This is a genomic window from Streptomyces sp. NPDC059696 (genome assembly GCF_042733745.1).
Taxonomy (GTDB): Bacteria; Actinomycetota; Actinomycetes; order Streptomycetales; family Streptomycetaceae; genus Streptomyces.
On record NZ_JBHWFG010000031.1, the window covers coordinates 1 to 102,884 of the forward strand.

The following is a 102,884-nucleotide window of genomic DNA, read 5'->3' on the forward strand; positions in this document are numbered from 1 at the left end:
GGGCGGCCACTCCACCGGAGCCACCGGGGGCAAGCGACTTTAGAGCCACACCCCACTCTTCCGGACCGCCAAACACCTTACGGAGCGGCTTTGGGCTGGAGCTGCTTTGGTGCGAGTGATCATGGCCCCGTAAGCTTCCGGCGCGTCGGGCAGTCTGTGGACCTGCCCGGTAAAGCACGACGTTGGGGCCGTGATCTTCGAGGCTCGCGCCAAAGTGGCTGCCTAAAGCCGTGGAGCCGACCGCCCCAGCCGCGACGTACCCCTTCACTGGCATCAGGCGACTGATTGCTCAGTGCGCGGCACGGGCGCCGGCCGGGCTGGAGCGGGGCGGAGACAGACATCTCACGCTGTTAAGGCGTCAAGGGGTGGGGCCGAAGGCTTGCTCTTCGTTGTAGGGCTGTCGGGTTTGGAGGCAGTGGTAGAGCTGTCCGAGGAAGCGGTTGAAGAGGTGGCGTTGGGCGGCGGCGTGCCAGTCGCCATGGTCGCGTCTGCGTTGGTAGTGGGCTTTGGCTCCTGGTGAGGCGCTTAAGGAGGCGAAGGCCCAGAGGTGGCCGGCGTGGCAGAGGCGGTCGTTTTTGATGTAGCGGCGGCCCACGTAGCGTTTCTTGCCTGATGAGCGGGTGATGGGTGCGGATCCGGCGTATGCCTTCAGGCCGCGGGCATCGGAGAAGCGAGTGTGGTCGTCTCCCATTTCGGCCAGGATGCGGGCGGCGAGCTGGGGTCCCAGGCCGGGGAAGCTGAGCAGGATCTGGGCGTCGGGATGTGTGCGGAGGTGTTCGTCGACGGCGGTGGTGAGGTCGTCGGTGGCTTGGCAGGCGGCGTCCAGTTGGGTGAGCAGGGCGAGCAGTTGTCGTCCCATGGCGTGTTCGACGGGTGCGGGCTGGTGGGGTCGGCCGGTGCGGAAGAGGGCATGTAGTTGATGGGCGTCGGTATCGATGTTCCGGCTGCGGCCGGCTCGTGTGAGGGCTCTGCGGAGTTGGGTGAGGGTGAGGCGGGCGGCTTGGGCCGGGGTGGGTGCCATGGTCAGCACTTGGCGGGCGTCGGGTCGGGTCAGTCCGCCTTTTCTGCTGTGGAAGGCTTCCAGAGCGGCCGGGTAGTACTCCCGTAGGAGTGAGCGTGCCTGGTTGGCGATCTGCTGGCGGTTCCAGACGGCGTCTTGTTGGGCGCGGGCCAGCACCGTGATGGCTTTGGCCTGGTCGCTGTCGTTGGGCAGTGGGCGGTGACGGTGCATGTCGGTGCGCAGGATGTGTGCCAGCGCCAGCGCGTCAGCGCGGTCGGACTTGGTGCGGAAACCGTGTGGCGGTCCCGGTAGCGGGCGACGGCGAGCGGGTTGATCGCGAAGACCTGCCGGTGGCCGTTGTGCAAGGCAGCGACGAGGAGGCCTCGGCTGGTCTCGATGGCCACGGGGATGGGGTGTGTGGGACTGTCGCCGTATTCGGTGAGCAGACTCAGAAGTTGGCTGTAGCCAGTGGCGTCATCGGTGATGCGGCACTGGGCCAGCGGTGTGCCGATGTCGTCGACCAGGGCGACATCGTGGTGGTGTTCGGACCAGTCGATCCCGCAGAAGACCTTCACGGCGTCCTCCATGCGCGCGGTGTTGTGGGTGAAGCCGGTGCGGGCCATGCGGCGACCTAATTCCAGGACTTGATCTGTCCGCCATCTCACCAGCCGTTCATGGCACCTGCACCCAGCCGGCCTCTGTCTCAAGGAGAGCTCGCTGGCTCGCGAAGCGACGAAGAGGTCACTACGGCCGGGTTGGCTCACCCCTCAGCCGCGCAAGGGTTGTCTCGGTTGTGACGCGATGTCGTGCTGGTCCGAGAACACCGGGTGTACCGCTCTGTCGCAAGGCCTGCGGGCCAGAAGCGCAGCAGGTATCTGCCCGGTGTTCACGCGGCAGTCACGTTGCGAAGCGTCTTATGGGCGCCGCTCTTCCGTGAGGCGTCAATGGCCAGGAGAACCGCAGGCATCCCCCGCTCAGCCAGCACACGACCGACCGTCTTAAGGAGGAATTAGGAGAACCGACATGGACCGCCGTCGAGACGAACTGATGACTGTCCCGCAGATCCTCGCCGAGCTGGGCGGAGTGTCCCGCCGAACCTTCTACCGCTGGCGCGAGCTAGGGCAGGCTCCGGAGGCGATCAAGCTTCCGAACGGCGAGCTCCGCGTGTGGCGCAGTGACTTCGACGCCTGGCTCCACGGGCTCGCGGAGGCGGCGTGAAGTCGCATGACGTGAGGGTGTGGGGCATCCGCAAGCGGCCATACAAGACGCCGTCGTATGACGTGCGATGGAAGGTCTGCGATGCCCCGCCGTTCTCCGAGACTTTCCGGACGAAGGCACTCGCCGACAACTTCCGCGCCAAGCTTCTTCGGGCTGCGCAGAAGGGCGAGGCGTTCGACACGGAAACCGGCCTGCCGGACTCGATGGCACCCGTCAAAGCGTCCCGTACCTGGTACGACTTCGCACGGGCGTACGTCGCCATGAAGTGGCCGCACGCGGCTCCGAACTCCCGCGACAGCTTGAACGAGACGATGACGCTCGTCACGACTCAACTGCTGGGTGATCGGCCTGGGCGGCCTGCTGACGACGTCTTGCGCCGTGCGCTGCGGGGCTGGGCTTTCGTCGTCCAGGCCTCGGACGAGGAAGCTCCGCCGGTCGACATCGCGAACGCTCTTCGCTGGGTTGCCAAGGCTTCGCTGCCATTGGCGACGATCAAGAATCCGGCAGACATCCGCCGCGTCCTCGACTCGCTCAAGCTCAAGCTGTCGGGCACTCCAGCGGCCGCAGAGACGGTACGGCGCAAGCGCGCGGTCCTCTTCAACGCCCTTGCCTACGCGGTCGAACTGGGGGAGCTTCCGGAGAACCCGGTCACGCTCGTGAAGTGGAAGCCTCCGAAGGTGACCAAGGAAGTCGACCGCCGGGTCGTGGTGAACCCTCGGCAGGCACGCGAACTCCTGGCCGCAGTCTCTTACGTCGGCGGCTACCGCAGAGCCCGTGGGCGGCGCCTGGTCGCGCTCTTCGCCTGCATGTACTTCGGCGGGCTTCGGCCGGCGGAAGCTGTGGCGCTGCGTCGTCCGGACTGCACGCTGCCGGAGGCCGGGTGGGGTTCGCTGATCCTGGAGAAGACCCGCCCGACCGTCGGGAAGCGCTGGACCGGGACCGGGGAGGTTCACGACAACCGCGGCCTCAAGAATCGCCCCACGAATGAAACCCGCATCGTCCCGATCCCACCTCGCCTCGTCCGCATGCTCCTCGCCCATATCGAGGAGTTCGGCACCGCCAAGGACGGGCGGCTGTTCGCCAACGAACGTGGGGGAGTGGTCGCCTCCACTACGTACTGGCGCGTCTGGGACGAGGCCCGGCACCTGGCACTCACGCCGGAACAGGTGGCCTCGCCGCTGGCCGCTCGACCGTACGACCTGAGGCACGCCGCGCTCTCCTCGTGGCTTAACGCTGGCGTCGACCCCACCGAGGTGGCGGAACGCGCGGGCAACAGCGTCGAAGTGCTGCTGAGCCGGTACGCGAAGTGTCTCGACGGCCGCCAGGACGTTGCCAACCGCCGGATCGCCGAGCTCCTCGGTGAGGGCGACGGCCAGGAGGACGAGCCCGGCGACGGGACCTGATCCCGGCACACCTCCGACACGCGCACCTGCGGCATGATGGCCCCTGGACTACGGTCCGGGGGCCTCGGCGTTTTCCGGCCCTGACCTGCGGATTCCTGGCCTGTGGCCAGTCCACGGATAGTCCACGGCACCCGACATACAGCCGCTCCGAGCGGCACACGCCTGCACACACACGAAGACCCCACCCCAGCGAAAGCGCTGATGGCGGGGTCTTTGGGCACCTCATGCAAGGTGCCCCCGGCAGGATTCGAACCTGCGCACACGGCTCCGGAGGCCGTTGCTCTATCCCCTGAGCTACGGGGGCGTGTCGGTCGCGTTGCTCGCGGCGACGGGTAGAACACTACCAGCTCCCACCGGGTGGTCATGAACGGGTTTCCGCTGTCGGGGGCGGGGGTGTGCGTCGCTCGTGTGGGGTGGAAGTGGGGAAAACCCGGACGCGGTGGCCGGGGCCGACCTACTCTCGAGTTGTGCCAGGCGCGTCGGGTCGGGTGCTTGTTGTGGACGACAACAAGGTCATCCGGCAGTTGATCAGGGTCAACCTCGAGCTTGAGGGGCTGGAGGTCGTGACCGCGGCCGACGGTGCCGAGTGTCTCGACGTCGTTCATCACGTACGGCCCGATGTCGTCACCCTCGACGTCGTCATGCCCCGGCTCGACGGGATCCGGACCGCCGCTCGCCTCCGGGCCGATCCGCGGACCCGGGACACGCCCCTCGCCATCGTCAGCGCCTGCGGGCACCACGAGATCGAGGCCGGACTCGAAGCCGGCGTCGACGCCTTCCTCGCCAAACCCTTCGAGCCCGCCGAACTGGTCCGTCTGGTGCGCCAGTTGATGGAGCGCGGCCGGGGCGGGGGCCAACAGCGCAGCGGTGGTTCCGACACCGACGGCGGTGGTGCCCCAGCAAGGGAACCAGCCATGGAACCGGTGAGGGAACAGGGGAGAGAAGTGGATCTCCCCGCTGTTCCGTAGGCCGCGGCTCCGGTGTGTGCCGCTTCGCAGGTCATGCGCGTCATGAGCGTCATGAGCGCCATGAGCGTCCTGAGCGTCCTGAGCGTGAGCCTCATGAGCCGCCCGCGCGCCCCGAGTGTCCCAAGCCCCCCGAGCGCCTTGCGATCCCGAGTGGCAACGCCCACCGACACACACCCCCAACGCCAAGCACCGCCCACCCCCAACGCCCACCGACACACACCCCCGACGCCAAACACCGCCCACCCCCGACCACCGCCACACCCCGTCCACATCCCGGACCGTACGGAAACCGGTTCGCATACCCACCCCCTCCCTCCCATACGCTTGTCCCGTGACCCCCGCCGAGCTCTCCCGCACCGTGCTGCACGCCGTGCGCCGTGCCGTCGACGACGGTGAGCTCAGTGTGCGCGTGCCGGAGTGGGCCGTGGTCGCTCCGCCGGGGCCCGGGGGGTGTGGTGACTACGCCACCAACATCGCGCTCCGGTTGGCCCGTGAGGCAGGGCGGCCGCCGCGTGACGTCGCCGAGGCGCTGCGAGCGCGGCTCCTCGACGAGCAGCGGTTCGCCGACGTCGTCGTCACCGGGCCCGGCTTCCTCAACGTCACCCTGCACAGCACCGCCTCCGCCGACCTGGTCGACGAGATCCTGCGGCGTGGGCGGCGCTACGGGTACACGACGAACGGGTTCAGCGGGATCACCCTCAAGATCCGCTGCCGGGCGGAGGTGCGTGCCGTCGTGGTCGCCGACGTCGTCGCCCGTCTGGCGCGCAGCCAGGGGGACGTCGTCCGTGTCTCCTGCACCGGCCGGACCGCCCCGGAGTGGACATCGGTCCTCGGGGCGGACCTCACCACCCCGGGGCCGCGGGTGGTCCCCGTCCGGTCCGTCACCGTCCGGCCCGTTCCCGCCGCCGGGGACCCCCTGCCGCTCGGCCGGGACGCCGCCCGCTGGGCGCTGCTGCACCCCGCCCCGCACGACCGGCCCCGGATCCCCGGCGACCACCTCGTCCAGCGGGAGACCAACCCCCTCTTCCGTGTCCGGTACGCCCACGCCCGCACCCGGGCCCTCCTGCGCAACGCCGCCGACCTCGGTTTCCACCCCGAGCCCGGTCCCGTGAGCGCAGCGGAAGCGCTGCTCGCCGTACTCGGCGACCATCCCCGCGTCCTCGCCGCCACCGCCACGCAGCACACCCCCGACCGCCTCGCCCGGCACCTCGTCACCGTCGCCGATGCCGTGATGCCCCTGCTCCCCGCTGTGCTGCCCCGCGGTGCGGAGAAACCCTCGGCCGCCCACCGTGCCCGGCTCGCGCTCGCCGACGCCGCCGGGACGGTGCTGGCCGGCGGCCTGTCCCTGCTCGGCATCGACGCACCCGAACACCTCTGAGAGCCAAGAAGAGGCACACGACACCATGAGCCGATCCGCACACCCCGCCGGGCCCCGTCACGCCGATGTCCTTCCCGAGGGTCACTACTCCGCCCCGCCCGCCGATCTCAACGCACTGGACCCCAAGGTGTGGGCCCAGACCGTGACGCGGGACGACGACGGCGTCGTGACCGTCGGCGGCATCTCCGTCACGCGGCTCGCCGAGGAGTTCGGCACCCCCGCCTACGTCCTGGACGAGGCCGACTTCCGGGCCCGTGCGCGGGCCTGGCGCACCGCCTTCGGGACCGACGCGGACGTCTTCTACGCGGGCAAGGCGTTCCTGTCCCGTGCCGTCGTGCGCTGGCTCCACGAGGAAGGGCTGAACGTCGACGTCTGCTCCGGCGGCGAGCTGGCCACCGCCCTGTCCGCCGGTATGCCCGCCGAGCGCATCGCCTTCCACGGCAACAACAAGTCCGTCGACGAGATCACCCGGGCCGTCGAGGCCGGTGTGGGGCACATCGTGCTCGACTCCTTCCAGGAGATGGTGCGCGTCGCCCACGTCGCGCAGGGTCTGGGGAAGCGGCAGAAGGTCCTCATCCGCATCACCGTCGGCGTCGAGGCCCACACCCACGAGTTCATCGCCACGGCCCACGAGGACCAGAAGTTCGGCATCCCGCTGGCCGGCGGGCAGGCCGCCGAGGCCGTACGGCGGGCGCTGCAGCTCGACGGGCTCGAGCTGGTCGGCATCCACAGCCACATCGGGTCGCAGATCTTCGACATGTCCGGCTTCGAGGTCGCCGCCCACCGGGTGGTGGGGCTGCTGAAGGACATCCGTGACGAGCACGGGGTCGAGCTGCCCGAGATCGACCTCGGCGGCGGGCTCGGCATCGCGTACACCAGCGACGACGACCCGCGCGAGCCGCACGAGATCGCCAAGGCGCTCACCGAGATCGTCAGCCGCGAGTGCGAGGCCGCCAGGCTGCGTACCCCCCGTATCTCCGTCGAGCCGGGGCGGGCCATCGTCGGGCCGACCGCGTTCACGCTCTACGAGGTCGGCACCGTCAAGCCCCTCGACGGGCTGCGGACCTACGTCTCCGTCGACGGCGGCATGTCGGACAACATCCGCACCGCGCTGTACGACGCCGAGTACAGCGTCGCGCTGGTCTCCCGCACCTCCGACGCCGCGCCGATGCTCGCCCGGGTCGTCGGCAAGCACTGCGAGAGCGGGGACATCGTGGTCAAGGACGCGTTCCTGCCGTCCGACCTGGCACCGGGTGACCTCGTCGCCGTACCGGCCACGGGCGCGTACTGCCGTTCCATGGCCAGCAACTACAACCATGTGCTGCGCCCGCCGGTCGTCGCCGTCGAGGGCGGTGCGGCCCGGGTGATCGTGCGCCGCGAGACGGAGGAGGACCTGCTGCGTCTGGACGTGGGCTGAACGGCAGGGGGCCGCGAGCCCGAGCGGGCGGGTGGCGGAAGATCTCCTGTCTTCCGCCCCCGTGAAAATGAAATAGACATCTCACGATCCGGACCGGGGGCAGAAACTCCCGTCCGGTGAGTGAGACTGGTTCCACCGTAGACGGTAAAGAGGAAACGAGGTCGGATGATGCGTACGCGTCCGCTGAAGGTGGCGCTGCTGGGCTGTGGAGTGGTCGGCTCAGAGGTGGCGCGCATCATGACGACGCACGCCGACGACCTCGCGGCCCGCATCGGAGCCCCGGTGGATCTCGCGGGCGTGGCCGTACGGCGGCCCGACCGGGTGCGTGAGGGGATCGCCCCCGAGCTGATCACCACCGACGCCACCGCCCTGGTCAAACGCGGCGACATCGACGTCGTGGTCGAGGTCATCGGCGGCATCGAGCCCGCCCGCTCACTCATCACCACCGCGTTCGCGCACGGCGCCTCCGTCGTCTCCGCCAACAAGGCGCTGCTCGCCCAGGACGGCGCGGCCCTGCACGCGGCCGCCGAGCAGCACGGCAAGGACCTCTACTACGAGGCCGCCGTCGCCGGTGCGATCCCGCTGGTCCGGCCGCTGCGCGAGTCCCTCGCCGGCGACAAGATCAACCGGGTCATGGGCATCGTCAACGGCACCACCAACTTCATCCTCGACAAGATGGACTCGACCGGCGCCGGCTACCAGGAGGCCCTCGACGAGGCCACCGCCCTGGGGTACGCCGAGGCCGACCCGACCGCCGACGTCGAGGGCTTCGACGCCGCCGCCAAGGCCGCGATCCTCGCCGGCATCGCCTTCCACACGCGGGTGCGCCTCGACGACGTCTACCGCGAGGGCATGACCGAGGTGACCGCGGCCGACTTCGCCTCGGCGAAGGAGATGGGCTGCACCATCAAGCTGCTCGCCATCTGTGAGCGGGCCGAGGACGGCGCGTCCGTCACCGCGCGCGTGCACCCCGCGATGATCCCGCTGAGCCACCCGCTGGCCTCCGTCCGAGGCGCCTACAACGCCGTCTTCGTCGAGTCCGACGCCGCCGGCCAGCTCATGTTCTACGGCCCCGGAGCGGGCGGTTCCCCCACCGCCTCGGCCGTTCTCGGCGACCTCGTCGCCGTCTGCCGCAACCGGATCGGCGGCGCGACCGGACCGGGCGAGTCCGCCTACGCCGCTCTGCCGGTGTCCCCGATGGGCGACGTCGTCACGCGGTACCACATCAGCCTCGACGTAGCTGACAAACCGGGTGTTCTCGCCCAGGTCGCGACCGTCTTCGCCGAGCACGGAGTCTCGATCGATACGGTTCGCCAGTCGGGGAAGGACGGCGAGGCCTCCCTCGTCGTCGTCACGCACCGTGCGTCCGACGCCGCCCTCACTGGGACCGTCGAGGCGTTGCGTAAGCTCGACACCGTGCGTGGTGTCGCCAGCATCATGCGGGTTGAAGGAGAGTAACCAGCAATGACCCACCAGTGGCGCGGAATCATCGAGGAGTACCGGGACAGGCTGCCGGTATCCGACAGCACGCCGGTCGTGACGCTCCGTGAGGGTGGCACGCCCCTCGTCCCCGCGCAGGTGCTCTCCGAGCGCACGGGCTGCGAGGTCCACCTCAAGGTGGAGGGCGCAAACCCCACGGGGTCCTTCAAGGACCGCGGCATGACCATGGCCATCACCCGGGCCAAGGAGGAGGGCGCCAAGGCGGTCATCTGCGCCTCCACCGGCAACACGTCGGCCTCCGCCGCCGCGTACGCCGTGCGGGCCGGGATGGTCTGCGCCGTGCTCGTGCCGCAGGGCAAGATCGCCCTCGGCAAGATGGGCCAGGCCCTCGTGCACGGCGCGAAGATCCTCCAGGTCGACGGCAACTTCGACGACTGCCTGACGCTCGCGCGCGGCCTGAGCGACAACTACCCCGTGGCGCTGGTCAATTCGGTCAACCCGGTGCGTATCGAGGGTCAGAAGACGGCCGCCTTCGAGATCGTGGACATGCTCGGCGACGCGCCCGACATCCACGTCCTGCCGGTCGGCAACGCGGGCAACATCACGGCCTATTGGAAGGGCTACACGGAGTACGCCGCGGACGGCGTGGCGTCCCGGAAGCCGCGGATGTGGGGCTTCCAGGCCTCCGGCAGCGCCCCGATCGTGCGCGGCGAGGTCGTCAAGGACCCCTCGACCATCGCCACGGCCATCCGCATCGGCAACCCGGCCTCCTGGCAGTTCGCGCTCGCCGCGCGGGACGAGTCGGGCGGTGCCATCGACGAGGTGACGGACCGTGAGATCCTGCGCGCCTACCGTCTGTTGGCCTCGCAGGAGGGCGTCTTCGTCGAGCCGGCGTCCGCCGCGTCCGTCGCGGGTCTGCTGAAGGCCGCCGAGCAGGGCAAGGTCGACCCGGGGCAGCGGATCGTGTGCACCGTCACCGGCAACGGGCTGAAGGACCCCGACTGGGCCGTCGCCGGTGCCCCGCAGCCGGTCACCGTGCCCGTCGACTCGGCGGCCGCGGCGGAGCGCCTGGGTCTCGCCTGACGGCGCTCGCACCGGCCTGACGTGCGCCTTTGCACCGAGCGCCGGTCTTACGCCCGGCATGGTCCGGCGTAAGACCGCGCCGGCCGGGGGAAGTTCCCTACGGGGGGTGCACAGGGGGCTTACGACACGCATCGTGCGCCTCCTGTGCGCCCTATGTCGCCACAGAACCTTCCTTCGATAGGCTGTACCGAACCCGCCCGCCGCATATGCCTGCGCAGAGCGGGGCGCCGCGCCGTCTCCGCGGCCGGGCAGCGGCCGGCCGTCCCGGTCGGCGGCGGCCCCCAGGGTTCTCGTACGCCTTCGAATGTCCGCCGAACGTCATTCGACAATCACCGCAGCTCAAGGAGAGTCATCGAGCGATGGCCGGTCCAGCGTTCCGCGCCGCCGCCGTCCGGGTGCGCGTCCCCGCCACCAGCGCCAACCTCGGCCCGGGCTTCGACGCCCTCGGCCTCGCGCTGGGCTTGTACGACGACGTGGTCGTCCGGGTGGCCGACTCCGGGCTGCACATCGACATCGCGGGTGAGGGAAGCGAAACGCTCCCGCGCGACGAGAAGCACCTGCTCGTGCGTTCCCTGCGCACCGCCTTCGACCTGCTCGGCGGACAGCCGCGCGGTCTGGAGATCGTCTGCGCCAACCGCATCCCGCACGGACGGGGCCTCGGCTCGTCCTCGGCCGCCATCTGCGCCGGGATCGTCGCCGCCCGCGCCGTGACCATAGGGGCCGACGCCAAGCTCGACGACACCGCGCTGCTGGAGCTCGCCACCGAGATCGAGGGCCACCCGGACAACGTCGCCGCGTGCCTGCTGGGCGGCTTCACCCTGTCCTGGATGGAGGGCGGCGCGGCGCGCGCGATCAGGATGGACCCGTCGGATTCCATCGTTCCGGTGGTTTTCGTCCCCGGAAAGCCGGTCCTCACGGAGACGGCGCGCGGCCTGCTCCCGCGTACCGTCCCGCACGTCGACGCCGCCGCCAACGCCGGCCGGGCCGCCCTGCTCGTCGAGGCCCTCACCCGCCGCCCCGAACTGCTGCTGCCGGCCACCGAGGACCGCCTGCACCAGGAGTACCGCGCCCCCGCCATGCCCGAGAGCGCGGCACTGGTGGAGCGGCTGCGGGGCGACGGCATCCCCGCGGTCATCTCCGGGGCCGGGCCGACGGTCATGGCGCTGGCCGACGCGGAGACCGCCGACAAGGTCGAGGCCCTGGCGGGCGCGGACTGGGCCGCCAACCGGCTGAGTCTCGACCAGCAGGGCGCGAGCGTGCTGCCGCTCGCGGCCTCCGGTGACATCTGAAAGCGCTCGGTTACCGGATTTCGAGAGGGGGAATGTTTGTTGGATCCGGTAGTGTTAACCTCAAGTCTGCACCCGACCCCACCATGGCGAGGTGCCTTGTGTCCCCGTCCGGGACAGACATTCTTCCGGGAGCCCCCCAAGCCGCACTGTGTTCCGTACGTCGGACCGTACGCCGTACAAGGACACTGAGCGGGGCGCAGGGCACGCTCCGGAACCGGTGCGACCACGCCGCGTGACACTGACACTGGGTGCCACGGCTCAAGGAAGCGCCATCACCAGATTCCTCCGCCGCTTAGGCGGACCACCGCCCCGGCACGGTTCACACCACACGGACCGAAGTCGGACAGCACAACCGGTCGCCGAGCCAGACAGGCCGACGTCCGCTCCAGGGAAGGACCCTTCGTGAGCGACACCACCGATCTGATGGGCGCACGTGTCGAGGAGACCGCTGCCGCGCCCGCCACGGACGCCTCCGCGCCTGCCACCGGTGCCGGCTCCCGGCGGCGCCGCGGTACCGGCCTCGAGGGCATGGTGCTGGCCGAGCTGCAGCAGGTCGCATCCGGCCTCGGCATCAGGGGCACCGCGCGCATGCGCAAGAGCCAGCTGATCGAGGTCATCAAGGAGGCACAGGCGTCCGGCGGCGCCGCTCCGGCCGCGAAGGCCGACGCCCCCGCCGAGACCAAGCCCAAGCGCCGCGCCACCTCGCGGACCCGTACGGGCGACAACGCCGAGAAGGCGGACAAGAAGGCGGACGCGAAGGAGGCCTCCCCGGCCCCCGCGGACCAGGCCGAGAAGGCCGCGGCCCAGCAGCAGATCGAGATTCCCGGCCAGCCGGCCGGCGGCCCCTCCCGCGACGGGTCCCGCGCGAGCGCGGGCGAGGACGCCCCCGAGCGCCGTCGCCGCCGGGCCACCGCCGAGGCCGGAGCCCCGGCTTCCGCCACGGAGACCGTTGTCGCCGAGGCGAAGAACGACACCAAGGCCGAGACGCCGGCCCAGTCGCAGCAGCAGTCCCAGAACAACGACGCCAAGTCCGACGGCGGTGACGGCGGCGAGGGCCGTCGTCGCGACCGCCGTGACCGCGGTGACCGTGGTGACCGTGGTGACCGCGGTGGCCGGGATCGCGACCGCCGCGGCGGCAAGGGCGACGACCAGCAGGGCGGCGGCCAGCGCGGCCAGCAGCAGAACCAGCAGGGCGGCGGCCGTCAGGACCGCGGCCAGCAGGACGACGACGACTTCGAGGGCGGCCGCCGTGGCCGTCGCGGCCGCTACCGCGACCGTCGTGGCCGTCGCGGCCGCGACGACATGGCCACCGAGCCGCAGATCAACGAGGACGACGTCCTGATCCCCGTCGCGGGCATCCTCGACATCCTCGACAACTACGCGTTCATCCGGACCTCCGGCTACCTGCCGGGCCCGAACGACGTGTACGTCTCCCTCGCCCAGGTCCGCAAGAACGGCCTGCGCAAGGGCGACCACATCACCGGCGCGGTCCGCCAGCCCAAGGAAGGCGAGCGGCGCGAGAAGTTCAACGCGCTGGTGCGCCTGGACTCCGTCAACGGCATGGCGCCCGAACACGGCCGCGGCCGCCCGGAGTTCAACAAGCTCACCCCGCTGTACCCGCAGGACCGCCTCCGTCTGGAGACGGACCCGGGCGTGCTCACCACCCGCATCATCGACCTCGTGTCGCCGATCGGTAAGGGCCAGCGCGGTCTGATCGTGGCCCCGCCGAAGACCGGCAAGACCATGATCATGCAGGCGATCGCCAACGCGATCACCCACAACAACCCCGAGTGCCACCTGATGGTCGTCCTCGTCGACGAGCGTCCGGAAGAGGTCACCGACATGCAGCGGTCGGTGAAGGGCGAGGTCATCTCCTCGACCTTCGACCGTCCCGCCGAGGACCACACCACGGTCGCCGAGCTCGCCATCGAGCGCGCCAAGCGCCTGGTGGAGCTGGGCCACGACGTGGTCGTGCTGCTCGACTCGATCACCCGTCTGGGCCGTGCGTACAACCTCGCCGCCCCGGCCTCCGGCCGCATCCTGTCCGGCGGTGTCGACTCGACGGCGCTGTACCCGCCGAAGCGCTTCTTCGGAGCCGCGCGCAACATCGAGGACGGCGGCTCGCTGACCATCCTCGCCACCGCGCTGGTGGACACCGGGTCCCGCATGGACGAGGTGATCTTCGAGGAGTTCAAGGGCACCGGCAACATGGAGCTCAAGCTCGACCGGAAGCTCGCCGACAAGCGCATTTTCCCGGCGGTGGACGTCGACGCGTCCGGCACCCGCAAGGAAGAGATCCTGCTCGGCAACGAAGAACTCGCGGTCGTCTGGAAGCTGCGCCGGGTGCTGCACGCGCTCGACCAGCAGCAGGCCATCGAGCTGCTCCTCGACAAGATGAAGCAGACGAAGTCCAACGTCGAGTTCCTGATGCAGATCCAGAAGACCACCCCGACGCCGGGCAACGGCGACTGAGGTACGTCGACTGAGGCGAACACCGCAGCGGAGGGCCGCTCCCCGAACAGGGGGCGGCCCTCTGTGCTGTTCGTGTGCGGGTAGGATCACGCTCTCTTCGAACTTGTGATCCCGAGGGGGGACATACGTGGGTACACCCATGCCCGGGGGCGGTCGGCACAGACGCCGGATACGCATCGCACTGCCCGTCGCCGCGGCCGGTGTCGCCGCCGCCGTGGCCGGCGCGCTGCTGACGAGCTCCGCCGGAGCGGCCACCCCGCTGCCGCAGCCGAAGGTCAGGCCCGCCGCCGACTCGCCGTCGCCCGCCGAGCTCCAGAAGCGCGTCGCGGGCGCCATGGCCGGTGACGACGTCGCCGGAAAGACGAGCAAGGCCGCGCTCACCGCGGGCACCGTCGCCGGCAGCATCGACCCGAAGGTCATCGGCGGCAACGAGACCACCATCAGCACGGCCCCGTGGATGGCGCAGCTCCACTACTACGACAACCGGGGCACCGCCTCCACCGGCGACGACATCGGCTTCTTCTGCGGCGGCGCCGTCGTCGCGCCGACGAAGATCCTCACCGCCGCGCACTGCGTCAAGGGCTACAACTGGAAGGCCAACGGCGCCGTCGTCACCGGCACCTCCCAGCTGCCCTCGGCCAACGGCACCGACCTGCACGGCGGCACCGCCACGGCGGTCTGGCGGCAGTGGAACCACTCGTCGTACAACGCGACGACCATCGACAACGACATCGCGGTGCTGACGCTCGACACGGCGGTCAAGGCCACCCCGATCCGGATGACGACGTCCGGTGACACCGCGTCGTACAAGGCCGGGGTCAGCGCCAAGGTCTACGGCTGGGGCCGCACCAGCTCCACCAGCGACGACATCTCCGAGACGCTGAAGACGGCCACGCTGCCCATGCAGTCCGACACGACCTGCTCCGGCGCGTACGGCAGGGACTTCGTCAAGGGCCACATGGTCTGCGCGGGCAAGCCCGCCACCGGCAGCGACGCCGGCACCGTCTCCGCCTGCAACGGCGACTCCGGCGGTCCCCTGGTCGTGAACAACCGGATCGTCGGTGTCGTGTCCTGGGGCGTCACCGACTGCGTCGCCAAGGGCGCCTACAGCGTCTTCAGCAAGGTCAGCACCTACGTCGGCGCCGCCTACCCGCGCGTCGACGACGCCAACCTCAGCGGCGACAGCAAGGCCGACCTCTGGGTGCGCAACGCCTCCACCAAGACCGGTTACTCCAAGGACTCCACGGGCACGTCGTTCGCCGCCCGCCAGTCCTGGGGCAACTGGAACGGCGTGAACGTCGTCCTGCAGACGGACCTCGACCGCGACGGCTACCAGGACCTCGTCTACCGGCGCAGCAGCGACGGCGACGTCTTCTGGGCCTCCGGCCGTACGGGCACGACCAAGCAGATCGCCGACAACTGGAAGACCCGCACCCGGATCGTCACCCCCGGTGACGTCACCGGCGACTACCTGCCCGACATGCTCTCCGTCGACTCGGCGGGCGTGATGTGGATCTACCCGGGCAAGGGCAACGGCACCTTCGCGACCCGCGTGAAGGTCGGCTCCGGCTGGAACCAGTACAACTCCGTGCGCGGCAAGGGCGACTTCAACGGCGACGGCAAGACCGACCTGATCGCCCGCGCCAAGTCCGGCAGCGCCCTCTACCTGTACAAGGGCACCGGCAAGGCCGGCTCGGGCGCGTTCTCGGCCCGGGTCAAGGTGCGTACGTGGGACGGCTACAACGCCTTCGACGCCCCCGGTGACGTCACCGGCGACGGCAAGGCCGACTTCCTCGCCCGCACCCCCGGCGGCACGCTCTACCTGTACGCCGGCACCGGCAAGGGGACCAGCGAGATCTTTGCCACACGCAAGTCCGTCGGCACCGATTTCAAGCAGTACGACATCTTCGGCTGACATCGCAGGTGAGCGGGGTTCGTCCCGCCGCGCCGAACACACACTGTGCCCACCGTCGTACGCGGTGGGCACAGTCCGTTGTGCAACCCTTTCCCGAGTTTCCCCGTCTGACCAGGTGGGGCGACGATGGTGCTGAGGAAGGTTGTTTTCGGCCAGGCCTGGCACTGATCGCAGGGGGTAAGCGACCGGAGAAGAGCTGAGGAGTACATGTCTGCCGAGAGCACGCCGGATCCGGGCATACCGGATAGCAACGGCACCGACGGAGCGCGTCCCGGCGGCAAGGGCCGGCGGCGCAAGCCTCCGAGACGCCGCAAGGGCCTGATGATCGCGGCCTGGACCACGGCCGGCATCGTCGTGCTGGGCGGCGCCGGAGCCGGTTACCTGTACTTCAAGCTCAACGGCAACCTCAAGAGCGTCGACATCGACCAGGCCCTCGGCACGGACCGGCCCAAGAAGGCCGACAACGGCTCCGAGAACATCCTGGTCCTCGGCTCCGACACCCGCGCCGGCGGCAACAAGAAGCTCGGCGGCGGCACCGACGACGGCAGCGCCCGCTCCGACACGGCGATGATCGTGCACGTCTACAAGGGTCACAAGAAGGCCAGCGTGGTCTCGATCCCGCGCGACACCCTCATCGACCGGCCCGCCTGCACGGACACCCAGGGCGACGAGCACCCCGCCGCGCAGAACGCGATGTTCAACTCCGCGTACTCCACCGGTGGGGCCGCCTGCGCCGTGAAGACCGTCGAGTCGATCACCGACCTGCGCATGGACCACTACCTGGAGGTCGACTTCGCGGGCTTCCAGAAGCTCATCGACGACCTCGGCGGCGTCGAGATCACCACGACCGAGAGCATCGACGACCCCGACAGCCATCTGAAGCTGAAGGCCGGCACCCACACGCTCGACGGCAAGCAGGCCCTCGGCCTGGTCCGCACCCGGCACGGCGTCGGCGACGGCTCCGACCTGGGCCGCATCCAGCTCCAGCAGGCCTTCATCAAGGCCCTGGTCACCCAGATCAAGGACGTCGGCGTCTTCTCGAACCCGAAGAAGCTGCTCGACCTCGCGGAAACCGCGACCAAGACGGTGACGGCGGACTCCGACCTCGGCTCGGTCAACAGGCTCGCGTCCTTCGCAGGCGGCCTCAAGGGCATCAGCCCGTCCCAGATGCACATGGTGACGATGCCGGTGGCCTACGACCCGGCCGACCCCAACCGCGTCCTCCTCCAGAAGAAGAAGGCCGACCAGATCTGGAAGGCCCTGGAGCACGACAAGCCGATCCCGAAGTCGGCGACGTCGGGCTCGGCGACCGGCGAGGCGAAGGGCGTCGTGACCGCCCCCTGACGGGCACGTCCCGACGGCGCGGGACACCGCGCGGGTGCCCCCACGGCCCGCGGAGGAATAGATCACCCCGACCCCCGGTTTTGGGAGTAGGCCCCAGTCCTGGCAAACTGGTACGTCGGCTCCGGTTCACGCTCCCGCACCCCGCGGCGGCGACCCGGCGCCCTCCCGAATCTAGGAGACACCTTGAAGCGCGACATCCACCCCGAGTACGTCGAGACGCAGGTCAGCTGCACCTGCGGCGCGTCGTTCACCACCCGCAGCACCATCGAGTCCGGCACCATCCGCGCCGATGTCTGCTCCGAGTGCCACCCGTTCTACACGGGCAAGCAGAAGATCCTCGACACCGGTGGCCGTGTGGCCCGCTTCGAGGCCCGCTTCGGCAAGGCCGCCGGCTCCAAGAAGTAGCGAGCCTCCATTCGCCGGTCCACGGACGCGCCCCCTCACCGGGCGCTCCGGGACCGGCGTTTTTGGTCGCCCGCCCTTCACCCCCGCCGTACACAGGAGCCCCAAGATGTTCGAGGCCGTCGAGGAACTCGTCACCGAGCACGCCGACCTGGAGAAGAAGCTCGCCGACCCGTCGGTCCACGCCGACCAGGCCAACGCGCGCAAGCTGAACAAGCGGTACGCCGAGCTCACCCCCATCGTCGCCACGTACCGCTCCTGGACGCAGACGGGCGACGACATCGAGGCCGCGCGCGAACTGGCCGCCGACGACCCCGACTTCGCGGCCGAGGTCAAGGACCTGGAACGGCAGCGCGAGGAGCTCACGGAGAAGCTGCGCCTGCTGCTGGTCCCGCGTGACCCCAGCGACGACAAGGACGTCATCCTCGAGATCAAGGCGGGCGCGGGCGGCGACGAGTCGGCCCTGTTCGCCGGCGACCTGCTGCGCATGTACCTGCGCTACGCCGAGCGCGTCGGCTGGAAGACCGAGATCATCGACGCCACCGAGTCCGAGCTGGGCGGCTACAAGGACGTCCAGGTCGCCGTGAAGACCAAGGGCGGCCAGGGCGCCACCGAGCCCGGCCAGGGCGTCTGGGCGCGCCTGAAGTACGAGGGCGGGGTGCACCGCGTGCAGCGTGTGCCCGCCACGGAGTCCCAGGGCCGTATCCACACCTCGGCGGCCGGTGTGCTCGTCACACCCGAGGCCGAGGAGGTCGACGTGGAGATCAACCCGAACGACCTCCGCATCGACGTCTACCGGTCCTCCGGGCCCGGCGGACAGTCCGTCAACACCACCGACTCCGCCGTGCGCATCACGCACATCCCGACCGGAGTCGTCGCCTCCTGCCAGAACGAGAAGAGCCAGCTGCAGAACAAGGAGCAGGCACTGCGTATCCTGCGCTCCAGGCTGCTCGCGGCGGCGCAGGAGGAGGCGGAGCGGGAGGCCGCCGACGCCCGCCGCAGCCAGGTCCGCACGGTCGACCGCTCCGAGAAGATCCGCACGTACAACTTCCCGGAGAACCGCATCTCGGACCACCGGGTCGGCTTCAAGGCGTACAACCTGGACCAGGTCCTGGACGGCGACCTCGACGCGGTGATCCAGGCCTGTGTCGACGCGGATTCCGCGGCCAAGCTGGCGGCTGCGTAAGGCAGGCACGAGCACGTACGAGTAATACGGAGGACTTGCGTGAACCTGCTGCTCGCGGAGGTGGCCCAGGCCACCCAGCGGCTCGCCGACGCCGGCGTGCCCTCGCCGCGCACCGACGCGGAGGAGCTCGCCGCGTTCGTGCACGGCGTCAAGCGCGGCGAGCTGCACTCCGTCAAGGACTCCGACTTCGACGCCCGCTACTGGGAGGTCATCGCCCGCCGCGAGGCCCGCGAACCGCTCCAGCACATCACCGGGCGCGCCTACTTCCGCTACCTGGAACTCCAGGTCGGCCCCGGGGTGTTCGTGCCGCGGCCCGAGACGGAGTCCGTGGTCGGCTGGGCCATAGACGCCGTACGGGCCATGGACGTCGTCGAGCCGTGCATCGTCGACCTGTGCACCGGCTCCGGCGCCATCGCGCTCGCCCTCGCCCAGGAGGTGCCGCGCTCGCGCGTGCACGCGGTGGAGCTGTCCGAGGACGCCCTCAAGTGGACCCGCAAGAACGTCGAGGGGTCCAGGGTCGACCTGCGGCAGGGCAACGCCCTCACCGCCTTCCCCGACCTGGACGGACAGGTCGACCTGGTCATCACCAACCCGCCGTACATCCCGCTCACCGAGTGGGAGTACGTCGCCCCCGAGGCGCGGGACTACGACCCCGACATGGCCCTCTTCTCCGGCGAGGACGGCCTCGACCTCATCCGCGGCCTGGAGCGCACCGCGCACCGGCTGCTGCGCCCCGGCGGCGTCGTGGTCGTGGAGCACGCCGACACCCAGGGCGGCCAGGTGCCGTGGATCTTCGCCGAGGACCGCGGCTGGACCGACGCGGCCGACCACCCGGACCTGAACAACCGCCCGCGCTTCGCCACGGCCCGCAAGGCACTGCCGTGAGCACACCGGACACCCCGAGCACCCCGGGCACACAGCAGTCTTCGCAGACTTCATCCCAGCAGCACGTGTACGAGGAGGCCAGCTAAAGATGGCACGGCGATACGACACCAACGACGCGACCGACCGTGTGACCGGTCTGCGCGAGGCAGCGTCCGCCGTCCGCCGAGGCGAGCTCGTGGTGCTGCCGACGGACACGGTGTACGGCATCGGCGCCGACGCGTTCTCCTCGGAGGCGGTCGCCGACCTGCTGGACGCGAAGGGCCGGGGCCGCAACATGCCCACCCCCGTCCTCATCGGCTCCCCGAACACGCTGCACGGCCTCGTCACGGACTTCTCCGAGCTGGCCTGGGAGCTGGTCGACGCCTTCTGGCCGGGCGCCCTGACCCTCGTCGCGCGGCACCAGCCCTCCCTCCAGTGGGACCTCGGGGACACCCGTGGCACCGTCGCCGTGCGCATGCCGCTGCACCCGGTCGCCATCGAACTGCTGACCGAGGTCGGTCCCATGGCCGTCTCCTCCGCCAACCTGACCGGCCACCCGGCGCCGGAGGACTGCGACGCCGCGCAGGAGATGCTCGGCGACTCCGTCTCCGTCTACCTCGACGGGGGCCCGACCCCCGGCATCGTGCCCTCGTCGATCGTCGACGTGACCCGTGAGGTGCCGCTGCTGCTGCGCGCGGGCGCCCTCTCGGCGGACGAGCTGCGAAAGGTCGTACCCGACCTCGAGGTGGCGAATTGACGGCCCCTGGATCGGGGCGTGGCATAGGCAACGGGGAAAGCGCGGCGGAGATCACGACGACGTTCGTGGGGCTTCCGCGTGACAGCTTCCGCATCCTCCATGTCAGCACCGGCAACGTGTGCCGCTCGCCCATCACCGAGCGGCTGACCCGCCATGCGGTGCGGGAGCGGCTCGGCGTCCTGGGCGGCGGGCTGATCGTGGAGAGCGCCGGCACCTGGGGCCACGAGGGCGCGCCCATGGAGTCACACGCGGAGACCGTCCTGGCCGACTTCGGCGCGGACGCCTCCGGCTTCACCGGGCGCGAGCTGCTCGACGAGCACGTGATCCGCGCCGACCTGGTGCTGACCGCCACCCGGGACCACCGGGCGCAGGTCATCTCCATGGGGCACTCGGCGGGCCTGCGCACCTTCACGCTCAAGGAGTTCACCCGCCTGGTCAAGGCCATCGACCCGGCGACCCTGCCGCCCCTGGAGGAAGGCGTGGTCCTGCGCGCGCGTGCCCTGGTCCGCGCCGCGGCGGCTCTACGCGGGTGGCTGCTGGCCCCGAACGCCGAGGCGGACGAGGTCTACGACCCGTACGGGGCGCCCCTGACGTTCTTCCGTTCCATCGGCGACGAGATACACCAGGCGCTCGATCCGGTCGTCACGGCCCTCACCGGCGTCCCCGCAAAGACGTAACAGCCGAGCGCTCCGCAGGCCCCGGGCCTACATTGGTCGTACGTCACCGTCGACGCCCGGAGCCCACCATGACGGTCACCCCTGCCATCGAGGCCGACGTCCTGCGCCGCCAGGACCCCGAGCTCGCCGACATCCTGCTCGGAGAACGGGAGCGGCAGGCGACGACGCTCCAGCTGATCGCCGCCGAGAACTTCAGCTCCCCGGCCGTGCTGGCCGCCCTCGGCTCACCGCTGGCGAACAAGTACGCCGAGGGCTATCCGGGGGCGCGGCACCACGGCGGCTGCGAGATCGTCGACGTCGCCGAGCGCCTGGCCGTCGGCCGGGCCCGGGCCCTGTTCGGCGCCGACCACGCCAACGTCCAGGCCCACTCGGGCTCTTCGGCCGTGCTCGCCGCCTACGCCGCCCTGCTCCGCCCCGGTGACACCGTCCTGGCCCTCGGTCTGCCCTACGGCGGGCACCTCACGCACGGCTCGCCCGCCAACTTCTCCGGCCGCTGGTTCGACTTCGTCGGGTACGGCGTCGAGGCCGAGTCCGGGCTCGTCGACCACGAGCAGGTCCGCACCCTGGCCCGCACGCGCCGGCCCAAGGCGATCGTGTGCGGCTCGATTGCCTACCCGCGCCATCTCGACTACGCCTTCTTCCGTGAGGTCGCCGACGAGGTGGGCGCCTACCTCATCGCGGACGCCGCGCACCCGCTCGGTCTCGTGGCCGGGAGAGCGGCCCCGAATCCGGTGCCGTTCGCGGACATCGTCTGCGGAACCACCCACAAGGTGCTGCGGGGTCCGCGCGGCGGCATGATCCTGTGCCGCGCGGAGCTGGCCGAGCGGGTCGACCGGGCGGTGTTCCCTTTCACACAGGGGGGTGCGCAGATGCACACCATCGCCGCCAAGGCGGTCGCGTTCGGGGAGGCGGCAACACCGGCGTTCTCCGCGTACGCCCATCAGGTGGTGGCGAATGCGCGGGTTCTGGCGGCCCGGCTGGCGGCGGAGGGCCTCGTCGTCACCACCGGTGGCACGGACACCCACCTGATCACCGCCGACCCGGCGCCACTCGGCATCGACGGACGCGCCGCCCGGAGCCTGCTCGCGGCCGCCGGCCTGGTCCTGGACTGCTGCGCGCTGCCGCACGGCGACGCCCGGGGACTCAGGCTCGGCACGGCCGCCATCACCACCCAGGGCATGGGTGAGGCGGAGATGATCCGGATCGCCGGACTGTTCGCAGGGGTGCTCCGGGGCGTGACGGATCCCTCAAGAGCCCGTGAAGAAGTGCGGGAGCTGGCCGGTGGATTTCCGCCGTATCCCGCGTGAGCGGGGGTAAGCGCACCAGGGTGCACAGACACTCGTGCAACCATCGTCGCTACCCGGAAGTCCCCACTCATATGCGCGCATCGCTAGGGTGTGGGGCTGAGATGGCCAGCGAGACCTGTGGGGAAGCCCGTGCGTGAATACCTCCTGACGCTCTGCATCACGGCCGCGGTGACGTATCTGCTGACAGGGCCGGTACGGAAATTCGCGATCGTGGCCGGAGCGATGCCGGAGATCCGGGCACGTGACGTGCACCGGGAGCCCACTCCGCGCCTCGGCGGTATCGCGATGTTCTTCGGTCTGTGCGCCGGCCTGCTGGTCGCCGACCACCTGACCAACCTCAACCAGGTCTTCGAGACGTCGAACGAACCCCGGGCGCTGCTGTCCGGGGCGGCCCTGATCTGGCTGATCGGTGTGCTGGACGACAAGTTCGAGATCGACGCCCTGATCAAGCTGGGCGGCCAGATGATCGCCGCGGGCGTGATGGTCGTGCAGGGTCTGACGATCCTGTGGCTGCCGATCCCGGGTGTGGGCTCGGTCGCGCTCACCCAGTGGCAGGGCACCCTGCTCACGGTCGCCCTGGTGGTCATCACCATCAACGCGGTCAACTTCGTCGACGGCCTGGACGGCCTCGCGGCCGGCATGGTCTGCATCGCGGCCACGGCGTTCTTCCTGTACGCCTACCGCATCTGGTACTCGTACGGCATCGAGGCCGCCGCCCCGGCCACCCTCTTCTCGGCGATCCTGATGGGCATGTGCCTGGGCTTCCTGCCGCACAACATGCATCCGGCGCGGATCTTCATGGGCGACTCGGGCTCGATGCTGATCGGCCTGGTCCTGGCCGCCGGTGCGATCTCCGTGACCGGGCAGGTCGACCCGGACGCGCTCAACCTGTACGTGGGCTCCGAGAAGGAGGCCGTGCACCAGACGGTCCCCGTCTACATCCCGCTGCTGCTGCCGCTGACGATCATCGCGGTGCCGGCCGCCGACCTGATCCTGGCGATCGTGCGCCGCACCTGGCGGGGCCAGTCCCCGTTCGCCGCCGACCGCGGCCACCTGCACCACCGGCTGCTGGAGATCGGCCACTCGCACAGCCGCGCGGTGCTGATCATGTACTTCTGGTCGGCGCTGATCGCCTTCGGCGCCCTCGCCTACTCGGTCAACTCGGCGTCCATGTGGATCGTGCTCGGTGTGGTGTTCCTGAGCGCGATCGGGCTGATCCTGCTCCTGCTGCCGCGCTTCACACCGCGCGCCCCGCGCTGGATGGAGCGGTTCGTGCCGCCGCGCTACCGGCGCCGTGGCGAGGTAGCGGCCCTCTCGCCCGAGGCCTCGACGCCCGCGGCCAGGGCGGACCAGGCCGTCCCGGCCGGGCCGGAGAACCGCACGCCCGTGGTGTCCGGGGTCGCCGGCGTCAACGGGGCGACCGCCATCGGCCCCCGTTCGCGTCTGGCCGACCGGCGCAAGGCGGGGACAAGGTAAGAATCTGACGAGAGCATTGCCAACTCGTGGGGTGATGATGGGGGGGCGAAGCGCCCAATACCAGACATCTCGGCTTGGTTCTCGCTCAGACGCGCAGGTTCACCCTCATGTGTGAGAGTCCGCACACCTTCAGGTAAAGACTGCATCAAATAGTTTGTGATACGGTTCACGAGAACCCCCCGGATAGAGCCGAAGGACCGTAGTGCGACGGTCCATTGGTGTGAGGTCTCCACTCAGCCCGGGACTACGCTCGTCCATGACGACACCCCTGCCCCCTGCGAAAGCGGAGTTGCCGCCATGCCGTCCAATGACGCCCGGAACCTCTTGCAGTGCGCTGTGCCCACAGCGGCTGCCGGTGTGGTCGTGGTCGCGGTCAGTGGCGCGGTGGCCGGAGGCAAGGGAGCGATCGGAGCGGCCGTCGGCACGGTGCTGGCCATCCTCTTCATGGGGATCGGCCTGTTCGTTCTGCAGTGGACGGCAAAAACGCTCCCGCAGTTGTTCCAGGCCATGGGGCTGATGCTCTATGTCGCCCAGTTGCTGCTGCTTCTGATCTTCGTCGCCCTCTTCAAGGACACCTCTCTCTTCAACGCGAAGACGTTCGCCCTCGGGCTCGTGATCGCCACTGTCGTGTGGATGGCCGCGCAGGCTCGTGCGCACATGAAAGCCAAGATCTTCTACATCGACCCGGACTCCGAGAAGAGCGAGAAGCCCGAGAAGACCGGACCGTCGTCGTGACGGGTAGGGGCGCGATAAAGGGCAGTAGGAACTCCTGCTATCGTCCGGTGCCAACTGCGGCATCGCGGGCGCGGGCATCTGAGCTGACGCCTGCTCGAACGCGAGGCTCGATGCCCCTCAGCCGCCCTCACATCCGTAACACCAGTCCGGTGCCGATCCGCGGCTGCGCGCCGCGCCGACACAACGAGGTTGCCGTACACATGCGTCACGCCGAAGGAGCCCGCGGTGAGTGCTGACCAGACCCAGCTCGCCTTTGACTGGAGCTGTCGGATCATGTCCGACGGGTGTGGTTTTCCGGCACCGGGCCTGCACTCGTTCCTCTTCAAGCCGATCGCCACGGTCGGGGGGTACGAGTTCAACAAGGTGATGCTGCTGGCGCTCATCACCACAGTCCTTGTCATCGGCTTCTTCTGGGCGGCCTTCGGCAAGGCCAAGGTGGTGCCGGGCAAGCTGCAGATGGTCGGTGAGGCCGGCTACGACTTCGTCCGCCGTGGCATCGTCTACGAGACCCTCGGCAAGAAGGAGGGCGAGAAGTACGTCCCCTTGATGGTCTCGCTCTTCTTCTTCATCTGGATCATGAACATCTGGTCCGTGATCCCGCTGGCGCAGTTCCCGGTCTCGTCGGTCATCGCCTTCCCGGCGGTTCTCGCCGCGGTCGTCTACGTGACCTGGGTCTCGCTGACCTTCAAGCGGCACGGCTTCGTCGGGTTCTTCAAGAACATCACCGGCTACGACAAGTCGCTCGGCCCGGTGCTGCCGCTCGTGATGATCATCGAGTTCTTCTCGAACCTGCTCGTCCGGCCGTTCACCCACGCCGTCCGACTGTTCGCGAACATGTTCGCCGGTCACCTGATGCTGGTCATGTTCACCGTCGCCTCCTGGTACCTGCTCAACAGCTGGATGATCCCGGCGGCCGGTATCTCCTTCGTGATGACCATGGCCATGATCGTCTTCGAGCTTTTCGTGCAGGCCGTCCAGGCGTACGTCTTCGTGCTCCTCGCCTGCACGTACATCCAGGGCGCTCTGGCCGAGCACCACTGAGCCCCTCCGCCCCGCAAACCCAAGAACGTCCGGTGGCCAACCCCCGCCGGTCCGTGAAAGAGAAGGAAGATTCAGCATGGCTGCCACTGAGACCCTCGCCGCTGTCTCCGGTTCGCTCGGCTCCATCGGCTACGGCCTCTCCGCCATCGGCCCCGGCATCGGCGTCGGCATCATCTTCGGCAACGGCACCCAGGCCCTGGCCCGTCAGCCCGAGGCCGCCGGCCTGATCCGTGCCAACCAGATCCTGGGCTTCGCCTTCTGTGAGGCGCTCGCCCTCATCGGCATCGTTATGCCGTTCGTGTTCGGTCAGTAATCACCTGCTCACCGACACGTTTCGACGAAAGGCACTGATGTGATCGCCAACCTGGTGCAGCTGGCGGCCGAGGAAGAGCAGAACCCGCTCGTTCCTCCGGGCCCCGAGCTGCTCATCGGCACCATCGCCTTCGCCATCGTGTTCTTCTTCTTCTGGAAGAAGCTGCTTCCGAACATCAACAAGGTTCTGGAGGAGCGCCGCGCGGCGATCGAAGGCGGTATCGAAGAGGCCGAGACCATGAAGGTCGAGGCCCAGAGCGTCCTTGAGCAGTACAAGGCACAGCTCGCCGAGGCCCGGCACGAGGCCGCGCGCCTGCGCCAGGAGGCGCAGGAGCAGGGTGCCGCGCTCATCGCCGAGATGCGGGCCGAGGGCCAGCGGCAGCGCGAGGAGATCGTCGCCGCCGGTCACGCCCAGATCGAGGCCGACCGCAAGGTCGCCGCGTCCGCGCTGCGCCAGGACGTCGGCAAGCTCGCCACCGACCTGGCCGGCAAGCTCGTCGGGGAGTCCCTCGAGGACCACGCCCGCCAGAGCCGTGTGATCGACCGGTTCCTCGACGAGCTCGAGGAGAAGGCCGAGGCCGGACGATGAACGGAGCGAGCCGCGAGGCCCTGGCAGCCGCACGAGAGCGTCTCGACGCGCTGACGGACTCCACGTCCGTGAACGCGAGCTCGCTCGCCGACGAGCTGGCCGCCGTCACCGCGCTGCTCGACCGCGAGGTGTCGCTGCGTCGGGTCCTCACCGACCCGGCGCAGGACGCAGAGGCCAAGGCCGAACTGGCCCGGCGTCTGCTCGGCACCCAGGTCAGCGGCCCCGCCGCCGACCTGGTCGCCGGCATGGTGCGCTCCCGCTGGTCGCAGTCGCGCGACCTGGTGGACGCGCTGGAGGAACTGGCCAACATCGCCGACCTCACGGCCGCCCAGCAGGCCGGCAAGCTCGACGACGTCGAGGACGAGCTGTTCCGGTTCAGCCGGATCGTCTCCGGCAGCACCGAGCTGCGCGCCGCGCTGACCGACCGCAAGGCCACGGCCTCGGCCAAGAGCGAGCTGCTGCGCAGCCTGCTCGGCGGCCGGGTGCAGCCGACCACCGAGCGTCTGGTCACGCGCCTTGTGACCGCGCCGCGGGGACGTAGCCTGGAGTCGGGACTCGAGTCCCTGTCCAAGCTCGCCGCCGAGCGCCGGGACCGCATGGTGGCCATCGTCACCTCGGCGGTGCCGCTGAGCGACCCGCAGAAGCAGCGCCTGGGCGCCGCCCTCGCGAAGCTCTACGGCCGCACCATGCACCTCAACCTGGACGTGGACCCCGAGATCCTCGGCGGTATCCGGGTGCAGGTCGGCGACGAGGTCATCAACGGCTCCCTCGCGGACCGCATCGAGGACGCCAGCCGCCGGCTCGCCGGCTGAGCAGCAACTCAATAGGCACAACGTACTTACGACGGCCCTGGTTGGGCCGTGCAGAAGAATCCTGGGGGTCGCCCCCAGACCCCCTAAGAAACTTCGGGCCCAACAAGGAGAGCAGGGAACCCAGATGGCGGAGCTCACGATCCGGCCGGAGGAGATCCGGGACGCGCTGGAGAACTTCGTCCAGGCGTACAAGCCGGACGCGGCCTCGCGCGAGGAGGTCGGTACGGTCACCTTTGCCGGCGACGGCATCGCGAAGGTCGAGGGTCTGCCCTCGACCATGGCCAACGAGCTGCTGAAGTTCGAGGACGGCACCCTCGGCCTCGCCCTCAACCTCGAGGAGCGCGAGATCGGTGCCATCGTCCTCGGTGAGTTCAGCGGCATCGAGGAGGGTCAGCCGGTCTCGCGTACCGGTGAGGTTCTCTCCGTCGCGGTCGGCGAGGGATACCTCGGCCGCGTGGTCGACCCCCTCGGCAACCCGATCGACGGCCTCGGCGAGATCGAGTCCGAGGGCCGCCGCGCCCTCGAACTGCAGGCCCCCACGGTCATGCAGCGCAAGTCGGTGCACGAGCCGATGGAGACGGGCTACAAGGCCGTCGACGCGATGACCCCCGTCGGCCGTGGTCAGCGTCAGCTGATCATCGGTGACCGCCAGACCGGCAAGACCGCCCTGGCCGTCGACACGATCATCAACCAGCGCGACAACTGGCGCTCGGGCGACCCGAACAAGCAGGTCCGCTGCATCTACGTCGCCATCGGCCAGAAGGGCTCCACGATCGCCGGTGTGCGCGGCGCTCTGGAAGAGGCCGGCGCGCTGGAGTACACGACCATCGTCGCCGCCCCGGCGTCCGACCCGGCCGGCTTCAAGTACCTGGCGCCGTACACCGGTTCGGCCATCGGTCAGCAGTGGATGTACGACGGCAAGCACGTCCTCATCATCTTCGACGACCTGTCGAAGCAGGCTGACGCCTACCGCGCCGTGTCGCTGCTGCTGCGCCGCCCGCCGGGCCGTGAGGCCTACCCGGGTGACGTCTTCTACCTGCACTCCCGTCTGCTGGAGCGCTGCGCCAAGCTCTCCGACGAGATGGGTGCCGGCTCGATGACCGGTCTGCCGATCGTCGAGACCAAGGCCAACGACGTCTCGGCGTTCATCCCGACCAACGTCATCTCCATCACCGACGGCCAGTGCTTCCTGGAGTCGGACCTGTTCAACGCCGGTCAGCGCCCCGCGCTGAACGTCGGTATCTCCGTCTCCCGAGTCGGTGGTTCCGCGCAGCACAAGGCGATGAAGCAGGTCTCCGGCCGTCTGCGCGTGGACCTCGCCCAGTTCCGTGAGCTGGAGGCCTTCGCCGCCTTCGGTTCCGACCTGGACGCCGCGTCCAAGGCGCAGCTGGAGCGCGGTCAGCGCATGGTCGAGCTGCTGAAGCAGCCGCAGTACCAGCCGATGGCCACCGAGGACCAGGTCGTCTCCGTCTGGGCCGGCACCACCGGCAAGATGGACGACGTCCCCGTCGCCGACATCCGCCGCTTCGAGAAGGAGCTGCTGGACTACCTGCACCGCAAGGAGCAGGGTCTGATGACCTCCATCCGTGAGGGCGGCAAGATGTCCGACGACACCCTGCAGGCCATCGCCGAGGCCATCGCGGAGTTCAAGAAGCAGTTCGAGACCTCCGACGGCAAGCTGCTCGGCGAGGACGCCCCGGCTGCCGGCAAGTGACGACGGAAGGGACCTGACTCATGGGAGCCCAGCTCCGGGTCTACAAGCGTCGCATCCGATCCGTCTCCGCGACCAAGAAGATCACCAAGGCGATGGAGATGATCGCTGCCTCGCGCGTCGTCAAGGCGCAGCGCAAGGTAGCGGCCTCCACCCCGTACGCGACCGAGCTCACCCGCGCGGTCACGGCGGTCGCCACCGGCTCTAACACCAAGCACCCGCTGACGACGGAGGCGGAGAACCCGACCCGTGCCGCGGTCCTGCTCCTCACGAGCGACCGCGGTCTGGCCGGCGCCTTCAACTCCAACGCCATCAAGGCCGCGGAGAAGCTGACGGCGAAGCTGGAGGCCGAGGGCAAGGAGGTCGTCAACTTCATCGTCGGCCGCCGCGGTGTCGCCCACTACAACTTCCGCGAGCGCAAGATCGCGGAGACGTTCACGGGCTTCACCGACGACCCGACGTACGCGGACGCCAAGAAGGTCGCGGCCCCGCTGATCGAGGCCATCGAGACGGAGACGGCCGAGGGCGGCGTGGACGAGCTCCACATCGTCTACACCGAGTTCGTGTCGATGATGACGCAGACGGCGATCGAGGCCCGGCTGCTGCCGCTCAGCCTCGACGAGGTGGCCGCGGAGGCCAAGCCCAAGGGCGAGATCCTTCCGCTGTTCGACTTCGAGCCCTCGGCGGAGGACGTCCTCGACGCCCTGCTGCCGCGCTACGTCGAGAGCCGCATCTACAACGCGCTGCTCCAGTCGGCCGCCTCCAAGCACGCCGCCACGCGGCGCGCGATGAAGTCGGCCACCGACAACGCCGGAGAGCTCATCGAGACGCTCACCCGGCTTGCCAACCAGGCCCGCCAGGCCGAAATCACCCAGGAAATCAGCGAGATCGTCGGTGGCGCGAGCGCCCTGGCCGACGCGACCGCGGGGAGTGACCGATAAATGACCACCACTGTTGAGACGGCCACGGCGACGGGCCGCGTCGCGCGGGTCATCGGCCCGGTCGTCGACGTGGAGTTCCCCGTCGACGCGATGCCGGAGATCTACAACGCCCTTCACGTCGAGGTCGCCGACCCGGCGCTGGCGGGCGAGAAGAAGACGCTGACCCTGGAGGTCGCCCAGCACCTGGGTGACGGCCTGGTCCGCGCCATCTCCATGCAGCCCACCGACGGTCTGGTCCGCCAGGCCCCGGTGACCGACACGGGCGCGGGCATCACCGTCCCGGTCGGTGACTTCACCAAGGGCAAGGTGTTCAACACCCTCGGTGAGGTGCTGAACACCGACGAGACCCACACGGGCGAGCGCTGGTCCATCCACCGCAAGGCCCCCGCGTTCGACCAGCTCGAGTCGAAGACCGAGATGTTCGAGACGGGCCTGAAGGTCGTCGACCTCCTCACCCCGTACGTCAAGGGCGGCAAGATCGGTCTGTTCGGTGGTGCCGGTGTCGGCAAGACCGTGCTGATCCAGGAAATGATCATGCGTGTCGCCAACCTCCACGAGGGCGTCTCCGTCTTCGCGGGCGTCGGCGAGCGCACCCGTGAGGGCAACGACCTCATCGCGGAGATGGAAGAGTCCGGCGTTCTGGACAAGACCGCCCTGGTCTTCGGTCAGATGGACGAGCCCCCGGGCACCCGTCTGCGCGTGGCCCTGGCCGGCCTGACGATGGCGGAGTACTTCCGTGACGTCCAGAAGCAGGACGTGCTGTTCTTCATCGACAACATCTTCCGCTTCACCCAGGCCGGTTCCGAGGTGTCGACCCTGCTCGGCCGTATGCCCTCCGCGGTGGGTTACCAGCCGAACCTGGCCGACGAGATGGGCACCCTCCAGGAGCGCATCACCTCGACCCGTGGTCACTCGATCACCTCGATGCAGGCGATCTACGTCCCCGCGGACGACCTGACCGACCCGGCCCCGGCCACCACCTTCGCCCACCTCGACGCGACGACGGTGCTGTCCCGTCCGATCTCCGAGAAGGGCATCTACCCGGCCGTGGACCCGCTGGACTCGACGTCCCGCATCCTCGACCCGCGGTACATCTCGGCGGACCACTACAACGCCGCGATGCGCGTGAAGAACATCCTGCAGAAGTACAAGGACCTGCAGGACATCATCGCGATCCTCGGTATCGACGAGCTCGGCGAGGAGGACAAGCTCGTCGTCCACCGTGCCCGTCGCGTGGAGCGCTTCCTGTCCCAGAACACCCACGCCGCCAAGCAGTTCACCGGCGTGGACGGTTCGGACGTGCCGCTGGACGAGTCGATCGCCGCGTTCAACGCGATCTGCGACGGCGAGTACGACCACTTCCCGGAGCAGGCGTTCTTCATGTGCGGTGGTCTCGAGGACCTGAAGAAGAACGCGAAGGAGCTCGGCGTCTCCTGACCCGGGCCGCGCTCGAGTCATGAGGGGGCGGGGTTCGTCCCGCCCCCTCATTCACGCCCATTAGACTTGTAACCAACACCCGGCACTCCCGCCGGGTGGTGACCCGAGGAGCCACCCTTGGCTGCTGAGCTGCACGTCGCGCTGGTCGCGGCCGACCGTGAGGTCTGGTCCGGCCAGGCCACCCTGGTCGTCGCGCGCACCACGTCCGGCGACATCGGCGTCATGCCCGGTCACCAGCCGCTGCTCGGTGTGCTGGAGTCGGGCCCGGTGACCATCCGCACGAGCGATGGCGGGACGGTCGTCGCCGCGGTCCACGGCGGATTCATCTCGTTCGCGGACGACAAGCTCTCCCTCCTGGCGGAGGTCGCGGAGCTGTCGGACGAGATCGATGTCCAGCGCGCGGAGCAGGAGCTCGAGCGCGCGAAGGCGGAGGACGACGCGGAGGCCCAGCGCCGCGCGGACGTCCGGCTGCGCGCTGCGACGGCGGCGCGCTGACCCCGTCCGTCGTGTGATGACGTCACTCAGCCGCGGCTGGGTACCGGAGACATCCGGACCCCGCCGCGGCTGAGGCGGATGTGGGTGATTTTTACGTTCCGTTACCTAGGAGACGAGGAGGTCGGTGCCGATGGTCCTCGCTCTGACTGTGTGCGGAATCGTGGTGGCCCTCGTGGTGGTGGGCCTGTTCGTCTTCGGTCTGCGCCGCCGTCTGATCCAGCGGTCCGGCGGCACCTTCGACGCCAGCCTGCGCTGGGATGCCCCGGCCGAGGGCGACACCAACGGCAAGGGCTGGGCGTACGGGGTGGCCCGGTACAACGGTGACCGGGTCGAGTGGTACCGCGTCTTCTCGTACTCGCCGCGTCCGCGCCGCACTCTGGAGCGGTCGGCGATCGAGGTCGAGGGCCGCCGGGTCCCGGAGGGCGAGGAGGAGCTGGCGCTGCTCTCCGACCATGTGATCCTGGCCTGTCTGCACCGGGGCACCCGTCTCGAACTCGCGATGAGCGAAGACGCGCTGACCGGTTTCCTCGCGTGGCTCGAGGCAGCCCCGCCCGGACAGCGGGTGAACGTGGCGTAACCACGTTCACCCGCTGGGTCGACGCTCCCCCTGACGAGGTCCGGGGGAGCGTCAATGTCGCTCAGGGTCTACGACCCTTCGAACTTCTCTGTGACTCGGCCTACTTCAGGACTTCTCTGTGATCCGGCCTACTTCAGGCCGCTGTCGATCGCGGTGGCCAGCTCGCCGTTGGCGGTGTCTCCGCTGAACTCCCAGAAGAACGCGCCGCCCAGGCCCTGGTTCTTGGCCCAGCTCATCTTCCCGGCGATGGTCGACGGGGTGTCGTAGGACCACCAGTTGCTGCCGCAGTGCGCGTACGCCGTGCCGGCGACGGTGCCCGTCACGGGGCAGGAGTTCTTCAGGACCTTGTAGTCCTCGATGCCCGCCTCGTACGTGCCCGGGGCCGCGCCCGTCGCCGAGCCGCCCGGGGCGGACTGGGTGACGCCGGTCCAGCCGCGGCCGTAGAAGCCGATGCCGAGGAGCAGCTTCTTGGCCGGCACGCCCTTCGCCTTGAGCTTGGCGATCGCGTCGGCCGAGTTGAAGCCCTCCTGCGGGATCCCCGGGTAGGACGTGAGCGGGGAGTGCGGGGCGGTCGGGCCGTCCTTGTCGAAGGCGCCGAAGTAGTCGTACGTCATCACGTTGTACCAGTCGAGGTGCTGGGCGGCGCCGCCGTAGTCGGCCGCGTCGATCTTGCCGCCGGAGGAGCCGTCGGCGGTGATGGCCGCGGTGACCAGGTAGTTCGGGCCGAACTCGGTGCGCAGCGCCGACATCAGGTTCTTGAAGGCCGCCGGGCCCGAGGTGTCGCAGCTCAGGCCGCAGGCGTTCGGGTACTCCCAGTCGATGTCGATGCCGTCGAAGACGTCGGCCCAGCGCGGGTCCTCCACGACGGCCTTGCAGGACTTGGCGAACGCGGCGGCGTTGGCCGCGGCCTGGCCGAAGCCGCCGGAGTAGGTCCAGCCGCCGAAGGAGTACAGCACCTTGATGTGCGGGTACTTGGCCTTCAGCTGGCGCAGCTGGTTGAAGTTGCCGCGCAGCGGCTGGTCCCAGGTGTCGGCGGTGCCGCTGACGGACTGGTCGGCGGTGTAGGCCTTGTCGTAGGCGGCGTAGGTGTCGTCGACGGTGCACTGGCCGTTCTTGACGTTGCCGAAGGCGTAGTTGATGTGCGTGATCTTCGACGCGGTGCCCGACGTCACGAGGTTCTTGACGTGGTAGTTGCGGCCGTAGACGCCCCACTCGGTGAAGTAGCCGAGCTTGACCTTGTCGCCGGTGGGCGGCTCGGTGGTGCCGCCGGTGGTGCGGACCCGGACGGCGCCGCTGACCGGGCCGGTCTGGTCGGCGGTGTCACGGGCCTGGACCGAGTACGAGTAGTCCGTGCCCTTGGTCAGGCCGGAGTCCGTGTAGGAGGTCGTGGTCACGGTGGCGACCTTCGTGCCGTCGCGCAGGACGTCGTAGTTCTTGACGCCCTTGTCGTCGGTCGCGGCGGACCAGGACAGCTTCACCGAGGTGTCGGTGATGCCGGAGGCGGTGGGGGTGCCGGGGGCGCTCGGCGCGCTGTCACCCGGTTCGGTGGTGCCGCCGTCGCAGCTGCCGCCGTTGAGCTTGCAGTTGGCGGGGGAGCCGGTGCCCGAGCCGTTGAAGCCGAAGGAGACGGAGGCGCCGGGGGCGAGGCTGCCGTTCCAGGACTTGTTCTTCGCGGTCCAGTGGGTGCCGGAGGAGGTGACGTCGGCGTCCCAGGAGGAGGTGACGGACGTGCCGGAGGGGAAGTCCCACTCCACGGTCCAGGAGCTGAGGGCGGTGGTGCCGGTGTTCTTCACCGTCCACTTGCCCTCGAAGCCGGAGCCCCAGTCCTGGGTCTTGGCGTAGGTGGCGGTGGCGGACGTGGCTGCCTGGGCCGGGCTCGCCAGGCCGACGAGGCCGGCGAAGGGGAGCAACAGGGTCGCGAACCCTGCCGCGGCTCTGTGTCTGAAGCGCATGCTGCGCCTCCTCGATGGAGTTGTGGGGGGCGTGACTGAGCCTCACGCCACACATGGTGCGGTGAGAATAGAAAGGTCTGGACCACCGGTCAATAGGTCTGGACCACCACGCACCCGCATTTCTCAGACACCCAACTCCTGCGCCAGCACGGCGGCTTGCACCCGGCTCCGCAGCCCCAGCTTCCCGAGCAGCCTGCTGACGTGGGTCTTCACGGTCGCCTCGGCCATGTCGAGGCGCTCCGCGATGCCCGCGTTGGACAGGCCCTCGCCCAGACAGGCCAGCACCTCGCGCTCCCGCCGGGTCAGCCGGCCGAGCACCGCCGGATCGGCCGCGGGCTCCCGGGCCGGCTTCGCGGCGAACTCCGCGATCAGCCGCCGCGTCACCGCCGGGGCGATCAGCCCCTCCCCGCGCGCGACCGTCCGCACGGCCTCCAGCAGCTGCTTCGCCTCGGTGTTCTTCAGCAGGAAACCGGACGCGCCCGCCCGCAGCGCCCCGAAGACGTACTCGTCGAGATCGAAGGTCGTCAGCACGAGGACGTCCGCGAGCCGCTCCGCGACGACCTGCCGGGTCGCCGACACCCCGTCCAGGCGAGGCATCTGAACATCCATCAGTACCAGGTCCGGTCGCAGCTCGCGGGCCAGCGCCACCGCCTGCTCGCCGTCCGCCGCCTCGCCGACCACCTCGATGTCGGGCGCGCTGCGCAGGATGAGGACCAGGCCGGCGCGGACGGCCGACTGGTCCTCGGCGACCAGGACGCGGATCATACGGTGTCTCCTTCGAAGGTGTCGTCGACGGGGAGGGTGGCGCGCACGGCCCAGATCTTGCCCTCCGGCGCGTCCTCCGGCGCTGCTTCGAACGTGCCGTCCAGCAGGGCCACGCGTTCCCTCATGCCGACCAGGCCCGCGCCGGAGCCTGGGGCGCGCGGGCCGTCCCGGTCCCCGTACGGGCTGGTCACGCTGATGACCAGTGAGCCGTCCCGCCGGGCGAGGGACACGGTGACCCGGCCCGGGGCGGCGTGCTTGAGGGCGTTGGTGAGCGACTCCTGCACGATGCGGTAGGCGGCGAGCTCGACCGGGGCGGGCACCTCGCCGCGCTCGGCGTCGAGGGTGACGTCGAGGCCGTTGGTGCGGGCGCCGTCCACCAGCGCGGCGAGCCCTTCGAGGGTGGGAGCGGCGGACGGTTCCACGTCGCCGCTGCTGTCGCGCAGGATGCCGATCAGCCGTCGCATCTCGGCGAGCCCCTCCACGCTGTTCTCGCGGATGACCACGAGCGCGTCCTGAGAGGTCTTCGGGTCGTCGAGGGAGAGGGCCGCGGTGGAGTGGATGGCGATCGCGGACAGGTGGTTGGCGACCATGTCGTGCAATTCGCGGGCCATCCGCGCCCGTTCGGCGGTGACGGCCTGGGCGCGGTCCATCTCGGCCAGCAGTGCGGTCTGTTCGGCGCGCAGGCGGGCCGCGTCGGCGGCCTCCCGGTGGTTGCGCACGATCAGCCCGGTGGAGGCGGGCCCGAAGGCGACCAGGCCGGTGACCACGCCGATCAGCAGTGCCTCGGGCTCGCGCCAGAGGGCGAACGGCACGACGGCTCCGGCCACGGTGAGCAGCCCGGTGATCCGCGGGATGCGGTGCGCCGAGGCGGGCGGGCCGTACAGGACGGCCGCGTACATCAGGTCGGTGTACATCAGGATCGTGACGAGGTTGCCCTGGGTGAAGACGTCCAGGACGATCGCGGCGGTGCCCGTCAGCAGGGCGGTGCGCGGGGCGGTGCGCCGCAGCAGCTCGCAGCCGGCCATCACGAACAGCGGCAGCAGCACCGCCCAGCGGCCCGGCAGCAGCACGTACGCCTCGGTGGCGGGGCGGGTGGCCAGCCCGAGCGCCCACAGCAGCAGGCCGCCCAGCAGACTGCCCAGGGCGACGTACACGTCGAAGCGGCGTGGGCGGGGGAGTCGTACGGCCATGTCACCATCCAACACGGCCGCAGCGCGCCGGTCGTGATCCCCGCGGAGGGTCCCCGACTGCATCTTTCGATGTACAGCGCTTTCGTCACTCTCGACGACGAACCGGGCCGCGCCGGACGGGAGCCTGGAAGGGTGACCGAGAGGAGCGAACCGTGATCGTCGCCTTGATCGCCGCCTGCGAGATCGGGTTCTGGGTGCTGCTGGCCGCCGGCCTGGCCACCCGCTACCTGCTGAAGATGCCGCGCACGGGCTTGGCGCTGCTGTTGTGCGAGCCGCTGCTGGAGGTCGTCCTGCTGGTCGCCACCGCCCTGGATCTGAAGAACGGTGCCGACCCGAACTGGACGCACGGGCTGGCCGCGCTGTACATCGGCTACACGGTCGGGCACGGCCACCGTACGGTGAAGTGGCTAGACGGCCACGCCGCCCACCGGCTGGGCGGCGCCCCGAAGCCCCCCGGCCCGCCGCGCCACGGCATGGCCCGGGCGCGGTACGAGGGGCAGGTCTGGCTGGGCACACTGGCGGGCGCCGCCGTCGCGACCGCGCTCCTCCAGCTCGCGATCTGGTACGTCGACGACCCGAGCCGCGTCACCTCGCTGGAGAGCTGGCGCTCCGTGGCCTGGCGTGCGGCGGGGATCCACGGCCTGATCGCGCTGAGCTACCTGATCTGGCCGCGGAAGGCTCCCGCCGGCGAGACCGGGGCTGTGCCGCGGAAGGAGAGGGCGAGCCGATGAGCAGGGCGCGCGGCAACCTGGTGGAAGGGCTCGTCACCTTCGTGACCGGCCTGGGGCTGTGGCTGTTCGGCGGTGACGTGGAGGTGCCCGTGGTGACCCTCACGAAGGTGGGGGTGGTCATGATGTGCGTGGGCGGTGTGCTCGTCGTGACGGGCCTGTGGCAGGCGGCGCGCCGGGGGGCCTGACGCCGCCCGCCGGGTGCGGGTCCGTTGTGGCCGGTCACGTCCGTAGCGGCCGGTCACGTCCACGCGGCGGAGCCGCATTCCGCATCGGCCCCGCGCCCCGCCCGGGGCGTTCCTACCGCTCCCCGCCCGGCACCCACAGCACGTCGCCGGTCTCCTGGTTCGCCGTCCTGGCGAGGATGAACAGGAGGTCGGAGAGGCGGTTGAGGTAGGTGGCCGTCAGGGGGTTCATCACCTCGCCGTGCACCTCCAGTGCCGCCCAGGTGGAGCGCTCCGCCCGGCGTACGACCGTGCAGGCCTGGTGGAGCAGGGCCGCTCCGGGGGTGCCGCCGGGGAGGATGAACGAGCGGAGCTTCTCCAGCCGTTCGTTGAAGAGGTCGCAGTCCGCCTCCAGCCTGTCGATGTAGAACTGCTCGACCCGCAGGGGCGGGAACTCCGGGTTCTCCACCACCGGCGTCGACAGGTCCGCACCCACGTCGAACAGGTCGTTCTGCACGCGGGTGAGAACCTCGACGATCTCCGCCTCCAGACCGCCCAGGGCGATCGCCGTGCCGATCACCGCGTTGGCCTCGTTGGCGTCGGCGTACGCGGAGATCCGCAGGTCGGTCTTGGCCACACGGCTCATGTCGCCGAGGGCGGTCGTGCCCTGGTCGCCGGTCCTGGTGTAGATACGCGTCAGATTGACCATGCGGCCAGCCTAATGAGGCTCAGGCGGTTCGGAACACGCGTGTGCCCACTGTCACGGACAGCGCGGTGAGGCCGACGGCCACCAGAGCGCCGTACAGCATGTGGGGGGTGGCGTAGTCGCCGACGTAGGCGTCCCGTACCGCGTCCACGAGGTAGCGGAACGGCATGAGGTGCGAGAGAACGTCCAGCCAGGCCGGGCCCAGCGTCATCGGCAGCATCAGACCGGACAGCAGCATGGACGGCATGGTCAGCGCGTTGACCGCGGGTCCGAAGCTCTGCGGGGTGTCCATCCGCATCGCCAGCGCGTACGACAGGGCGGCCAGCGAGAGCGTGAGCAGGGCGACGAAGGCGAAGCCGATCAGGACGCCGGCCAGCGGTGCCCGCAGGCCCATCGCCACCGCCGCCAGCACCAGCAGCACGGCTTGGAAGACGAACACCGTGGCCTCCCGCAGCACCCGGCCGAGCAGCAGGGCCAGTCGGCTCACGGGGGTGACGCGCATGCGCTCGACCACGCCGTGGCCCTTCTCGATGATGATCGAGAAGCCCGCGAACGACGCCCCGAACAGGCCGAGTTGGAGCAGGAGCCCGGGCACGAGCACCTGCCAGGAGCTGCCTGCCGTGCCGAGCGGCAGATCCGTGAGCAGGGGGCCGAAGAACAGCAGGTACAGCAGCGGCATGAGGACGCCGAAGAGCAGCGCGAAGCGGGAGCGCAGGGACTGGCGGAGGTAGCGCCCGTAGACGAGCGCGGTGTCGTGCAACAGCATCGATGTGCCTCGGTCTCTCATACGGCTTCTCATGCGGCTCCTCAGGCGGTTTCTCATGAGGCTCCTCAGGCGGCTTCTCGTGCGGCCTCTCATGCGGCCTCTCCTGCGGTTTCTCATGGGCGTTCTCATACGGCGACGGGGTTCTGCTCGGCCGGGGCGGCGCTGCGGCCGGTGATGGCCAGGAACGTGTCCTGCAGCGAGGCGTCGAGCGATCCGCCGTGGCGCAGCTTCAGTGCGCTCGGGGTGCCCTCGGCGACGACCACGCCGTGGTCGACGACGACCAGCCGGTCAGAGAGGGCGTCGGCCTCGTCCAGGTAGTGCGTGGTCAGGAACACCGTCGTGCCGTGCTCGTCGCGCAGCCGGCGCACCAGGTCCCACAGGTCGGCGCGGCTGCCGGGGTCGAGCCCGGTCGTCGGCTCGTCCAGGAACAACACCTCGGGGCGGTGGGTGAGCGCCATGGCGATGTCCAGCCGCCGCCGCTGTCCGCCGGACAGCGCACCGCACTTGCGGTCGAGGAGCCCGGTGAGGTCCAGGTCGCGGGCCAGTTCCGCGGCGCGCTCGACGGCCCGGGCCCTGGACAGCCGGTACAGCCGCCCCTGGGTGACCAGCTCCTCCCGCACGCTGATCTGCGGATCCACTCCGCCGGACTGCGCCACGTAACCGCACGCCCGCCGCACCCCGGCCGCATCGGTCGCCAGGTCGCATCCCGCGACGGTGGCGGCGCCGCCGGTCGGTGCCAGCAGGGTGGTCAGCATCCGCAGGGTGGTCGTCTTGCCCGCCCCGTTCGGACCGAGGAAGCCGAGGATCTCGCCCTCGCGGACGGTCAGGTCGACGGAGCGCACGGCCTGAACGGGGCCGTTCTTGGTGAGGAAGGTACGGGCCAGCCCGGCCGTACTGATGATGGTCATGACCACAGAAAAACAGAGCCTCTTAAAGTTTGCAATGACCCCAAGTTTTCAGTGTCTCCAGAGAAGCTAGGATTCGGACATGGCTGAGGGGCTCAGGGAGCGGAAGAAGCGCGAGACCAGGCAGCGCATCTCGGACATCGCCACCGGACTGTTCCTGGAGCGGGGGTTCATGGCGGTGACGATCGCGGACGTGGCGGAGGCGGCCGACGTCTCCGTGAACACCGTCTACAACTACTTCCCGGCCAAGGAGGACCTCTTCTTCGACCGCTCCCAGGGCGTCGTCGACCGGCTCTCGCGCTGGGTGCGCGGCCGGGACGCGGGGGAGTCGGCCACTCGCGCGGTGCTGCGCGAGCTGCGCGCCGAGATCGAGGCAGTCTCGCCCCGTATGGGTCTCATCCAGGGCTACGACCGTTTCATGCGCTGCATCGAGGAGGCGCCGCCGCTGCGCTCCCGGCTGTGGGGCATCCAGCAGGAGCTCCAGGGCAACCTGGAGGCGACCCTCCGCGAGGAGACCGGCGCCACCGCCGGCGACCCGCTGCCCGGGCTGATCGCCGGTCAGATCTGCTGGGTCCACGGCACCCTTTTCACCGCGATCGGCCGCGAGATGGTCAAGGGGCGCAACCCGGACGAAGTGTCACGGGAGATGCTCGTCGTTCTCGACGACGTGGAGGAGCTGTTGGGTGAGAAGGTGCTCAACTACGCCGTACGAGGCGGCGCGTGACGCGTGTCTCACGTCGTGAGACGTGAAACGCGTTACTAAGCGCTCACACACGCTCTCACGAGCGCTAGTGTCCGCCCGAGAAGCAGACATAAGCAGCGCGTCAGGGGAGTCGCACAGTGGCAGGGAAGCTCGCCGTCATCGGAGCCGGCCTCATGGGATCCGGCATCGCCCAGGTCTCCGCACAGGCGGGCTGGGAGGTCGTCCTGCGTGACGTCACCGACGAGGCACTGAAGCGCGGCACCGACGGCATCAAGGCGTCGTACGACAAGTTCGTCGCCAAGGGCAAGCTGGAGGCGCACGACGCCGACGCCGCCCTCGCCCGCATCACCGCGACCACCGACCTGGACGCCGTGGCCGACGCGGACGTCGTCGTCGAGGCCGTGTTCGAGAAGCTGGAGATCAAGCACGAGATCTTCCGCGCGCTCGACAAGATCGTGAAGGACGAGGCGATCCTCGCCTCCAACACCTCCGCCATCCCGATCACCAAGATCGCGGCGGCCACGGAGCGCCCCGAGCGGGTCGTCGGCACGCACTTCTTCTCGCCGGTGCCGATGATGCAGCTGTGCGAGCTGGTCCGCGGCTACAAGACCAGCGACGAAACCCTCGCCACGGCCCGGGAGTTCGCCGAGTCCGTCGGCAAGACCTGCATCGTCGTCAACCGCGACGTCGCCGGCTTCGTGACCACCCGTCTCATCTGCGCCCTGGTCGTCGAGGCCGCGAAGCTGCAGGAGTCGGGCGTGGCGAGCGCCGAGGACATCGACCTCGCCTGCAAGCTGGGCTTCGGCCATGCCATGGGCCCGCTGGCCACGGCGGACCTGACCGGCGTCGACATCCTGCTGCACGCCACGAACAACATCTACACCGAGTCCCAGGACGAGAAGTTCGCGGCTCCCGAGTCGATGCGCCGGATGGTTGACGCCGGTGACATCGGACGCAAGAGCGGGCAGGGCTTCTACAAGCACTGAAACCGCACATGCCCCGGGCCCATCACACGCCAGGGTGAATTCGGTATCGGTTCGCTTACAGGAAGCAACCTCTGACTCCTCCACACAGTCAGAGGTTGCATCACCCACATCCAGAACGCGGAGCACGATTCGCACGCACGGGGAGCGCATATGTACATCAGGGGCGACCACGCCGAGCTGGTCGTCGGGGGCCGCCTCGACGTCCAAAGCGCGGCGGACGCCCGTACGGTCCTGCACTCGGCCGTCGACGACGGAGTCGGGGACCTGGTGCTGGACCTGTCCGAACTGGACTCCTGGGACGCCACCGGACTGGGTGTGATCATGGGAGCCCACCGGCGGGCCGGCCGCTGCGGCCGGCGCCTGGTACTGCGCGGGGTGCCGCCGCAGATGCAGCGCCTGCTGGTGGCCACCCGTCTGCACCGGATCCTGGCGATCGAGGGGGGCATCGGGGTGGAGACACTTCCCCGCGTGTGACGGCTCGCGCGGGTGTGAGCCGGGCGCCCGGGGAGACCCGGACGCCCGTCGTCGAATCGTGCGACGCGCACAATCCTCACGAGACCGTGACGTTACGGACGGCGCGGTACCCCGGACTGTCGTAGATACTGTGCGAAGGTTTAGGGTTCGGCTGCCCGCTGACTTGAACCCTTCGAGCGGGACCGGACCAGAAGCGACAGCGCGGTGTGCAGCAAGGCCGGGAGGGGCTTGTCCACGCACACACACGCTTTTGGGGGGCTTGACCTATGGATCCTGACAACCAGGGACCCGAGGAGTACGGCCACGGCGATGGGGGAGGCCCCGCGCCGCGCCAGCGCCCTCCGAGGGAATCCCTCACACCCGACTTCGCGCAGCACGCCCCGGCGCTCGCCCGCACGGTGCGGCTCGTCTCCGGAGACTTCCTGCTGACGGTCAACCCCGTCGACGGCAGCGAGATAGAGGTCTGCCCGCCCGCGGAACGCCCCGCCCGGCCCGTGAAGCTCACCGCGGCCGAACGCGCCGAGGCCGACCGCGCGGCCCGCCCGCCCGTCCCGCCCGGCCCCGCGCTGCCCACCCTGCCGCTGCTGGCCCGCCAGGACGAGCGCGAGGCCCTGGTGCGCCTGCTCGCCCGCGGCCGCTCCACCCGCCTCACCGGCGCGCCCGGCTCGGGCCGCACCCGTCTGCTCGACCTCGTCGCCGAGGACTGCTCCGACCTCGCCCCCGACGGCGTCGTCCGCCTCAACGGCTACGGACGCACCGCCGACGACCTGCTGTACGACCTGTTCCACGCGGTGTACGGCGCCCCCCTGCACCGCCCGGACCGGGACGAACTGCTCACCCACGTCGGCGAGATCGGCGCCGTCGTCGTCCTCGACGACCTGGAGTTCGGCGGCACCGCGCTCGACGAGCTGCTGGCGGCCACCCCGGAGTGCGCCTTCCTGTTCGGCGTCACCCCCGACGTGCCGGCGCCGTCCGCCGACACCGGCGTCGAGGAGGTCCTCCTCGGCGGACTGGAGCGCGCCGCCGGGCTCGACCTGCTGGAACACGCCGTCGGCCGGACCCTCACCGAGGACGAGTCCACCTGGGCCGGAGACCTCTGGTTCGAGTCCGAGGGCCTGCCGCTGCGCTTCGTCCAGGCAGGCGCCCTGCTGCGGCAGCGCGACCGGCTGCGCGCCGGCACCAGCGCCGTCGACGAGTTCGGCGTCTTCGAGGACGCGCCCCCGGCAGGCACCGCCGAGAGCTACGACCTCGGCGACGACGTGCCGCTGCCCGCGCTCGGCGAGGCCGCCGCGCCCGCGCCGCTGCTCGCCTCCCGGCTGAGCGCCTCCGCCCGCGCCACCCTGCGGTTCGCGCTCGCCCTCGGCGGCGAGGTCCCGCACCAAGCCCATCTGCCCGCCCTGGTCGGCGACACCCACGCGGACGCCGCCCTCGGCGAACTGGCCACCTGCGGCCTCGTCTCCCCGGTCGGCTCCCGCTACCGCCTCGCGGCCGGCGTGCCGGCCCAGCTGGAGGCCGCCGGGTACGCCGACGAGGCCGAGGCCCGGGCCCGCAGCGCCGCCCAGCACTACTCCTGGTGGGCGGGACACCCCTCGGTCACCCCCGAGCGCGTGTGCGCCGAGGCGGACGCGGTCCTCGCCGCCCTGGCCGTCCTCGGGCCGGTCACCCGCCCGCCCGCCGAGGGCGAGGAGAGCGCGGCCGTGCACCTGGCCCGCACCGCAGCCCCCGCGTTCGCCGCCGGACTGCACTGGAGCGCCTGGGAGCGCGCCCTGCGCTCGGGCGCCGAGGCCGCCCGGCTCGCCGGGGACGTCTCCGAAGAGGCCTACTTCCACCACGAGCTCGGCGTCCTCGCCCTGTGCCGGGGACGCCTCGACCGGGCCCGCGCCGAACTGGAGGCCTCCATCGGCCTGCGCGGCGCCCTCGCCGACAAGCGCGGCACCGTCGCCGGCCGCCGCGCCCTCGCCCTGGTCGCCGACCGCTCGGGCACACCGCTCGCACTCGGACCGACCGCGGGGGAGGAGGTGCCGGACACCCGTGACGAGGAGTCCGCGTCCCCGCCCGGCGGTGTTCCCGCGCCCTTCCCGACGCTCCAGCAGCCGCCCTCCACGGACCTGGTCACCCACCGCACCACGCCCGGGCCCTCCCGGGCGGCCCGGGGCGGCCTCAAGGGCCTGGCCCGGCGCAATCTGGTGGCCGCCGGCGCCGGTGCGCTGCTCGTCGCCGTCCTGGGCACGGTGGTGACGCTCGGCGCCACCTCCGACAACGACAAGAACCCGCCCTCCGGCCAGGTCGGCGTCAACCCGTCCGCGAGCCAGGGCGTCAGCGACGACAGCCTCGGCGCCGACCGGCCGGGGAACGACGGCGACGGCACCGGCGACGTGCCCGCCCGGCCGACGGACCCGGGCCCGGACGGAACCCTCGGCACATCGGACGACCCGACCCCGACGGCCTCCCCGAGCGGCTCGGCGGACCCCAGCGACTCCGCGTCGCCGTCGAAGCCGCCGTCGTCCTCGAAGCCGCCGTCCACGTCCAAGCCGCCGGCGACGTCCAAGCCGCCCGCCACGTCGAAGCCCCCGACGTCCAAGCCGCCGACGTCCGAGCCGCCGACCTCGCAGCCGCCGACGTCCGAGCCACCCACCTCGCAGCCGCCGACGACCAGCCCCTCCACCTCCGACTCGGCCAGCGGCCCGGCGCCGAGCGCTCCCACGAGCAACTCGGCGAGCGCGCCGCAGAGCACCACCGGCGCACCCGGCCCGGAGACGGTGATCTGAGGGCCGTACACACGGCAGGGCCGGGTCCGTTCCGCGGACCCGGCCCTTTCGTCGTCGTACGGGCTGTCAGAACAGCCGCAGCTTGTCGTCCTCGATGCCGCGCAGCGCGTCGTAGTCGAGCACCTGGCAGCCGATGCCGCGGTCGGTGGCGAGGACGCGCGCCTGCGGCTTGATCTCCTGCGCCGCGAAGACACCGCGCACCGGGGCCAGATGGGGATCCCGGTTCAGCAGCTCCAGGTAGCGTGTGAGCTGTTCCACGCCGTCGATCTCACCGCGCCGCTTGATCTCCACCGCGACGGTCTTCCCGTCGGCGTCCCGGCACAGGATGTCGACCGGTCCGATGGCCGTCGGGTACTCGCGGCGGATCAGGGTGTAGCCCTCGCCGAGTGTCTCGATACGGTCGGCCAGCAGCTCCTGGAGGTGCGCTTCCACGCCGTCCTTGATCAGGCCGGGATCGACGCCCAGTTCGTGCGAGGAGTCGTGGAGGACTTCCTCCATCGTGATGATGAGCTTCTCGCCCGCCTTGTTGACGACGGTCCAGACGCCCTCCTCCTCACCGGTGCCCTCCTTCAGGGTGCACGGCGGCGACATCCAGTTCAGGGGCTTGTAGGCCCGGTCGTCGGCGTGGATCGAGACGCTGCCGTCCGCCTTCACCAGGATCAGGCGCGGGGCCGAGGGGAGGTGGGCGGTGAGCCGCCCGGCGTAGTCCACGGAGCAGCGGGCAATGACGAGACGCATGGTCGGCAACGCTACTCGACGGGCACCTGTCGACGCGATTCGCCCTGGAAAACACGCGTTCGGTAATGGCCGATTGTGTGCCGGTGTGCTCAGTGGGAGTGTCTCATCTGCGCATTTTCCTGGTGCCGTCACCTTACGTTGCTTACCGTATGAACGGGAGGTCGCGGTGCGTGTACGCAGCGTGTCCGGCGTCGCGGACTCCTTCATCTGTCCGGCAACCCCTGCCCGCCGGGCGGGGGTGCGAGAGGAGAACTCATGTCGCTCGACGTCTCACCGGCCCTACTCGAACAGGCCGAGCGAGGCGAGGTCGACGAAGCGGAATTCGTCGACTGCGTCCGGACCTCCCTGCCTTACGCATGGGAGATGATCAGCTCACTGGTGGCCCAGCTGAAGGTGGACGGCGGTGCGTTCGCCGACAACCAGACGCCCCCGCCGGACGAGCAGGCACGCGGTCAGCTGCTGCGTGCACTTGCGAGTGACGCGATACGCGGCGCGCTGCAACGGCACTTCGGTGTGCGGCTGGCCTTCCAGAACTGCCACCGGGTGGCCGTGTTCCCGCTCGACTCCTCGGTCGACGAGAAGCTGGACCGCTTCACCTCGATCCGCAGTCAGGTGCTGAACCAGTCTCCCGAGTTCCGGGACTGCTGACGCGGCGCCACTTGCTTGCCGCTCCGTACGCGGGAGGTGCAGTTCTGTACCGGAGCGGCAAGCCCCCAGGAAGTCACCGCGGATCAGACGAGTTGGGGAAGCACCTCGGCCCCCAGCCGCCGTACGTTCTCCTCGGTCGCCGCCAGATCCCCGGAACCCTCGACGAGCAGCGCGAAGCGCGAGATGCCGGTCCGCTCACTGGTCGCCGCCAGCCGGTCCGCGCACAGCCGCGGGGTGCCCACCGGGTGCAGCCCGCAGAGCAGTTCGGTGTAGGCCTGCGGGTCGCGCATCCGGCGCGAGCGCCCGTCGACCGTGACGTGCGCCTCCAGGCCCTGCTTCAGCCAGCCCGGCATCGCCTTCGTCAACGTCTCCGCCGCGTCGACCCGCCGGTCTGCGATCTGGCAGACGCCGGCCGACACATGGGACGCGCCCAGGATCTCCTCCGGCGACCGGCCGCAGGCCCGCGCGTGCTGCCGCCACAGGGCGACCATCTCGGCCTTCTCCTCGTCCCCCACGTGCATCCCGAGCAGCATCGACAGACCCCGCTCGGCGGCCAGCCGCACGCTCGCCGGAGAGGTGCAGGCGACGACGACCTCGGGCCCCGGGCCCTCCGCCAGGGCCTCCGACGGCCGTGGCACGACGGGGACTTCACGGAAACGGAAGCGCTCCCCGTCGGCCGCCACGGACGACTCCCGCAGCCAGCGCATCAGTAGCTCCAGGGACTCCGGAAACCCCTGCTCGTACGCCTCCAGACCCGCGCCGAACACCTCCAGATCGACCCAGGGGCCGCCGCGCCCGACACCGAGCGTGAAACGGCCGTCGCTCGTGTGGTGCAGCAGCGCCGCCTGCTCGCCGAGGGCCACCGGGTGGACCGTGGACAGCACACTGACCGCCGTACCGACCCGGATGCGCCGGGTGCGGCCCAGCAGTAAGGCGGCCAGGGTGATGGCGGACGGACACGTGCCGTACGGCACGAAGTGGTGCTCGGCCAACCAGACCGTGTCGAGCCCGGCCTCCTCGGCCACTTCGGCCGAGCGGACCGCGCGGTGCAGCGCCTCCCCCTCGCCCTGGCCGGGGAACTGGGCCGCCAACACGAAACTTCCCACGCGCATTGCTTTCCTGCTTCCTTGGCTCCGACGCGGAGCTCCCCCACAGCGCATAACCGTCTGACACGTGCCGAGGACACGGCCGGGCGGAGTATTTTGCGGATTGTCTGCAGAATGGGTCGTTCCGCCGGCGGCCGGGAGCGGAGCAACAAGGGGCCGGGTCCGCCGGACGCGAGGCGCCGAGGCCGATCGTGCCGTACGCGTACCCCCGTGCGCGCCGCGTAGGCTGGACGCGGCCCGTGCTTCCTGTATAGCCCCGAGAGGTGTCCCGTGTCCCCGCGTCGCAACCGACCCAAGGGCGCCGTTTGGTCCGGCCGGAGCGCCGAGGACGACCGGCCCGGCCGTTACGGCGGCTGGCAGTCCTCGGAGAACTGGCAGGGCGAGAACTGGAGCGTGCGGCACGTGGCCGGCGCGAGCGCGCAGGGCAAGTCCTACCGCTGCCCGGGCTGCGACCAGCTGATCCCCGACGGGGTGCCGCACGTGGTGGCCTGGGCCGAGCACACGGGCGTCGACGACCGCAGACACTGGCACAAGGCCTGCTGGAACGCGCGGGACCGCCGCACCCCGGGGGTGCAGCGGTCCCGTAACGCGCCGAGGTTCTGACCGGGCTCAGACGTCCCGCTTCTCCTGCAGCACGAAGGCGCCGGCGAACGCGACGGCCGTGACGCCGAGGATGATCCACAGCGGGTCCCAGCCGGACGGGCCGGAATCGCTCAGGGAGTTGGCGTAGAAAACGCTCAGCTGGTTCGGGATCGAGTACTCGAACAGGGCGTCGCGCACGTCCTGGAGGGACTCCGAGAACATGAACAGGGCGATCACCAGCGGGGCCAGGACGGCACCGATCATGATGGTGATGGCGCCCGCCGAGTGCCGGATGATCGAGCCGACCAGGAGCGAGAGCAGGCCCAGCAGCGCGATGTAGAGCGAGATGCCGACGGTGCCCTTGAGCCACTCGCCGCCGGAGGGGGACTTGGCGCCGTCGCCCTCCAGCATCGCCACGTGCATGAAGGCGACGAGCGACGCGGACACCAGCGTCACGACGAACGCCGTCAGGAAGAACACCACGGCCTTCGCCGCCAGCACCCGGCCGCGGCTCGGGCACGCGACCATCGTGGTGCGGATCATGCCGGTGCCGTACTCCGAGGCCGTGGTCAGCACGCCCAGCGTGATGATGCACATGCTGCCCAGCAGCAGCCCGAAGAACCCCAGGCCGAGGGGGCTCTCGCCGTCCAGGGCCGGGTCGGACTCGGCCACCACCACGCCGGTCAGCGTGCCGATGCCGATCACGAGCAGGACGAACACCCCGAGCGTCCACAGGGTGGAGCGCACCGACCGGATCTTCGTCCACTCGGACGCGACGGCGTGCCCGAGGTGCGTGCGCACGACCGGGATCGGCGAGGTGTAGCCGGACGGGAACGAGGTGCCGGGTGCCGCCTGCCAGGCGGGCGCGGCCTGCGGCATCTGGGACTGGGGGCTGCTCATCGGGCGTCCTCGGGCTTGGTCAGGTCGGGAGTCGGGGCCGCGGCGGGCGCGGACGGCGCGGCGGCCGGCTGGGGCGCGGACTGCGGAGCGCTCTGCGGTGCCGGGCGAGTCTGGGGCGCCGGCGGGGCGGCCGCGGGGGCCTGAGCCGGTGCGGCCTGCGGACCGGACCCGGCGGCGGCCTGCGGAGCGCCCTGGGGCGCCGGGGGAGTCTGGGGCGCGGGCTGGGCGTACGGGTTGGCCGCGCCCGGGCCGGGGGCGCCCTGGGCGGAGCCGTACGGGCCCGCCGGCGCCTGGCCCGGCGCGCCCTGGGGCGCGAACGGCTGCCCGCCCTGCTGGGGCGGCGGCGGGGCGTACCAGCCCGGCTGGCCCTGCCCGGGCACCGGCATCGGCGGCTGCGCGCCGGGCGGCAGCGGCTGCTGGAGCCCTTCCTTCTGGTCGATGGTCGAGCGGTAGTCGACGGCACCCTGCGTCATCCGCATGTAGGCCTCCTCCAGCGAGGCCTGGTGCGGCGAGAGCTCCCACAGCCGTACGTCGTGGTCGTGCGCGATGTCGCTGATGCGCGGCAGGGGCAGCCCGGTCACGCGCAGCGCGCCGTCCTGCTCGGGCAGCACGTGCCCGCCCGACTCGGTCAGCGCGGCCGACAGCTTCTCGCGCTGCTGCGGCTCGGTGTCGGGCGTGCGCACCCGTGCGAAGTCCGCGGAGTTCGCCGAGATGAAGGCGGTGACGCTCATGTCCGCGAGCAGCTGACCGCGCCCGATGACGATGAGGTGGTCGGCCGTCAGGGCCATCTCGCTCATCAGGTGGGAGGAGACGAAGACCGTACGGCCCTCCGCCGCCAGCGCCTTCATCAGGTTGCGCACCCACAGGATGCCCTCGGGGTCGAGGCCGTTGACCGGCTCGTCGAACAGCAGCACCTGCGGGTCGCCGAGCAGCGCCGCGGCGATGCCGAGCCGCTGCCCCATGCCGAGCGAGAAGCCCTTGGACCGCTTCTTGGCCACGTCCTGCAGACCGACCACGCCGAGCACCTCGTCCACCCGCCGGGCCGGGATGCCCGAGAGCTGGGCCAGGGACAGCAGGTGGTTGCGGGCGGAGCGGCCGCCGTGCACCGCTTTGGCGTCCAGCAGGGCACCGACCTGACGGGCGGCGTTGGGCAGCCTGCGGTACGGATAGCCGCCGATCGTCACCTGCCCGGCCGTCGGGTTGTCCAGGCCCAGGATCATCCGCATCGTCGTCGACTTGCCCGATCCGTTGGGCCCGAGGAAGCCGGTGACGGCCCCGGGCCGCACCTGGAAGGAAAGGTTGTACACAGCGGTCTTGTCGCCGTAGCGCTTCGTCAGGCCGACTGCTTCGATCATGCTCCGCACCCATCGCAAGGTTCAGGACAGCAGGGCACACGCCCCCGTAAGGGTTAGGAGGATATCGAGGCGCTGACGGTTCCTTCCAAGAGGAGGTAAAAGGCCGGGCCGCGTCCGTCCCTCCTAGGCGTCCCGCTTCTTCAGCAGCACATAGCCGCCGACGAGCGCCGCGAGCACCCACAGCCCCATGATCCCCAGGCCGCCCCACGGTCCGTACGGGGTGTCGTCGTCGATCGGCGTGACCACCTGCATGATCTTGCTGCCGGCCTGGTCGGGAAGGAACCGGCCGACCTTCTTCGTCGCGTCGACGTTGCCCAGGATGTTCGAGATCAGGAAGAAGAACGGCATCAGGATGCCCAGCGACAGCATCGGGGAGCGGAGCATCGCGGCGATGCCCATGGAGAACATCGCGATCAGCGCCATGTAGAGGCCCCCGCCGAACACGGCCCGCAACACCCCCGGGTCGCCGATCTCCGCCCGGTGCGTGCCCAGCATCGCCTGCCCCAGGAAGAAGGCGGCGAAGCTGGTGACGAGACCCACCAGCAGGGCGAGCCCGGTGGCCACGGCGATCTTGCTGAACAGGAAGGCCCCCCGCCGCGGCACCGCGGCCAGCGAGGTGCGGATCATGCCGGTGCTGTACTCGTTCGACACGACCAGCACCCCGAACACGATCATCGCGAGCTGCCCCAGACTCATCCCCGCGAAACTGATGAACGTCGGGTCGAACTCGGCCCGCTCCTGCGCCTTCATCGAATCGAACTCGTTCTTCGACAGCGCCGAGATCAGCATGCCGAGGGCGACCGTCACGACCACCACCAGCGAAAGGGTCCACACCGTGGATGCCACCGACCGGATCTTGGTCCACTCCGACCGGACGACCTGCGTCACCGCCATGCCTCAGCCCCTCTTCCAGCCGTCGCCCCACTGCTGCCGCGGTGGCTCGGGGCTCGTCGCGTCCGTCCCGCTGTGCGCGTGGTACTCCACCGACTCCGCCGTCAGCTGCATGAACGCCTCCTCCAGCGACGCCTGTTGCGGACTCAGCTCGTGCAGCGTGATCCGGTGCTGCGCCGCCAGCTCACCGATCTGCTCCGCCTTGCCGCCGTCCACCTCCAGCACCCCCTCGCCGCTCTCCACGGCCACGATCCCGGCCTGGTGGAGCACGTCGAGCAGCCGCTCCCGCTGCGGACTGCGGACCCGGACGTACGACCGTGAGTTGCGCGCGATGAAGTCGGCCATGGAGGTGTCCGCGAGGAGCCGGCCCTGCCCGATGACGACGAGGTGCTCGGCCGTCAGGGCCATCTCGCTCATCAGGTGGGAGGAGACGAACACGGTCCGGCCCTGCGCCGCGAGCGACTTCATCAGGGTGCGGATCCAGTGGATGCCCTCGGGGTCGAGGCCGTTGACCGGCTCGTCGAACATCAGGATCCGCGGGTCGCCGAGCAGCGCGGCCGCGATGCCGAGCCGCTGGCCCATGCCCATGGAGAAGCCCTTGGTCTTCTTCTTCGCGACCGCCGTCAGCCCGACCGTCTCCAGCACGTCCCGCACCCGGCTGCGCGGGATGCCGTTGCTCTGCGCGAGGCACAGCAGATGGTTGTAGGCGGTGCGCCCGCCGTGCCAGGCCTTCGCCTCCAGCAGGGCCCCGATGTACGTCAGCGGGTCCTTGAGCTGTTCGTAGTGCTTGCCGTCGATACGGACGTCACCCGCGGTCGGGTGGTCGAGGCCCAGGATCATCCGCATGGTCGTCGACTTGCCGGCGCCGTTCGGCCCGAGGAAGCCGGTGACGATGCCCGGTCTCACGGTGAAGGACAGGTTGTTGACCGCCACCTTCTCGCCGTACCGCTTGGTCAGCCCCTCCAGCTCAATCATGCCCGCCACGCTAGAACGGGACAAAGCCCTCTGCCACCCGAGCGGCAGAGGGCTTTGCGGAGATTCAGCCTCCGTATGCCCGCGTGTTACCGGGACTGCTGGGCCGGGACCCCACGGGAGATCGGCTCGTCCTCGGCCGGCGTACCGGCGGCGGCCACCGCGGCGCCCGTGAGCGTCGCGAGCATCTCGCGGACGTTCGTCAGCTGGGCGTTGATGCTGTCGCGGCGGTTGGTGAGGGCCGCGAGCTCCCGCTCGGATTCCGAACGGATGCGGTCGGCCTTGGCGTTGGCGTCGGCCACGATGTCCTCGGCCTGGCGCTGGGCCGTCTCCACCGTCTGGCGGGCGCGGCGCTCGGCGTCCGTGCGCAGCTTCTCGGCCTCCAGACGCAGCTGCTCGGCGCGGTGCTCGATCTCGGCGAGGCGCTTCTCGGCCTTGGCCTGACGGGACGCCAGGTCGCGCTCGGACTGCTCCCGGCGCTTGGCGAGATTCGTCTCGAAATCGGCGGCGGCCTGCGCGGCCTTGGCGCGGGTCTCCTCGAAGAGGGCGTCCGCCTCCTCACGCTTGGACTGCGCGTCCTTCTGCGCCTCGGCACGCAGCTGGGAGGCGTCACTCTTGGCCTTCTCGACGATCCGCAGACCCTCGTCCTCGGCCTTCGCCTTGCGCTCGGCCGCGTACGACTCGGCGTCGTTGCGCACCTGCTGGGCCGCCGACTCGGCGAGCTCGCGGTGCTGCTCGGCCGCGCGCCGGGCCTCCTCGCGCAGGTCCTTCGCCTCCTCCTCGGCGAGGCGGAGGATCTTCTCCACGCGCGCGCCGAGACCCGCGTACGACGGCTCGGCGTCGGTGATCTGGGCCTGGGCGTTCTGCGTCTCGAGGTGGAGCTCTTCGATGCGCTTTTCCAGAGCGGTGATGCGGGAGAGAGCGCTGTCACGGTCGGAGACGAGCTTGGAGATACGTTCGTCCACCTGAGCGCGGTCGTACCCACGCCGCACAAGCTCGAAGCCGTAGGGGGAAGTGTCGCTCATGGGGTTCCTGTCGAATGAGACCGGTGAGGTGATAGGTGGAATCCTAGGGGCCGAAACGGTGTGTCATCGAGCGGATGCGCGTTTGATCTGGAAAATGAGACCCCTTTTGAGTGGCTAAGCGGCGGATCGCTTGCCAAAACTTGGTCAAAGCCCCCGGATGGCCCCGGAATCGGACGCCCCGCCCCGGCCGGACCGCTAGCCGTCCGAGGACTTGCCACCCGATCGGGGTGCGCCGACCGTCGCGCCCGCCTTGACCCCGTTGTCCTTGGAGCCGGCGGGTGCCTCGAAGGATTCCAACGCCTCCAGGACGTCCTGGACACGGGAGATCTCGGCGTTGATGTCCTCGCGGCGGCGGACCAGGACCTCCAGCTCGCGCTTGCCCTCCTCGACCGTGCGCTTGGCCTCGCGGATCGCCTCGGCCTTGAGCTCCTCGGCCTCCCGGACCAGCGTGGTCTTCTTCTGCTCGGCCTCCTTGAGCAGCCCCTCCGCCTTCTTCACCGCGGCGATGCGGACCTTGCCCGCCTCGGAGTTGGCCTCCGAGACGATCTCCTTCGCCTTGGCCTGCGCCTTCGCCAGCTGCTCCTCGGCCGCCTTGACGAGCGCGTCGCAGCGGTCGCCCGCCGACTTCATCGTCTCGGCGGACTCACGGCGGGCCCGCTCGTGCAGCTCCTCGATCTCGGAGGTGATGCGGTCGCGCAGCTCCTCGGCGCGCTCCCTTATCTGCGTGGCGTCCCGGCGCGCGCCGACCAGCAGCTCGTCGGCGTCCGTACGGGCCTTCTCCACCAGGGAGTTGCCCTCGACGGTCGCCTCGGAGACGAGCCGGTCGGCCTCCTTGCGGGCCGCGCCCACCATGGTGTCGGCCCGCGACTCCGCCTCCGCGGTGGTCTTGTGCGCCTGCTGCTGCGCCTCGCTCAGCAGCTTGTCCGCCTCGGCCGTGGTCTCCGTGATGAGCTTGTCGACCTGCCCGGCCGCCTCGGAACGCCGCTTGTTGGCGTCCTTGCGGGCCTCGTCCAGGGTGCGGTCGGCCTCCTCGCGCGCGGTGCCGACGAGCCGCTCCGCCTCCGCCTCCGCGTCGGTCTTGACGCGCTCGGCCTCGCGGCGGATCCGCTCGGCGTGCTGCTGCGCCGAGCCGACCGTCTCGGCGGCCTCGGCCCGCAGCCGCTCGGCCTCGCCGGTGGCCTCCGCGACCAGCTGGTCGGCCTGGGCGACCGACTCGGAGCGCAGCCGCTCGGCCTCCGTGGCCGCCTCGGACCTCACCCGCTCGGCCTCGGACAGGGCCTCCGTGCGGACCCGTTCGGCCTCGGTGACCGTCTCCATCCGCAGCCGGTCCGTCTCCTGGACCGTCTCGGTGGTGAGCCGCTCCGCCTCGCTGCGCGCCTCGGAGATGAGCGTGTCCGCCTGCGTCGCCGCGTCCGACCGGATGCGGTTGGCGTCCTCGCGGGCGTCCGCCCGGGTGCGCGAGGCGGCCTGCTCGGCCTCGGCGATCGCGTCCGACGCCTCCGTGCGCACCCGCTGGGCGTGCTCGGCCACATCCGCGCGGATCCGCTCCGCCTCCGAGATCGCCTCGGACATCGTCCGCTCGGCGAGTGCCTTGGCGGCCTCGCTCTCCTCGTGCGCCTCGCGCCGCAGCCGGCCCGCGTCCTCGCTCGCCCGCTCCCGCTCGGCGTAGGCGTCGGAGCGGACCCGGTCCGCCTCCTCCTGGGCCTCCCGGCGCGTACGGTCCGCCGCGTGCTCGGCGGCGGAACGCAGCCCGGTGATCTCCTCCTGGGCCTGCTCGTGCAGCCCGGCGACGGAGTCACGCACCTGCTGCGCGTGCTGCTCGGCCGCGGACACCATCTCCGTGGCCCGCCGGTCGGCCTCCTCGACCAGCCGGACGGCCTCGGCCTGCGCGTCCTCCACCCGCTTGCGCGCCGAGGCCAGCAGCTCCTCGCTCTGCTCGCGGGCCCGCTCACGCTCCTGGTCGGCCTCCTGCCGGGCACTGCCGAGGAGTTCCTCCGCCTCGCGACGGCGCCGGTTGGCCTCCTCCTGGGCGGCGGCCAGCGTCTCGGACGCCTCCGTGGCGAGCCGCTCCGCGGCGGCCTGCGCCTCCGCGCGCACCCGGTCGGCGCTCTCCTGCGCCTCCGTCTTCAGCCGCTCGGCCTCGTTCGCCGCCTCCGAGCGCAGCCGTACGGCGACGGCCTCGCCCTCGGCACGCGCCGCGGACGCGTCCGCCGCGGCCTCGTCACGCAGCCGCTCGGCCTCCGCCTCGGCCTGCTGCTGGAGCGTACGGATCCGCTCGGCGGCCTCGGCACGCAGCCGCTCGTTCTCCTCGGCGGCCTCGCGGCGGATCCGCGCGGCCTCCTCACGGGCGTCCGACAGCGCCTGCTCGGCGGCCGTCAGCCGCTCCTCCGCCTCCACCTGGAGCCGCGTCAGCTCCTCGGCGGCCTCGGCACGACGGGCGTCCACGGCCCGCTCGGTCTCCTCGTGCAGCTCGCGGGCCGCGCGCTCGGCCTCCTCCTTGAGCGCCTCGGCCTGCTCGACGACCTCCTCGCGGTGCCGCTCGGCCTCCTGCCGGGTGCGCTGGAGGGTCTCCTCGGCCTGCCGGCGCAGGGTCGTCGCACGCTCGATGGCCTCGGTGCGGACCTTCTCGCTGTCCGCCTGGGCCGTCGTGCGCAGCTCGTCCGCGTCCGCCTTGGCCTTGGCGAGCAGCTCCTCGGCGGACCTCGCCGCCTCCTCGATCTGCGCCACGGCCTCCTTGCGGGCCTCGGCGCGGATCTTCTCGCCCTCGTCGACCGCGTCCGCCCGCAGCTGCTCGGCCTCGCCGCGCAGCCGGCGGGCCTCCTCCTGCAGCTCGACCGTCTTGGCGCGGTACTCCTTGGTGTCGTCCTTCGCCGCGCCCTTGAGCTGCTCGGCGATGTCGTGCGCCTCGGCCCGCAGCCGGTCCGCCTCGGCCTCGGCCTCGGAACGGATCCGCTCGGCCTCCTCGGCCGCGGCCCTGGTGGTCTTCTTGGCGTCCTCCGACGCCTTGTTGAGGACCTCCTCGGCCGTACGGGCCGCCTTGGACAGCTGGGTCGCGGTCTCCTCGGCGGTGAGCGTGCGGGCCTTCTCGGAGGCCTCCGCGACGATCTTCTCCGCCTCGGCCTTGGCGTCGGCGACGATCTGCTCGGCCTCGGACCTGGTGTTCTCGGCCTCCTTCGTGGCCTCCTCGACCAGCCGGGCGACCTGCTCCTTGGCGGTGCGCGTGCGCGTCTCGTTCGCCGACTCGGCGCTCGCCAGGGCCTTGGCGGCGGCCTCCTTGGCCTCCGCGACCAGCTTCTCCGACTCGGTCTGCGCCTTGCGCAGCGCCTCCTCGGCCTCCGCCATCCGCTGCTCGGCGGCCTTGCTCAGCTCCTGCGCCTCACGGCGCGCCGACTCCGACTCGGTGACGGTCGACGTACGCAGCTGCTCGGCGTGGTCCGTGGCCTCCTGCGCCTGCGTGGAGGCGGCGTTGAGCAGGCGCTCGGCGTCCGTGCGGGCGCGGCGCAGGATCTGCTCGGCCTCGGCCCGGGCCTCCTCGGCCGCGCTCGTCAGCCGCTGCCGGGCCTCGGTGGCCAGCCGCTCGGCCTCCGCGCGGGCGGTGGCCAGGGCCTGCTCGGCCTCGGCGCGGGACTCGTCCAGCAGCCGGCGGGCCTGCTGCTCGGTGCGGGCCCGCAGCTGTTCGGCCCACGCCACGTTCTCGTTGACGTGCGACTCGACCGTCTGGCGGCGCTCGGCCAGCTCCTGGTCCAGCTGCTGGCGGCGGGTCACCGCCTCCTGGTGCAGCTCCGCCTGGAGCCGGGCCGCCTGCTCGGCGTGCTCCTGGAGGATCCGCTGGGTCTGCGCCCGGGCCTCGCTCAGCTCCCGGTCGGCGTCCGCCCGGATCTGGTCGGCCTGCATCTGCGCGTTGCGCAGCAACTGCTCGGCCTGCCAGCCGATGTCGCCCCCGTCGAAGGAGGGCCGGGTCATGATGGTCCGCCGCGCCTCGTGCAGCTTGGCGCGCAGCACCTCGACCTGGTAGCCGAGGTCCTCGGCGTGCTGGATCGCCTTTTCCCGCTCGGTCTTCAGCCGCTTCATCTCGGCTTCGAACCGAGAGAGGTGGTCGACGTCAGCCGCCGGCTCTCGCTCCTGGCTCTCGTAGCCCCGCACTGCGCGGTCCCATCCGTCCCCTGGTCGCAACTCTTACCGAACGAGCTCCGTCCATACGCCGAACGGGGCCCCCGGGGAATGGTGTCAGATCATCGGCGGAGCAGAGGCTGCTGCCCCGACGCTCGTCCCCCGAAACCCGGACCCCGGTGGTCCTGCCGTCGCACGGCGGGACCGCGGTCACCCTGGACTGAGCGGCGACCGCCCCCAACCCTACCGGCCCTTATGTACGAGGGTCAGTGCTCAGGTGACTCAACAGGCGCCGAAGTGACCAGTTCTGTCAGTACGCCATGACAGTCCTTGGGGTGCAGGAAGGTGATCCGTGACCCCATGGAACCGACTCGCGGCTCTTCGTACAGCACGCGTACGCCCTTGCCCTTGATCTCCTCGGCGTCCCCGTCGACATCCGCCGTACCGAATGCGATGTGGTGCACGCCCTCGCCGTTCTTGGCGAGCCACTTCGCGACGGTGGAGTCCTCGCGGGTCGGCTCCAGGAGCTGCAGGTAGGAGGCGCCGCCGTCGGACGTCTCGTTGATCTTGAGCATGGCCTCCCGCACGCCCTGCTCCTCGTTGACCTCGGAGTGGAACACCTCGAAGCCGTAGGTGGCACGGTAGAACTCGACGGTCTTGTCGAGGTCGAAACAGGCGATTCCGATGTGGTCGATTCGCGTCAGCATGGATTCAGTGCAGCGCCCCCGCCGTGGTTACGCAACGTGCGCGCGATCACACCGACAGCCCGATGACGGCACGGAGTGCCACTCAGTACATTCGAAGTAAACCCTCGTTCACTCCTCGGCTGTGCAGCCGGTAAGGGGATCGCAGCTCATGTCTTCTGGAACTTCCGGAACTTCCGGAGCGAACAGCTCGGTGATCGTCGCGGGCGCGCGTACGCCCATGGGTCGGTTGCTCGGATCGCTGAAGTCCTTCTCCGGAGCCGACCTCGGCGGCTTCGCGATCAAGGCCGCCCTCGACCGTGCGGGGATCGGTGGCGACCAGGTGCAGTACGTGATCATGGGGCAGGTGCTCCAGGCCGGTGCGGGGCAGATCCCGGCCCGCCAGGCCGCCGTCAAGGCCGGCATCCCGATGAACGTCCCGGCGCTGACCATCAACAAGGTGTGTCTGTCGGGCCTCGACGCCATCGCGCTCGCCGACCAGCTGATCCGCGCGGGTGAGTTCGACGTGGTCGTCGCCGGCGGCCAGGAGTCGATGACCAACGCCCCGCACCTCCTGCCGAAGTCCCGCGAGGGCTTCAAGTACGGCGCCGTCGAGATGCTCGACGCCATGGCGTACGACGGGCTGACCGACTCCTTCGACGGTGTCGCCATGGGCGAGTCCACGGAGAAGCACAACACCCGCCTGGGCATCGCCCGGCCCGAGCAGGACGAGATCGCCGCGCTGTCGCACCAGCGGGCCGCCGCGGCGCAGAAGAACGGCGTGTTCGACGCCGAGATCACGCCGGTGGAGATCCCGCAGCGCAAGGGCGACCCGGTGCTGTTCAGCAAGGACGAGGGCATCCGCGGTGACACGACCGCCGAGTCGCTCGGGAAGCTGCGTCCGGCGTTCGCCAAGGACGGCACGATCACGGCCGGCTCCGCCTCGCAGATCTCCGACGGTGCCGCCGCCGTCGTCGTGATGAGCAAGGCCAAGGCACAGGAGCTCGGCCTGGACTGGATCGCCGAGATCGGGGCCCACGGGAACGTGGCCGGGCCGGACAACTCGCTGCAGTCGCAGCCGTCGAACGCGATCCTGCACGCCCTGAAGAAGGAGGGCCTGGAGGTCTCGGACCTCGCCCTCATCGAGATCAACGAGGCGTTCGCGGCCGTGGCCGTGCAGTCCATGAAGGACCTCGGGGTGTCCACCGAAAAGGTGAATGTCAACGGTGGTGCGATCGCCCTGGGTCACCCGATCGGGATGTCCGGCGCGCGTCTGGTGCTGCATCTGGCGCTGGAGCTGAAGCGGCGCGGCGGTGGCGTGGGCGCGGCCGCGCTGTGCGGTGGCGGCGGCCAGGGTGACGCGCTGATCGTGCGGGTACCGAAGGCCTGAGAGCACTTCCGGCAGGTCTCGGCCGGTCCCTTTTTCTGAACGGAGCTGTGATGCAGGACGTCTCCACCCTGGTGGCCCAGGCCAGGGAAGGCCGGCCGCGGGCCGTGGCCCGGCTGATCTCCCTGGTGGAGGGGGCGTCCCCGCAGCTGCGGGAGGTCATGGCGGCGCTCGCGCCCCTCACGGGCGGGGCGTACGTCGTGGGGCTGACCGGGTCGCCCGGGGTCGGCAAGTCCACGTCGACCTCGGCGCTGGTCACCGCCTACCGCAAGCAGGGCAGGCGGGTCGGCGTGCTCGCCGTCGACCCGTCGTCCCCGTTCTCGGGCGGTGCGCTGCTCGGGGACCGGGTGCGGATGTCGGAGCACGCCTCCGACCCGGGCGTGTACATCCGGTCCATGGCGACACGCGGGCATCTGGGCGGCCTGGCGTGGGCCGCGCCGCAGGCCATCCGGGTGCTGGACGCCGCCGGCTGCGACGTGATCCTCGTCGAGACGGTGGGGGTCGGGCAGTCGGAGGTGGAGATCGCCTCGCAGGCGGACACGTCCGTGGTGCTGCTCGCGCCCGGGATGGGGGACGGGATCCAGGCGGCCAAGGCCGGGATCCTGGAGATCGGTGACGTGTACGTCGTGAACAAGGCGGACCGGGACGGGGCGGACGCGACGGCCCGCGAGCTGAACCACATGCTGGGGCTCGGGGAGTCCCGCGGTCCGGGCGACTGGCGCCCGCCGATCGTGAAGACGGTCGCCGCGCGCGGTGAGGGCGTCGACGAGGTCGTCGAGGCGCTGGAGAAGCACCGGGCCTGGATGGAGGAGCGGGGTGTCCTCGCGGAGCGACGGGCGGCCCGGGCCTCGCGCGAGGTCGAGACGATCGCGGTGACGGCCCTGCGGGAGCGGATCGGCGACCTGCACGGCGACCGCCGCCTCGGGGCGCTGGCGGAGCGGATCGTGTCGGGCGAGCTGGACCCGTACCGGGCGGCGGACGAGCTGGTCGCGGGGCTGACGGAGGGCTGAGGCCCCGGCGTCGGCGTCGACGCCGGGGGGCGGAACGGGACGGTCGCCGGTCAGTCCTGGCCGTCCGTGTCGTCGTCCGTGTCATCGTCCTGGGCGTCGGAACGGTCCGGTGTGACCTTGGGCGATGTGAGGTCGATCTTCCAGTCCTGCTCGGTGCCGCCGGACGTGCGGGTCTCGGCCTCCCAGGACTTGTTCCTGCCGTCGTCCTCAAGGTCCACGGACGTCACCACGCCCTTGCCGGCGGCGGCCTTCGCGGCCTGCCCGGCCGTCACCGACGAGCCCTTCAGAGCCGCCCGCACCCGCGCGGTGTCGTCCTCGTCGTCGGTGTGGGAGCCGAGGACCTTGCCGCTGACGGGATCGACGCTGACGCTGTGCCAGACGTTGTCGCCCGACAGGACATCGACGTTCCAGACGACCTTGTCGCCGTTGTCCTCGTCGTCCCCGTCGTCCAGTTCGGCGGAGACGGCCGTGCCCGGCGTGTGCTTCAGCGCGGAGGCGATCGCCTCGGACGCCGTCACGTCCGCCGACACCTTCTTCTCGGCGTCGTCGTCCCGGTCGTCCCGGTCGTCCCGGTCGTCCCGGTCGTCGTCGTTCGACAGCTGGGTGGTGGCCGCCTGCCGCGCCGAGCCCTCGTCGTCTCCCGTGGTCGCGAGAGCCGTGGCCGTCCCGCCTCCGATCAGAGCGGCGGCGGTCACGGCGGCGATCACGATGTTGCGCTTCATGCGGTTCCTCCCGAGTCGTTTCGTTTTCGACGTCTTCGACTCTGGCCGACCGAGGCTGAGAGGAACCTGAAGGCCCCTGAAGGGATCTTCAGGTTCCCTTTGCCACTCTTGACGCATGCGCCTGTTGATCGTGGAGGACGAGAAACGGCTGGCCCTGTCGCTCGCCAAGGGGCTGACGGCCGAGGGGTACGCCGTGGACGTCGTCCACGACGGCCGCGAGGGCCTGTACCAGGCCTCGGAGGGCACGTACGACCTGGTCATCCTCGACATCATGCTGCCCGGCCTCAACGGCTACCGGGTCTGCGCCGCCCTGCGGGCCGCCGGACACGACGTGCCGATCCTGATGCTGACCGCCAAGGACGGCGAGTACGACGAGGCCGAGGGGCTCGACACCGGTGCGGACGACTACCTGACCAAGCCGTTCTCGTACGTCGTGCTCGTCGCCCGGGTCAAGGCTCTGCTGCGGCGGGGCGGGCAGGGGGCCGGGGCGTCGCCCGTGCAGGTGCACGGCGATCTGAAGGTGGACACCGCCGCGCGCCGGGTGTTCCTCGGCGAGGACGAGATCACCCTCACCGCCAAGGAGTTCTCCGTCCTGGAGCAGCTCGTGCTCCGGGCGGGCGAGGTGGTGTCCAAGTCCGAGATCCTGGAGCACGTGTGGGACTTCGCGTACGAGGGCGATCCCAACATCGTCGAGGTGTACGTCAGCACGCTGCGGCGCAAGCTGCGGGCGGGGCTGATCCGGACCGTGCGCGGGGCCGGGTACCGGCTGGAGACGTCGCCGTGAGGCGGCTGTTCGGGTCGGTCCGTGCGCGGGCCACGCTGGGAGCGACGCTCGTGGTCGCGGTGGCGCTCGTCGCCGCGGGCGCCGCCGTGCTGCTGTCGCTGCGGTCCAACCTGCTCGGCGAGGCCGGTACGCAGGCGGAGCGCTCCGCGCGGGCGGTCGCCGCCGAGCTCGCCGCCGGCACGCCGTACGACAAGCTCTCGGGGCTGGACGGCGACGACGGGCCCGTGCAGGTCGTCGACGAGCACGGGCGGCTGGTCGCGGCCAGCGAGGATCTGGAGCGGATCAGCGGCACCGGCACCGGGCAGGTGAAGCCGAGTCCGGCGGCACGTCCCACCGGCGATGACGACGACTCCGACGACGCGGGCGAGGCGCTGGAACCCGGCGAGATCTCCGGGGAGACCGTCTTCAGCAACGGGTCAGCGACGATCGACGGCGATGCGGAGGACTACCGCTTCGCCGCCGTCGAGGTGGAGACCCACGACCGGGGGCACCTCACGGTCCACGCCGGTTCCCCGCTGGCCGCCGAGCACGGGGCCGTGCGGACGGCGCTGACGGTGATGCTGATCGGTTTCCCGCTGCTGCTCGCCGTCGTCGCGGCCGTCACCTGGCTGGTCACCCGCAGGGCCCTGCGGCCCGTCGAGGGCATCCGGCGCGAGATGGCCGCGATCACCCACTCCGAGGACCTCGCCCGGCGCGTCCCGGAGCCGGACACGCACGACGAGATCGCCCGGCTCGCCAGCACCACCAACGAGACGCTCGCGGCGCTGGAGACGTCCGTGGAGCGGCAGCGGCGGTTCGTCGCCGACGCCTCCCACGAGCTGCGCAGCCCGATCGCCTCGCTGCGGACGCAGCTGGAGGTGGCCGCGGCCCATCCCGAGCTGCTGGACCTCCACGGGGCCGTGGAGGACACCGTCCGGCTCCAGCGGCTGGCGGCCGACCTGCTGCTGCTGGCCCGGCTCGACGCGGGGGAGCGGCCCAGTGACGCGCAGATCGACCTCGCGGCACTCGCCCGCGAGGAGGCCGAGGGGCGGACGGGTGTCATGGTGGACGCGGTGCCGGTGGAGGTGGCCGGGTCGCGGGGGCAGCTGGGGCGGGTGCTCGCCAATCTGCTGGACAACGCCCAGCGGCATGCCCGGTCGGCGGTGACGGTGACCGTGCGGCGGGAGGGCGACCGGGCCGTGGTCGGGGTGGCCGACGACGGTGACGGGGTGCCCGAGCACGACCGGGAGCGGATCTTCGAACGGTTCGTCCGGCTGGACGCCGCCCGCAGCCGCGACGACGGCGGTGCCGGACTGGGGCTCGCCATCGCCCGGGACGTCGCCCTCCGTCATGGCGGCACGCTCACGGCCGGGCGGGGGCCCGCAGGCGGAGCCCTGTTCGAACTCCGCCTGCCGCTCGTCTAGCGGACGCGGGTCACGGACGCCCGCGCTGGCCGCGCAGGTGCTCCGCGATGGGCTTGAGGCCCTTGTCGAGCTCGGCCAGGGCCTCGGGGGACAGCAGGTCGATGAAGTGCCTGCGCACGGACGCCACGTGGTGGGGCGCCACCTTCTGCATCGTCGCCATGCCGTGCTCGGTGAGGACCGCGTAGAGCCCCCGGCGGTCCGACTCGCAGTTCTCCCGCCGGACCAGGTTCGCGTTCTCCATGCGGGTGATCTGGTGCGAGAGGCGGCTCTTGGACTGGAGCGTGGCGGAGGCTAGGTCGCTCATCCGCATTCTCTGGTCGTCGGACTCGGAGAGATTCACCAGGATCTCGTAGTCGTTCATTGTCAGGCCGAACGGCTGCAGGTCCTTCTCGAGCTGGTACGTCAACAGCCTGTTGACCTCCAGGTGGGTGCGCCAAGCGCACTGCTCCGCATCGGTCAGCCAGCGGGTGGCCGTCTCGGTCTCCATGAATGAAGTCTACCTAAAATGTTGAAAGGCGAACTAGTGAGGGGTGGTGTGTGACGGCGCACGCCTGGCGAACAACCGTGCGCAGACGTTCGATGTCACACTCCGCAGACTACCGCTCACAGCCCGAAGCGACGCTGGAGGTCGCCCAGCTGTCCGGGAAGGCGCGGTACGCCGGACTGGCCCGCCTGGGGGCTGTGCGCCCCACCGCCGGGCACGCCGGCCTGATGCGGAACGGCCCCCGTGGCCTGCTCGGCCATCAGTGTCTCGGACGACTGCAGCAGCACCGTCCCGGCGCCGACGAACTCGAACTGGTGCTCCTCGCCGGAGGCGCCTCCCAGGCCCGTCAGCGCACGTAGACCGCCCATGACGCCGGTCATGTACCCGTGGTCGTAGTGGTGGCACGGGGAGGGGCAGTCCGCCCATCCGACCAGGGCCTGGGGGTCGACCCGGATCGGGGGTTCCATGAACACCACCGGTCCGTTGGACGCGGCCACGAACTTTCCGGTTCCGATGAGGGTCAGGAAACCCGGCACGATTGATTGCTTCAGTGCCAGAGTTGGCTGAAAAGCGAGGAGGTTGCCCGAGCGAATGGTCAGGTTGCCGTCCTCGAGGTCGTACGAATTGACGTCGAAGGCCCGGTCGGCGAGGAGCATCTTGCCCGAGCCCTCCGCCACCACCCAGTCGCTCGCGTGCAGTGGCGAATGGAAGGACGTGCGGACGAGACGGTCCAGCCGGCCGTGTCCGACGCCGTTGAAATCGATCGACCCGTAGTAGGCGATCATCTTCCCCTTCTGCAGGAACCACTGGCTCCCCTTGAGCTCCACGCAGAAGGTGTAGGGATTGACGTTGTCGTCCGGCGGCAGCGTCGCCGGGTCGAAGACGACGGGGCCGGCGCCCGGCGTTCCGTAGGTGCTCACAGCTTCTCCTCCGACGCCTGGACGTACACCGCACCGCTGCCGCTGAGCTCCAGCTGGAACGCCTCGCCCGAGCCGCGGCCCACCATGTCCCGCCAGCCCAGCGCCGTCGACAGCTTGTTGCGGACGTCGCCGTGGTGGGCGACGTAGGCCTGCGGGTCCACATGGACCGGGCGCTGCGGGCTGATCGGGATCTCGATGACACCGCCGTGGGCCATGACCGCGACGGCCCCGTGGCCCTTCAGCGTCGTCGTGAACAGCCCCTGGCCGCTCACCTGGCCGCGCACCATGCCCATGACGCCGCCCTGCGAGCCCAGGAACATCGTGCCCTGCTGGAGCGTGCCCTCGAAGGCCAGGAGGCGGTCCGCCTCGACGCAGAGCGTGTCGCCGGCGAGGCGGATCACCTGGACGTGGTGCCCGCCGTGCCCGAACAGGACCGTGCCGCTGCCCTCGACCGACATCAGGGGGGTGTCCTCGTTCGCCACCCGGCGGCCGATCATCGACATGATCCCGCCCTGGCCGCCCGCCATGTTGGGCGTGAAGGACACCTCGCCCTTGTACGCGAGCATCGCGCCGCGCTGACTGAACAGCCGCTGACCCGGCACGACCGTCGCCTCGACCATCTTCCCGTTGATCTCCCGGAAGGCCATGTCACACGTCTCCCGCGATCGTGTTCCGCTCGCTCGGCTGCACGTACACCAGCCCGTCACCCTCGAACCGCATCTGGAACGCCTCGCCGCCGCCCTCCCCGAGCAGCGTGCGGAACGTCACACCGGACTGGAAGGACTGCCGCAGGTTCCCCTGGTGCGCCACGTACGCCCCCGGGTCGACGGTCAGCGGGTACTGCGCGCTCACCCGCAGCACCACCGCCGGGCCGTCCGACATGATCGCCGCCTGGCCGTGGCCCTCGACGGTCGTCGTGAACAGCCCGTTGCCCTGCGAGGCGCCGCGCAGGCCGGTGAACTCCGTGCCCGTGCGCAGCCCGCCGTCGGTCGCGAGCAGGTTGCTCGACTCGACGTAGAGCTTGTCGCCCTGGACGCTGACCAGGTTGATCTCGGAGGCCCGGTCCGCGAACCAGCAGGTCCCCCGGCCCTTCACCTCCATCAACGTCATCTGCTCACCGGTCAGCCGCCGGGTCACCATCCCCCGGATCCCCTCGCCGCCGCCGCTGAGCTTCTTGAAGGCCATCTCGCCGTCGTACGCGACCATGGAGCCGTTCTTCGCCTTGACGGCGTCTCCGGTCATGTCGACGGCGAGCACCTTGCTGCTCTGAAGTCGGAACATCGCCACGCAGGTGAAGGTATCCGCAGGCCGGGTCCCTCGGACAGAGCCCGTGGGTGGAGAACGTCCCTGAGCGCACCCCTAGGGGCCGGGCGCCCGGGCGGTTTGCCACAATGGGCGGGACGCTTGTGCGCGTGTTCACAAACTGTTCCTCTCCCACCGAAGGTGACCCGTGGACCTCAAGACCGCCACCGCCATCCGCCGCCTCCGCCTGGTCTCGGCGCCCGAGGCGATCTCCTTCCTCCTCCTGCTGGTCTGCTCCGTACTGAAGCGGACCACGGACTTCAACGCCGTGCCGGTGATGGGCGCGGTGCACGGTGCGCTCTTCGTCCTGTACGTCATCTTCTGGGCGGACGCCTGGAACCGCGCGAAGTGGTCGCTGGGCACCGCCGGGCTGTACTTCGTCCTCTCCGTGCTGCCCGCCGGCGGCTTCTTCGCCGAGCGCCGGCTGCGCCGTGAGGCCGAGGACGCGGTCATCGCCTCCCGCGTGCGCAAGGAAGGCGTGGTGAACGCGTGATCGTCGCCTTCTCCGTGACGCCGCTGGGCGTCGGCGAGGACGTGGGGGAGTACGTCGCCGACGCCGTGCGGGTGGTGCGCGAGTCCGGCCTGCCGAACCGCACCGACGCGATGTTCACCGCCGTCGAGGGGGAGTGGGACGAGGTCATGGACGTCGTCCGGCGCGCGGTCGCCGCGGTCGAGCGACGCGCGCCCCGCGTCTCCCTCGTCCTCAAGGCGGACATCCGCCCCGGCGTGACGGACGGCCTCACGTCGAAGGTCGAGACCGTGGAACGGCACCTCGCCGAGTAGACGACGAGAGCGGCCCCGGCGCGTGGCCCGCCCGAAGGGCGAGACGGGGCTGACCACCATGTGACCGGCCGGTAAGGTCGGGTTCGTGCCGAAGCCGCTCAGTCTCTCCTTCGATCCGATCGCGCGCGCCGACGAACGCTGGAAGCAGCGCTGGGGAAACGTGCCGTCCATGGCCGCGATCACCTCGATCATGCGCGCCCAGCAGATCCTCCTCGCCGAGGTCGACGCGGTGGTCAGGCCGTACGGGCTGACGTTCGCGCGCTACGAGGCGCTGGTGCTGCTCACCTTCTCCAAGTCCGGCGAGCTGCCGATGTCCAAGATCGGTGAGCGGCTCATGGTGCACCCCACGTCCGTGACCAACACCGTGGACCGGCTGGTGAAGGCGGGCCTGGTCGGCAAGCGGCCCAACCCCAACGACGGTCGCGGCACCCTCGCCAGCATCACCGACAAGGGCCGCGAGGTCGTCGAGTCGGCCACCCGCGACCTGATGGCGATGGACTTCGGGCTCGGGGTGTACGACGCGGAGGAGTGCGCGGAGATCTTCGCGATGCTGCGGCCGCTGCGCGTCTCGGCGGGGGACTTCGAAGAGGAGTGACCCGGGGCAAGATCTCCCGGAACGGGTCGTTACGCTCGACGGCATGAAGAAGAGCGTGCTGACCCGCTACCGGGTCATGGCCTACGTCACCGGTGTGCTGCTCGTCGCGCTGACCCTCGGCATGATCGGCAAGTACGTCCTCGATCTGGGCGGCGCGGCTGACTTCACCCAGGTGGTCAGCATCGCGCACGGCTGGTTGTACGTCGTGTACCTGATTTTCGCCTTCGACCTCGGCTCCAAGGCGAAGTGGCCGGTCAAGAAGCAGCTGTGGGTGCTGCTCGCCGGCACGATCCCCACGGCCGCGTTCTTCGTGGAGCGCAGGATCAGCCACGAGCTGGAGGGCAGGCTCGCCGAGGACGCGCCCGCGCCCGTCAAGGCCTAGGCAGGCACCTCGCGGCCACCGCGCGCACCGGTGCGCGGCGGCCGTCTTCACCCGTTCGCCAGGTCACTCCCGTCAGCCATCGACATTTACTAGGACGTCCAAGTAAATTCGAGGGTATGGACGCTGACGCCATCGAGGAGGGCCGCCGCCGCTGGCAGGCCCGGTACGACGCCGCACGCAAGCGCGATGCCGACTTCACCACGCTCTCCGGCGACCCCGTGGAGCCGGTGTACGGGCCCCGGCCCGGTGACACCTACGAGGGGTTCGACCGGATCGGCTGGCCGGGGGAGTACCCCTTCACCCGGGGCCTGTACGCGACCGGCTACCGAGGGCGGACGTGGACCATCCGGCAGTTCGCCGGGTTCGGCAACGCCGAGCAGACCAACGAGCGCTACAAGATGATCCTCCGCAACGGCGGAGGCGGGCTCTCGGTCGCCTTCGACATGCCGACCCTCATGGGCCGCGACTCCGACGACCCGCGCTCTCTGGGCGAGGTCGGGCACTGCGGCGTCGCCATCGACTCGGCGGCCGACATGGAGGTCCTGTTCAAGGACATCCCGCTCGGCGACGTCACGACGTCGATGACCATCAGCGGTCCGGCCGTCCCCGTCTTCTGCATGTACCTGGTCGCCGCCGAACGGCAGGGCGTCGACCCGTCCGTCCTCAACGGCACGCTCCAGACGGACATCTTCAAGGAGTACATCGCCCAGAAGGAGTGGCTCTTCCAGCCCGAGCCGCACCTGCGGCTCATCGGCGACCTCATGGAGCACTGCGCGGCCGGCATCCCCGCCTACAAGCCGCTGTCCGTCTCCGGGTACCACATCCGCGAGGCCGGGGCGACGGCCGCGCAGGAGCTGGCGTACACGCTGGCGGACGGCTTCGGATACGTCGAGCTGGGCCTGTCGCGCGGGCTGGACGTGGACGTCTTCGCCCCCGGCCTGTCCTTCTTCTTCGACGCGCACGTCGACTTCTTCGAGGAGATCGCCAAGTTCCGCGCAGCCCGCCGGATCTGGGCCCGCTGGATGCGCGACGTCTACGGCGCGACGTCCGAGAAGGCCCAGTGGCTCCGCTTCCACACCCAGACCGCCGGCGTCTCCCTCACCGCGCAGCAGCCCTACAACAACGTCGTACGGACGGCCGTGGAGGCGCTGGCGGCCGTGCTCGGCGGGACGAACTCGCTGCACACCAACGCCCTCGACGAGACCCTCGCCCTGCCCAGCGAGCAGGCCGCGGAGATCGCGCTGCGCACGCAGCAGGTGCTGATGGAGGAGACCGGCGTCGCCAACGTGGCCGACCCGCTGGGCGGTTCCTGGTACATCGAGCAGCTCACCGACCGCATCGAGGCGGACGCGGAGAAGATCTTCGAGCAGATCAAGGAGCGCGGGCTGCGGGCGCACCCCGACGGCAAGCACCCCATCGGCCCGATCACCTCCGGGATCCTGCGCGGCATCGAGGACGGCTGGTTCACCGGCGAGATCGCCGAGTCCGCGTTCCGCTACCAGCAGGCGCTGGAGAAGGGCGACAAGCGGGTCGTCGGCGTCAACTGCCACGACGGGTCGGTCACCGGTGACCTGGAGATCCTGCGGGTCAGCCACGAGGTCGAGCGCGAGCAGGTCCGGGTGCTCGGCGGGCGCAAGGCGGCCCGTGACGACGCCGCGGTGCGCACCGCGCTCGACGCCATGCTGGCCGCCGCCCGCAGCGGCGCCAACATGATCGAGCCGATGCTGGACGCCGTCCGTGCGGAGGCGACGCTCGGCGAGATCTGCGGCGTGCTCCGCGACGAGTGGGGCGTGTACACGGAGCCGGCCGGCTTCTGAGGGGCTGCGACGGGGTGACGACCCCTACCCCACCACCCCCGTGACCCCGCGGGGGCGGACGGGATGACGACCCCTGCCCCGCCACCCCCGTGACAACACGGGGGCTACGCCCCCCGCAACAGCAGGGGGCCTAGGACCCCAGCCCCTGCAACAGCACCCTGGTGAAGCCGCGGACCCACTCCTCGTCGGCGGGTTCCGCGCTCACCAGGGTGCGGTGCACCACCGCACCCGCCACCATGTCGAAGATCAGGTCCACCGTGCGGGCGGCCGACTCGGGGTCCTCCTCCGCCGGGAGTTCGCCCCGCGCCTGGGCCCGGGCGCGGCCCTCCACGACCAGCCGCTTCTGCCGGTCGACCACAGAGGCGCGGATGCGTTCGCGCAGGACCTCGTCACGGGTGGCCTCCGCCACGACCGCCATCAGGCCGCTCCTCGCCTCCGGCAGGGCCAGGATCGCGGCGAACTGCAGCACGACGCCCTCGATGTCGGCGGCCAGCGAGCCGCAGTCGGGCAGCTCCAGCGCGTCGAACAGCTCGGCCACGGCGTCGACGACCAGTTCGTTCTTGCCCGCCCAGCGGCGGTAGAGCGTCGTCTTCGCGACCCCGGCGCGCGTCGCCACGTCTCCCAGGGTGAGCTTGGACCAGCCCAGCTCCACCAGCGCCTCACGGGTCGCGGCCAGGATCGCGGCGTCCGCCTCGGCGCTGCGCGGGCGCCCGGAACGGCCGGCTGGGCTGCGACTGTGCATGTCACGACGATAAACCGGCGGTTCCCGCACGGCCCCGTGAGGGAGATCACCGGGGGGCGGTGTCCCGGAGCCCCCGAGTGGCATTACGCTACGACTCGTAGCGAAAGCCCGTGAGGGACGTACACGGGCCTTGGCACACCAGGCGTGGGGTGGGGACCCGGCGCCAAGGGCACCGACCGGCCCTGCTTTCACACCGTTTTTCACACGCGCGCACCGTACGGGGGAGGATAGACGCATGCAGCCACGGAACATGTCCATGAGCGGAGTCGTCGACCTCGCCGCGGTGAAGGCGGCCCAGGAGGCCAAGGCGAAGGCGGAGCAGGCGCGCGCGCAAGCAGCCCGGGAGGGCGGGACGGGGGCGATCTCCCCGGCCGATCTCGTCATCGACGTCGACGAGGCGGGATTCGAGAGGGACGTCCTGCAGCGTTCCGCCGAAGTGCCCGTCGTCATCGACTTCTGGGCCGAATGGTGTGAGCCCTGCAAGCAGCTCAGCCCGGTCCTGGAGCGTCTGGCCGTCGAGTACAACGGCCGCTTCCTGCTCGCCAAGATCGACGTCGACGCCAACCAGATGCTGATGCAGCAGTTCGGCATCCAGGGAATCCCCGCGGTGTTCGCGGTCGTCGCGGGGCAGGCTCTGCCGCTCTTCCAGGGGGCGGCGGGCGAGGCCCAGATCCGGCAGACCCTCGACCAGCTGGTGCAGGTCGGTGAGCAGCGCTTCGGCCTGACCGGCCTCACCGTCGACCCCGAGGCCGAGCCGGGCGGTGCCCAGGCGGCCCCGGAGCGGCCGGCCGGCCCTCACGACGGTCTCCTGGAGGCCGCCGTGCAGGCGCTGGACTCGGGCGATCTGTCCGGTGCCGTCCAGGCGTACAAGAACGTGCTGAACGAGGACCCGGGCAACGAGGAGGCCAAGCTGGGTCTCGCGCAGGCCGAGTTGCTCCAGCGGGTGCAGGGCGTCGACCCGCAGCAGGTGCGCCGGGACGCGGCCGACAAGCCGGCCGACGTGCAGGCGCAGATCGCCGCGGCCGACCTGGATCTGGTGGGCGGCCACGTCGAGGACGCGTTCGGCCGGCTGATCGAGACCGTGCAGCGCACGGTGGGTGACGACCGGGACACCGTACGCGTGCGGCTGCTGGAGCTGTTCGAGGTCGTCGGCCCCGACGACCCCCGCGTGATCGCGGCCCGCAGGGCCCTGGCGCGCGCCCTGTTCTGACCAGTCGTTAAACACGCGGGCATGTGGTGCCCGCGTGAAAACTTCGCCGAGAACAGGTCACTGCGGCCGCGCTTTACCAAATCTTGGTAATCGCGGCCGCTGTTACTACGAGTAAGTCACAGCCGCTGATCTGTCGGATTCTGTCCATCGATCAACAGCTTTGTACCGCCGCCCGGCGCCACCCTGAGTCGCCGACCGAGACCGATGGGTCGTTGTTCGGTTATCCGGCCGTTACTAGCGAGTAACGAACCCCCTTGTGCGGGCGGCGAGAATGCACCACGATCGGCCACGCTCGGTCCATTCCCGTACCCCGGCAGCCGGTTGGGTCGCGGGACAACCTGGGTCCCCACCGAGCAGAGCCGGCGGCAGTGGCGCCGGCTCTTGGACAGGGGGGTCTTCGCCCTTCCGGCGAAGCCTGTCCAGCAGGGTTGTGCGTGATGCGTGTCAGGCGCGACCAGTGGTTGTCGCTCGGGGGTGATCGCCGGTGATTCGGGCGCAGTTGCGCCGCCGAGTGCAGGCGCTCTCCTTCCCGAGGACGTAGCACTTCTCCCATCCCTGCCCGGCTGAGCCGCCAATCGGGGCGAGCCAGGACAGGAGATGTACGTCCGAGAAGGAGGAAATATGGAGTCCCAGGTGCGTGGCGGGACCAGATGGAAGCGGTTCGCTGTGGTCATGGTGCCCAGCGTCGCCGCCACGGCTGCGATAGGTGTCGCCCTCGCGCAGGGCGCTCTCGCCGCGTCGTTCAGTGTCTCCGGGCAGTCGTTCAAGGTCACGACCGACCAGCTCGTCGGCACGGGCTTCTCGCAGTACGGCGCCCTCGACGAGGGTTACACGATGGACGGCAAGAAGGCCGTCCACCCGGTCGCCGTCTCGTCGTTCAAGCAGGCGACGATCAAGAACCTGTGCCAGTCGGTCGTCACCCCGAACATTCCGGTGCTCGGGAACGTCAGCCTGATCCTGCGTGCGGGTCAGGGTGCGAAGCCGGTGGAGGCCCAGAACCTCTACATCGACGTCGCCGACCTCAGCGCCGATGCGACGTTCGAGAACATCGACATCGGTGTGGCGGCCAAGGACGCCAACAAGGGTCCGGCCATGCGGAAGGGCGAGTCGGCCAACCCGTACGGCTTCGCCCAGCAGGCGGACAAGGCGACCCTGACCGACGTGAAGCAGACGGCGTGGGCGACCACCGCCGGAACCTTCAAGCTCAGCGGCCTGAAGATGTCGCTGTCGACGGGTGTCAAGGAGTGCTACTAAGCACTCGATGACGGGCGGGGGAGCCGGTGGCGCCCCCGCCCGTCCACCTTCCGGCCGCGTCTTCACGCGCGGTCCACATCACCACCACAGCAACGCTGTACCAGGGAGCTGTTTTTCCATGAGCGCCGAGTCTCCTGCCGCCACCGGCCAGTTCACCGTCCGGAGGCAGCAGTTCCGCGCCTGGCGGGGTGAGCGGCCGTTCTGGGCCGGGCTGTTGGTCCTCCTCAGCGGACTGCCCATCGCCTACTTCCCGTACGCGAACCTCCAGATCGGTCATCTGACGCTGGCGATGGCGACCACCGCGGGTGCCGGGTCCCTGATCATCGGCGTGCTGCTCGTCGTACTGGGCGTCAGCCTCTGGTTCCAGAAGCACGTCCGCGTCTTCGCGGGAGTCGCGGCGATCCTGCTGGCGCTGGTGTCCATCCCCGTGTCCAACCTCGGCGGCTTCCTCATCGGTTTCCTCCTGGCCCTCGTGGGCGGGGCGATGGCCGTGGCGTGGGCGCCGGGCGCACCGTCCGCGGGACAGCCCGCCGCCACGGCCGGCACGGGAGTCGACGGGGCTCCCCAGGCCAAGGACCACGACACCGCGATGCTGCGGCCGGTGGACGGGGTGGACGAGCCGAACGATCTGTCAGGAACGAACCCGGCCAACGGGGCGAACGGGAGGCACAGTGCCGGCTGACGAGGTGACCCACGGGGCAGATGTGGAGGCGTCCCGTGTGAGAACCGGGCCGCGCCACGCGGCACCCAAGAAGCCGCTGTTCACCAGGTTCAACAGGCCGGCCGGCAAGGCGATAGCCATGGCGGCGATGCCGACGGCGGTGCTCATGGGCATGGGCTTCACGTCGACGCTCGCGATAGCCGACAGCAACAACCCGGCGGCGCCGACCTCCAAGAGCCTGACGGTCGACGAGTACAAGGACTGTGTGGCGGCCCTCGAGGACGCCGACAAGGGCTCCAAGGACTCCAAGGACTCCGAGGACTCCAAGGACTCCAAGGACGACGCGTCCGCGTCGCCCACGCCGTCCCCCTCGGCCAGCGACGACGCGACGGACGAGAAGGACGACCAGGGCGAGACCGCCCCGAAGCCGTCCCCCTCGGGTGGTTCGGAGGCGAACAACGGCGGTTCCTCTTCGTCGGATTCAGGTTCCGACGACGAGGCCGAGCCGAAGCCGGCCCCGTCCACCGGCGCGCCCGCCACGGGCGGCGGCGACGCGGCCGCCACCCCGTCCCCCTCGCCGTCCGAGAGCGGCGGCGGCATCCTGGAGGGCATCGGCGACGCGATCGGCGGCATCCTCACGGGTGGGAAGGGCGAGGACGGGGCGAGCCCCAGCCCGACCCCGTCCGCCACGGCGTCCGAGAGCACCGAGAAGCCGGCCGAGGACGCCTCGGACGCCGGGCAGGACACGGCCGACAAGGCCGCCGGCACGGTCGAGGACGCCGTCGAGGACACCACCGGCAAGGCGTCCGACACGGTGAAGGACACCGGCAAGACGGTGGAGGACACCACCAAGGCCGTCGAGAAGGCGGCCGAGGACGCGGCGGAGAAGGCGAAGGAGGCCACCGCCTCGCCCAGCCCCTCTCCGAGCGCCACCACGGACGCCGACGACTGCCCGGCCGCCACCGACGCCGAGGGCGGCGTCGACAACAAGGTGCCGCTGCCGGACGACCCGTGGTTCCTCAACGCCAGCTCGCTGACGCTGAAGGGCGCCGACTACAAGGGCGTCGTCGAGGTGCGCACCGCCAACGGCACCGTCAAGAAGGTGCTCAAGTACGTCATATCCGGCGGCACCGACATCGGCGACCTGCACCAGACCGTCAAGGACAAGCAGTCCGGCAAGACCTACCACGTGCAGGCGGCCAAGGGCTCGACGTCCACGATCCGCGACGGCGACACCGTGATGTACACGGAGAGCATCTCCGGCAACCTGCTCGGGCTCATACCGATCACGTTCGACCCGGAGCACCCGCCGCCGCTGAACATCCCGCTGATCTACTTCACCAACGTGAAGGTCCAGCAGGCCGGCCAGTTCGGCGGCACCCTCCATGTGCCGGGGCTGCACAACTTCGTCACCGACTGAGCGCCCCTGAGAGCCCGTTCGGGAGCCGCACACGCCGAGGGCGCCCCCTGGAATCCAGGGGGCGCCCTCGGTGCCGTACACGGGCCTTCACGGCCCCTGCCGAGTTCAGCCCTTGGCCTCGCCCAGGTGGTGGACCCGCACCATGTTGGTGGTGCCGGGCACACCGGGGGGCGAGCCGGCGGTGATGACCACGATGTCGCCGTCGTTGAAGCGGTTCAGCTTCACCAGCTCCTGCTCGACGAGGTCGACCATCTCGTCGGTGCTGTTCACGAACGGCACCACGTACGGCTCGACGCCCCAGCTGAGCGCCATCTGGTTGCGGGTGCCCTCGTCGGTGGTGAAGGCGATGATCGGCTGCTGCGCGCGGTAGCGGGACAGCCGGCGGGCGGTGTCGCCGGACTGGGTGAAGGCCACCAGGCCCCGGCCGCCGAGGAAGTCGGCGATCTCGCACGCCGCCCGGGCCACCGAACCGCCCTGGGTGCGCGGCTTCTTGCCCGGGACGAGCGGCTGCAGGCCCTTGGAGAGCAGCTCCTGCTCGGCCGCGGTGACGATCTTCGACATCGTCTTGACCGTCTCGATCGGGTACGCGCCCACGCTCGACTCGGCGGACAGCATGACCGCGTCGGCGCCGTCCAGGATCGCGTTGGCCACGTCGGAGGCCTCGGCGCGGGTCGGACGGGAGTTGGTGATCATCGACTCCATCATCTGGGTCGCCACGATCACCGGCTTGGCGTTGCGCCGGCACAGCTCGATCAGGCGCTTCTGCACTATGGGGACCTTCTCGAGCGGGTACTCGACGGCCAGGTCACCGCGGGCGACCATCACACCGTCGAACGCCATCACGACGTCCTCCATGTTCTGCACCGCCTGCGGCTTCTCCACCTTGGCGATGACGGGGACGCGGCGGCCCTCCTCGTCCATGACGCGGTGCACGTCGTGGACGTCCTTGGCGTCCCGGACGAAGGACAGCGCGACCAGGTCGCAGCCCATCCGGAGGGCGAAGCGGAGGTCCTCGATGTCCTTCTCGGACAGCGCGGGCACGTTGACGGCCGCGCCGGGCAGGTTGATGCCCTTGTGGTCGGAGATGACGCCGCCCTCGATGACGATCGTCCTCACCCGGGAGCCCTCGACCTTGGTGACCTTCAGCTCGACGTTGCCGTCGTTGATGAGGATCGGGTCGCCCTTGCTGACATCGCCGGGCAGACCCTTGTAGGTCGTCCCGCAGATCGTCTTGTCGCCCGGGACGTCCTCGGTGGTGATGGTGAACTCGTCACCGCGCACCAGCTCCACGGGGCCCTCGGCGAAGGTCCCCAGACGGATCTTCGGGCCCTGGAGGTCGGCGAGGACACCGATGGCCCGGCCGGTCTCCTTGGCGGCGGCACGGACCCGGTCGTACCGGCCCTGGTGCTCGGAGTGCGAGCCGTGGCTGAAGTTGAAGCGGGCCACGTTCATGCCGGCTTCGATCAACGCGACAAGCTGATCGTGGGAGTCGACCGCGGGGCCGAGAGTACAGACGATTTTCGAACGGCGCATGGGGGCGATCCTATCGGTTTGTTTCGCACGGGAATATTCCGTCTGGCGGAAAATACAAAAGGGCGCGATGCCGCTCAGGTGTGATTCCCCGAACCAATTACCAGCGCGTAGGTCTGTGTCGCGATCTCCAATTCCTCGTCAGTGGGCACCACCGCCACCGCGACCCGGGCGCCCTCGGGCGAGATCAGCCGCGCCTCCTCGCTGCGTACGGCGTTGCGCTCACCGTCCACCGCAAGGCCCAGCTCCTCCAGCCCCGCCAGGGCGGCCGCCCGCACAGGAGCCGCGTTCTCGCCCACACCGGCGGTGAAGGCGACCGCGTCCACCCGTCCGAGGACGGCGTAATAGGCACCGATGTACTTCTTCAGCCGGTGAATGTAGATGTCGAACGCCAGCTCCGCCTGCTGGTCGCCCTCGTCCACACGGCGGCGGATCTCCCGCATGTCGTTGTCACCGCACAGACCGATCAGACCGCTCTTCTTGTTGAGAAGAGTGTCGATCTCGTCGGCGGACATTCCGCCAACACGCATCAAATGGAAGATGACGGCCGGGTCCATGTCTCCGGAGCGCGTACCCATCACGAGCCCCTCCAAAGGCGTCAGCCCCATGGAGGTGTCCACGCAACGGCCGCCCCGCACGGCCGAGGCGGACGCCCCGTTGCCCAGGTGCAGCACGATCACGTTCGTCTCGGCCGGGTCCTTGCCCAGCAGCTCGGCGGTGGCCCGGGAGACGTACGCGTGGGAGGTGCCGTGGAAACCGTAGCGGCGGATGCGGTGCTCGTCGGCGGTCTTGACGTCGATCGCGTACCGGGCGGCCAACTCCGGCATCGTGGTGTGGAACGCGGTGTCGAAGACGGCGACCTGCGGCAGATCCGGCCGCAGCACCTGAGCCGTGCGGATCCCGGTGAGGTTGGCCGGGTTGTGCAGCGGGGCCACCGGGATGAGCCGCTCGATCTCGGCGAGCACGGCGTCGTCGACGACGGTCGGCTCGGTGAAGAACTTCCCGCCGTGCACCACCCGGTGCCCGATCGCGGCCAGTTCGGGGGAGTCCAGGCCCAGGCCGTCCTTGGCGAGCTCCTCGGCCACGGACTTCAGGGCGGCGTCGTGGTCGGCGATCGCACCGCCGCGTTCCCGGCTCTCACCGCCGGCCGGGGTGTGCTTCAGCCGGGACGTCTGCTCGCCGATGCGCTCCACCAGGCCCACCGCGAGCCGGCTGCTGTCACGCATGTCGAGCAGCTGGTACTTCACCGACGAGGAGCCGGAGTTGAGGACGAGGACACGGGTGGGGCTCACTGGGCGGTTGCCTTCTCGCTCGGGGACGGGGCGGGGGACTGGGCCTGGATCGCGGTGATGGCGACCGTGTTGACGATGTCCTGGACGAGGGCGCCCCGGGACAGGTCGTTGACCGGCTTGCGCAGACCCTGCAGCACCGGGCCGACGGCGATCGCGCCGGCCGAGCGCTGCACGGCCTTGTAGGTGTTGTTGCCGGTGTTCAGGTCGGGGAAGATCAGCACGCTCGCCTGCCCGGCGACCTCGGAACCGGGCAGCTTGGTCGCCGCGACCGACGGCTCCACGGCGGCGTCGTACTGGATCGGGCCCTCGATCTTCAGGTCGGGGCGGCGGGAGCGGACCAGCTCGGTGGCCTCGCGGACCTTGTCGACATCGGCGCCGGAGCCGGAGGTGCCGGTGGAGTACGACAGCATCGCGATCCGCGGCTCCACGCCGAACTGCTCGGCCGTGGTCGCCGACTGGATGGCGATGTCCGCGAGCTGCTCGGCGTTCGGGTCCGGGTTGACCGCGCAGTCGCCGTAGACGAGGACCTTGTCGGCCAGGCACATGAAGAACACGGACGAGACGATGTCGGCGTCCGGCTTGGTCTTGATGATCTCGAAGGCCGGGCGGATGGTCGCGGCCGTGGAGTGCACCGAGCCCGAGACCATGCCGTCGGCGAGGCCCTCCTGGACCATCAGCGTGCCGAAGTAGTTCACGTCGGAGACCACGTCGTAGGCCAGCTCCACGGTGACGCCCCGGTGGGCGCGCAGGGCCGCGTACTGCTCGGCGAAGGTGTCCCGCAGCTCGGAGGCCGCCGGGTCGATCAGCTGGGACTCGCCGAGGTCGATGCCGAGGTCGGCGGCCTTCTTGCGGATCTGGTCGACCGGCCCGAGCAACGTCAGCTCGCACACGCCCCGGCGCAGCAGCACCTCGGCGGCGTGCAGCACCCGTTCCTCCGTGCCCTCGGGCAGGACGACCCGGCGCAGGTCGGAGCGGGCCTGCTCCAGCAGCTTGTGCTCGAACATCATCGGTGTGACGCGGTCGCTGCTCGGCGCCGAGACCCGGCGGGCGAGGTCGGCGGTGTCGGCGTACCGCTCGAACAGGCCGAGGGCCCGCTCCGCCTTGCGCGGGGTCGCCGCGTTCAGCTTGCCCTCCAGGGAGAACAGCTGCTCGGCGGTGGGGAAGCTGGTGCCGGCCACCGACAGCACCGGGGTGCCGGGGGCGAGGCGGTCGGCGAGGGTGAGGATGTGCTCGCCGGGCACCTCGTCCAGGGTGAGCAGCACGCCCGCTATCGGCGGGGTGCCGGCGCTGTGCGAGGCGAGCGCGCCGACGACCAGGTCGGAGCGGTCGCCCGGGGTGACCACGAGGCAGCCCGGGGTCAGGGCGCTCAGGAAGTTCGGCAGCATCGCCCCGCCGAAGACGAAGCCGAGCACGTCCCGCGCGAGCCCCGAGTCGTCGCCCAGCACCACCTTGGCGCCCAGGGCCTGGCCGATCTGCGAGACGGTCGGCGCGGACAGCGCGGGCTCGTCGGGCAGCACGTAACAGGGCACCGGCAGCCGGGAGTCGAGCTGCCCGGCGATCTCGTCGCGGTCCTCTCGGGCCACCCGGTTGGCGACCATGGCCAGCACGTCGCAGCCCAGGGTGTCGTAGGCGCGGTAGGCGTTGCGCGTCTCGGCGAGCACGGACTCGACGGTCTGCTTGCGGCCCCCGACGACGGGGATGACGGACGCGCCGAACTCGTTCGCCAGCCGGGCGTTGAGCGACAGCTCGTCGGGCAGCTGCGTGCCGGCGTAGTCGGTGCCGAGGACCAGTACGACGTCGTAGTCCCGGGCGACCAGGTGGAAGCGGTCGACGAGGGTGGACACCAGCTCGTCCGTGCCGGCCTCGGCCTGGAGGGCGGACGCCTCGTGGTAGTCCATGCCGTAGACCGTCGAGGGGTCCTGCGTGAGGCGGTAGCGGGCGCGCAGCAGCTCGAAGAGGCGGTCGGGCCCGTCGTGGACCAGGGGGCGGAACACGCCGACCCGGTCGACCTGCCGGGTGAGGAGCTCCATGACCCCCAGTTCGACGACCTGGCGTCCGTCGCCGCGGTCGATGCCGGTCACGTACACACTGCGGGTCACGCGCGCTCTCCGTTCGTCTCGGATGGGGGTACGCCTCTCACCCACTGCTGTCCAGCCAGGGGCACAAAAATCGCCCACCGAGGTGAGCAGAACCCTCTTGACAATACCTCTGCCGCTGGATATGGCGCCCGTCAGGCCGGGGTGCCCCAGCGGGTCGTGGAGCGTGAAACAATCGGCAGTGGCTCACCGGTGTCAACAGCGAGCAGGAGACACAGCACGATGCGTATCGGAGTTCTCACCGCAGGCGGCGACTGCCCCGGCCTGAACGCCGTGATCCGGTCGGTCGTGCACCGGGCGGTCGACCACTACGGCGACGAGGTCATCGGCTTCGAGGACGGGTACGCCGGTCTGCTGGACGGCCGCTTCCGCAGCCTCGACCTGGAGTCCGTCAGCGGCATCCTGGCCCGCGGCGGCACCATCCTCGGGTCGTCCCGGCTGGAGCGGGACCGGCTGCGTGAGGCCTGCGAGAACGCCTCCGACATGATCCACGAGTTCGGCATCGACGCGCTGATCCCGATCGGCGGCGAGGGCACGCTGACGGCCGCCCGCATGCTGAGCGACGCGGGCCTGCCCGTCGTGGGCGTCCCGAAGACGATCGACAACGACATCTCCTCCACGGACCGCACCTTCGGTTTCGACACCGCTGTGGGTGTCGCCACCGAGGCGATGGACCGGCTGAAGACCACTGCCGAGTCCCACCAGCGGGTGATGGTCGTGGAGGTCATGGGCCGGCACGCGGGCTGGATCGCCCTGGAGTCCGGCATGGCGGCCGGTGCGCACGGCATCTGTCTGCCGGAGCGGCCCTTCGACCCGGCCGACCTCGTGAAGATGGTCGAGGAGCGCTTCTCCCGGGGCAAGAAGTTCGCGGTGGTCTGCGTCGCCGAGGGCGCCCACCCCGCCGAGGGCTCCATGGACTACAACAAGGGCGCCATAGACAAGTTCGGTCACGAGCGCTTCCAGGGCATCGGCACCGCCCTCGCCCACGAGCTGGAGCGACGGCTCGGCAAGGAGGCCAAGCCGGTCATCCTCGGCCACGTCCAGCGCGGTGGTGTGCCGACCGCCTACGACCGGGTGCTCGCCACGCGGTTCGGCTGGCACGCGGTGGAGGCGGCGCACCAGGAGCAGTTCGGCATGATGACCGCCCTGCGCGGGACGGACATCGTGATGGTCCCGCTCGCCGAGGCCGTGACCGAGCTGAAGACGGTGCCCAAGGACCGCATGGACGAGGCCGAGTCGGTCTTCTGACGGCCTCCGGGCCGGTTCTCCGGTCGGCTTCCGGGTTCCAGCCGGTCTCCGGGCCGGTTCTCCACCCGGCTTCCGGCCCGCTTCTCCAGCCGGCTTCCGGGATCCAGCCGGTCTCCGGGGCGGTTCTCTAGCCGGTCTCCGGGCCGGTGTCGTCCTGGAGCTTCGTCCAGAAGTGCTCCACGATCCGGTCCAGGAACTCCTGACCGGCACCGCCCGCGTCGCCCCTGCCGCCGCCCCAGCTGAGGGTAGCGGCCATATGGCCCTGATAGTCCTCGTGCAGACCCTGCAGGGCGGCCTCGAGGAACCGGCGGTCCAGGGGCACCAGCTTGGCCACCGGGCGGACATAGGCCTGCCAGCGGGTCGTGGCCGCGCTGCGCAGCAGACCGCCCAGCTTGGCGTCACGGCCGGTGACGGACACGAAGTCGGGCAGCGTGAGCCCGAGCAGCTCGGCGAGGGCGCCGGCCTGGCGTTCCGTGCCGCGCCAGGTGTCGGTCTCCTCCATGCGCAGGTACGCGTGCACGTCGTGCCCAACGGTCCGGGCCACGTCCTCCGGGGCGAGGCAGCGGGCGATGCGGTGTTCGCGCAGGGTGCGCGGTCTGCCGATCAGTTCGGCGGGCGAGCACCACAGCACGCCCGCCAGCGCGGTGAGTTCGGAGCCGCTCGGGGCGGCGGCCCCGCGTTCCCAGGCCATCACGTGATCCGGGGTGATGTGGGGATGCCCGTACGAGATGCGCATGCCGTGGGCGACGTGTTCGGGCGCCATGCCGAGGGCCGCGCGCAGCCGACGGGCAGCGGGGGCGTTGAACGGCGGGGGCGTGGGAGCGGCCTGCGCGGGGAGAGGGGAAGAGGGCTGGTTCGGTCGGGCTGAAGGTCGGCGCACGGCTCACAAGCTAGGACGGCCGGAACACACTGACTACGGTCTGTTCGGCCAGGATCACGGATTGTAGGAAGCTACGGCTACCGGCGGGTTCGACCGGGGCTGAAGATCGTCTGTCGGGCGGGGCGCCGGCCGCGCGAGGATGGCGCCGGGTCCGGTGATCACGGGCCCGGAAAGGCGGTGCCCCTCGTGAACGGCAAGCTCAACGGGCATATGCGCGAGCGTCTCCTCGCGCCGAACTTCTGGCACCTGGCGACAGTCGGGGCGGACGGGGCACCTCAGGTGTCGCCCATGTGGGCGGACATCGAAGGGGAGTACGTCATGGTCAACACCTCGGTCGGGCGGGTGAAGGAGGAGAACCTGCGGCGCAATCCATACGTTTCGCTGTCCCATCACGACCCCGTGAACCCGTACGACCGCGCGGAGATCCGGGGCAGGGTCGTCCGGTTCGTGGAGGGCGAGGACGCGGAGCGGGCGATGGACCGGCTGGCGCGCAAGTACCTCGGCGAGGACCGGTACCCGTGGCTGCTGCCGGGCGAGCGCCGGGTGATGCTGCTGATCGAGCCGACGCGGGTGCGCAGACTGGAGGGCGTCGAGCCGTTCCGCCCGGGCGTCCTGCCGGAGGAGCCGGCCGGCTGAGCCGTCCGGCCGGGCAGCGGATCACGGCCGGCCGGCGGGCCGTCACACCCCCGAGACCCAGCGGTACTGCAACTCCGGCCGGCCCACCGTGCCGTACTGCGGGCGGCGTGCGGCGCGGCCCGCGTCGACCAGGTGCTCCAGATAACGGCGGGCCGTGATGCGGGAGATGCCCACGGTCTCCGCGACACCGGCGGCCGTCAGGCCCTCGGCGCTGTCGCGCAGGGCCACCGTCACCCGCTCCAGCGTCGGAGCGCTCAGTCCCTTGGGCAGCGCGGCCGGACCCGGTGCGCGCAGAGCCGCGAGCGCCCGGTCCACCTCGTCCTGGCCGCTCGCCTCGCCGACCGCCGCGTGGAACTCCGCGTACCGCACGAGGCGGTCGCGCAGGGTCGCGAAGGTGAAGGGCTTCAGGACGTACTGCACGACGCCGAGCGAGACGCCCTCGCGGACGACGGCCAGGTCGCGTGCCGACGTCACCGCTATCACGTCCGCGTGATGGCCGGCCGCCCTGAGGGACCGGGCCAGGTGCAGCCCGTGCACGTCGGGCAGGTGCAGATCGAGCAGGAGGAGGTCCACCGGGGTGCGCTCCAGGACCCGGCGGGCCTCCGCGCCCGAGTGCGCCTTGCCCACGGCCGTGAACCCCGGCACCCGGCCGACGTACAGGACGTGCGCGTCGGCGGCGACCGGGTCGTCCTCCACGACCAGGACCCGGATGGCCTTCTCGCTGCCCGTCATGCGTCGCCTCCAGCGCCTCTGACCGCCGGGGCGGCCCCGGAGGGCACGCTGCCCGCCGGCGTCCCCGGCTCCCGCAGCGGCAGCCGTACCTCGAACTCCGCCCCGCCCCCGTCGGCCTCCGCGACCGTCAGGGAGCCCCCGTGCCGCTGGGCCGCCTGCCGGACGAGCGCCAGACCCAGGCCCCGCCCGCCGGGGCCCGCCGGCTTCGTCGAGAAGCCGCGCTGGAAGACCGCCTCCGCGTGCTCGGGGTCCACGCCCGGGCCCGTGTCCGAGACCCGCAGCACCAGCTCCGGGACGTCGCCCCCGCCGCGGGTGTACGCCGCCACCGTCACCCGGGCCCGCGCGCTGCCCTGTGCCGCGTCCACGGCGTTGTCGATGAGGTTGCCGAGGATGGTCACCAGGTCCCGGGCCGGCAGGGTCTCGGGCAGCAGGCCGTCGTCCAGGCTGCTGTCCTCCGAGACCATCAGCTCCACGCCCCGCTCGTTCGCCTGCGCCGTCTTGCCCAGCAGCAGCGCCGCCAGCACCGGTTCGCTCACCGCCGCCACGACCTGGTCGGTCAGGGCCTGCGCCAGCTCCAGCTCCGCCGTCGCGAAGTCCACCGCTTCCTCCGCCCGGCCCAGCTCGATCAGTGACACGACGGTGTGCAGCCGGTTGGCCGCCTCGTGCGCCTGGGAGCGCAGCGCCTGAGTGAAACCCCGCTCGGAGTCCAACTCGCCCATCAGTGACTGGAGTTCGGTGACATCGCGCAGGGTGACGACGGTCCCGCGCCGCTCACCGCCCGACACCGGCGAGGTGTTGATCACCAGCACCCGGGACGCCGTCAGATGCACCTCGTCCACGCGCGGTTCCGAGGCGAGCAGGGCACCCGTCAGCGGGGCCGGCAGCCCCAGTTCGGCCACCGACCGGCCCACCACGTCCCCGGTCACGCCGAGCAGCTCCCGGCCTCCGTCGTTGATCAGCGCCACGCGGTACTGCCCGTCCAGCATCAGCAGCCCCTCGCGCACGGCGTGCAGGGCGGCCTGATGGTAGTCGTGCATCCGGCTGAGCTCGGTCGCGTTCATGCCGTGGGTGTGGCGGCGCAGCCGGGCGTTGATGACGTACGTGCCGACCGCGCCCAGCGCCAGCGCGCCGGCCGCCACGCCGAGCAGGGCCGTCAGCTGGTCCTGGACCCGCTGGGTGATCTGCTCGACCCGGATCCCCGCGCTGACCAGCCCGACCACCCTGCCGCCGTCCCGGATCGGGGTGACCGCGCGGACCGACGGGCCGAGCGTGCCCGTGTAGGTCTCGGTGAAGGTCTCGCCCTTCAGGGCCCGCTCGGTGTGCCCCCGGAAGGTCTGGCCGATCTGCCGCGGGTCGGGGTGCGTCCAGCGGATGCCCCGCGGATCCATGATCGTGATGAAGTCGACCTCGGTGTCCCGCATCACCTTCAGCGCGTACGGCTGGAGCTCGGCGGTCGGGTCGGGGGCGCGGGTCGCCGCCTGCACCGACGGCGAATCGGCCACCGAGCGGGCTACGGCCCTGGCCTGGCGCGTCGCCGCCTCCTCGGCCTGGCTGCGGTCGCTGACGTAGGAGAACAGCGCGTATCCGGCCACGACGACCGCTATCAGCACGGCCTGCATGGCGAAGAGCTGGCCCGCCAGACTGCGGGGGCCGGGGACGGTGAAGCGCATGCCGTCAGTCTGCACCGTGGCCGATTGTGAACTAAATGAACGGAAGGGTGACCGCGCTCACAGAGAACGACATAGTCACGGCATTCCCCATAACGCATCTCCGGGGGTTCCGCTCGGTGTTTCCCGAGTTCTCCCGGAGTCTCCCCGGACGTGAGCCGCACGCCGGTGATGCCGACGACGTCGTCAAGGAGGGCCGCCGTGACCAGCGCAGCCGATACGGCACCTGCCGCACGCCAACCCAAGCGGGACCGCACGCACTACCTGTACATCGCGGTGATCATCGCGGTCGCCGCCGGTATCGCGGTGGGCCTGGCCGCGCCGGACTTCGCTGTCGGGCTGAAGCCGATCGGCACCGGGTTCGTGGCGCTGATCAAGATGATGATCTCGCCGATCATCTTCTGCACGATCGTGCTGGGCATCGGCTCGGTGCGCAAGGCCGCGAAGGTCGGCGCCGTGGGCGGTATCGCCCTGGGCTACTTCATGGTCATGTCGCTGGTCGCGCTGGGCATCGGTCTGGTCGTCGGCAACATCCTGGAGCCGGGTACCGGCCTCGCGGTGACCGACGCGGTCAAGGACGCCGGTCACGCGCAGATCGACTCCGAGGCCAAGGACACCACGGAGTTCCTGCTCGGCATCATCCCGACGACCATCGTCTCCGCCTTCACCAACGAGTCGGTGCTGCAGACGCTGCTGATCGCCCTGCTCGCGGGCTTCGCGCTGCAGGGCATGGGGTCGGCCGGCCAGCCGATCCTGCGCGGCATCGAGCACATCCAGCGGCTCGTCTTCCGCATCCTCGCGATGGTCATGTGGGCCGCCCCGATCGGTGCCTTCGGCGCCATCGCCGCCGTCACCGGCTCCGCGGGCCTCGAGGCGCTCAAGAGCCTCGCCGTGCTGATGCTCGGCTTCTACGTGACCTGTTTCCTGTTCGTCTTCATCGTGCTCGGCGCCCTGCTGCGCGCCATCTCCGGTTTGAACATCTTCTCGCTGTTCAAGTACCTGGGCCGGGAGTTCCTGCTGATCCTGTCCACGTCCTCGTCCGAGTCCGCGCTGCCGCGGCTCATCGCGAAGATGGAGCACCTGGGCGTCAGCAAGCCGGTGGTCGGCATCACCGTCCCGACCGGCTACTCCTTCAACCTCGACGGCACCATGATCTACATGACCATGGCCTCGCTGTTCATCGCCGACGCCATGGGCACGCCGATGTCGATCGGCGAGCAGATCCCGCTGCTGCTCTTCCTGCTGGTCGCCTCCAAGGGCGCCGCCGGTGTCACCGGCGCCGGCCTCGCGACCCTGGCCGGTGGTCTGCAGTCGCACAAGCCGGCCATGGTCGACGGCATCGGCCTGATCGTCGGCATCGACCGCTTCATGAGCGAGGCCCGCGCGCTGACCAACTTCGCCGGCAACGCCGTGGCCACCGTGCTGATCGGCACCTGGACCAAGGAGATCGACAAGGACCGCGTGCACCAGGTCCTCGCCGGTTCGCTGCCCTTCGACGAGAAGACGCTGCTGGACGACCACCACGGCGGCCCGGCGGAGGACCCGGCCGAGGCCGGGGTGGCCGAGCAGGGCGGCGAGAAGGAGCTGGCGAAGGCCTGACGGCCGCGCAGCCCCTCACAGAACCCGGGCGGCTGGGTGTCCCCCCGTCGCTCAGCCGCCCGGTCCACAGCACACAGACGGATCAAGCGTTCAGCTTCGCCACCAGCTCGGTGGCCTTCGAGGCGGGCACGCCCGCCGCGGTCAGTACGGTGACCGCGGCGCAGCGGCCCGCCTCCTGTGCTGCCAGCAGCCCGTCGTTCACCGCCTCCATCACCGCGAACAGCATCTGTTCGTGCACGTACGCCAGAGCCGGGGCCGGCAGCGGCGAGCTGAAGACCTCGTCGTCCAGCCCGCGCTGCAACAGGCCGACGCTCTCCTCCCTGACCGGCGCGAGCCGCTCGCGGATGCCCTGCATGGTGACCGTGCGCTGGGCGAGCGCCACCAGCAGCCGGTAGCGGTCCGCGATCTCCCACACCGCCAGGACCGAACGCGCCACCGCCTCGGCCGGCTCCCGCACGTCCTCGCGGCCCGCCGCGTGCGCGGCCGACAGCGCCTCGACGGCCTCGTCGACGAGCGTGCTGATCAGCGCCTCGCGGCTCGGGAAGTGCCCGTACACCGTCCGCCGTACGACGCCCGCGGCCCGTGCGATCTGGTCCATCGAGGCGTCGGGGTCGCGCAGCAGCTCGGCGAGGGCCACGTCGAGGATGCGGCGGCGGTTGGCGTCGGCGCGGCTGGTTCCCGTGGTCATGGACGTCATTGTGCCCCTCCCGGATTGAGTTGCACAGTGCTGTGCAACGGCGTAGATTGCACAGCGTTGTGTAAATGCACACCCATGTGCAACCCCCGTCGGGAAGGCGACCCCTGCGATGCGACTCGTCATGAACCAACCGGCCGAGAGGATGGACCGCCCCTACGCACGCCGCTGGTGGGCGCTCCTGGTGCTCTGCCTCAGCCTGCTGATCATCGTGATGGCCAACACCGCCCTCACCGTCGCCGCGCCCGCCATGACCGAGGACCTCGGTCTGACCAGCGCCGACCTGCAATGGGTGATCGACGGCTACACCGTCCCGTACGCCGCGCTGATGCTGCTGCTCGGCGCGATCGGCGACAAGTACAGCCGCCGGGGCGCGCTCGTCCTCGGACTGGTCGTCTTCGCGGGCGGCTCCGTCTTCGGCTACCTCGCCGACAGCGCCACGACCGTCATCGCCGCCCGGGCCGTGATGGGCGCCGGCGCCGCGATGATCATGCCGGCCACGCTGTCCCTGCTCGCCGCGACCTTCCCGCGCGCTGAGCGGGCCAGGGCCATCACCCTGTGGACCGCCACGGCCGGGCTCGCCATCGCGGCCGGACCGCTGGTCGCCGGGGCGCTGCTGGAGGACCACGGCTGGTCGTCGACGTTCCTCATCAACGTCCCCGTCGCGGTCGTGGCCCTGGTCGGCGCCTTCGTCCTCGTACCGCCGTCCAAGGCCGCGGAGCGGGGGCGCATCGACTACGGCGGCGGACTGCTGTCGGTGGTGTGGATCGCCGCACTGGTCTACATGATCATCGAGGGACCGCACTTCGGCTGGGGCGTCAAGGCCGTCACCGCCGCGGTCGTCGCCGGAGCCGGACTCGTCGCCTTCGTCCTGTGGGAGCTCCGCCACCCGCGCCCGCTGCTCGACGTCCGCCGCTTCACCGACCGCGGCTTCGCCGGCTCCAACCTCGCCGTCGCCCTGTTCTTCCTGGCGGTCTTCGGCGCCTTCTACTACCTGACCCAGCACCTGCAGTTCGTCCTCGGCTACGACGCCCTGGACACGGGACTGCGCATGCTGCCGCTGGCGGGTGCCGTGTTCGTGGGCGCCGCCCTCACCGGCCTGCTGACGCCCCGCGTCGGCATGAAGTGGACCGTCACGGCCGGCATGGTCGGCGGCACGGCGGCCCTGGCGCTGCTCACCCGCGTCGACGCCGGCTCCTCGTACGGCGACCTCGTCGCGCCCCTCGTCGTCCTCGGCCTCTCGATCGGGCTCGCCCTGTCGCCCTGCACCGACGCCATCATGGGGGCCTTCCCGGAGTCGAAGCTCGGCGTCGGCGGCGCGGTGAACGACACGTCGCTGGAGCTCGGCGGCTCGCTCGGCATCGCCATCCTCGGTTCGCTGCTGGCGACCTCGTACTCCGGCCACCTCTCGGACGCGACGGCCGGCAGCAAGCTCCCCGCTTCCTCCCTGTCCACGGCCCAGGACTCCGTCGGCGCCGGGTACGCCGTCGCCCACGGCATCGGTGACAAGGCACGGCAGCTCACCGAGCAGGCCGCGCACACCGGTGACCCCCAGCAGGCGGAGCGGCTGCGGGCGCAGGCCGAGCAACTCGGCGGCGGCGCGCGGCAGATGGCCGACGCGGTCGGATCCGCGTTCTCCGACGCGGTCGCGCACACCAGCCTGATCGGGGCCGTGATCCTGGGCGTCGGCACGCTGGTGGTGGCGCTGCTGCTGCCCGGGCGGCGCAAGACGGAGGAGGAGACCGTCGAGGAGAACCAGGAGCTGGAGCCCGCGGGAACCCGCTAGGACGACGCGCGACCGTGACGCCACCGCCGAGGTGCGGCCGGCGTCACGATCGCGCGCGGCGCGGGGCCGGCCCGGCCGGCGTCACGCTCGTACGGGGCCCGGGGCCGGGTTCTCACCGGTGTCACTGTCGTGCGGGGCCCGAGCCGGGTCTTCACCGGTGTCCCTTTCGTCCGGGGCCCGGACTCGCCCGGTCGGTGTCACTGTCGTGCGGGGCCTGGACGCGCCCGGTCGGTGTCACTGCTCGGGGAGGACTGCTGGATCCTCAAAGTCGCGGTGCGCGACACCGTCCACCTGGAGGAGGTCCTGGAGGCCGTCTCCGCGCTGGGCCGCACCACCACGTCGATCGTGCTGACCTCCCCGGTGGAGCGGAAGCCGCTGTTGCCTTGACGCCGGGGTCAAAGATTACGTTCGACCGCATGCGAATCGGCGAGCTGGCCGCACGGGCCGGGACCACGACGCGGACGCTGCGGTACTACGAGGCGCGGGGGCTGCTGCCCGCGCGGCGCACCGGCAACGGTTACCGGACCTACGACGAGAGCGATCTGCGCCTGCTGCGGCAGATCAGGACGCTCCAGGACTTCGGGTTCGACCTGGAGGAGACACGCCCGTTCGTGGAGTGCCTGCGCGCCGGACACCCCGAGGGCGACTCGTGCCCGGCGTCGCTCGCGGTCTACCGGCGCAAGCTGGGCGAGCTCGACGCGCTGATCGGCCAGCTGACCGGCGTACGGGACACCGTCGCGCGGCAGTTGGAGCGCGCCGAGCAGGCCCGGGCCGAGCTGGCCGCCGAGGCGGAGGTTCCGGGCGGTCCGGAACCCGTGTGCGAGCTGGGAGGGGACACATGGTGACCGGCGTGACGGATGTGACGGACGCGGATTTCGAGGCGGAGGTGATCGGGGCGGAGCTGCCGGTGCTGGTGGAGTTCACCGCCGACTGGTGCCCGCCCTGCCGGCAGATGGGCCCCGTGCTCAAGGCCCTGGCGGCCGAGGAGGGCGACCGACTGAAGGTCGTGCAGCTGGACGTCGACGCCAATCCGGAGACGACCAACGCCTACAAGGTGCTCTCCATGCCGACCTTCATGGTGTTCCGGGGCGGTGAGCCCGTGAAGGCGATGGTCGGGGCCCGGGCCAAGCGGAAGCTGCTCCAGGAGCTCGCGGAAGTGATCTAGGCGACCCGCCCGAACCCGCCCGGACAACAGGAAATCCCCCGAGCAATTGCGCTCGGGGGATTTCCTTGCGTATATTTGTCTGTTCGTGACTTCAAGTCTATTGAAGTCACAGTGAAGTTCAGTGAGCACAGTATATCCGGGCGGGAGCGGAATTGTCAAACACCGAATTTCCGGACGATGAATTGCGGCAGGAACAGGAATTCATCGACGGGTTGTACGCGCGCGTGGACGCGCTGCGCGGCGACGCCGAGACCTCCGTCACGGACGCGCTCGCGCAGGGCAACACCCCCATGCAGGCCAGACTCGAGCGGGACATCCTCGTCGCCGAGCGCTCCGGGCTGCTCGCCGCGCTGAACGCGGTGGACGGCTCCCTGTGCTTCGGCCGGATCGACCTCACCTCGGGCGTCACCCACCACATCGGCCGCATCGGCCTGCGCACCGACGACGCCGAACGCACCCCCGTCCTCATCGACTGGCGCGCCGACGTCGCCCGCCCCTTCTACCTGGCCACCGGGCACACCCCGATGGGCCTCAGGCGCCGCCGGCACATCGCCACCGACGGCCGCACGGTCACCCACCTGCACGACGAGATCCTCGACCTCGGCGACGAGACCCGCACCGGCCACGAGGACCCCACAGGCGACGCGGTCCTGCTCGCCGCCCTCAACTCGGCGCGCACCGGCCGCATGGGCGACATCGTGCGGACCATCCAGGCCGACCAGGACCGCATCATCCGCGCACCGCACCGCGGCGTCATGGTGGTGGAGGGCGGTCCGGGCACCGGCAAGACGGCCGTCGCCCTGCACCGCGCCGCCTACCTGCTCTACGAGCACCGGGAACTGCTGGCCAAGCGGGCCGTGCTGATCGTCGGGCCCAACCCGGCGTTCCTCGGCTACATCGGCGAGGTGCTGCCCTCCCTCGGGGAGACGGGCGTGCTCCTCGCCACCGTCGGCGAGCTGTTCCCCGGCGTGAAGGCCACCGCGGCCGACCCACCGGAGGCCGCCGCCGTGAAGGGCCGCGCCGCCATGGCCGACGTGCTCGCCGAGGTCGTCCGCGCCCGGCAGGCGCTGCCCGACCCGGTGATCGCCATCGAGCACGACCGCGAGGTCCTCATGCTCGACGACGGCCTGGTCAACGTCGCCCGCGAGCGCACGCGCGCCGCCAAGCTCCCGCACAACGCCGCCCGCGAGCACTTCGAGGGCCACATCCTCAACGCCCTCACCGACCTGTACGCCGAGCGGATCGGCACCGACCCCTTCGACGGATCGAGCCTGCTCGACCCCAGCGACATCACCCAGATCCGCGACGACCTCGCCGAGAACCCCGAGGTCTGGTCCGCCATCGACCAGCTGTGGCCGCTGCTGACCCCGCAGCGGCTCGTCGCGGACTTCCTCGCCGCGCCCGAGCAGTTCCTGCCCGCCCAGGACGCCGACGCCGTACGCCGCCCGGTGACCCGGCGCTGGACGGTCGCGGACGTGCCGCTGCTCGACGAGGCCGCCGAACTCCTCGGCGACGACGACCGGCTCGCCCGCGACCGCGCCGAGCGTGAGCGGCAGCGGCAGATCGCCTACGCCCAGGGCGTGCTCGACGTGTCCTACGCCTCCCGGACCTACGAGTTCGAGGACAAGGAGGAGGGGGACCCCGAGAGCTCCGAGGTGCTGTCCGCGCACGACATCATCGACGCCGAGCGGTTCGCCGAGCGGCACGAGGAGGACGACCACCGCAGCGCCGCCGAGCGCGCCGCCGCCGACCGCACCTGGGCGTTCGGGCACATCATCGTCGACGAGGCGCAGGAGCTGTCGCCGATGGCGTGGCGGCTGCTGATGCGGCGCAGCCCGACCCGCTCGATGACCCTGGTCGGCGACCCGGCGCAGACCGCGGAGGCGGCCGGGGTCGGGTCCTGGTCCGGCATCCTCGAGCCGTACGTCGAGGACCGCTGGGAGCACACCCGCCTGGGCGTCAACTACCGCACCCCGGCCGAGATCATGGACGTCGCCGCGGCCGTGGTCCGTGCCGAGCACCCGCAGTTCGAGCCGCCCAGCTCGGTCCGCTCCACGGGCGTACGCCCCTGGGCCCGTGCCACCGACGACCTTCCGGGCGCCGTCGCCAAGGCGGTCGGGGAGCTCTCCCCGGACGAGGGCAGGCTCGCGGTGATCGCGCCGCGCGACCTCCACCGCGCCCTCGCGGCCCGGCTGGACGGCGTCACGGCCGGCGCCGAGCCCGATCTCACCCGCCCGGTGGTCCTGCTCGACCCGCGCCAGGCCAAGGGCCTGGAGTTCGACTCCGTCCTCGTGGTCGAGCCCGCCCGGTACGGCACGAGCGACCTGTACGTGGCCCTGACCCGGGCCACCCAGCGGCTGGGTGTGCTCCACACCGGCACACTGCCGAAGCCCCTGGCGGACGCCTTCGCGTAGCGGAGCGGCCCCGTACCCGGCCGGGTACGGGGCCCGCCTACCGCAGGAGCGACCTCGGATGCCGCACCGCGTGCCACAGCCCCGCCCCGAGCGGGACGACGGTCAGCGCGAAGAAGACCCAGAACAGGAACTCGGCCCGGGGCGCGAGGTCGTAGACGGTGCCGTCCTCCCAGACGCAGTAGGCCCGCGGCGGGAACGGGGTCGAGACACCCGTCACCTTCCCACTGCCGATGACGCCCTCGAGGTACGGCTCGCGGGGACACGGGGCGGTCTCCGGGAACAGCACGGGATCGTCCGCCGCCATGATGAACACCCAGGTGAGGGCACCGAGCGGCACCGACCAGAAGACCGTGGTCCGCACCCACAGCGGCAGCAGCGGATGGACGAGCAGCCCCCGCAGCGCGACACAGCCGACGACCAGGACGACGAAGACGGGGAGTAGCGTCATGACGCCACGGCCGCTGTGCGGGCCCGCAGTTCGGTCGCGTAGCCCGCGCCGATGAAGAACAGGGCCGCGGCCAGGGCGAGTGCGGCGCTCGTCCCGTTCATCCAGCCGTAGTCGGAGTCGCTGGAGTAGACGGAGCCGTCGCCGCGGACGCAGTCGAAGCGCAGCGGCAGGTACGAGGACCGGTGGTGGGACAGCCCCTCCCGCGTGGCCTCGTCGAAGCCGTCGCGGCAGGCCGGGGCGGGGATCGAGTCCGCCCCGTCACCGAACGCGTGCTCCGACGCCAGTACGGCGGAGAGCCCCAGCGCGTACACGGCCGCCGCACCCCACGCGGCCGTCGCCGCCGCACGGCGCAGCAGCTGTACCGGCCACGGCTGAGGCCGCCCGGGAAGCGCCATCGCGACGACTCCCGCCCCGGTGACGAGCGCACCGAGGGCACAGACCGATGCGACCGCGAGGCCTGTCAGCACGGCGCCCCCGGGGGGAGCGGAGGAGTGGCGTCCATGCGGCCACCCCACCAGGACCGCACCGGCCGGGCTGTGGCGGAGGCCACTCCTCCCGTCACAGCCGTGTCACAGGGGACGGCTCAACCCGGCTTGCCCGCCGTCGGGTTGCCGGGCGGTTCGGGGAGCCAGTCGCGCCCCGGGTCGTACTCCAGCCACCGGCTGCGCCCCGCCTGCGCGGCCAGGGCCGTGATGAGGACGTCGAGGCCGGGGTGCCCGCCGCCGGCACGCCACACCAGCGACCAGGCGTACAGCGGCGTGGGATCGACCAGCGGGACGGAACGCAGACCCGGCACGTCCGGCAGGGGCACGTCGGCGGGCAGCAGCGAGAAGCGCCGCGGGTCCGCCACCACCTCGGCGAGGAAGCGGTCGAGGCCCAGGTTGAGGGCGGTGGCCGTGGTGGGGATGCCGAAGCGCCGGGCGAACCGGTGGAGGAAGTCCAGCCGGTCCAGTGCCCCGGGCGCCCACAGCACACCATCGCCCAACTGGTCGGGCCGCAGGGCCGGTTCGCCCGCGAGCGGATGGTCCGCGCCGAGCACGGCGTCCACCGGCTCCAGCCGCACCAGGCGGTGGGCCAGCCCGGCGGGCAGCGGAGGGTGCACCCGGCCGAAGGCCGCGTCGATGTCACCACGCAGCAGGGCCGCCGCCACCGACGGCAGATCACGGCCGTGGCCCGGCGCCAGCTCCCCGGCCCGCCCGGCGACCTCGGCCAGGGTCCGCATCGGCGCGTAGAGGTGACCCCAGACATCGACCCGCAGGGGCCGGTCCGTCCCCACGGCCGCCGCGACGGCCGACTCGGCCGCGGCCAGGGCCTGCCGGGCCGGGGCGAGGAAACGCCGGCCCGCCTCCGTGAGCTCGACCGTCCTGCCGCCGCGCCGGAACAGCGCGGTGCCGAGCAGCGACTCGAGCCGCGCGATCCGTTTGGACAGCGCCTGCTGAGTGAGACCGAGCGCGCCCGCCGCCCGCCCGAAGTGCAGTTCCTCGGCGACGCGGACGAAGGCCCGTACCTGCGCCATGTCGAGATCCATGACTCCCCACCCTAGGGCGTGCCCGCACCCCCTGGAGCTCGGGCGACAACCGAACGTTGTCGGCCCGGTCCGTCCGTTGTTGGATCACGGGACGGCCACGGAGGTTGCATGTCCGGCATGCGAAGACTGATCCCCACGGGGGAGGCGGCCCGTCCGGTCGCCTTCGCCGAGGCACCCCCGCCCGTCCCCGAGCCCGACGAGGCACTCGTCAAGGTCGAGGCGTTCGCGCCGAACCGGGGCGAGACGTTCCTCCTCGAACACCCCCGCCCAGGACTGCTGCCCGGCAAGGACCTGGCGGGACTGGTCGTGCAGGCCGCGGCCGACGGATCGGGCCCCGCCATCGGCACCCGTGTGGTGGGACACCCCGCGCAGGGCGGCTGGGCCGAGTACGCCGCCGTGCCCACCCACTCCCTCGCCCCGCTCCCGCACGGCGTCGACAGCGTCCGGGCGGCGGCCCTGCCCCTCGCCGGCATCACCGCCCTGCGTCTGCTGCGCACGGCCGGGCCCCTGGCCGGCACCCGCGTCCTGCTCACCGGCGCCTCCGGCGGGGTCGGCCACTACGTCACCGAACTGGCCGTCGCCGCCGGGGCCGAGCTGACCGCGGTGACGGCCACACCGGAGCGCGGCGAGCGCCTGCGGGAACGGGGCGCGGAGGTGGTGCACGAGGTGGCGGCGGCACAGGGGCCGTTCGACGTCGTGCTGGAGTCCACGGGCGGGCCGGACCTGCCGGCGGCCCTCGCCAGGACCCGGCCGGGCGGCCTGGCCGTCTGGTTCGGCCAGGCGAGCCGCACCCCGGCGACCCTCGACTTCTTCGCACTCCTCGGCGGGCCCGAGCGCGTGACCCTCCGTCACTTCCACTACGCGGGCGCCCCCTACGGCCCCGACCTCACGACACTGGTGCGCCTGGTGGACCAGGGCCGGCTGCACCCGGAGATCGGCCGGACCGCCGACTGGGCGGACACCGCCGGCACGCTGGTCGACCTGCGCGAGCGCCGGATACGCGGCAAGGCCGTCCTGCTGACGGGAGGAACCCGGTGAACGCCTCCGACTTCGCCGCCGCCCAGTGGACCCGCGCCACCGGCGCGGGCGTCGACCCCCACGAGTACCGGCGCGTCACCGCCGCCCTCACCCGTGTCACCGACTGGGGACCGGCCTTCTCACACACCGGACGGGCCTGGGCCGAGCGTGCCGAGCGGGCCGGATCGGCCGTCTCCGCCGGTGAGCACCTGCTGATGTCGGCCCGGTGGTTCCACCTCGCCACGCTCGCCCCCGGCACCGGGGCAGGCCGTGCCGCCGCAGCCGCGGACGAGGCCCTGGCCCGGGCGCTGACCCTGCTGGAGCCCGGTGCGCGGCGCGTCGGCGGAACGGGTTTCACCGGCTGGCTGCGCGGCCCCCGCGACGCCCCGGGCACGGTGATCGTCGTGCCCGGGCTGGACTCGGCCAAGGAGGAGTTCCTGGACCTGACGGCCGCGCTGCTCGCCCGGGGGCTCGCGGTGTTCGCGATGGACGGGCCCGGGCAGGGCGCCCTCGCGGCCACGACCACCCTCACCGCGCACTACGAGCAGGTCATCGGCCGGGTCGTCGACGCCCTCGGCGTCCCGCGTGTAGGGCTGGTCGGCCTCAGCCTGGGCGGCTACTACGCGGCACGGACCGCGGCCCTGGACCCTCGGGTGGCGGCGGCCGCCACCGTCAGCGGCCCCTTCCGCCTCGACTGGGACGAACTGCCCCCGCCGGTGCGGGACATCATGACCCGCCGGGCCGGAGGAGCGGACGCCGCCCGCGCCTTCGCCCGCGGGGTCGATCTGAGCGGCCTGGCACCGCGCATCGCGGCCCCGCTGCTGGTCGTGGACGGCGGCCAGGACGTCATCCCCGGCGTGACGAACGGTGAACCGCTGGCCCGCCTGGCCCCGCACGGCACCTACCTGCCCGTCCCGCACGGCGACCACCTGCTCGGCAACGCGCGCGGTGACTGGCTGTGCCCCCTCGCCGACCACCTCGCGCACACGCTGACGGGAGCGGCGGTGTGAGCCGCTCCCGTCCACGCCGCGCCTCTCGCCCGGCCCCTTACGCCGGCCGCAGCCAGACCGTCGCCAGGGGCGGCAGGGTCAGCCGGATGCTCGCCGGGCGGCCGTGCCAGGCCAGCGGCTCGGGCTTGACCGGGTCGGGGTTGGTGACGTCACTGCCGCCGTAGCGGGCCGCGTCGGTGTTGACGGCCTCGTGCCAGGCGGGGACGTCCTCCGGGACGCCCAGGCGGTAGTCCGGGCGGGTGACCGGCGCGAAGTTGGACACCGCCAGCACCGGCACACCCTCCGGGTCCAGCCGCAGGAACGCGAAGACGTTGTCGTCGGCGGCGTCCCCGACGATCCACTCGAAACCGGCCGGGTCCGTGTCCAGCCGCCACAGCGCCGGGGTCGCCCGGTACACGGTGTTGAGATCGCGCACCAGATCGCGCACCCCGCGGTGGTCGGGCTCGGCCCCGTAGCCCGGGTCCAGCAGCCACCAGTCGGGGCCGTGCGCCTCGGACCACTCGGCGCCCTGGGCGAACTCCTGCCCCATGAACAGCAGTTGCTTGCCCGGATGGGCCCACATGTAGCCCAGGTAGGACCGGACCCCGGCGCGCTGCTGCCACCAGTCGCCGGGCATCTTCGACACCAGGGAACGCTTGCCGTGCACCACCTCGTCGTGCGAGATCGGCAGCACGTAGTTCTCGCTGTAGGCGTACACCATGGAGAAGGTCATCTCGTGGTGGTGGTACTTGCGGTACACCGGCTCGTGGCTCATGTACTGCAACGAGTCGTGCATCCAGCCCATGTTCCACTTCAGCCCGAACCCCAGCCCGCCGAAGCCGCTCGGGCCCTTGTGGTGGGTGGCCCGGGTGACACCGTCCCAGGCGGTGGACTCCTCGGCGATGGTGACCACGCCCGGCACCCTGCGGTACACCGTCGCGTTCATCTCCTGCAGGAACGCCACCGCGTCCAGGTTCTCCCGGCCGCCGTGCTCGTTGGGCGTCCACTGGCCCGGCTCGCGCGAGTAGTCCAGGTACAGCATCGAGGCGACGGCGTCCACGCGCAGCCCGTCGATGTGGAACTCCTCGCACCAGTACACGGCGTTCGCCACGAGGAAGTTGCGCACCTCGTTGCGCCCGAAGTCGAACTCCAGCGTGCCCCAGTCAGGGTGCGCGGCCCGCAGCGGGTCCTCGTGCTCGTACAGCGGACGCCCGTCGAACTCGGCGAGCGCCCAGGCGTCCCGCGGGAAGTGCGCCGGCACCCAGTCCATGAGGACGCCGATGCCCGCCTGGTGCAGCTTGTCGACCAGGTACCGGAAGTCGTCCGGCGTGCCCAGCCGGGCCGTCGGCGCGTAGAAGCCGGTCACCTGATAACCCCAGGAGCCGCCGAACGGATGCTCCGCGACCGGCATCAGCTCGACGTGCGTGAAGCCCAGGTTCTTCACGTACCCGGGCAGCTGCTCGGCGAGCTGGCGGTACGTCAGACCGGGTCGCCAGGACGGCAGATGTACCTCGTACACCGAGAACGGCGCCTCGTGCGCGGGGACTTCGGCGCGCCGGGACAGCCAGTCCGCGTCGCCCCACTCGTACTGCGAGGAGGTGACGACCGACGAGGTCGCGGGCGGCACCTCCGTACGGCGGGCCATCGGGTCGGCGCGCAGCGTCTTCGAACCGTCGGGGCGGGTGATCTCGAACTTGTACAGCTCGCCCTCGCCGATGTCCGGCAGGAACACCTCCCACACCCCGGACGAGCCGAGCGAGCGCATGACGTGCGCGGTGCCGTCCCAGAAGTTGAAGGTGCCGGCCACGCGCACCCCGCGCGCGTTCGGCGCCCACACCGCGAACCGGGTGCCGGTCACGCCCTGGTGGGTCATCGGGTGCGCGCCCAGCGCCGTCCACAGTTCCTCGTGCCGGCCCTCGCCGATCAGATGCAGGTCGAGGTCGCCCAGCGTGGGCAGGAAACGGTACGCGTCCTCGGTCTCCAGGACCGTGCCCTCGTACTCCACGACCAGCCGGTACGCCGGGACCTCCGTCAGCGGCAGCAACCCCGAGAAGAACCCCTCACCGTCGTCGTGCAGCTCGGCCCGCAGCTCCCCGGCGACGACGGTCACCGACAGGGCGTACGGCCGGAACGCCCGGAAGGCGACGCCGCCGGGCACGGGGTGCGCGCCGAGCACGGAGTGCGGGTCGTGGTGCGTGCCGCCGAGCAGCCGCTCCCGGTCCGCCGACCCGACGGCGGGTGCGACGGCGACCTCCATCTCCGGCGGAACGACCTGCGCGCCAGTGGCCGTCCCGCCCGTGGCCGTCCCGCCAGTGGCCGTGCCGGCCGGGGCCGTGCCGCCAGTGGCCGTCCCGCCAGTGGCCGTGCCGGCCGGGGCCGTCTGCGCGGGCGCCTTCTTGACCGCGCGCTTCTCCGGAAGAACCTCCGCGGGCGCCTCGGACGCGGTGGCCTTCTTCGCGAGGGCCTTGGCGGCGGGCGCCTCCTTCACCGCGGCCTTCTTCACCGCGGCCTTCTTCGCCCCTGCCTTTTTCGCAGTCGCCTTTTTCGCGGTCGCCTTCTTCGCCGCGGCCTTCGTGGCGGGGGACTTGGTCGCGGCGGCCTTGGTCGCGGTGGCCTTGGTTGCTGTGGCCTTGGCGGGGGCGGTCTTCTTCGCCGCGGACCCGGCCGCCGTCGCCCCGGCGGCCGTGGCCTTCTCGGCGGCGGTCTTCTTCACGGCCTTCTTGGCCGCAGCCTTCTTCACCGCCGTCTTCTTCACCGCCGCCTTCTTCGCGGCGGCCTTCTTCGCGACCGCCGTCGACTCGGCGGCGGCAGCGGCGGCGGGCTGTTCCGCCGGCGCCTTCCTGGCGGGAGCCTTCGTCGCCGCCTTCTTGGCCACGGTCTTGGCGACGGTGGTCTTGCCGGCGGCCGCCTTCTTCGCGGTCGTCCGCGCGGGAGCCGCCTTCTTCGCCGCTGCCTGTTTCGGCACCGCCGTCTTCTTCGCGGCGCTCTTCTGCTGGGCGGCCGTGGGCTGCTCGGGGATCTTCTCCCCGGCGGTCCCCTTGGGACGCGAACCGCTGGACTCAGGGCGGGGGGTCACGGGCGGAGCCTCCAGGACGAGGGTGGTCGGTCAGGTCAGGTGGCCGGTCGAGGCGAGCCGGTCTATGGCGGCCAGGGGCACCGGCAGCCAGTCGGGGCGGTGCCTGGCCTCGTACACCACCTCGTAGATCGCCTTGTCCGTCTCGTAGGCCCGCAGCAGCACCGGGTCGGTGCGCGGATCGTGGCCGGAGGCCTCCGCGTAGCCCGAGCAGTACGCGGACCGGCAGGTCTCGGCCCAGTCCGGCTGGGGCGGGTCGGCCGAGCGTGCCGCGTAGTCGAAGGACCGCAGCATGCCGGCGACGTCGCGCACCGTCGGCTGCGGCATACGGCGTTCGGCCAGCGGCCGGGCCGGTTCGCCCTCGAAGTCGATCAGCCACCACTCGCCGGACGGCGAGCGCAGGCACTGGCCGAGATGCAGGTCGCCGTGCGCCCGCTGCGCGGTCCAGGTGCGGCCCTCGGCCGCCAGGTCGCCCAGCGCGGTGAACGCCGACCGCAGGCCGCGTGCGTACGGCCGCAGCGCGGGCACGGCATGGACGGCAGCGTCCAGCCGCTCGATCATGCCGTTCACCATCAGCTGGAGCTGTGCGTGACCGAGCGTGACCGTCGGCAACGCCCGGGCCAGCGCGGTGTGCACCTCGGCGGTGGCCCGCCCCAGTGCCCGCGCCTCGGCGCCGAAGTCCTCGCCCTTGGCCAGCTCGCGCAGCGCCAGCTCCCAGCCGTCGGAGGCGCCTTGCAGGAACGGCTGGAGCACACCCAGGACGTACGGCTGGCCGGCGAGGTCCACCGGGCCCGGCGGGACGACCGGATCCGCCGCCGGGTCGATGTCCGCGACCATCCACGCGGTCGGCGCGGGCACCCGGGGGCAGCCCTCGCGGGCCAGCGCGAGCGGCAGCTCCAGATCCGGGTTGACCCCCGGAACGATCCGGCGGAGCAGCTTCAGGATGAACGTATCTCCGTAGACGAGCGATGAGTTGGACTGCTCGGCGGTCACCACGCGCGGTACCAGTCCGGTGCGGATGTCCTGGCCGGGGTCCCGCTCGAAACGCAGCCTGCCGATCCGGGCCCGGGTGCGCAGCGCCTCCAGGAGCAGCTCGGCGGGCCTGGTGTCGTGCAGGGCGTCGTAGACCGGCCGGCCGGCCAGCGGTCCCGTCGGCACGTGTCCGATCAGCGCGGGCGCCAGCCGAGGCGGCAGCGCCTCGCGCACGCCTATCAACAGCTGGTAGCAGTCACCGGGGTGGCCGGGCGCCCCGTGGGTCGCCGCGACGGGCTGGTGGGCGCGGACCAGCAGGTGGTACAGCCCCAGCTTGGACGTGGCCGGGAGCAGCTCGGTGGCCTCGACCAGCGTGAACCCGGTGACCGGCCGTCCCTTGCCCGCGAACCAGCGCTGCCGTGGCAGCCATTCCCGCAGCAGCGGATCCAGGGAGGCAAGAAGGCCGGGCGGGGTGGTGACGGTGCGTGTGACGGCTTCCGACATGGCGTCGCGTCCTTTCACCCATTTGTGGTGCGCCTCCGGTGCCCGTGACCGGCTCCGGACGGCGCCCCTCCGGCTCACGCGGGTGGGCGGGGTGTTACTGATGCGTGCCCCGGGCGGGGCGGAGGAAACGCCCCGCCGCCGGGGTTTGCGGCCCGTCCCGCGGATCGGGCCTCAACAGGCCTCATCAGGCCTCACACGGTCTCCTTGCGGAGCCGGAACCAGTAGAAGCCGTGGCCTCCGAGGGTCAGCAGGTACGGCAGTTCGCCGATGGCGGGGAAGCGCACCCCGCCGAACAGCTCCACCGGGTGCCGCCCCTCGAAGGCGCTCAGGTCCAGCTCGGTGGGCTGTGCGAAACGGGAGAAGTTGTTCACGCACAGCACCAGGTCGTCCTCGTACTCGCGCAGGAACGCCAGCACCGCCGGGTTCGTCGACGGCAGCTCGGTGTACGAGCCGAGCCCGAAGGCCGGGTTCTGCTTGCGGATCTCGATCATGCGGCGGGTCCAGTGCAGCAGCGACGACGGCGAGGCCATGGACGCCTCGACGCTGGTGACCTGGTAGCCGTAGACCGGGTCCATGATCGTGGGCAGGAACAGCCGTCCCGGGTCGCACGAGGAGAACCCGGCGTTGCGGTCGGGCGTCCACTGCATCGGCGTGCGCACGGCGTCGCGGTCGCCGAGCCAGATGTTGTCGCCCATGCCGATCTCGTCGCCGTAGTACAGGATCGGCGAGCCGGGCAGGGCCAGCAGCAGGGCCGTGAACAGCTCGATCTGGTTGCGGTCGTTGTCCAGCAGCGGGGCGAGCCTGCGGCGGATGCCGATGTTGGCGCGCATGCGGGGGTCCTTGGCGTACTCGGCCCACATGTAGTCGCGCTCTTCGTCGGTGACCATCTCGAGCGTGAGCTCGTCGTGGTTGCGCAGGAAGATGCCCCACTGGCAGCCCGAGGGGATGGCCGGCGTCTTGGCCAGGATCTCGGAGACCGGGTAGCGGGACTCGCGCCGCACGGCCATGAAGATGCGCGGCATGACCGGGAAGTGGAAGGCCATGTGGCACTCGTCGCCGCCGCTGGTGTAGTCGCCGAAGTAGTCGACGACGTCCTCGGGCCACTGGTTGGCCTCCGCGAGCAGGACGGTGTCCGGGTACTGGGCGTCGATCTCCTTGCGCACCCGCTTCAGGAAGTCGTGCGTGCGCGGGAGGTTCTCGCAGTTGGTCCCCTCCTGCTGGTACAGGTACGGCACCGCGTCCAGCCGGAACCCGTCGATGCCCAGGTCCAGCCAGAACTTCAGGGCGGAGATCATCTCCTCCTGCACGGCCGGGTTCTCGTAGTTGAGGTCCGGCTGGTGGGAGAAGAACCGGTGCCAGTAGTACTGCTTGCGGACCGGGTCGTAGGTCCAGTTGGAGGCCTCGGTGTCGACGAAGATGATCCGCGCGTCCTGGAACTGCTTGTCGTCGTCGGCCCACACGTAGTAGTCGCCGTAGGGCCCGTCGGGGTCCTTGCGCGACTCCTGGAACCACGGGTGCTGGTCGCTGGTGTGGTTCATGACGAAGTCGATGATGACGCGCATGCCCCGCTGGTGGGCGGCGTCGACGAACTCCACGAAGTCGGCCAGGTCACCGAATTCCGGCAGGACGGCCGTGTAGTCGGAGACGTCGTAGCCGCCGTCGCGCAGCGGCGACTTGAAGAACGGCGGCAGCCACAGGCAGTCGACGCCCAGCCACTGGAGGTAGTCGAGCTTCGCGGTCAGGCCCTTGAGGTCACCGACGCCGTCGCCGTTGCTGTCCTGGAAGGAGCGGACGAGCACCTCGTAGAAGACGGCGCGCTTGAACCACTCCGGGTCACGGTCCCTGGCGGGGGTGTCCTCGAAGGTGTCCTGAACGGGTTCGTTGACGATCATGTTGTGGGTGACCCTCCGATCTCCGGGGTGGACGGTCGCAGGACCGTGAAGACGTGCGCGGGCCGGTGACCCGGTTCGAGGCGCACGTAGTTGGCCCTGCCCCAGTGGTAGGTCTCGCCGGTGAGCTCGTCGCGCACCGGCACCGACTCGTGCCAGTCCAGGCCGAGTTGCGGCATGTCCAACGAGACCGTGGCCTCCTGGGTGTGGTGGGGGTCGAGGTTGGCGACCACCAGAACCGTGTTCGAACCCTTCCGCTTCGAGTAGGCGATCACCGCCTCCTGGTCGGCGTGGTGGAAGTGGAGGTCGCGCAGCTGCTGGAGGGCCGGGTTCTCCCGCCGGACGGTGTTGAGGCGGGTCAGCAGCGGGACGATGCTGCGGCCCTCGCGTCCGGCGTTGTCCCAGTCGCGGTGCCTGAGCTGGTACTTCTCCGAGTCCAGGTACTCCTCGCCGCCCTCCTTCAGCGGGGTGTTCTCGCACAGCTCG

General features: G+C 70.8%; 93 protein-coding genes, 1 tRNA gene and 2 pseudogenes. 59 read left to right on the forward strand and 37 right to left on the reverse strand.

All coding sequences use genetic code 11. The annotated features are described in order from the left end of the window. Window positions 1–358 precede the first annotated feature (358 nt). A pseudogene (locus ACFV20_RS28345) lies at window positions 359–1,587 on the reverse strand (IS110 family transposase). A gap of 436 nt (window positions 1,588–2,023) precedes the next feature. Here ACFV20_RS28345 and ACFV20_RS28350 point away from each other — a divergent pair. Then, window positions 2,024–2,218 (forward strand): AlpA family transcriptional regulator, encoded by a 195-nt coding sequence (locus ACFV20_RS28350; protein WP_033314625.1) that lies wholly within the window; start codon window positions 2,024–2,026, stop codon window positions 2,216–2,218. Further along, window positions 2,215–3,621, forward strand: a complete 1,407-nt coding sequence (locus ACFV20_RS28355; RefSeq protein WP_385661359.1) for a tyrosine-type recombinase/integrase — start codon at window positions 2,215–2,217, stop codon at window positions 3,619–3,621. The genes ACFV20_RS28350 and ACFV20_RS28355 overlap by 4 nt, the downstream gene beginning before the upstream one ends. A gap of 232 nt (window positions 3,622–3,853) precedes the next feature. Here ACFV20_RS28355 and ACFV20_RS28360 read toward each other — a convergent pair. Beyond that, window positions 3,854–3,925 (reverse strand) — tRNA-Arg (locus tag ACFV20_RS28360). 163 nt (window positions 3,926–4,088) lie between these two features. Between ACFV20_RS28360 and ACFV20_RS28365 the strand changes: the two genes are divergently transcribed. From ACFV20_RS28365 to ACFV20_RS28490, 26 genes are all read left to right on the forward strand, one after another. Next, on the forward strand, window positions 4,089–4,589 hold the full coding sequence (locus ACFV20_RS28365) for a response regulator (protein ID WP_385661362.1): 501 nt from the start codon (window positions 4,089–4,091) through the stop codon (window positions 4,587–4,589). A gap of 331 nt (window positions 4,590–4,920) precedes the next feature. Beyond that, window positions 4,921–5,967: an ArgS-related anticodon-binding protein NrtL gene (gene nrtL, locus ACFV20_RS28370; RefSeq protein ID WP_385661364.1), complete on the forward strand. Its 1,047-nt coding sequence runs from the start codon at window positions 4,921–4,923 to the stop codon at window positions 5,965–5,967. Window positions 5,968–5,992: 25 nt separating this feature from the next. Beyond that, window positions 5,993–7,384 carry a diaminopimelate decarboxylase gene (gene lysA, locus ACFV20_RS28375; RefSeq protein WP_385661366.1) on the forward strand — a complete coding sequence of 464 codons (1,392 nt, stop codon included), beginning with the start codon at window positions 5,993–5,995 and terminating at the stop codon, window positions 7,382–7,384. Window positions 7,385–7,549: 165 nt separating this feature from the next. Beyond that, entirely contained in the window at window positions 7,550–8,842 is a 1,293-nt protein-coding gene (locus ACFV20_RS28380; RefSeq protein ID WP_385661368.1) for a homoserine dehydrogenase, read from the forward strand. Between the two features lie 6 nt (window positions 8,843–8,848). Further along, the gene (gene thrC / locus ACFV20_RS28385; protein WP_385661371.1) at window positions 8,849–9,907 is read left to right on the forward strand and encodes a threonine synthase; all 1,059 of its coding nucleotides are present in this window, start codon (window positions 8,849–8,851) and stop codon (window positions 9,905–9,907) included. A 359-nt stretch (window positions 9,908–10,266) separates the two neighbouring features. Further along, window positions 10,267–11,196: a homoserine kinase gene (thrB, locus tag ACFV20_RS28390; RefSeq protein ID WP_385661374.1), complete on the forward strand. Its 930-nt coding sequence runs from the start codon at window positions 10,267–10,269 to the stop codon at window positions 11,194–11,196. 402 nt (window positions 11,197–11,598) lie between these two features. After that, on the forward strand, window positions 11,599–13,668 hold the full coding sequence (rho, locus tag ACFV20_RS28395) for a transcription termination factor Rho (protein ID WP_385661377.1): 2,070 nt from the start codon (window positions 11,599–11,601) through the stop codon (window positions 13,666–13,668). A 139-nt stretch (window positions 13,669–13,807) separates the two neighbouring features. Then, window positions 13,808–15,583 carry a trypsin-like serine protease gene (locus ACFV20_RS28400; RefSeq protein WP_385661568.1) on the forward strand — a complete coding sequence of 592 codons (1,776 nt, stop codon included), beginning with the start codon at window positions 13,808–13,810 and terminating at the stop codon, window positions 15,581–15,583. Window positions 15,584–15,790: 207 nt separating this feature from the next. Next, entirely contained in the window at window positions 15,791–16,927 is a 1,137-nt protein-coding gene (locus ACFV20_RS28405) for an LCP family protein (protein WP_385661381.1), read from the forward strand. A 183-nt stretch (window positions 16,928–17,110) separates the two neighbouring features. Then, entirely contained in the window at window positions 17,111–17,332 is a 222-nt protein-coding gene (gene rpmE, locus ACFV20_RS28410; RefSeq protein WP_003992975.1) for a 50S ribosomal protein L31, read from the forward strand. 106 nt (window positions 17,333–17,438) lie between these two features. Continuing rightward, window positions 17,439–18,515, forward strand: coding sequence for a peptide chain release factor 1 (gene prfA, locus ACFV20_RS28415; RefSeq protein WP_385661385.1), 1,077 nt, complete (start codon window positions 17,439–17,441; stop codon window positions 18,513–18,515). A gap of 39 nt (window positions 18,516–18,554) precedes the next feature. Then, complete coding sequence (gene prmC, locus ACFV20_RS28420) at window positions 18,555–19,400, forward strand: peptide chain release factor N(5)-glutamine methyltransferase (RefSeq protein WP_234848501.1); 846 nt, start codon at window positions 18,555–18,557, stop codon at window positions 19,398–19,400. 88 nt (window positions 19,401–19,488) lie between these two features. Beyond that, the gene (locus tag ACFV20_RS28425) at window positions 19,489–20,136 is read left to right on the forward strand and encodes an L-threonylcarbamoyladenylate synthase (RefSeq protein WP_189592974.1); all 648 of its coding nucleotides are present in this window, start codon (window positions 19,489–19,491) and stop codon (window positions 20,134–20,136) included. Then, window positions 20,133–20,813 carry a protein-tyrosine-phosphatase gene (locus tag ACFV20_RS28430; protein ID WP_385661390.1) on the forward strand — a complete coding sequence of 227 codons (681 nt, stop codon included), beginning with the start codon at window positions 20,133–20,135 and terminating at the stop codon, window positions 20,811–20,813. The genes ACFV20_RS28425 and ACFV20_RS28430 overlap by 4 nt, the downstream gene beginning before the upstream one ends. A 68-nt stretch (window positions 20,814–20,881) precedes the next feature. Further along, a complete protein-coding gene (gene glyA, locus ACFV20_RS28435; protein ID WP_385661393.1) occupies window positions 20,882–22,120 on the forward strand; it encodes a serine hydroxymethyltransferase in 1,239 nt (412 codons plus the stop codon). A gap of 129 nt (window positions 22,121–22,249) precedes the next feature. After that, on the forward strand, window positions 22,250–23,596 hold the full coding sequence (locus ACFV20_RS28440; RefSeq protein ID WP_385661397.1) for an MraY family glycosyltransferase: 1,347 nt from the start codon (window positions 22,250–22,252) through the stop codon (window positions 23,594–23,596). A 297-nt stretch (window positions 23,597–23,893) separates the two neighbouring features. Continuing rightward, the gene (locus tag ACFV20_RS28445) at window positions 23,894–24,331 is read left to right on the forward strand and encodes a hypothetical protein (protein ID WP_385661400.1); all 438 of its coding nucleotides are present in this window, start codon (window positions 23,894–23,896) and stop codon (window positions 24,329–24,331) included. Between the two features lie 273 nt (window positions 24,332–24,604). Then, the gene (gene atpB, locus ACFV20_RS28450) at window positions 24,605–25,372 is read left to right on the forward strand and encodes a F0F1 ATP synthase subunit A (protein WP_385661571.1); all 768 of its coding nucleotides are present in this window, start codon (window positions 24,605–24,607) and stop codon (window positions 25,370–25,372) included. A 76-nt stretch (window positions 25,373–25,448) separates the two neighbouring features. Continuing rightward, window positions 25,449–25,685: an ATP synthase subunit C gene (locus ACFV20_RS28455; protein WP_010040161.1), complete on the forward strand. Its 237-nt coding sequence runs from the start codon at window positions 25,449–25,451 to the stop codon at window positions 25,683–25,685. A 39-nt stretch (window positions 25,686–25,724) separates the two neighbouring features. After that, window positions 25,725–26,273, forward strand: a complete 549-nt coding sequence (locus ACFV20_RS28460; protein WP_385661403.1) for a F0F1 ATP synthase subunit B — start codon at window positions 25,725–25,727, stop codon at window positions 26,271–26,273. Beyond that, complete coding sequence (locus tag ACFV20_RS28465; RefSeq protein ID WP_385661406.1) at window positions 26,270–27,085, forward strand: F0F1 ATP synthase subunit delta; 816 nt, start codon at window positions 26,270–26,272, stop codon at window positions 27,083–27,085. The genes ACFV20_RS28460 and ACFV20_RS28465 overlap by 4 nt, the downstream gene beginning before the upstream one ends. A 124-nt stretch (window positions 27,086–27,209) precedes the next feature. Continuing rightward, the gene (gene atpA / locus ACFV20_RS28470; protein ID WP_385661409.1) at window positions 27,210–28,799 is read left to right on the forward strand and encodes a F0F1 ATP synthase subunit alpha; all 1,590 of its coding nucleotides are present in this window, start codon (window positions 27,210–27,212) and stop codon (window positions 28,797–28,799) included. A 20-nt stretch (window positions 28,800–28,819) separates the two neighbouring features. Beyond that, window positions 28,820–29,737 carry a F0F1 ATP synthase subunit gamma gene (locus ACFV20_RS28475; RefSeq protein WP_385661412.1) on the forward strand — a complete coding sequence of 306 codons (918 nt, stop codon included), beginning with the start codon at window positions 28,820–28,822 and terminating at the stop codon, window positions 29,735–29,737. Beyond that, on the forward strand, window positions 29,738–31,174 hold the full coding sequence (gene atpD / locus ACFV20_RS28480) for a F0F1 ATP synthase subunit beta (RefSeq protein ID WP_385661415.1): 1,437 nt from the start codon (window positions 29,738–29,740) through the stop codon (window positions 31,172–31,174). Between the two features lie 117 nt (window positions 31,175–31,291). Then, window positions 31,292–31,669 carry a F0F1 ATP synthase subunit epsilon gene (locus ACFV20_RS28485; protein ID WP_053670581.1) on the forward strand — a complete coding sequence of 126 codons (378 nt, stop codon included), beginning with the start codon at window positions 31,292–31,294 and terminating at the stop codon, window positions 31,667–31,669. Window positions 31,670–31,799: 130 nt separating this feature from the next. Beyond that, on the forward strand, window positions 31,800–32,246 hold the full coding sequence (locus ACFV20_RS28490) for a DUF2550 domain-containing protein (protein WP_385661419.1): 447 nt from the start codon (window positions 31,800–31,802) through the stop codon (window positions 32,244–32,246). A gap of 128 nt (window positions 32,247–32,374) precedes the next feature. Here ACFV20_RS28490 and ACFV20_RS28495 read toward each other — a convergent pair whose 3' ends face one another. The 3 genes from ACFV20_RS28495 to ACFV20_RS28505 form a co-directional block, all read right to left on the reverse strand. After that, the gene (locus ACFV20_RS28495; protein WP_385661422.1) at window positions 32,375–34,198 is read right to left on the reverse strand and encodes a glycosyl hydrolase family 18 protein; all 1,824 of its coding nucleotides are present in this window, start codon (window positions 34,196–34,198) and stop codon (window positions 32,375–32,377) included. 123 nt (window positions 34,199–34,321) lie between these two features. Next, the gene (locus tag ACFV20_RS28500; protein WP_385661425.1) at window positions 34,322–34,963 is read right to left on the reverse strand and encodes a response regulator; all 642 of its coding nucleotides are present in this window, start codon (window positions 34,961–34,963) and stop codon (window positions 34,322–34,324) included. Next, on the reverse strand, window positions 34,960–36,153 hold the full coding sequence (locus tag ACFV20_RS28505; protein WP_385661428.1) for a sensor histidine kinase: 1,194 nt from the start codon (window positions 36,151–36,153) through the stop codon (window positions 34,960–34,962). The genes ACFV20_RS28500 and ACFV20_RS28505 overlap by 4 nt, the downstream gene beginning before the upstream one ends. Before the next feature lie 152 nt (window positions 36,154–36,305). Here ACFV20_RS28505 and ACFV20_RS28510 point away from each other — a divergent pair, with 152 nt between their 5' ends. Next, entirely contained in the window at window positions 36,306–36,884 is a 579-nt protein-coding gene (locus ACFV20_RS28510; protein WP_385661430.1) for a hypothetical protein, read from the forward strand. Next, window positions 36,881–37,069, forward strand: coding sequence for a DUF5708 family protein (locus tag ACFV20_RS28515; protein WP_385661433.1), 189 nt, complete (start codon window positions 36,881–36,883; stop codon window positions 37,067–37,069). Before ACFV20_RS28510 ends, ACFV20_RS28515 begins: the two co-directional genes overlap by 4 nt. A 112-nt stretch (window positions 37,070–37,181) precedes the next feature. Here ACFV20_RS28515 and ACFV20_RS28520 read toward each other — a convergent pair whose 3' ends face one another. The 3 genes from ACFV20_RS28520 to ACFV20_RS28530 all read right to left on the reverse strand — a co-directional run bounded on the left by ACFV20_RS28520 (window position 37,182) and on the right by ACFV20_RS28530 (window position 39,425). Beyond that, window positions 37,182–37,754, reverse strand: coding sequence for a cob(I)yrinic acid a,c-diamide adenosyltransferase (locus ACFV20_RS28520; RefSeq protein ID WP_385661436.1), 573 nt, complete (start codon window positions 37,752–37,754; stop codon window positions 37,182–37,184). A gap of 19 nt (window positions 37,755–37,773) precedes the next feature. Further along, window positions 37,774–38,517 carry an ABC transporter permease gene (locus ACFV20_RS28525; RefSeq protein WP_385661574.1) on the reverse strand — a complete coding sequence of 248 codons (744 nt, stop codon included), beginning with the start codon at window positions 38,515–38,517 and terminating at the stop codon, window positions 37,774–37,776. 125 nt (window positions 38,518–38,642) lie between these two features. Beyond that, entirely contained in the window at window positions 38,643–39,425 is a 783-nt protein-coding gene (locus ACFV20_RS28530) for an ABC transporter ATP-binding protein (protein ID WP_385661438.1), read from the reverse strand. A 79-nt stretch (window positions 39,426–39,504) separates the two neighbouring features. On the opposite strand from ACFV20_RS28530, the gene ACFV20_RS28535 reads away from it, so the two are divergent. From ACFV20_RS28535 to ACFV20_RS28550, 4 genes are all read left to right on the forward strand, one after another. Continuing rightward, window positions 39,505–40,146 (forward strand): TetR/AcrR family transcriptional regulator, encoded by a 642-nt coding sequence (locus ACFV20_RS28535; protein WP_385661441.1) that lies wholly within the window; start codon window positions 39,505–39,507, stop codon window positions 40,144–40,146. 116 nt (window positions 40,147–40,262) lie between these two features. Beyond that, the gene (locus ACFV20_RS28540; protein WP_234848483.1) at window positions 40,263–41,111 is read left to right on the forward strand and encodes a 3-hydroxyacyl-CoA dehydrogenase family protein; all 849 of its coding nucleotides are present in this window, start codon (window positions 40,263–40,265) and stop codon (window positions 41,109–41,111) included. A gap of 150 nt (window positions 41,112–41,261) precedes the next feature. Next, the gene (locus ACFV20_RS28545; protein ID WP_385661445.1) at window positions 41,262–41,585 is read left to right on the forward strand and encodes an STAS domain-containing protein; all 324 of its coding nucleotides are present in this window, start codon (window positions 41,262–41,264) and stop codon (window positions 41,583–41,585) included. A 266-nt stretch (window positions 41,586–41,851) separates the two neighbouring features. Beyond that, entirely contained in the window at window positions 41,852–44,353 is a 2,502-nt protein-coding gene (locus ACFV20_RS28550; protein WP_385661447.1) for an ATP-binding protein, read from the forward strand. A 66-nt stretch (window positions 44,354–44,419) separates the two neighbouring features. On the opposite strand, the gene nucS is transcribed toward ACFV20_RS28550, so the two are convergent. Continuing rightward, a complete protein-coding gene (gene nucS, locus ACFV20_RS28555; RefSeq protein ID WP_033312972.1) occupies window positions 44,420–45,091 on the reverse strand; it encodes an endonuclease NucS in 672 nt (223 codons plus the stop codon). A 255-nt stretch (window positions 45,092–45,346) separates the two neighbouring features. Here nucS and ACFV20_RS28560 point away from each other — a divergent pair, with 255 nt between their 5' ends. Next, entirely contained in the window at window positions 45,347–45,739 is a 393-nt protein-coding gene (locus ACFV20_RS28560) for an SCO5389 family protein (protein ID WP_234848125.1), read from the forward strand. 83 nt (window positions 45,740–45,822) lie between these two features. Here ACFV20_RS28560 and ACFV20_RS28565 read toward each other — a convergent pair whose 3' ends face one another. Continuing rightward, entirely contained in the window at window positions 45,823–46,851 is a 1,029-nt protein-coding gene (locus ACFV20_RS28565) for an LLM class flavin-dependent oxidoreductase (RefSeq protein ID WP_385661451.1), read from the reverse strand. A gap of 264 nt (window positions 46,852–47,115) precedes the next feature. Here ACFV20_RS28565 and ACFV20_RS28570 point away from each other — a divergent pair, with 264 nt between their 5' ends. Then, entirely contained in the window at window positions 47,116–47,448 is a 333-nt protein-coding gene (locus ACFV20_RS28570; protein WP_385661454.1) for an ATP/GTP-binding protein, read from the forward strand. Between the two features lie 6 nt (window positions 47,449–47,454). Here the strand turns inward: ACFV20_RS28570 and ACFV20_RS28575 are convergent, their stop codons facing one another. The 7 genes from ACFV20_RS28575 to mce form a co-directional block, all read right to left on the reverse strand. Continuing rightward, entirely contained in the window at window positions 47,455–48,327 is an 873-nt protein-coding gene (locus ACFV20_RS28575) for an ABC transporter permease (protein ID WP_385661457.1), read from the reverse strand. Continuing rightward, window positions 48,324–49,682 (reverse strand): ABC transporter ATP-binding protein, encoded by a 1,359-nt coding sequence (locus ACFV20_RS28580; protein WP_385661459.1) that lies wholly within the window; start codon window positions 49,680–49,682, stop codon window positions 48,324–48,326. Before ACFV20_RS28580 ends, ACFV20_RS28575 begins: the two co-directional genes overlap by 4 nt. A gap of 123 nt (window positions 49,683–49,805) precedes the next feature. After that, the gene (locus tag ACFV20_RS28585; protein ID WP_385661462.1) at window positions 49,806–50,576 is read right to left on the reverse strand and encodes an ABC transporter permease; all 771 of its coding nucleotides are present in this window, start codon (window positions 50,574–50,576) and stop codon (window positions 49,806–49,808) included. 3 nt (window positions 50,577–50,579) lie between these two features. After that, a complete protein-coding gene (locus ACFV20_RS28590) occupies window positions 50,580–51,548 on the reverse strand; it encodes an ABC transporter ATP-binding protein (protein ID WP_385661464.1) in 969 nt (322 codons plus the stop codon). Window positions 51,549–51,634: 86 nt separating this feature from the next. Further along, window positions 51,635–52,570, reverse strand: coding sequence for a cellulose-binding protein (locus ACFV20_RS28595; RefSeq protein ID WP_053670559.1), 936 nt, complete (start codon window positions 52,568–52,570; stop codon window positions 51,635–51,637). A gap of 195 nt (window positions 52,571–52,765) precedes the next feature. After that, on the reverse strand, window positions 52,766–56,713 hold the full coding sequence (gene scy, locus ACFV20_RS28600) for a polarized growth protein Scy (RefSeq protein WP_385661467.1): 3,948 nt from the start codon (window positions 56,711–56,713) through the stop codon (window positions 52,766–52,768). A gap of 233 nt (window positions 56,714–56,946) precedes the next feature. Further along, window positions 56,947–57,387: a methylmalonyl-CoA epimerase gene (gene mce / locus ACFV20_RS28605; RefSeq protein WP_031107947.1), complete on the reverse strand. Its 441-nt coding sequence runs from the start codon at window positions 57,385–57,387 to the stop codon at window positions 56,947–56,949. A gap of 148 nt (window positions 57,388–57,535) precedes the next feature. Here mce and ACFV20_RS28610 point away from each other — a divergent pair, with 148 nt between their 5' ends. Both ACFV20_RS28610 and meaB read left to right on the forward strand, forming a co-directional pair. After that, window positions 57,536–58,753 carry an acetyl-CoA C-acetyltransferase gene (locus ACFV20_RS28610; protein WP_385661470.1) on the forward strand — a complete coding sequence of 406 codons (1,218 nt, stop codon included), beginning with the start codon at window positions 57,536–57,538 and terminating at the stop codon, window positions 58,751–58,753. Between the two features lie 50 nt (window positions 58,754–58,803). After that, entirely contained in the window at window positions 58,804–59,760 is a 957-nt protein-coding gene (meaB, locus tag ACFV20_RS28615; RefSeq protein ID WP_385661473.1) for a methylmalonyl Co-A mutase-associated GTPase MeaB, read from the forward strand. Window positions 59,761–59,810: 50 nt separating this feature from the next. Here the strand turns inward: meaB and ACFV20_RS28620 are convergent, their stop codons facing one another. Beyond that, a complete protein-coding gene (locus ACFV20_RS28620; protein WP_385661476.1) occupies window positions 59,811–60,482 on the reverse strand; it encodes a PepSY domain-containing protein in 672 nt (223 codons plus the stop codon). A 115-nt stretch (window positions 60,483–60,597) separates the two neighbouring features. Here ACFV20_RS28620 and ACFV20_RS28625 point away from each other — a divergent pair, with 115 nt between their 5' ends. Continuing rightward, on the forward strand, window positions 60,598–61,266 hold the full coding sequence (locus tag ACFV20_RS28625) for a response regulator transcription factor (protein WP_385661479.1): 669 nt from the start codon (window positions 60,598–60,600) through the stop codon (window positions 61,264–61,266). After that, window positions 61,263–62,669: a sensor histidine kinase gene (locus ACFV20_RS28630; protein WP_385661482.1), complete on the forward strand. Its 1,407-nt coding sequence runs from the start codon at window positions 61,263–61,265 to the stop codon at window positions 62,667–62,669. Before ACFV20_RS28625 ends, ACFV20_RS28630 begins: the two co-directional genes overlap by 4 nt. A gap of 10 nt (window positions 62,670–62,679) precedes the next feature. Here the strand turns inward: ACFV20_RS28630 and ACFV20_RS28635 are convergent, their stop codons facing one another. The 4 genes from ACFV20_RS28635 to ACFV20_RS28650 all read right to left on the reverse strand — a co-directional run bounded on the left by ACFV20_RS28635 (window position 62,680) and on the right by ACFV20_RS28650 (window position 65,354). Further along, on the reverse strand, window positions 62,680–63,156 hold the full coding sequence (locus ACFV20_RS28635) for a MarR family winged helix-turn-helix transcriptional regulator (protein WP_234848111.1): 477 nt from the start codon (window positions 63,154–63,156) through the stop codon (window positions 62,680–62,682). A gap of 116 nt (window positions 63,157–63,272) precedes the next feature. After that, on the reverse strand, window positions 63,273–64,073 hold the full coding sequence (locus ACFV20_RS28640; protein WP_385661486.1) for an AIM24 family protein: 801 nt from the start codon (window positions 64,071–64,073) through the stop codon (window positions 63,273–63,275). Beyond that, complete coding sequence (locus ACFV20_RS28645; RefSeq protein WP_385661489.1) at window positions 64,070–64,720, reverse strand: AIM24 family protein; 651 nt, start codon at window positions 64,718–64,720, stop codon at window positions 64,070–64,072. The genes ACFV20_RS28640 and ACFV20_RS28645 overlap by 4 nt, the downstream gene beginning before the upstream one ends. A 1-nt stretch (window position 64,721) precedes the next feature. Beyond that, window positions 64,722–65,354 (reverse strand): AIM24 family protein, encoded by a 633-nt coding sequence (locus ACFV20_RS28650; protein ID WP_102911820.1) that lies wholly within the window; start codon window positions 65,352–65,354, stop codon window positions 64,722–64,724. A 169-nt stretch (window positions 65,355–65,523) separates the two neighbouring features. Here ACFV20_RS28650 and ACFV20_RS28655 point away from each other — a divergent pair, with 169 nt between their 5' ends. From ACFV20_RS28655 to ACFV20_RS28675, 5 genes are all read left to right on the forward strand, one after another. Next, window positions 65,524–65,868 (forward strand): DUF3817 domain-containing protein, encoded by a 345-nt coding sequence (locus ACFV20_RS28655; RefSeq protein ID WP_385661492.1) that lies wholly within the window; start codon window positions 65,524–65,526, stop codon window positions 65,866–65,868. Next, entirely contained in the window at window positions 65,865–66,158 is a 294-nt protein-coding gene (locus ACFV20_RS28660; protein WP_385661494.1) for an MTH1187 family thiamine-binding protein, read from the forward strand. The genes ACFV20_RS28655 and ACFV20_RS28660 overlap by 4 nt, the downstream gene beginning before the upstream one ends. Window positions 66,159–66,243: 85 nt before the next feature. After that, a complete protein-coding gene (locus ACFV20_RS28665; protein ID WP_385661497.1) occupies window positions 66,244–66,753 on the forward strand; it encodes a MarR family winged helix-turn-helix transcriptional regulator in 510 nt (169 codons plus the stop codon). Between the two features lie 43 nt (window positions 66,754–66,796). Continuing rightward, window positions 66,797–67,135: a DUF3817 domain-containing protein gene (locus ACFV20_RS28670; protein ID WP_031105037.1), complete on the forward strand. Its 339-nt coding sequence runs from the start codon at window positions 66,797–66,799 to the stop codon at window positions 67,133–67,135. A gap of 116 nt (window positions 67,136–67,251) precedes the next feature. After that, window positions 67,252–68,952, forward strand: a complete 1,701-nt coding sequence (locus ACFV20_RS28675; RefSeq protein WP_385661501.1) for a methylmalonyl-CoA mutase — start codon at window positions 67,252–67,254, stop codon at window positions 68,950–68,952. Between the two features lie 130 nt (window positions 68,953–69,082). Here ACFV20_RS28675 and ACFV20_RS28680 read toward each other — a convergent pair whose 3' ends face one another. Further along, window positions 69,083–69,694 carry a TetR/AcrR family transcriptional regulator gene (locus ACFV20_RS28680; protein WP_385661504.1) on the reverse strand — a complete coding sequence of 204 codons (612 nt, stop codon included), beginning with the start codon at window positions 69,692–69,694 and terminating at the stop codon, window positions 69,083–69,085. Window positions 69,695–69,929: 235 nt separating this feature from the next. On the opposite strand from ACFV20_RS28680, the gene ACFV20_RS28685 reads away from it, so the two are divergent. The 4 genes from ACFV20_RS28685 to ACFV20_RS28700 all read left to right on the forward strand — a co-directional run bounded on the left by ACFV20_RS28685 (window position 69,930) and on the right by ACFV20_RS28700 (window position 74,239). Then, window positions 69,930–70,904 (forward strand): tetratricopeptide repeat protein, encoded by a 975-nt coding sequence (locus ACFV20_RS28685; RefSeq protein WP_385661507.1) that lies wholly within the window; start codon window positions 69,930–69,932, stop codon window positions 70,902–70,904. Window positions 70,905–71,525: 621 nt separating this feature from the next. After that, window positions 71,526–72,158: a DUF6230 family protein gene (locus tag ACFV20_RS28690; protein ID WP_190902637.1), complete on the forward strand. Its 633-nt coding sequence runs from the start codon at window positions 71,526–71,528 to the stop codon at window positions 72,156–72,158. A 118-nt stretch (window positions 72,159–72,276) separates the two neighbouring features. Further along, window positions 72,277–72,840 (forward strand): DUF6114 domain-containing protein, encoded by a 564-nt coding sequence (locus tag ACFV20_RS28695; RefSeq protein WP_385661511.1) that lies wholly within the window; start codon window positions 72,277–72,279, stop codon window positions 72,838–72,840. Continuing rightward, window positions 72,830–74,239 (forward strand): hypothetical protein, encoded by a 1,410-nt coding sequence (locus tag ACFV20_RS28700; protein ID WP_385661514.1) that lies wholly within the window; start codon window positions 72,830–72,832, stop codon window positions 74,237–74,239. The genes ACFV20_RS28695 and ACFV20_RS28700 overlap by 11 nt, the downstream gene beginning before the upstream one ends. A gap of 105 nt (window positions 74,240–74,344) precedes the next feature. Here the strand turns inward: ACFV20_RS28700 and pyk are convergent, their stop codons facing one another. The 3 genes from pyk to pta form a co-directional block, all read right to left on the reverse strand. Further along, the gene (gene pyk, locus ACFV20_RS28705; protein WP_385661517.1) at window positions 74,345–75,772 is read right to left on the reverse strand and encodes a pyruvate kinase; all 1,428 of its coding nucleotides are present in this window, start codon (window positions 75,770–75,772) and stop codon (window positions 74,345–74,347) included. Between the two features lie 74 nt (window positions 75,773–75,846). Continuing rightward, a complete protein-coding gene (locus tag ACFV20_RS28710; protein ID WP_385661520.1) occupies window positions 75,847–77,061 on the reverse strand; it encodes an acetate kinase in 1,215 nt (404 codons plus the stop codon). After that, window positions 77,058–79,160, reverse strand: a complete 2,103-nt coding sequence (pta, locus tag ACFV20_RS28715; protein WP_385661523.1) for a phosphate acetyltransferase — start codon at window positions 79,158–79,160, stop codon at window positions 77,058–77,060. Before pta ends, ACFV20_RS28710 begins: the two co-directional genes overlap by 4 nt. Window positions 79,161–79,379: 219 nt before the next feature. Here pta and ACFV20_RS28720 point away from each other — a divergent pair, with 219 nt between their 5' ends. Next, window positions 79,380–80,405 (forward strand): ATP-dependent 6-phosphofructokinase, encoded by a 1,026-nt coding sequence (locus ACFV20_RS28720; protein ID WP_385661525.1) that lies wholly within the window; start codon window positions 79,380–79,382, stop codon window positions 80,403–80,405. Window positions 80,406–80,532: 127 nt separating this feature from the next. On the opposite strand, the gene ACFV20_RS28725 is transcribed toward ACFV20_RS28720, so the two are convergent. Next, window positions 80,533–81,285, reverse strand: a complete 753-nt coding sequence (locus ACFV20_RS28725; RefSeq protein WP_385661527.1) for a helix-turn-helix domain-containing protein — start codon at window positions 81,283–81,285, stop codon at window positions 80,533–80,535. 210 nt (window positions 81,286–81,495) lie between these two features. On the opposite strand from ACFV20_RS28725, the gene ACFV20_RS28730 reads away from it, so the two are divergent. Beyond that, window positions 81,496–81,921, forward strand: a complete 426-nt coding sequence (locus tag ACFV20_RS28730) for a PPOX class F420-dependent oxidoreductase (RefSeq protein WP_385661578.1) — start codon at window positions 81,496–81,498, stop codon at window positions 81,919–81,921. A gap of 42 nt (window positions 81,922–81,963) precedes the next feature. Here the strand turns inward: ACFV20_RS28730 and ACFV20_RS28735 are convergent, their stop codons facing one another. Together ACFV20_RS28735 and ACFV20_RS28740 are read right to left on the reverse strand one after the other, a co-directional pair. Next, window positions 81,964–82,653, reverse strand: coding sequence for a response regulator (locus ACFV20_RS28735; RefSeq protein WP_385661530.1), 690 nt, complete (start codon window positions 82,651–82,653; stop codon window positions 81,964–81,966). Further along, on the reverse strand, window positions 82,650–84,323 hold the full coding sequence (locus ACFV20_RS28740; protein ID WP_385661533.1) for an ATP-binding protein: 1,674 nt from the start codon (window positions 84,321–84,323) through the stop codon (window positions 82,650–82,652). The genes ACFV20_RS28735 and ACFV20_RS28740 overlap by 4 nt, the downstream gene beginning before the upstream one ends. Before the next feature lie 198 nt (window positions 84,324–84,521). On the opposite strand from ACFV20_RS28740, the gene ACFV20_RS28745 reads away from it, so the two are divergent. Next, the gene (locus ACFV20_RS28745) at window positions 84,522–85,919 is read left to right on the forward strand and encodes a cation:dicarboxylate symporter family transporter (RefSeq protein ID WP_385661535.1); all 1,398 of its coding nucleotides are present in this window, start codon (window positions 84,522–84,524) and stop codon (window positions 85,917–85,919) included. 82 nt (window positions 85,920–86,001) lie between these two features. Here the strand turns inward: ACFV20_RS28745 and ACFV20_RS28750 are convergent, their stop codons facing one another. Further along, on the reverse strand, window positions 86,002–86,616 hold the full coding sequence (locus tag ACFV20_RS28750; protein WP_385661538.1) for a TetR/AcrR family transcriptional regulator: 615 nt from the start codon (window positions 86,614–86,616) through the stop codon (window positions 86,002–86,004). Between the two features lie 109 nt (window positions 86,617–86,725). Here ACFV20_RS28750 and ACFV20_RS28755 point away from each other — a divergent pair, with 109 nt between their 5' ends. The 5 genes and pseudogenes from ACFV20_RS28755 (at window position 86,726) to ACFV20_RS28775 (ending at window position 91,978) form a co-directional block, all read left to right on the forward strand. Continuing rightward, a complete protein-coding gene (locus ACFV20_RS28755; protein WP_385661540.1) occupies window positions 86,726–88,399 on the forward strand; it encodes a DHA2 family efflux MFS transporter permease subunit in 1,674 nt (557 codons plus the stop codon). 237 nt (window positions 88,400–88,636) lie between these two features. Further along, window positions 88,637–88,786: pseudogene (locus tag ACFV20_RS28760) on the forward strand (Lrp/AsnC ligand binding domain-containing protein); the annotation flags it as partial. 29 nt (window positions 88,787–88,815) lie between these two features. Beyond that, window positions 88,816–89,244: a MerR family transcriptional regulator gene (locus tag ACFV20_RS28765; protein ID WP_385661542.1), complete on the forward strand. Its 429-nt coding sequence runs from the start codon at window positions 88,816–88,818 to the stop codon at window positions 89,242–89,244. Continuing rightward, window positions 89,238–89,564 (forward strand): thioredoxin family protein, encoded by a 327-nt coding sequence (locus ACFV20_RS28770; RefSeq protein ID WP_385661543.1) that lies wholly within the window; start codon window positions 89,238–89,240, stop codon window positions 89,562–89,564. The genes ACFV20_RS28765 and ACFV20_RS28770 overlap by 7 nt, the downstream gene beginning before the upstream one ends. 182 nt (window positions 89,565–89,746) lie before the next feature. Next, complete coding sequence (locus tag ACFV20_RS28775) at window positions 89,747–91,978, forward strand: HelD family protein (RefSeq protein ID WP_385661580.1); 2,232 nt, start codon at window positions 89,747–89,749, stop codon at window positions 91,976–91,978. A gap of 37 nt (window positions 91,979–92,015) precedes the next feature. On the opposite strand, the gene ACFV20_RS28780 is transcribed toward ACFV20_RS28775, so the two are convergent. The 3 genes from ACFV20_RS28780 to ACFV20_RS28790 all read right to left on the reverse strand — a co-directional run bounded on the left by ACFV20_RS28780 (window position 92,016) and on the right by ACFV20_RS28790 (window position 93,954). After that, complete coding sequence (locus ACFV20_RS28780; protein ID WP_385661545.1) at window positions 92,016–92,426, reverse strand: hypothetical protein; 411 nt, start codon at window positions 92,424–92,426, stop codon at window positions 92,016–92,018. Continuing rightward, the gene (locus ACFV20_RS28785; protein WP_385661547.1) at window positions 92,423–92,821 is read right to left on the reverse strand and encodes a hypothetical protein; all 399 of its coding nucleotides are present in this window, start codon (window positions 92,819–92,821) and stop codon (window positions 92,423–92,425) included. The genes ACFV20_RS28780 and ACFV20_RS28785 overlap by 4 nt, the downstream gene beginning before the upstream one ends. A 188-nt stretch (window positions 92,822–93,009) precedes the next feature. Beyond that, window positions 93,010–93,954 carry a LysR family transcriptional regulator gene (locus tag ACFV20_RS28790; protein ID WP_385661550.1) on the reverse strand — a complete coding sequence of 315 codons (945 nt, stop codon included), beginning with the start codon at window positions 93,952–93,954 and terminating at the stop codon, window positions 93,010–93,012. A gap of 117 nt (window positions 93,955–94,071) precedes the next feature. On the opposite strand from ACFV20_RS28790, the gene ACFV20_RS28795 reads away from it, so the two are divergent. Together ACFV20_RS28795 and ACFV20_RS28800 are read left to right on the forward strand one after the other, a co-directional pair. Continuing rightward, complete coding sequence (locus tag ACFV20_RS28795) at window positions 94,072–94,992, forward strand: zinc-binding dehydrogenase (RefSeq protein ID WP_385661553.1); 921 nt, start codon at window positions 94,072–94,074, stop codon at window positions 94,990–94,992. Further along, entirely contained in the window at window positions 94,989–95,981 is a 993-nt protein-coding gene (locus ACFV20_RS28800) for an alpha/beta hydrolase family protein (protein ID WP_385661556.1), read from the forward strand. The genes ACFV20_RS28795 and ACFV20_RS28800 overlap by 4 nt, the downstream gene beginning before the upstream one ends. A 37-nt stretch (window positions 95,982–96,018) precedes the next feature. Here ACFV20_RS28800 and glgB read toward each other — a convergent pair whose 3' ends face one another. The 4 genes from glgB to ACFV20_RS28820 all read right to left on the reverse strand — a co-directional run. Continuing rightward, window positions 96,019–99,036 carry a 1,4-alpha-glucan branching enzyme gene (glgB, locus tag ACFV20_RS28805; protein ID WP_385661558.1) on the reverse strand — a complete coding sequence of 1,006 codons (3,018 nt, stop codon included), beginning with the start codon at window positions 99,034–99,036 and terminating at the stop codon, window positions 96,019–96,021. A 30-nt stretch (window positions 99,037–99,066) separates the two neighbouring features. Beyond that, window positions 99,067–100,509 (reverse strand): maltokinase, encoded by a 1,443-nt coding sequence (locus tag ACFV20_RS28810; RefSeq protein WP_385661561.1) that lies wholly within the window; start codon window positions 100,507–100,509, stop codon window positions 99,067–99,069. A gap of 191 nt (window positions 100,510–100,700) precedes the next feature. Then, window positions 100,701–102,401, reverse strand: a complete 1,701-nt coding sequence (gene treS, locus ACFV20_RS28815; RefSeq protein ID WP_385661563.1) for a maltose alpha-D-glucosyltransferase — start codon at window positions 102,399–102,401, stop codon at window positions 100,701–100,703. Continuing rightward, on the reverse strand, window positions 102,398–102,884 hold a 487-nt coding region (locus tag ACFV20_RS28820), incomplete at its 5' end, for a DUF3459 domain-containing protein (protein WP_385661565.1). The genes ACFV20_RS28820 and treS, both read right to left, overlap by 4 nt.

Excerpts from the sequence above, each read along its gene's own strand:
- ACFV20_RS28350 (WP_033314625.1), top strand. The coding sequence starts at position 2,024 with ATGGACCGCCGTCGAGACGAACTGATGACTGTCCCGCAGATCCTCGCC.
- lysA (WP_385661366.1), top strand. The coding sequence starts at position 5,993 with ATGAGCCGATCCGCACACCCCGCCGGGCCCCGTCACGCCGATGTCCTT.
- ACFV20_RS28380 (WP_385661368.1), top strand. The coding sequence starts at position 7,550 with ATGATGCGTACGCGTCCGCTGAAGGTGGCGCTGCTGGGCTGTGGAGTG.
- thrC (WP_385661371.1), top strand. The coding sequence starts at position 8,849 with ATGACCCACCAGTGGCGCGGAATCATCGAGGAGTACCGGGACAGGCTG.
- thrB (WP_385661374.1), top strand. The coding sequence starts at position 10,267 with ATGGCCGGTCCAGCGTTCCGCGCCGCCGCCGTCCGGGTGCGCGTCCCC.
- ACFV20_RS28400 (WP_385661568.1), top strand. The coding sequence starts at position 13,808 with ATGCCCGGGGGCGGTCGGCACAGACGCCGGATACGCATCGCACTGCCC.
- ACFV20_RS28405 (WP_385661381.1), top strand. The coding sequence starts at position 15,791 with ATGTCTGCCGAGAGCACGCCGGATCCGGGCATACCGGATAGCAACGGC.
- prfA (WP_385661385.1), top strand. The coding sequence starts at position 17,439 with ATGTTCGAGGCCGTCGAGGAACTCGTCACCGAGCACGCCGACCTGGAG.
- ACFV20_RS28425 (WP_189592974.1), top strand. The coding sequence starts at position 19,489 with ATGGCACGGCGATACGACACCAACGACGCGACCGACCGTGTGACCGGT.
- glyA (WP_385661393.1), top strand. The coding sequence starts at position 20,882 with ATGACGGTCACCCCTGCCATCGAGGCCGACGTCCTGCGCCGCCAGGAC.
- ACFV20_RS28445 (WP_385661400.1), top strand. The coding sequence starts at position 23,894 with ATGCCGTCCAATGACGCCCGGAACCTCTTGCAGTGCGCTGTGCCCACA.
- atpB (WP_385661571.1), top strand. The coding sequence starts at position 24,605 with ATGTCCGACGGGTGTGGTTTTCCGGCACCGGGCCTGCACTCGTTCCTC.
- ACFV20_RS28455 (WP_010040161.1), top strand. The coding sequence starts at position 25,449 with ATGGCTGCCACTGAGACCCTCGCCGCTGTCTCCGGTTCGCTCGGCTCC.
- ACFV20_RS28465 (WP_385661406.1), top strand. The coding sequence starts at position 26,270 with ATGAACGGAGCGAGCCGCGAGGCCCTGGCAGCCGCACGAGAGCGTCTC.
- atpA (WP_385661409.1), top strand. The coding sequence starts at position 27,210 with ATGGCGGAGCTCACGATCCGGCCGGAGGAGATCCGGGACGCGCTGGAG.
- ACFV20_RS28475 (WP_385661412.1), top strand. The coding sequence starts at position 28,820 with ATGGGAGCCCAGCTCCGGGTCTACAAGCGTCGCATCCGATCCGTCTCC.
- atpD (WP_385661415.1), top strand. The coding sequence starts at position 29,738 with ATGACCACCACTGTTGAGACGGCCACGGCGACGGGCCGCGTCGCGCGG.
- ACFV20_RS28490 (WP_385661419.1), top strand. The coding sequence starts at position 31,800 with ATGGTCCTCGCTCTGACTGTGTGCGGAATCGTGGTGGCCCTCGTGGTG.
- ACFV20_RS28495 (WP_385661422.1), bottom strand. The coding sequence starts at position 34,198 with ATGCGCTTCAGACACAGAGCCGCGGCAGGGTTCGCGACCCTGTTGCTC.
- ACFV20_RS28500 (WP_385661425.1), bottom strand. The coding sequence starts at position 34,963 with ATGATCCGCGTCCTGGTCGCCGAGGACCAGTCGGCCGTCCGCGCCGGC.
- ACFV20_RS28505 (WP_385661428.1), bottom strand. The coding sequence starts at position 36,153 with ATGGCCGTACGACTCCCCCGCCCACGCCGCTTCGACGTGTACGTCGCC.
- ACFV20_RS28515 (WP_385661433.1), top strand. The coding sequence starts at position 36,881 with ATGAGCAGGGCGCGCGGCAACCTGGTGGAAGGGCTCGTCACCTTCGTG.
- ACFV20_RS28520 (WP_385661436.1), bottom strand. The coding sequence starts at position 37,754 with ATGGTCAATCTGACGCGTATCTACACCAGGACCGGCGACCAGGGCACG.
- ACFV20_RS28525 (WP_385661574.1), bottom strand. The coding sequence starts at position 38,517 with ATGCTGTTGCACGACACCGCGCTCGTCTACGGGCGCTACCTCCGCCAG.
- ACFV20_RS28530 (WP_385661438.1), bottom strand. The coding sequence starts at position 39,425 with ATGACCATCATCAGTACGGCCGGGCTGGCCCGTACCTTCCTCACCAAG.
- ACFV20_RS28535 (WP_385661441.1), top strand. The coding sequence starts at position 39,505 with ATGGCTGAGGGGCTCAGGGAGCGGAAGAAGCGCGAGACCAGGCAGCGC.
- ACFV20_RS28545 (WP_385661445.1), top strand. The coding sequence starts at position 41,262 with ATGTACATCAGGGGCGACCACGCCGAGCTGGTCGTCGGGGGCCGCCTC.
- ACFV20_RS28550 (WP_385661447.1), top strand. The coding sequence starts at position 41,852 with ATGGATCCTGACAACCAGGGACCCGAGGAGTACGGCCACGGCGATGGG.
- nucS (WP_033312972.1), bottom strand. The coding sequence starts at position 45,091 with ATGCGTCTCGTCATTGCCCGCTGCTCCGTGGACTACGCCGGGCGGCTC.
- ACFV20_RS28560 (WP_234848125.1), top strand. The coding sequence starts at position 45,347 with ATGTCGCTCGACGTCTCACCGGCCCTACTCGAACAGGCCGAGCGAGGC.
- ACFV20_RS28565 (WP_385661451.1), bottom strand. The coding sequence starts at position 46,851 with ATGCGCGTGGGAAGTTTCGTGTTGGCGGCCCAGTTCCCCGGCCAGGGC.
- ACFV20_RS28575 (WP_385661457.1), bottom strand. The coding sequence starts at position 48,327 with ATGAGCAGCCCCCAGTCCCAGATGCCGCAGGCCGCGCCCGCCTGGCAG.
- ACFV20_RS28580 (WP_385661459.1), bottom strand. The coding sequence starts at position 49,682 with ATGATCGAAGCAGTCGGCCTGACGAAGCGCTACGGCGACAAGACCGCT.
- ACFV20_RS28585 (WP_385661462.1), bottom strand. The coding sequence starts at position 50,576 with ATGGCGGTGACGCAGGTCGTCCGGTCGGAGTGGACCAAGATCCGGTCG.
- ACFV20_RS28590 (WP_385661464.1), bottom strand. The coding sequence starts at position 51,548 with ATGATTGAGCTGGAGGGGCTGACCAAGCGGTACGGCGAGAAGGTGGCG.
- ACFV20_RS28595 (WP_053670559.1), bottom strand. The coding sequence starts at position 52,570 with ATGAGCGACACTTCCCCCTACGGCTTCGAGCTTGTGCGGCGTGGGTAC.
- mce (WP_031107947.1), bottom strand. The coding sequence starts at position 57,387 with ATGCTGACGCGAATCGACCACATCGGAATCGCCTGTTTCGACCTCGAC.
- ACFV20_RS28610 (WP_385661470.1), top strand. The coding sequence starts at position 57,536 with ATGTCTTCTGGAACTTCCGGAACTTCCGGAGCGAACAGCTCGGTGATC.
- meaB (WP_385661473.1), top strand. The coding sequence starts at position 58,804 with ATGCAGGACGTCTCCACCCTGGTGGCCCAGGCCAGGGAAGGCCGGCCG.
- ACFV20_RS28620 (WP_385661476.1), bottom strand. The coding sequence starts at position 60,482 with ATGAAGCGCAACATCGTGATCGCCGCCGTGACCGCCGCCGCTCTGATC.
- ACFV20_RS28625 (WP_385661479.1), top strand. The coding sequence starts at position 60,598 with ATGCGCCTGTTGATCGTGGAGGACGAGAAACGGCTGGCCCTGTCGCTC.
- ACFV20_RS28635 (WP_234848111.1), bottom strand. The coding sequence starts at position 63,156 with ATGGAGACCGAGACGGCCACCCGCTGGCTGACCGATGCGGAGCAGTGC.
- ACFV20_RS28645 (WP_385661489.1), bottom strand. The coding sequence starts at position 64,720 with ATGGCCTTCCGGGAGATCAACGGGAAGATGGTCGAGGCGACGGTCGTG.
- ACFV20_RS28650 (WP_102911820.1), bottom strand. The coding sequence starts at position 65,354 with ATGTTCCGACTTCAGAGCAGCAAGGTGCTCGCCGTCGACATGACCGGA.
- ACFV20_RS28670 (WP_031105037.1), top strand. The coding sequence starts at position 66,797 with ATGAAGAAGAGCGTGCTGACCCGCTACCGGGTCATGGCCTACGTCACC.
- ACFV20_RS28675 (WP_385661501.1), top strand. The coding sequence starts at position 67,252 with ATGGACGCTGACGCCATCGAGGAGGGCCGCCGCCGCTGGCAGGCCCGG.
- ACFV20_RS28680 (WP_385661504.1), bottom strand. The coding sequence starts at position 69,694 with ATGCACAGTCGCAGCCCAGCCGGCCGTTCCGGGCGCCCGCGCAGCGCC.
- ACFV20_RS28685 (WP_385661507.1), top strand. The coding sequence starts at position 69,930 with ATGCAGCCACGGAACATGTCCATGAGCGGAGTCGTCGACCTCGCCGCG.
- ACFV20_RS28690 (WP_190902637.1), top strand. The coding sequence starts at position 71,526 with ATGGAGTCCCAGGTGCGTGGCGGGACCAGATGGAAGCGGTTCGCTGTG.
- ACFV20_RS28695 (WP_385661511.1), top strand. The coding sequence starts at position 72,277 with ATGAGCGCCGAGTCTCCTGCCGCCACCGGCCAGTTCACCGTCCGGAGG.
- pyk (WP_385661517.1), bottom strand. The coding sequence starts at position 75,772 with ATGCGCCGTTCGAAAATCGTCTGTACTCTCGGCCCCGCGGTCGACTCC.
- ACFV20_RS28720 (WP_385661525.1), top strand. The coding sequence starts at position 79,380 with ATGCGTATCGGAGTTCTCACCGCAGGCGGCGACTGCCCCGGCCTGAAC.
- ACFV20_RS28730 (WP_385661578.1), top strand. The coding sequence starts at position 81,496 with ATGCGCGAGCGTCTCCTCGCGCCGAACTTCTGGCACCTGGCGACAGTC.
- ACFV20_RS28735 (WP_385661530.1), bottom strand. The coding sequence starts at position 82,653 with ATGACGGGCAGCGAGAAGGCCATCCGGGTCCTGGTCGTGGAGGACGAC.
- ACFV20_RS28740 (WP_385661533.1), bottom strand. The coding sequence starts at position 84,323 with ATGCGCTTCACCGTCCCCGGCCCCCGCAGTCTGGCGGGCCAGCTCTTC.
- ACFV20_RS28750 (WP_385661538.1), bottom strand. The coding sequence starts at position 86,616 with ATGACGTCCATGACCACGGGAACCAGCCGCGCCGACGCCAACCGCCGC.
- ACFV20_RS28755 (WP_385661540.1), top strand. The coding sequence starts at position 86,726 with ATGCGACTCGTCATGAACCAACCGGCCGAGAGGATGGACCGCCCCTAC.
- ACFV20_RS28765 (WP_385661542.1), top strand. The coding sequence starts at position 88,816 with ATGCGAATCGGCGAGCTGGCCGCACGGGCCGGGACCACGACGCGGACG.
- ACFV20_RS28770 (WP_385661543.1), top strand. The coding sequence starts at position 89,238 with ATGGTGACCGGCGTGACGGATGTGACGGACGCGGATTTCGAGGCGGAG.
- ACFV20_RS28780 (WP_385661545.1), bottom strand. The coding sequence starts at position 92,426 with ATGACGCTACTCCCCGTCTTCGTCGTCCTGGTCGTCGGCTGTGTCGCG.
- ACFV20_RS28785 (WP_385661547.1), bottom strand. The coding sequence starts at position 92,821 with ATGGCGCTTCCCGGGCGGCCTCAGCCGTGGCCGGTACAGCTGCTGCGC.
- ACFV20_RS28790 (WP_385661550.1), bottom strand. The coding sequence starts at position 93,954 with ATGGATCTCGACATGGCGCAGGTACGGGCCTTCGTCCGCGTCGCCGAG.
- ACFV20_RS28795 (WP_385661553.1), top strand. The coding sequence starts at position 94,072 with ATGCGAAGACTGATCCCCACGGGGGAGGCGGCCCGTCCGGTCGCCTTC.
- ACFV20_RS28810 (WP_385661561.1), bottom strand. The coding sequence starts at position 100,509 with ATGTCGGAAGCCGTCACACGCACCGTCACCACCCCGCCCGGCCTTCTT.
- treS (WP_385661563.1), bottom strand. The coding sequence starts at position 102,401 with ATGATCGTCAACGAACCCGTTCAGGACACCTTCGAGGACACCCCCGCC.